Origin of the sequence: Sphingomonas sp. ATCC 31555 (assembly GCF_000282895.1) — a bacterium.
Taxonomy (GTDB): Bacteria; Pseudomonadota; Alphaproteobacteria; order Sphingomonadales; family Sphingomonadaceae; genus Sphingomonas.
On the sequence record NZ_ALBQ01000032.1, the window covers coordinates 1 to 109,944 of the forward strand.

A 109,944-nucleotide genomic window follows, 5' to 3' on the forward strand; every position below is an offset into this window, starting at 1 on the left:
TGGGAATCCCTCACCGATTCAGTGCGGTCGAAATCCGCTCTAGCCGGTTCCGCGGAGCTTCGCCAGACGGCCGATGCGGCTCACGCCTTCAGGATCCAGCCCTTGCGATCCATCCACCAACCGACTGCCCAGCACAGCATCGTATAGGCAAAGGCGCAGAGCAGCGCGCCAAGCGGGCCCGGTGCTATCGCCTGAAACACGTCGACGCCGGCGGCTTCATAGCTGCTGTCCTTGTCCGATGCGGGAATCAGGTGGAGGATGGTGACGAACAGTTCGGAGAAGAGATAGATCGCCAGGGGATTGCGGCCGAGAATGGTGAAGAAGCGGCTGCCGCGCCTGAAACCGGCCAGCTCGATCAGCGCGATCGTGCCGCTGAGCAGCAGCAGGTCGAACCCGACGGTGAGCAGCACATAGGAGCCGGTCCACAGCTTCTTCGCGATGGGAAACCAGGGCGACCAGGCAAGCCCGGCGAGGACCAGCAGGCCGCCGATCACGGCCATGCGCCGCACGGTGCGGCCAAGGTCGCCGCTCCGCACGATGGCAAAGCCGGCCAGATAGCCGGCGATCACGTTGACGGTGGCAGGCAGCGTGCCGAGCAACCCTTCGGGATCGAAGCCTCCATCCTTCTTGTAGAGATGCCCGGGACCGAGCAGCCACAGATCGATCTGCGTACCGATATTGGCGTATTTGTCGTAGGCCATGCCCGGCGGACTGAAGGCGAGCAGGATCGTCCAGTAGCCGAGCAGCATCGCCATGCCCGCGAGCAGCAGCTGCCGCGGCCGGAGCCAGCGGATCAGCAGGCCCGCCAGCACATAGCAGAGCGCCAGGCGCTGGAGCACGCCCGGCACGCGGGTGAGTGCGAAGGGCTTCCATTCCCAGCCATTCGCCCCCTGCTCGACGAACGGGAACCAGTACATCAAATAGCCGAGCACGAAGATGACCGCGCCGCGCCGGAACAGCTTGGCGAGGTAGGGCCCGGTCGCCACCGGCTTGCGCAGGGCGAAGCTCATCGCATTGCCCATCGCGAACAGGAAGGTGGGGAACACCAGGTCCGCGAGGGTAAAGCCGAACCATTTGGCATGGACCAGCTGCGGATAGGGCTCGGCACCCGGCCCCGAGGTGTTGACCAGGATCATCAGGAAGATCGTGGCACCGCGAAACACGTCCAGCGCGAGAAAGCGCGGCTTCCCCGCGAGGGCGGCGACGGTTTTTGCCTGCGTTTCCGTCATTTGGCGTCGCTTTCCGCGAGGACCGTGCGGGCGAGGGTGAGCGGTGCCGCTGGGCGCGACCTCCGCCACATCCGGCCATCCTTCAGCCAGGCGGCCTGCCAGTCGCGGACAGCCTTCGCCGTGGCGGCTGCGTCGAAGGGCGTGTGCGCGACGGCCGCGGCACGCTGGGCAGCCAGGAACCGCTGCCAACGGGGCCAGTAATAGCCGGCATACAGGCCCTGCCATGCACGCGAGGCATAGTCGGACAAGTGGCCCGTTCCTCCCCAGACGGTGACAATCGCCTTCGCCTGCTCGACGAACGCCGCCTTCTCGGCCGGCGTGTCTCCATAGGCTGCTGCGTCCGCGAGCCAACTGCCTAGCGTTTCCTGCTGGTTCCCGGCGAGTGCGTCGATGCCCTTGGCGAGCCGTTCGGCAGCAGCGGTGGCGCTGTCGCCGGCGGCCAGGTCCCCGGCCTTATAGGCCGCGACGGCGGTCTTGAGACGCTCGTCGAGCTTCAGACTGGCATAGTGGCGGACGAGATCGACCGCGTCATAGGTGTAGAGCGGTTCGCCCGCATAGCCCGGAGCCTGGGTCAGCAGCGCGTCGATACCGGCGCGCAGCGCGGCGGCGTCGCCCGGCGCGGCGGGATAGTTCGCGCCATCGAGGCTGGGGAACTTGAATAGCAGATAGGCGCCGGCCTGCTCGTGCCACCAGCGCGGCGTCCAGTAGCGCGTGGAATAGGCGCCGGCGATCGCCTGTCCCCATGCAGTGACCAGCGCGGGCGAGGTCTTTCCGTAGCGGCTCTTGGTGTAGTCGCCGAGCCAGGCGTCCAGCGGGCGCGCCTTGCCCTCCGCGTCGATTTCGCCCCAGGCGAGATCATAGGCATAGGCATAGGCGATGCTGTTGTTGTGCAGGCCTTCGGGAAACAGGCCGAAGCCGCGCATCCGGCCATGGCCGGGATTGGCGAGGGCGGCGGTCATGTCGCTGCGGTAGAAATTCAGGTCGCCATAGACCGGGTTGCTGCCGCCGTAATTGTGAACATAGCCGTACGCCCAGCCCTTGCCGTAGAAGGCCTTGGTCGCGTTCCAGATGCCGGGATAGCGATCATTGCCGATGTCGAGGATCAGCATGCGCTCGTCCGGCACTTTCGACAGGAAGGCCGCAATCGCGTCCGGCGTCCAGAACGCCTTGTCGGCGCCGAATAGCCAGCCCTGCATCACCCAGGTCGCGTTCGGCGCGGCCGCGGTGATCGAGCGATAGAGGCGCTCGCCATAGGCTGCGAGCCGGGCATCGCGCACCTCCTTCGGGAGAGCGGCGGCGCGGGTGGCGGCGGTGTTGGCGATGGCGTCGCCATAGGTGGCGGCGCGGGCGTCGCTGCCGTCCTCGGCGATCGGCGGCACCATCTCGTTGAAGGCGTCGGCGAGGTAATATTCGCCGGGACCATAGGTCGCCGTGTAGAGTTGCAGGAAGCGCGCGGCGAGCTTGGCGAACAGCGGATCGGAGGGATCGAGCCAATAGGTGCCGGGGAAGCCTTCCCACTGCCGCATCCGGTAGATTTTGGCGTCAGGGTGCGCCTTGGCGAACGCCTCGGGCACATAGCCGGAGAAGGCCGGCAGGATCGGCTTCATGCCCAGCGACCGCATCCGCCCGAGGATCTGGCGCTGCAGGACACGCTTCTTCTCGATCCAGTTGGCCGAGAGCGGCGCGCGATAGCCGGCGATGTTGCCCATGCGTTGCCACGGCAGGAAGGGTGCGGCGGAGAGACCGGCGGCGATCTGTGCGTCGTTCATGCCCTGCTCGCGCCACAGCGCCCGCCAGACATGCTCCTGGCCTTCCATCGCGAGCGGCGTGTCGACGCCGTGCGCTGCCATCCAGTCGATCTCGCGTTCCCAGCGCCCCCAGTTCCACCAGGGCGTGGTGTAGCCATAGGTGCAGGTGTTCAGATAGGTGCGCAGCGAGAAGGAAGAGGCGACGACGCCGCTGTCATAGCCGTCCCGGAGCACCAGCGGGCGGCTGCGCACACCTTCCCAGGAAACGGCCAGGCTACCCTGTGCGCCCAGATATCGGGCGGCGCCGCGCACCAGCGCGACCGGCGAGGAGCCTTCGACGCGCAGACGGCCGGCGGCGGTTCGGGCGCGGAATGTCGGGGTGGCGCCGGGGACCAGCGCCAGATCAATGCGAGCGGTATCCACACCGAGCCGGGTGAGGACGGCACGGGCTGCGGCGGTCGCCGGCTGCGGTGCAGCGGCGGGGGCCAGACGGGCCGGCTGAGCAGCGGCCGGCGCTGCAAGGGCGAGACCGGCCGAAACCGGACCGAGGAAGCGGAGACGGCGGGCGGCGGAATCGGCCAAGGCGAATACTCCAGAAGCACGAAATTGCCCCGGGGGCGGCTGGGTGCCGTCCCCGGGGCCGAGTCTTACATCTTCAGCGTGGCCGACAGGTAGAAGCTACGGCCGTAGAAGCTGCTTTCCTGCCACACGTCGGTGTTGCGGAAATAGGCCTGTTCGCGGCTGTTGTTGAGATTGATCACGCCCGCCGCAAAGCTGAGCCAGCTGTTCGGCGAATAGCCGCCGCTCAGGTCGAACTGGGTGCGGCCGCGCACGGTGTGGCCCTCCCGTGCGAAGAAGCTGTCTGCGCTGTTCTGTTCGTAGCTGCTGCGGTGGTTCACCGAGAGGCGGATGTTGAAGTGTTCGTTCTCCCAATAGGGCGAGACGTTCCACGTCACCTTCGAGAGGTTGCGGATGGTGAAGCCGGTGCCGATCGCCACCTTTTGCGGATAAACGCGCGTCAGGTTGGCGAGGATGCCGAAGCCGTCCACCGGCAGCAGGCGATCGAACGACTGGTTCCAGCTCACTTCGAAGCCCTTCACCTTGATGGTGCTGGGATCGTTGCGGGTTTCGGTGATGTCGTAGATGTTGCCCCGGGCATCGACGCAATCATTGCCCAAGCTGGTCAGCGCCGTGCCGTTGAACGACGACGGGCAGATCAGCGACGAGAAGGTTCCGTTCTTGATCCACTTGTAGAAGCCGTTGATCGCGATCGCGCTCGATCGGGTGAAGTACCATTCGACGCCGAGATCGAGCTGGTCGGCAGTGAGCGGCTTGAGCGATGCCTGCCCCAGATCGACGGTGATCGTGCTGGTGCCCACCGGGAAGGTATTGGGCGAGCTGCTGGTGGTCTGCGCCATGGACGTATTCGAATCCATGATCGGACGGACCAGCACCTTGGCCGCGGCGAAGCGGACCTGCAGCGTGCTGGTCGGCTCCAGTACCAGGTTCAAGCTGGGCAGGAAGTTGTCGTAGCTCTGCTCGATCGCATAGTCACCGATCTTGCGCTGCACTTCGGTGTACCCATCGGTGCGGGGCGCAGTGATATTGCCCTTCACCTTCTGCTTGGTGTGCTCGTAGCGCACGCCGATATTGCCGCGCAGCGTCATGTCGCCAAGCCGGGTGTCGATGCCGGCCATCGCATAGGCCGAAGGCATGAAGCGATCGACATGGTAGCTGGCTTCGGGGGCGGCGATGTCCGGCACGGTGATGCCTGCCGCCGCGAGTGCCTTGTCATAGGCGCCGAGGTCCGGACCGATCCACGCGCCGGGAATGCCCGAATCGCCGTTGAGGAAGCCGCCGACTGCATAGTTGTTGGCGGCCATCGCCGGGAAGATCGGGCTGGAGGGAGCCGGCTGGCGCGACAGCAGCGCGATCATGTCGTGGCGGCTGACGTCGCGGTTGAAGATCTCGTGCCGGTACTTCGCGCCGATGCTGAGCTGGTTGATCGGGCCGAGCGCGACTTCCTTGTACAGGTCCGCCTGTGCCGAGCTTTCGCTCGACGCCATCTTGCGCGTGGCGCCGTTCGGGTATTCGTTGCGGCTGAGCGTTGCCGGCGCATATAGCGCGGGGTTCGACAGATCCGTCCCGACGCTATACTTCACCGACTTCCAGTCGCTGAAGTCGATCGTCGCGGTGGGGATGTTCACGCCCAGGATCGCGGCGGCTTCGCGCTGATAGCTGCTGCCCTTGGTGTAGTTGAGCACTGTGCGTGCCGACCAGCCATTCTCGCCGGTCCATTTTCCCGACAAGGTATAGCCCTGGCTGACGAGATCGCGATCCTCGTGCTGGCGATTGTTCTCCAGCGTGAAATTGGTTGCGGTAGCTTTGGTTGCGACGTCGCCGATGACGTTGCTTGCCGCGATCCGGGCGGTGTTGAAAAGGAACACCTGCTGGTTCACGTCATAGTCGGTGATGTCCTTGGCGTAGATCGCGCTGGCGTCGATCTCGATGCGGTCGCTCGGCCGCCACTGTAGGCCGCCGCTGCCCATCAGGCGCTCGGTTTCGCGATCGATGCGGCGGTAGCGCGGGCGGCGTGGCACATAGGTGGTGGCGCCGGCGATCGTCTGGGTGGCCCAGCGATCCATCCAGAAATAGTCGGCGCGGTCCTTCAGCTTCTGATAGCCTAGGTTGACGTACACGCCGAGCGTGCCGTCCGCGAGCTGGTCGACATAGCTGCCGCTGATCTTCGGCGTGATCCTGCCGCCGGCATATTCGGAGTTCTGGCCCTTCACCGCGAGCACCAGCTGCCGATCCTTATGATCGAGCGGCTTGGTCGTCTGGATGTTCACCGTGCCGGAAAGGCCGCCCGCATCCATGTCTGCGGTGGGTGACTTGATCACCTGGATCGCGTTGGCGAGTTCGGTCTGGATGATGTCGTAGCGGAAGCCGTCGGTGAAGTCGGCGCTCTTGAAGGTCTGGCCATTTACCGTCGTCATCGCATATTGCGGGCCCAGGCCGCGGATGCTGATCGTGGCGCCGCGGCCGTTGATGTTCGACATCTGCACGCCCGAGATGCGCTGGATCGCCTCGGTGATGTTCTCGCTGGGAAACTTGCCGAGATCTTCCGCCGAAATGCCGTCGGTAACGCGCGTGTCGCGGCGCTTGGCGTCGATCGCGTTATCGATCGATGCCCGAATGCCGTTGACGACGATTTCCACGCCTTCCTGCGGCGCGGCTTCAGTGTCCGTCTGAGCTTGTGCGGTGCTGGCAAAACCCAGCGCAGCGACGCATCCCGATGCGAGCCAAAGCGCCCTGACGTGGCGACGCGTGGACGCCGTGACGCTATCCGATTTCTGCATGATAACCCCCAATGCTGGCCTGGTGCCGGATCGTTGCAGTGCGTCGGTGCGCCCTCCCGTGGCACATCTCTTCCGCTCTGCGGACTGGCATTGGTTGCTATCGGTCTTATTATGTCAAGGCCAATTCAATACAAAAACAAAGGGTGGTAATACCTCTTTGCCAGACAGCTGCTGCAATTCCACCGTCAACTCGTTGTCAAAAAAGCGTAAAGGTTGCCGCCCCGACGCCCGACGGGCCGGGGGGCAAATGACGTAGTGAGCAGAAAGGTTCTGTGTTCAGGCCAGACGGGGCGCCAGAATCCGCATCAGCGCTTCGCAACCGGCGGCGTCGCCCGCGTCGAATCGGGCGGGAAGTGGACTGTCCAGGTCCAGCACGCCCAACAAGCGGCCTTGGTGTACAATTGGTACCACCAGTTCCGAACGGCTTGCCGCATCGCAGGCAATGTGGCCGGGGAAGGCGTGCACGTCTTCCACCAGCTGCGTCTCACGCGTCGCCGCGGCCGCGCCGCACACGCCTTTGCCGAACGGAATGCGGATGCATGCGGCCTTCCCCTGGAAAGGCCCTAGAACCAGCTCATCCGCCACATTGCGGTAGAAGCCGGCCCAGTTGAGATCGGGCAGATACTGGCCGATCAGCGCGGAGACGTTCGCCATGTTGGCGATCGGATCGGGCTCGTCGGCGGTCAGCGAATCGAGCGCGGCGGCGAGGTCGCTATAGAGCTCGGCCTTGGTGTCGGCAGTGATGTCGAAGCTGTACATGCCGGCGATGTAGGGGATCCCGGCGCCGTGCGCGAGAGGGGAGGCGTCAGTCGAACGAAACCTTGCCGCGGCCGGCTTTCACCGCTGAACGGCCTTTCTTGGCATCCACCCGCCTCGCTTTGGCGGCCTTGCTCGGCTTGGTCTTGATGCGCCGCGCCTGTCGTTCGTGCGCCTTGTCGATCAGCTCGGACAGGCGCTGGCGCGCATCGGTGCGGTTGGCGTCCTGGGTGCGATACTGGCGCGCGGTGATCAGCAGCTCGCCCGCCGACGTCATCCGCGTCCCGGCCAGTTCCTTCAGCCGTTCATAGGCATAGGGGGACAGGCCCAGCTTGAAGCCGTCGACCCGCAGCTGCACCGCGGTCGCCACCTTGTTGACGTTCTGCCCGCCGGGGCCGGTCGCCGCGAGGAACTTTTCCTCGACGATCGCCTCGTCTGGGATCTCAGCCATGCGAGCGGCCGAAGCCGATATGGTGGAAGCGTGCCGGCAATGGCGCGTCGCCGTGCACGTCGGGCTTGCCGGGGCGGGGCAGGGTGATGGACTGGGCATGCAGCATCAGTGCGGGGCCGCCGCTGCCATAGACGGGATCGCCGACGATGGGGATGCCGATGCCTTCGAGCGCGTGGACGCGAATCTGGTGGGTGCGCCCGGTCTCGGGATAGAATGCGACCAGCGCGCGGCCGTCGTGCACCTCCATCCGCTTCCAGCGGGTGCGGGCGCGTTTGCCTTTCGGATCGTGCGTCATCCGCCAGCCTTCTTCGATCGTCGATACCTTGCCGAGCGGCAGGTCGATCTCGCCGCTTTCGGTTTCGGGCACGCCGTCGAGGATCGCGACATAGCGCTTGGTGACCTGGCCGGCTTCGAAGGCCTGACCGAAGCGCTTCATCGCCTTGGGATTGCGGGCGAGCAGCAGGCAGCCGCTGGTGTCGCGGTCGAGCCGGTGGACGGGGACGGGCAGGCGCTGGAAGCCGAAGGTCAGCTGGTCGAGCAGATCCTCCAGACTCTCGCTGCGGTCGCGCGGGCGATCGACGGGGAGGCCCGCCGGCTTGTCGATGATCAGCGCTTCGCCGTCGATGAAGAGTACCCGGTCCTGGAACATGGGGCGGATATAGCGCGCTTCGCAAAATGCGCGAGCCCGGATGCGAGAAGCCCCTCCCGCGGGCGGGAGGGGCACCCATGGCTTACGCCTTCAGCTTGGCGGCCGTCTCGGCGACGCGGCGGCCCTGGTAGCGGGCGCCTTCCAGCTCGACTGCGCTCGGCTGGCGGCTGCCGTCGCCATCGGCGATGGTGGTGGCGCCATAGGGCGATCCGCCCTTTACTTCGTCCACACCGGCCTGGCCCTGGAAGCCGTAATCGAGCCCCACGATCGTCATGCCGAAGTGCAGCAGGTTGGTGAGAATCGAGAACAGCGTGGTTTCCTGGCCGCCATGCTGCGAGGCCGTGGAGGTAAAGGCCGCGCCGACCTTGCCGTTCAGCTGCCCCTGGAACCAGACGCCGCCGGCCTTGTCCCAAAACGCGGCCATCTGGCTGGCCATGCGGCCGAAGCGGGTGGGGCTGCCGACGATGATGCCGTCATACTGGGCGAGCTGGTTCACATCATCGAGAAGCGGGTGGCTGTCGTCGATGCGGAAGCCGGCGGCCTTGGCCACCTCGGCGGGCGCGGTTTCGGCTACGCGACGGACGTCGACGTCGGCGCCGGCGCTGCGGGCGCCTTCGGCCACCGCTTCGGCCATCTGCGCGATGTGACCATAGGAGGAATAATAAAGAACGAGGATCTTGGTCATGGTTGCGGTCCTTTCTCGGGAAGGGAAGGGAAGGGGCGGGGTCGCCGCCCCCGGGAAGTTCAATCGGCGTCGACCAGGACGATCTCCGCATCTTCGATCGCGGTGATCGTCACCGTCGTGCCACCGGCCAGCGCGGCGCCGTCGCGGGCATCGACGCGATCGCCGTCCAGGGTGATCGCACCGGCCGCCGGCACCAGATAGGCGTGGCGACCCGCACCCACGCTGTGGGTGACGCTTTCGCCCGCCTTGAGTGTCGCGCCCAGCACGCGGGCATCGGCGCGGATCGGCAGCGCATCCTTGTCCTCGGCGAACCCCGAGGCGAGCGTGACGAAGCGACCCGAACGATCGTCCTTGGGAAAGGGTTTCGCGCCCCAGCTCGGTTGGCCGCCGCGTTCGCGCGGGAGGATCCAGATCTGGAAGATCCGGGTGGTCTCCGGTTCCAGATTGTATTCCGCGTGCCGCACGCCGCTGCCCGCGCTCATCACCTGCACGTCGCCGGCTTCGGTGCGGCCCTTGTTGCCCATCGAGTCCTGATGGGTGATCGCGCCCGAGCGGACATAGGTGATGATCTCCATGTCCTGGTGCGGATGCGGCGGGAAACCGGAATTCGGCGCGATTTCATCATCGTTCCAAACCCGGATCACGCCCCAGCCCATGCGCGCGGGATCGTAATAGCTGGCGAAGCTGAAGTGGTGCTTGGCCTTGAGCCAGCCATGATCGGCGCCGCCCAGGCTTTCGAAACTACGTTTGTCGATCATCGCTGATCTCCCTTGGTTGTTGACGCCAAGATAGGCCGGATGATTGTCGCGTAAACGGAAACGTTGGAAACTGATCGTTTCGTGATATGAAGGTCGTCGCGGCGGAGGCGCGACGATGAAGCTACCCGATTTCGAAGCCTGGGCGATGTTCGCGAGCGTGGTGGAACACCGATCGTTCAGCGGTGCGGCGGCGGCGCTCGGCATGTCGAAGGCAACGATTTCCAAGGCAATCACGCGGCTGGAGGAGCGGCTGGGCACCACGCTGTTCCACCGCACGTCCCGCCGGCTGACGCTGACCGACAGCGGCCAGCAGCTTGCCGAACATGCCCAGCGCATCCTGGAAGAAGGGCAATCGGCGGAGGAGGCTGCATTCGAATCGGCCAGCGCGCCTTCCGGCGTTGTTCGGCTCGCCGCACCGCTCACCTTCGGCACGCGGCACCTCGCGACGCTGCTCGCGGAGTTCATGACGGCCAATCCGGGCATCAAGGTGGAACTGACCTTGTCTGACGCGTTCGTCGACATCGTCGGCGAGGGGATCGACGTGGCGCTGCGAATCGCCGAGCTGCCGGACAGCTCGCTACGTGCCCGGCGGCTGGGCCCGATCAGCATTCATGTCGTCGCCGCGCCCGATTATTTCGAGCGGCACGGGCGACCGCAGCATCCGGCGGACCTCGCCCGCCATGCCTGCTTCGTCTACACCAACACCGCGACGCCGGGCGTCTGGCGGTTCCGCAAGGCCGGCGGCGAAGAGGCGGCGGTCCGGGTGGATGGGCCGATGCGCACCGACAATGGGGATGCGATGCTGCCGGCGCTCCGCGCGGGGCTGGGGGTCGCGCGATTGCCGGGCTTCCTGGTGGACGAGGATATAGCCGCTGGCCGGCTGGAGGCGGTATTGACCGATTGGGTATCCGGATCGGTGGGGCTGCACCTCGTTACCCCGCCCGGATCGCGCCGGCCGGTGCGGGTGGAAACGCTGATCGACTTCCTGACGGAGCGGTTGCGCACCCTCTGCGTTCGGGCATCGTGAAGCGGCTGGTTCCCGATGATGCCGACGCGCGGTTCATCCGCCGCGTCCTTATCCTGCTTACCGTCGGCGCGGTGGTGGTGGCGCTGGTGCGCGCTGCCGACCTGCTGATCCTCACCTTTGGCGCCGTGCTCGGCGCGGTGGTGATCCGCGCCATCGCCGATCGCTATATCCAGCTCGGTCTGGCGAGGCGCTGGTCGGTGCCGGGGGCGATGCTGACGGTGCTGGCGGCGATCCTGTTCCTCGTCTGGCTGTTCGCGGTGCAGTTCGGCCCGCAGATCGAAGCGCTGGTCCGCTCGATACCGCAACTGGTGGTGCGCCTGAAGGAATGGGCACAGGGCAGCCCGGTGGCCGCCAAACTCTATGATGCCGCCGAAGCGGCGTTCGCGGGCTCGCGCATCGCGCGCGATGCCAGCGGCTTCGCGCTGGGTTCGTTCGAGTTGTTCCTCAATGCCGTGTTGCTACTGGTCGGCGCGCTGTTCATCGCGGCTGATCCGGGCGTGTATCTGCGCGGGCTGCTGTTGCTGGTGCCCAAGGGGCGCCAGCGCGACGCGGTCGGCGATGCGCTGGCAGATGTCGGCACCACGCTGCGGCTGTGGCTGCGCACGCAGCTGATCCTGATGACCAGCATGGGGCTGCTGGTGGGGTTGGGCCTATGGATCGCTGGTGTGCCCTCACCGGCGGCGCTCGGACTGCTGGCCGGCCTCAGCGAATTCATCCCTTATGTCGGGCCTGCCGCTGCGATGCTGCCCGCGCTGGGTCTTGCGGCTACAGGGGGTAGTGGCGCCCTGATCGGGTGCCTGCTCGTCTTTGCCGGCGTGCGGATCATCCAGACCAATTTCCTGACGCCGGTCGTGCAGAGCCGGGTGATCGCGATTCCGCCGGCGGTGACGCTGTTCTCGATCATCGGTATCGGCTTTGTTTTCGGCCTGTTCGGGCTGTTCTTCTCGGCAGCGCTGCTGGTGGTGATCTTCACGCTGGTGCGGAGCCTGTATCTGCGCGAAGTGCTGGGAGAAGAAATCGACGATCGACAGCCTGCGCCGCCGCCTCCGTCCGAACCCGCACCGTAGATTTCCCGGGGCGCCAGCGGTCCTCAACTTACGAGAAATTAACCTTTCGGCTTCATTGACGTTTAGGTTAATGAATCGTCCAGCGCGTCGGGCATCGGGGCTCCGCCGTGTGGTGTGGACAGGGGAACCGGCAATGCGCGTGCTGCTGATCGAAGACGAACCAAGCACAGCCAAGGCGATCGAGCTGATCCTTACGGGCGAGGGCTTCAACGTCTATACGACCGACCTGGGCGAGGAAGGGCTCGATCTGGCCAAGCTGTATGATTACGATATCATCCTGCTCGACCTGAACCTTCCGGATATGCACGGCTATGACGTGCTCAAGAAGGTCCGCACCGCGCGGGTGCAGACCCCGGTGCTGATCCTTTCCGGCATCAACGAAATGGATTCGAAGGTTCGTTCGTTCGGCTTCGGCGCGGACGATTACGTGACCAAGCCGTTCCACCGCGACGAACTGGTTGCCCGCATCCATGCGGTCGTGCGCCGTTCCAAGGGCCATTCGCAGTCGGTGATCCGCACCGGCAAGCTGGCGGTGAACCTGGACGCCAAGACCGTCGAGGTCGATGGCGCCCGCGTCCACCTGACCGGCAAGGAATATGCGATGCTGGAGCTGCTCTCGCTTCGCAAGGGCACGACGCTCACCAAGGAAATGTTCCTCAACCATCTCTATGGCGGGATGGACGAACCGGAACTGAAGATCATCGACGTGTTCATCTGCAAGCTGCGCAAGAAGCTGAGCATGGCATGCGATGGCGACAATTATATCGAGACCGTCTGGGGCCGCGGCTATGTGCTGCGCGAGCCGGATGAGGCGCTGCAGGCGGATACCCAGGTCGCCTGACCGCGAATTTCACGCAGGCAAATAAAGCCGTCGTCACGCCCCGAGTGACGGCGGTTTTTTTTGTTCGGCATGTGGGCGCACAGGGGACGCTGGACCTGCCATGTTTTGCCAGTGGCGGAGCTTTTGGAATTTGATGGGCTGCTGACGGGGGGCGTTCGGGAGAGCATTCAAGATTGCGGACGTGGTTCAGCTATCTCTCGCGTTCTAGGCTCGCTATGTCCGAGCTCGAACCTGCAGGGGGCGCGGATGTTGACCTTTCTGGCGCTATCAGTCGCCATTCAATCTCATCCCACTTTGAGTGGGCCGGCCAAGTCTCCAGAAAGCGACGCGATGGCTGCTGCAGCTGCGGCGATCATTTCAAAGAATGAGTTGGAAATGCGCGCGAGAATTGCAGCCGAGGTGAGGACAGATCCGGATTTCGACGATTTTCATGGCTTGCGTGGACCTGATCGCTTCACGCTCGAAGCCGCATTACGTGCCATAAAGTCCTGCGATGTAGGATCGGTAATGCGTAGCGATGCGGCCATTCCCACGTACACGGTCAACTGGATATGCCAATACCAGTCTCAAGGGACTGAACGCTCGCGCTACTCCGGAGCGGCGGCAGTGCTAAAATGGCATGAAGGAAGGCCAACGTTGTTCAATTTCAACTTTCAAGGACCTTGGCCGCGCTTACCTAGAGCGCAATAGGAATATCATTCAGGCGCATTGGGCAAGTTGAAGACTGGCGCCCGTTGGGCGTGCGGCAATCGCTCTGAACAAGCAGGATCACGCGTGCCAACCACTCGGCGCAAGCTGAAGGGGCGTCCGCTTGCTGGCAGCGGCGCGGGGTGCGGAATGGCCGACTTTGGGCGCAAGCCGTCGTCTGCCCCTAACGCTGCCGCGCAGCCGCATGGCTTTCCGCCCGCGCCAGCAGCGCCAGCAAGTCTTCGCGGCTGACGTCGAAGGCTTCGCCCGCTTCCGCCAGCGCCGCGTCGACGTCCTCGGGCAGCAGGCCCCGCGCGGGCGGGGCGGGGCGCACCCGGTGCGGATAGCTGTGGCCGGTGACGCGGTGGACCAGCAGTCCTGTGGCGGTCAGCAGCATGGCGTTCAGCCCGACGGGCAGGAACGCGAAGGCATAGCCCTGCGCCAGAACGGCGGGCGCGAGCACGGGGAGCAGCGCGGTGCCGCCGCCGGGCGGGTGCAGGCTGCCGGTGGCAGACATGAGGGCGATGGCCAGGCCCACGGCGACACCGGCCGCCAGCGCGCCATGCCCCAGCCACTGCGCGACCAGCGTGCCGGCCAGCGCGGAAACCACATTGCCGCCGATTACCCGCCAGGGCTGGGCAAGGGGGCTGGAGGGCACTGCGAACACCAGCACCGCCGAAGCGCCGATCGGTGCGGCGAGCAGGATAGCGCTGGCCTGGTCGAAACCCAGCAGCGCCGAGAGCCAGGCGGTGAGGCCGATGCCGATCGCCCCGCCGATTGCGCCGCCGATCCGGTCGCGCCACTGCGCGCCGGCCATTCGCAACCGGAACATCGAAACGCTCCCTACTTCTTCGCCACCCAGGCACGCTGGCCGGCGACCCAGGTTTCCACGACCTTTACGGCCCGCAGTTCGGCGGGCGAGGCGGTCAGCGGGTCGCGGTCGAGGACCAGGAAATCGGCCCAGAGTCCGGGGGCGAGCCGGCCGAACTTGTCTTCACCGAAACCCGCATAGGCGCCGCCGATGGTGAAGCCGGCCCAGGCCTGTTCGCGGCTCAGCTTCTCTTCCGGGCGCCAGCCGCCCGGCGGGTTTCCTTGCGCATCCTCGCGCGTGAACGCCGCCGCCCAGCCGGCCCAGGGATCGGGGCTCTCGACCGGATAGTCCGAACCGAACGCCAGTCGCGAGCCGTCGCGCAGCATCGTCTGCCAGGCATATGCGCCGGCCAGCCGGTCCGGCCCCAGCCGCGCTTCGGCCATCGTCCGGTCGCTCGTCTGGTGGACCGGCTGCATCGAGGCGATCGTGCCGAACTTGGCGAAGCGCGGCAAATCCTTGGGGTCGATGATCTGAGCGTGTTCGATCCGCCAGCGCCGATCGCCCTTGTAGGTTTCGGACAGGATTTCGATCGCATCGAGAACCTGTTGGTTGGCGCGGTCGCCGATCGCGTGGACGGCGAGCTGGAAATTGTCCATCGCGCCGCGCGCCATCAGGTTGAGCAGCTGATCGTCGGTCAGGAAGCCGAGGCCCTTGTTGCCGGGGGCGTCCGCATAATCCGCCTTGAGCCACGCGCCGCGCGATCCCAGCGCGCCATCGGCATAGAGCTTGATGCCGCCCATTCGCAGCCGGTCGTTGTAGAGCCAGGGCGTCGGGCCGGCGCCCGCCACGCGCAGCGCGGTATCCACGCCATGCGCATAGCTCATGATGCGCAGGCGCAGCTGCCCGATATCGGCCATGCCGCGCATCGTTTCCCAATCGTCCACCGTGGTGCCCATGTCCGCCGTAGCGGTGATGCCGAGCGCGAGGAGACGTTCCTGTGCTGCCAGGAAAGCGGCGTTGCGTTCCCGGGGGGTAGACTGGGGGACGACCTTGGCGACCAGCTCGGTCGCGGCGTCGACCAGTACCCCGGTGGGGCGGCCGCTGGCGTCACGCTCGATCCGGCCGCCCGCGGGATCTTTGGTGGCGGCGGTGATGCCGGCGAGTTCCAGCGCCTTGCTGTTCGCCCAGCCGGCATGGCCGTCGACGCGTTCAAGCCAGACCGGGCGGTCGCTCACCGCGCGATCGAGATCGGCGGCGGTGGGGAAACGCCCGAGCTTCCACACTTCCTGGTTCCAGCCGCGGCCGAGAATCCACTTGGCCGGCACGCGCCCGGCCTGGTCGCGGATGCGGGCGAGCGCATCGTCGAGGCTGGTGGTGGCGGAAAGATCGAGCTGAAGCTGCTGGAAGCCGAGGCCCATGAAGTGGCCATGCGCATCGACCATGCCCGGCACGAGCGTCGCGCCCTTCATATCGACGCGCCAGACCAGCCGTTTCGGCCGCTTCTGCCCCTTGGCGATCAGTGCGACGACCTTGCCCCAGGGATCGATCTGCAGCGCCTCGAACCGTACCACGGCACCTTTCGCGTCCAGCGTTATGCCATTGACATTGTCGATGATTCCATCGGCCTGAGCGGCGGGCGCGAACAGCAGGGCGGTGGCGGCGGCGAGCCGCTTGAGGCGGGTGAACATGGGCGAGGGGCATAGGGCCTGTTCCCCCCGCGCGCCAGATGGTCTAGGCGGGAAGACTATGGCTACCAAAGCAGCACCAGCACCCGCTTCGCTCCCCGTTTCCATCGCCGATATTCGGGCGGCGGCGGAGCGAATTTCGGGCGCGGTGGTGCGCACGCCGACGCTGCACAGCCGAACGCTTTCGCAACTGACCGGCGCGAACGTCTATCTGAAGTTCGAGAATCTGCAGTTCACCGCCGCGTACAAGGAACGCGGCGCGCTCAACACGCTGCTGCAGCTGGATGCCGAGGCGCGGGCCAAGGGCGTTATCGCCGCGTCCGCCGGCAACCATGCGCAGGGTCTGGCTTATCACGCGACCCGGCTGGGCATCCCCAGCACGATCGTCATGCCCAAGAACACGCCGATCGTGAAGGTCACCCAGACCGAAGGCCATGGCGCGAATGTCGTCCTGCACGGCGAGACGTTCGACGCCGCCTATGCCCATTCGCGGGAGCTGGAGGCAGAGCGCGGCTTCACCTTCATCCACCCGTTCGACGATCCGCGCGTGATCGCCGGGCAGGGCACCGCGACGCTGGAACTGCTCGAAGACGTGCCGGAGGTCGACACGCTGGTGGTGCCGATCGGCGGCGGCGGGCTGATCTCCGGCGCGGCTGTGGTCGCCAAGGCGCAGAGCCGGCCGGTCGACGTGCTGGGCGTGCAGGCGGAACTGTACCCGTCGATGTACAACCGCATCCACCATACCGAGATGCCCTGCGCCGGCGATACGCTGGCCGAGGGCATCGCGGTGAAATATCCCGGCGGCGTGACGGCGCGAATCGTCGAGGCCTTGGTCGACGACATCGTGCTGGTGGGCGAGCGCCGGCTGGAAGAGGCGGTGAGCCTGCTGCTCCAGATCGAGAAGACCGTGGTCGAGGGGGCGGGCGCCGCCGGTCTCGCGGCGCTGCTCGCCGAGCCGGAGCGGTTCAAGGGCAAGACCGTGGGCACCATCCTGTGCGGCGGCAATATCGATACCCGGCTGCTCGCCAATGTGCTGCTGCGCGACCTCGCCCGTTCGGGTCGCCTCGCGCGGCTGCGGATCCGGCTGCAGGACCGGCCGGGCGCGCTGTTCCACGTCGCGCGGATCTTCCACGAACAGGGCGTCAACATCATCGAGGTATACCACCAGCGCGTGTTCACTTCGCTGCCGGCCAAGGGGCTGATCACTGACATCGAGTGCGAGACGCGCGATCGCAACCATCTCGACCGGCTGATCACCGCGCTGCGTCGGGCGCAGTATGAAGTGAGCATGGTGGAACTGGCCTGAGGCATGGCGGCGGCTGTCCATCGGCAAGGATGGTTAGCGCCGCGCCCGGCCTGTCCCGTTCCGCGCCACTCGGGAAAGCTGCGGAGGCAGGGTTACGATTCTTTGATGGTAAAGCGGCTTTTCATCATGCCGATCCGCCCCCATAGTCGACGAAGAGGGGCCCGGACAGGGAGCGCCCCATTGGAGCAGAGGACGGCCGAGCGGTGACCGCATTATCACGTTTCCCGCGTTTCTTCGTGACGAGCCCGTCCGCCTGCCCGTACATCCCTGGCCGACAGGAACGAAAGATCTTCACCGAGCTTTCCGGCCATAACGCCGGCGAGCTGAACGACGCGCTCAGCCGCATCGGCTTCCGCCGCAGCCAATCGGTGGCCTATCGCCCCAGCTGTGCCGGCTGTTCGGCCTGCGTGTCGGTGCGAGTCGTGGCCGAGGGCTTTCGCCCGAACGCGACGCAGCGCAAGCTGCTGAAGCGCTATGACGACCTGGAAGTGACCGCCTGCAAGCCCTGGGCGACCGAAGAACAATATGCTCTGCTGAAGCGCTATCTCGATGCGCGCCACCCCGGTGGCGGCATGGCGGCGATGGACGAGAACGACTATGCCGACATGGTCGAACAGTCGCCCGTCACCTCCTACGTCATCGAATATCGCGAGCCATCGGTGGATGGCGTGCCCGGCCGCCTGGTCGGCGCCTGCATCACCGATCAGCAGGCGGACGGCCTGTCGATGATCTACAGCTTCTTCGCCACCGAAGAGGATGGTCGCCCGGGCATGGGCACCTTCATCATCATGGATCATATCCGTCGCGCCCGCGCCGCCGGCCTGCCTTACGTCTATCTGGGCTATTGGGTGAAGGGCAGCGCGCGCATGGCTTATAAGACCCGCTATCGCCCGATCGAGATGCTCGGCCCCAATGGCTGGGTGCTGCTGGAAGACGAAGCCACGGCTGCGACGGCGCCGATGCGGGTGCGCGAGCCCGTCTGAGCCCTCAGGCCGGCTGCGGCGCTGCGTGCGCCGCGCGCAGCAGTTCGCCCACCAGCGGGTGCGGAAAGCGCCGTTCCAGCGTGACGGCGTAGAAGCTTTCGGTGATCTGCGGCAGCTGATCGAGCTCGATCAGCATCCCGGATTCGAGTTCGTCGCGCACCACGATCGGCGGCAGCACGGCCAGTCCGGCGCCGGCGCGTGCGAGCAGACGCATCATCGCCATGTCGTCCACCTCTGCCGCGATCTGGGGCCGCACCCCCAAGGCCGCGACCAGCGAATCGAACGCGGTCCGCACCGTGCTTTCGGGCGTGGGCAGAATCACCGGATGCTGCGCGAGCAGGCTGGCCAGATCGCTGCCCGCGCCGCGTGCCGAGGCCCGGCCGATCAGGCTCACCCTCTGTTCGGCCAGTCTTGTCGCGAGATAGGGCGTGATCGAATCGCGGGCCGGCGGCTGGTTCGCCAGCACCACGTCGAGCTGGAGGCTGGCCAGCGCCTGCATCAGTTCCGCCGCGCTGCCGGAGCGCAGCACAAGTTCCACGTCCGCCCGGTGCAGTAGCGGCTCGACAAAGCCGATCTGGAAGTTGCGCGAAAGCGTGGCCAGCGCGCCGACGCGCACCGCCTGCCGCGCGCGGCCGGTCTCGCGGAGTACATCGAGCAATTCGTCGCCGGTCGCGAAAATGGCGTCGGCATGGTCGAGCGCGATCCTGCCCGCCTCGGTGAGCACCAGCCGGCGGCCCTCCCGCTCGAACAGAGGATGCCCCAGGCGATCCTCCAGCTTGCGGATCTGAGTCGACAAAGCGGACTGCGATACCGCCAGCCGCGCAGCCGTGCGGGTGAGATTGCCGTCATGCGCCACCGCCCAGAAGTAGCGAAGATGGTTGTAGTTCAGGTCGCGCATACGTTCTTCTAAACAGAACGATAAGCAACAAACAATGAATTTCATCTGATCGTTCCGCGTCTCTAACGCTCTTCCCACAACGAACGGGAGATGCGGCGTGAACATTTGGTGGTTGGCGAATGCTGGGCCGGTAGCGCTTGCCGCCGCTGCGGCAGCCGCTGTGTGCGGGCGGCAGTTCCGGCCCGGTTGGACGCTGCACATCGCCTCTTGGGCGGCGCTGCTGGCGCTGGTCGCCGCGACGGCGCTTGCCGGCTGGGTGGCGGTGGCAGGTCCGCGCACGATCGCCCCTGCCGGAGCCGAAGCGGTGCTTGCCATGCGGCTGGACGTGGTGAGCGTCACGATGCTCGTGCTGGTCGCCTTCGTCGGTTGGGTGGTGGTGCGGTTCGCCGCCACCTATCTGGATGGTGAGGCGCAACAGGGCCGGTTCACCACTTGGCTGGCGCTGACGCTGGCGAGCGTGATGCTGCTGGTGAGCGCGGGAACTTTGCCGCAGCTCGTCCTGGCATGGATCGCCAGCGGGCAGGGGCTGCGCAGGTTGCTGCTTTTCTATCCGGAGCGGGCCGCCGCCCGGCGCGCGGCGCGCAAGAAGGCGCTGAGCACCGGCTTGGCGGACGTGCTGCTGATAGGGGCGGCTCTGCTGCTCTGGCATGCGACCGGCACCACCGATCTCGCGACGCTGCTCGCCGCCGCGCGTTCGGGCGCCGCGCCGCAGACGATGGCGCTGGCCGCCTGGGCCATTGCGATCGCCGCGATGCTCAAATCGGCCCAGTTCCCGCTGCATGGCTGGCTCACCGAAGTGATGGAAGCGCCGACCCCGGTTTCCGCGCTGCTTCATGCGGGCGTGATCAATGCCGGTGGCTTCCTGCTGATCCGGCTCGCTGATGTGGTGATCGCGGAACCGGCGGCGATGGCGCTGCTCGCGATCCTGGGCGGGTTCACCGCGCTGTTCGGTAGCATGGTTCTGCCGACCCAGCCGGCGGTGAAGACGCAACTCGCCTGGTCCACCGTCGCGCAGATGGGCTTCATGATCATGCAGTGCGGCCTGGGGCTCTTCGCGCTGGCGCTGCTGCATATCGTCGCCCACTCGCTCTACAAAGCACATGCCTTTCTGTCCTCCGGCGGCGCGGTCGAGCGGATCGCGGCTGCCCGGCGGCTGGGGCCGGTGGCGAAGCCGGACTTCCCGGCGGTTGCGCTGGCGATGTTCGGCGCGACCGTCCTGTACGGCACGCTCGCCTTCGGGCTAGGCGCCTGGCAGAAGCCGCCCCAGGCGGTGGCACTGGGTGCCATCCTGGTGTTCGGTGTCGCCTATCTGATCGTCCAGGGAATGAGCCCCGCCGCGCCGCGCGCCTTGCTGCAGCGGACGCTGGGCTTCGCGATCCTCGCCACCTTCGCCTACTTCCTGCTGCATGCAGGCGCGGAGTGGATGACCGCCGGCACGCTTCCGCCGGTGCCCGCGCCGGGGCTGTTCCAATGGCTGCTGATCGTGATCGCGCTGCTCGCGTTCGGGGGAATTGCGGTGGCGCAGGCGATGCTTCCCTTGTGGTGCGATCATCCCGCGGCGCGGCGGCTGCGCGTCCATCTTAGCCACGGTTTCTATCTCAACGCGCTGTTCGATCGGGCGATCGGCAGCCGGCTTTCCGGAAAGGCCTGATCCCATGTATCGTAGCGCCACTGCCGATCCCCAATCCTATGCGCCGCAGCCCAGCTATGTCGGGCTGGTGTTGGAAGCGGCCGAACATGCCGCGCGCGGCATCCCGCCGCTGTGGCCGCTGGCGACCAGCGTCGCGGTGAATCCCTTTCTCGGCCATACCGGCCGCAGCCTCGCCCATGCGGCGGCCTGGCTGGGACGCAGCGCCGGCGCACGAGCGACGATGCCACGCTGCTGGTACCGCGATCGCATCGCCGCCGGCGAGATCACGGAGGCGGACCTGCACCAGGCCTGGCTCGCCACCCCGGCGGCCGAGCGGCCCGCGCCGTTCGAGCAGGTGCTGCTGGCGATCGGCCGCGACTCGCCCGATCCCGTGCCGCACCCGACGCTGGCGGAGGTTGCGGCGACGCTGGGCGGGACCGATTGGCCATCCGTGATCGCCGAGCAAATCGGCGCCTGGGCGGGCAGCTATTTCGATGCCGGTCAGGCGCTGTGGGCGGCGCCGCAAGGGGTGGGCGCCTATTCGGGCTGGCGCGATCAGGCCTGCGTTGACCGCACGCCGGAGGTCTTCGGCCTCGCCGGCTTCCGCGCCTTTGTCGCGCGCACCCCGGCCAGCGCGAGTGACGCAATCGCTGTCAGCGCCGCGCGGCTTGGCCTGCGGGCGGAAGCGGCGGCGCGCTATTTCGAACGGCTACTGATGGGGCTCGGCGGCTGGGCGCAATATGCCCGCTACCGGCGCTGGCAGGCCGAGCTTGCCGGTGAAGCCGACGACACGCTGGTCGATCTGCTGGCCGTGCGGCTGAGCTGGGAAGCGGCGCTGTGGGAGCTTGGCGGCGCGGCGCTCCGCGAGCGTTGGGCGGCGGTGGCGCGCGTCTATGAAGCGCCGCCGCGGCCGGGCGAGGACGCGTGCATCGATGCGATCCTGCAGCACGCGGCCGAGCGGGCGGAACAGCGCAGGCTGGCCGGACGCTTGTCGGCACCGGTGGCGGATGCGGGCAACCGCACGGCGATCGCCCAGATGGCCTTCTGCATCGACGTGCGCTCCGAACCGCTGCGCGCGGCGATCGAGCGCGTTGCGCCCGACATTCAGACGATGGGCTTCGCCGGCTTCTTCGGGCTGGGCACGGCGCATCGCCCGCACGGCGCCTGTTCCGGCGAGGCGCGGCTGCCCGTGCTCCTGCGTCCGGCCGTGACCAGCGACGACGGTGCCGATCCGGCGACCGAGGCGCTCGACCATGCGATCCGCCGCGGCGACCGCGCCTGGGAGCGGTTCAAGCAGGCGGCGGTGTCCTCCTTCGCCTTCGTCGAATCCGCGGGGCTGGCCTATGGCGCCAAGCTGTTGGAGGCGACGCTGGGGCTGGCCAGCAAGGCGGATGCCACCGCCACGCGCCCGCGCTTTCAGCCGCCACTGCCGCCGATGCAGGCGATCGACGCTGCGGAGCGCGTGCTGCGGGCCATGTCTCTGACCAAGGACTTCGCGCCGTTGCTGATCCTCGTCGGCCATGGCGCGGTGGTGACCAACAACCTGCATGCAAGCGCCCTGCAATGCGGTGCGTGCGGCGGCCATGCCGGCGATGTGAACGCGCGGCTGCTCGCCGGCCTGCTGAACGATCCGGTCGTGCGGACCGGGCTGGCCGCGCGGGGTATCGTGATCCCCGCCGAAACGGTGGCGATCGGCGGCCTGCACGACACCACCAGCGATCAGATCCGCCTTTTCGCGGATGAAGCGGGCGATGTGCCGCCTCTCGGCCTGGCAGCGGTGGAACAGGCATTGGCGCGCGCTTCGGTGGAGGCGGCAATCGCACGCGCGACCCGGCTGCCACGGGCCGATGGCGCCCGGCAGATCCTGGCGCGCGGGCGCGACTGGGCACAGGTGCGGCCCGAATGGGGACTCGCGGGATGCAGCGCGTTCCTTGCAGCGCCGCGGGCACGCAGCGCCGGCCGGGCATTGGGAGGGCGCGCGTTCCTGCATGACTATGATTGGCGCGACGATGCCGATCTGTCGGTGCTGGAGTTGATCCTTACCGCGCCGGTGGTGGTGGCGAGCTGGATCAGCCTGCAATATTATGGGTCGAGCGTGGCGCCGGGGGTGTTCGGCGCCGGCAACAAGCTGCTCCACAACGCCGTCGGCGGGATCGGCGTGCTCGAAGGCAATGGCGGAACGCTACGCGGCGGTTTGCCCTGGCAGTCGGTCCATGATGGCGAGCGGCTGGTGCACGATCCCCTGCGCCTGAGCGTGGTGATCGAGGCGCCAACTGCGGCGATCGGCCGGATCCTGGCGCGCCACGATGCGGTGCGTGCGCTGTTCGATCAGCATTGGCTGCACCTGCTGGCGATGGACGAATCGGGGCGGATTGCATGGCGTTACTTCGGCGGCCTGCAATGGCAGCCCTTCGTTGCCGAGGAGGCGTGACGATGAAGATGCGAAGCACGCGGCCGATGCGCATCCACCAGGAGCCCGAGGTCGAGCTGGCAGCAATTGATCGCCGGATCGCCTGGGTGCTGAACCATCCCGGCACCAGCCCATGGTTGAAGGCTGCGCTCGAGGCGGCGCTGGCCGGCGATCCCTTGGTCGTCGCCAACGACGTGGAGATGCTGCGCCACCTGCTGCTTCCGCGCAGCACCGCCCATGCCCTGCTGGTGGCCGAGGCGGCCGAACCGCGTAATAGTATGTAATCGAATATAGTAGATGCGGTAACATATCTGCGCCATTGCGGTGCGGTATGGACCTGATGGCAGCACCCTCTGGTTTCGAGCAGCAGATCAGCCTTCGCCAGCTTCGGTACCTTGTGGCACTCGCTGAGGAAGCGAGCTTCACGCGGGCCGCAGCGCTGGCGGGGGTGAGCCAGCCGTCGTTGTCGCAGGCGATCCGCCAGCTGGAAGACGCGTTGGGCGCCCCGTTGGTGGAGCGCGGCGCGCGTGCGTTCCTGACGCCGCTGGGCCGCGAGGTCGTCGACCGGGCACGGCGGATTTTGCTAGAGGTGCGCGATCTGGGCGAACTTACCGCAGGCGGCGATGCTGCGCTGCTGGGCACGATCCGGCTGGGCGTTACGCCGACGCTGGGCGCCTATCTGCTGCCGCGGCTGGTGGCGCGGCTGCACCAGCAGTTCCACGATCTGCGTGTGCACGTCCGCGAGAATCAGCCGGCATTGCTGGTGGAGGCGCTCAGCGCAGGCAGGCACGACGTGATCCTCGCCCAGTTGCCGCTGCAGGCTCCAGGGGCACATGTCGCCCGGCTGTTCCGCGAACCGCTGCACGTTGCCATGGCCGCAGACCATCCGCTCGCCTCGCGCGAGGCTATCGACCGCGCCGATCTGGCGGGGCAAGACCTTCTGACCCTGCAGCGGGGCTATCGGCTCGCCGAGCAGATCATCGCCATCGCCGAGGAGGCCGGCGCCCGCGTGCGCGACGATTATGAAGGCACCAGCCTCGATGCGATCCGCCAGATGGCGGGGATGGGCATGGGCCTGGCGGTGCTGCCCGAGCTCTACGTCAGGCAGGAGATCCGGCCAGGCGACGACGTGGTGTCGCGGCCGTTTCGCGGCGGCCGCCACTATCGTGAGCTCGGCCTGCTGTGGCGGAGCGGGGTGGCGCGCGCCGCAGCCTATGAGCGGCTGGCGCGCGAACTGGTCGCCTGTGTCGAGGACATAGGCATTTCCTATCGGTAGCATAGCCGATGTGGCATTGTATCAATGGTGCATCGCACACATTTCAGCGTTCCTGAAGGGAGACGTAGCGGCAATGGCGAAACAGAAGATCGGCATGGGGGACGTGCGCGGTTGGCTTGCCGAGGTGATCGGCCCCGATGGGGGGTATCTGCGCCTCGCGATGGTCTATGGTGTGGCGATCAGCCTGCTGTCGCTGGCCACGCCGATTTCGGTGCAGCTGCTGATCAACAGCGTCGCGAAGATCGCGCTGCCCGCGCCGTTGCTGACGCTTTCCGCGCTGCTGTTCGCGCTGCTGCTGCTGGTGGTGGTGCTGAGCGCCCTGCGCGTGCACATCATGGCGCTGTTCGAGCGGAGGATCTTCGCCCGCACGGTGGCGGAAATCACCATCCGCGCCGTGCACGCCCGCAACCCGTTCTTCGCCGATGCGCGCCGCAGCGATCTGTTCAACCGCTACTTTGACCTGATGCTGGTGCAGAAGAGCGTCCCCAGTCTGGTGATCGGCGCCTTCACCATCCTGCTGCAGTCGGTGGTCGGCCTGGTGGTGACCAGTTTCTACCACCCCTTCTTCCTGGCCTTCAACGTCGTCCTGATCGCGCTGGTGCTGCTGATCTGGCAGCTCTGGTCGCCGGGCGCGATCCGTTCGGCCGTGGCGCTGAGCCATGCGAAGCACGAGGCTGCCCGCTGGCTCGAGGGGCTGGGCGGATCCAACGGTTTCTACAAGTCGAGCCGGCACCTCGATTTCGCGATGGACGGATCGGAGACGATGACGGCGGCCTATGTCGACGCGCACCGCCGCCACTTCCGCTTCACCTTCGTCCAGACCTGCGCCTTCCTGCTGCTCTACGCCACCGCCAGCGCGGCGTTGCTGGCGCTGGGCGGCTGGCTGATCCTGCAGAACCAGCTTTCGATCGGCCAGCTCGTCGCCGCGGAGCTGATCCTGTCCGGCGTCTTCTACGGCCTGGGCCAGCTCGGCACCTATCTGGAGGCCTATTACGACATGATCGCCGCGGCCGAGGAGGTATCGCTGCTCTATGCGATCCCGCACGACACCCCCCAGCGCAGCTCCCAGGGCCCCAGCAGCGGGGAGGTGCGGCTGCGCGGCGTCGAATCGGGCGACGTCCGCTTCGACCTGACGATCGCTGCCGGCCGCCAGCTGGTGGCGGTGGGCGCTCCGACGGTCGATCGCCGCCTGGCGATGCTGCTGAAGCGCAACCTGCAGCCGGATCGCGGGCTGGTGATGGTGGGCGGAGTCGATCTGGAGGCGTTCGACGTCTATCGCCTCCGTTCCGACGTCGTCGTGCTCGATCGTCCGACGATCGTCGAGATCCGCATCCGCGAATATCTGGGCCTTGCCGGCGCCGATATCCCCGCAGGCAAGGTGCTGGACGCGCTGTCGCTGGTTGGGCTGGATTCGCGGATCGCGCAATTGCCGGAAGGGCTTGAGACGACGCTCGCCGCCTCCGGCTGGCCCTTCTCGATCGGCGAGCTGATGGCGCTGAAGCTGGCGAACGCGCTGCTGGCCCGCCCGCAGGTGCTGCTGCTCAGCCCGCTCTACGATCTGATGCCGCCCGAACGGTTGAGCGCGGCGCTGGAGGCGCTGCGCGAGGCTGGCACCACCGTGCTGCTGTTCACCGGGCGCCCGGACGCGATCTGCCGCGACGGGTATCTGTGGCTCGGCCACACCCAGCAGGTCCAGTTCGAAACGCTGGAACAACTCAGCGCGGCGCTGCGCGACCAGGAGGAACGCAATGCCCTTCAGGCCTGATCATATTACCCATTTCCCGACGCTGGCGCGGATGCGGCCGCCGCGCATCTCGCGGGTGATTGCCTGGATGATCATGTTCACCGTCGGCGTCGGCGCGGCGGTGATGATCGCGGTACCCTGGGTGCAGACCGCGCCCGGCCAGGGCCAGGTGATCGCGCTGGATCCCCAGGATCGTGCGCAGTCGGTGACGGCGTTCGTGCCGGGCCGGGTGGACCGCTGGTTCGTCACCGACGGGCAGTTGGTGAAGAAGGGCGATCCGATCGCCAAGATTTCGGACAATGATCCCGAGCTGCTGGCGCGCCTGACCAACGAGCGGGACCAGGTGCTGGCCGAGATCGCCTCGGTGGAAAATGCGCGCAGCGTCGCTTCGATCGACGTCAATCGTGCGCGCCAGATGTTCCAGGAAGGCTTGGCCGCCCGGCGCGAATATGAACAGGCGCAGATCCGCGTCGCCGATCAAAGCGCAAAGCTGGCGGATTCGCGGGCCAAGCTGAACCGCATCCAGGTATCGCTGAGCCGCCAGGCCGAGCAGATCGTGCGCGCACCGCGCGATGGCCGCATCCAGAGCCTGAACGCTGCCGCCAGCGCGACGCTGGTGAGCGCGGGGACCGAACTTGCCACGCTGACGCCGGAGGGCAATACCGAGCGCGTCGTCGAACTGATGATCGACGGTCGCGACATCGCGCTGGTGCGTCCCGGCCGCCGTGTGCGGCTGGAATTCGAAGGCTGGCCGGCGATCCAGATCAGCGGCTGGCCCACCGCGGCCTGGGGGCTGTTCGACGGGCGCGTGCGCTCGATCGACCCTGCCGCCATGCCCACGGGCCTGTTCCGCGTCCTGATCGAGCCGATGCCCGGCACCAGGGCGTGGCCGAGCGACCGCTTCGTGCGGCTGGGCGCGAAGACGCGCGGCTGGGTGCAGGGTGAAACGGTTGCGGTCGGCTATGAACTATGGCGCCAGCTGAACGACTTCCCGCTCGAATTCGGCACCGCCGTGAAGAGCGAGGACAAGGGCATGGACGTGTACAAGAAGAAGAGCAAATGATGCTTCGGCTGCTCTCCCTCTGCGCCGTGGCGGTCACGCTTCCGCTATCGGCCGCGGCGCAATCCACGCGTACGTCACCGGCACCGGCACCGGCACCGGCAACGGCTGCCGCGCAGGCACCGCTCACGTTGGACGATGTTCTTCGTTCGTCCGCCCGCAACGCCCCCCAGATCATCGAGGCGCTGGCCAAGCAGCGCCAGGCGGAGGGCAAGGCGCTGAGCGCCGAAGGGGCGTTCGACATCGTCTTCGACGTGGACGCGCAGACGCGGGCGCTCGGCTATTATGACGGCACCGTCGTCGACGCGAAGGTGAGCCGTGCGCTCGATAACAATGGCGGCGGCCTGTACGCCGGCTATCGCGTGTCGCGTGGGCGGTTCCCCATCTATGAGGACAAGGCGTACACCAATCAGCTGGGTGAGCTTAAGGTCGGCGCGATCTTCTCGCTGCTGCGCGATCGGGTCACCGACGAGCGTCGCACCAAGCTGCGGCTGGCGGACCAGGACGTGGACGTTGCCCGGCTGGAGCGCGAGATGGTGGCGATCGGCGTGCAGCGCCGGGCGATGAGCGCCTATCAGGCCTGGGCCGTGGCCGGTCTTCGCCTGAAGGCCTATCGCGATCTCCTGGCGCTCTCCGAGCGGCGTCGCGCGCAGCTGGCCCGGCAGGTGCAGCTGGGCGCGCGGCCGCAGATCCTGATTACCGAAAACGACCAGAACCTGGCGCGCCGCCGCTCGCTGGTGGCGCAGGCCGAACAGAAGCTGGCCGAAACCGCCAACGCGCTGTCCTTCTTCTGGCGCGATGAGAACGGCATGCCGATCGTCCCTGCCACGGATCGATTGCCCGCGACGCTGCCGGAACTGCCCGGTGTCGCGCCGCGGGCTGGGCCGATCCTGCGCCCGGACCTGAAGACCGTGCTGGTGCGGATCGATCAGTCGCTAGCGCGGCTCCAACTGGCCGAAAACGACCTGAAGCCCCGGCTGGATGCCAGGGCAGAGCTGGCGAAAGACGTCGGCGCGCTGGGGCCCGGCGGCGCCTCGCGGACGCCGGCGGAGGCGATCGTGGGCGTGCGTTTCACGGTGCCGCTCGAGCGCCGCGCCGCGCGCGGCCGGATCGTGGAAAGCCGCGCCGAAATCGATGCGCTGCGTACGCGGCAGCGCATGCTGGAGGAGCAGATCGCCATCGAAGTGAAGGGGATCACGATCGGCATCGAAGGCGCCGATCGCGTGGCGGATCTCGCCGCGCAGGAAGCGGAGCTGGCCGGCAAGATGGCGACGGCCGAACAGCGCCGGTTCGACATGGGCGCCAGCGACTTCTTCCTGATCAACCAGCGCGAGGAAAGCGCCACCGATGCACGGCTGCGCGCGCTGGATGCCCGCTATCAGGCGCTGGTCGCCCGGGCCGATCTGGCGGCGGCGACGGCCGATCGCGGGGTGCTGGGGCTGTAATTCAGGCAGCGGGGCCGGGCCCCAGGGAGCTTCCCGACAGCGGACTTGCGGCAAGCTGGGCAGGGCGGTAACCCCACCTATCTTATCCTCTTGAGTTTGCACATGTCCCCAGCGCAGCGCGGCCGTCGTCCTTCCTTGCCTCTCTACGCGGGCCTCGGGCTGCTGCTGGTTGTGCCCTTCGCTGCCGATATGGTGCTGCCGCTCGGCACGGCGACCTGGGCGGGCTATCTGCTGCCGACGGTGATCGCCTATGTGGCGGGGAGGCCCGTGGTGCCGCTGGTGATCGCCGCGATCGCCACGCTGCTCAGCTTCGCGGGTTTCACCCTCGCGCCGCCGGGCGTCGATCCGCAGGTTGTGCTGGTCAATCGGATCCTGGGCGCGTCGATCACCTGGATGTTGGCCGGGATCGGCTTCGCCTTTGTGCGCAACCGGCTGGCGATCCGCCGCGAGGAATGGCTGCAGACGGGGCAGGTGGGGCTGGCGAAGGCGGTGGCGGGCGAGCTGCCGCTCGACCAGTTGGCGACGCAGGCGCTGCGCGCGCTGGCCGAATATAGCGGAGCCCAGGCGGGCGCGCTGTTCGTGCGCGATCCCAGCGGCGAAGGATTCCGGCGCCAGGCGACCTATGCCGTGCCGGCCGATGCGGCGGTGCCCGAATGGATCAAGCCCGGTGACGGGCTGCTCGGCCAGGCGATTGCCGACCGTCGCCGGTTCGTGGTCGATCCCGTGCCGGAGGGGTATCTCTATTATGGTTCGGGCCTGGGCCAGGCGCAGCCGCGCACGTTGCTGATCGGCACCACCGAAGCGGACGGGGAAGTGAACGCCGTGCTCGAGCTCGGCTTTCCCAACGCGGTCGATCCCCAGGTGGAGGCGCTGCTCGATCGTATCGGTCCGCAACTGGGCGTGTCGATCCGCTCCGGCAAATATCGCGCCCGGCTGCGCGCGCTGCTGGAGGAGACGCAGCGCCAGGCCGAAGAGCTGCAGGTGCAGAGCGAGGAGCTGCGCGCCAACAACGATGAGCTCGAAACCCAAAGCCGCAGCCTGCAGGACACGGCAGCGCGGCTGGAAGCCCAGCAGAGCGCGCTGGAGCAGACCAATGCCGAGCTGGAGGCGCAGACTCGCCAGCTGGAGCTGCAGCGCGACGAATTGGCGCGCGCCCAGGCATCGCTGGAGCATCAGGCTGCCGATCTCGAGCAGGCCAGCCGCTACAAATCCGAATTCCTCGCCAATATGAGCCATGAGCTGCGTACGCCGCTCAACTCGCTGCTGATCATGGCACGGCTGCTCGCTGAGAACCGGGCAGGCAATCTCAGCCCCGAACAGGTGCGCCATGCCGAGACGATCGAAACGTCCGGAAACGACCTGCTCACGCTGATCAACGACATTCTCGACATTTCGAAGATCGAGGCGGGCAAGCTGGAACTGCAGCCGCGGCGCATCCGGGTCGCGCCGGTGCTGGACAAGCTGAAGGCGGTATTCGCGCCTTCGGCGGGGGCGAAGGGCCTGGCGCTGCGGATCGAATCGGGGGCGGATGCGCCTGCCGATATCGAGACCGATCCGCAGCGGCTGGAGCAGGTGCTGAAGAACTTCCTGTCGAACGCGATCAAGTTCACCGCGAAGGGTGAAGTGTCGCTCGCCGTCATGCGGCGGCCGGACGGGCGGATCGCCTTCACCGTGCGGGATACGGGGGTCGGCATCCCGGCGGAGCAGCAGCAGGTGATCTTCGAGGCATTCCGCCAGGCGGATGGCACCGTCAGCCGCAAATATGGCGGCACGGGCCTCGGCCTGTCGATTTCGCGCGAACTGGCCCGGCTGCTCGGCGGCGACGTGGCGGTGGAAAGTGCGCCGGGCGAGGGGAGTGTCTTTTCGCTCGTGCTGCCGGAATCCTATGATCCCGCATTGGTGCAGGGAGCCGCGCCCACGCCGCCGCCCCCATCGCCCAAGCCGCAACCGTCAAACCCCAAACCTGCCCGTCGCCGTGACTCCCCGCCCACCGAAGACGATCGCGAGCAGCTGTCCGGTGACAGCCGGGTGATCTTGATCGTGGAAGACGATCCGGTGTTCGCACGGATCCTGTGCGACATCGCGCATGATCTGGGCTTCCAGTGCCTGATAGCGGGGACGGCCGATGAAGGCGCGCTGATGGCGCGGCAATATGCGCCCAACGCTGTCATCCTCGACATGAACCTGCCCGATCACACCGGGCTCTCGGTGCTCGATCGGATCAAGCGCGACGTGCGGACGCGGCACATCCCGGTGCATGTCGTCTCGGTCGACGATGACAGCCGGGCGGCGCTGTCCAGCGGGGCGGTCGGCTATTTGTTCAAGCCGGTGCGGCGCGAACAGCTGGTCGAGATGCTGGAGGGACTCGAAGCCCGGATGTCGCAGCGGATGCGGCGCGTGCTGGTGGTGGAAGACGATGCGCAGCAGGCCGAAAGCGTCAAGCAGCTGCTCGCCTCGCGTGAAGTCGAGACGATCGAGGCGCATTCGGCGGCCGAATGCGTCGCGCGGCTGGGGCAGGACACGTTCGACTGCATGGTGCTGGACCTTAACCTGCCCGATGCCAGCGGGCTGGATCTGCTGGACCGGCTGAGTCACGACGACAGCGTCGGCTTCCCGCCGGTGATCGTCTATACGGGTCGCGATCTGAGCGCCGACGAGGAACTGCGGCTGCGCAAATACTCCAAGTCGATCATCGTCAAGGGCGCCAAGTCGCCCGAGCGGCTGCTCGACGAAGTGACGCTGTTCCTCCACCAGGTCGTCTCGGAGCTCCCGGAACCGCAGCAGCAGCTGATCGCAAAGTCGCTTGGGCGTGATTCCGCGCTGGAGGGCCGATCGATTCTCGTCGTCGAAGACGATATTCGGAACGTTTACGCCCTCACCAGCATTTTCGAGCCCCATGGAGTCAAGGTTCGCATCGCTCGGAACGGTCGAGAGGCGCTGCAGGCGCTCGACGAATCGGCGCGCAAGCTGGCCGACCCTGTCGATCTGGTGCTGATGGACGTGATGATGCCCGAAATGGACGGACTCACCGCCACGCGGGAGATCCGCAAGCAGCCTTGGGGGAAGACGCTGCCGATCATCGCCCTGACGGCGAAGGCGATGGCGCGCGACCAGCAGGATTGCCTGGACGCCGGCGCCAACGACTATCTCGCCAAGCCGCTCGACATCGACAAGCTGCTGAGCCTTGCCCGCGTATGGATGCCGCGTTGATCGAGGAACCGATCCTGCCGCACGAGGAGATTGAACTGGAGCTGCTGCTGGAAGCGGTATGGCGGCAGTATCAATATGACTTTCGCGGCTATTCGCGCAGCTCGCTGTTTCGCCGGCTGGAGCGTGCCTGCCAGCGCTTCGGCTGCGAGGGACTGTCGCAGCTCCAGCACAAGCTGCTTCGTGAACCGGCGGTTTTCGGGGAGCTGATGGGCTTTCTCACCATCCAGGTAAGTGAGATGTTTCGCGATCCCGACTATTTCCGCGCGCTGCGCGAAGCGGTGGTGCCGCATCTGCGTACCTGGCCGTCGTTGAAGGTTTGGATTGCCGGCTGCGCGAACGGCGAGGAGTTCTATTCGCTGGCGATCCTGTTCCGCGAGGAGGGGCTGGAGGATCGGACGATCTTCTACTGCACCGATATCAGCCCGGCAGCGCTGGCCAAGGCCGAAGCCGGCATCTTCGATCTGGACCGCATCCCCCAGTTCACGGAAAACCACCGCCGGTCGGGCGGACGCGGCTCGCTTTCCGACTATTATACGGCCGCCTATGGTGCGGCGGTGTTCGACAAGAGCCTCCGCGCGCGCACCGTTTTCGCCGAGCATAGCCTGGCGACCGACCAGGTCTTTGCCGAGGTGCAGCTGGTTTCGAGCCGCAACGTGCTGATCTATTTCGACCGCGCCCTGCAGGATCGCGCGCTGGGGCTGTTCGGGGCATCGCTGGTGCGGGGCGGCTTTCTCGGGCTGGGCTCGCGTGAGACGCTGCGCTTTTCGGAGCATGCGGACGCCTTCACCGACTTCAACCGCGCGGAGAAGATCTATCGCCGCAACACCAGCGACCTGAAGGTGCTGGCCGATGCGTGAGCTGGTGAAGGTCCTTGCGGTCGATGACGTTTCCGAAAACCTAATCGCCCTCAAAGCACTATTACAACAACAAGGCCTGGAACTGCTGACCGCCAAATCGGGCATGGAAGCGCTCGAGTTGCTGCTGGTGCACGATATCGCGCTGGCGCTGCTCGACGTGCAAATGCCCGGCATGGACGGCTTCGAACTGGCCGAGCTGATGCGGGGTACCGAGCGGACGCGCCGCGTGCCAATTATCTTCCTGACCGCCGTCGCCACCGACGAGCGGCGGCGTTTCCGCGGCTATGAGACGGGCGCCGTCGATTATCTGCTGAAGCCGGTTGATCCGCAGATCGTGCGGAACAAGGTGGAAATTTTTGTCGAGCTGGCGCGCCAGCGGCAGGAAATCGCGCTGCAGCGCGATCGCCATGCCGGGGCGCTCGCGCGGCTGAAGGCTCATCGCGACAACTCCCCCCTCGCCATCGTCGAGTTTGATGCGGAACAGCGCGTAATTGCCTGGTCTGCCGGCGCCGAGCGGATGTTCGGCTGGCGGGCGGCCGAAGTGCTTGGCCTACGCCTTTCCGAGATCGAATGGCTCGACCTGGAACATGCCGCCGGCTTTCGCGCGATGATCGACGGAATGATCGCAGGCGACACTACCCGCGACAAGGCGGTAGTGCGGATGCGCACGGCTGAGGGGGTGACGCTCGACTGCGAATGTTATGGGTCGGCGCTGCTGGGGCCGGACCATCGGCTGCTCTCCGTCAACACCCAGATTCTCAATATCACGGACCGGGTGCGCGCCGAGGAGACGCAGCGGTTGCTGATCGGCGAACTGAACCACCGGGTAAAGAACACGCTGGCATCGGTGCAGGCTATCGCCACGCAGACGCTGCGGCATTCATCGGGCCCTTCGGAATTCGCGCCGACCTTCATTGGTCGCATCCACGCATTGGCGCGCGCTCATTCGCTGCTCAGCAGCACCACTTGGCAGGGTGCGAGCCTGCAGGAACTGGTGGTGGGCCAGGTGCAGACCGGCACCGTCGACGAAGGCCGCTTCGCTACCCAGGGCGCTGATTTGGACCTCGCGCCCGAGCCGGCGCTGCACCTGGCGTTGGTCCTGCATGAGCTAGTGACCAATGCGCATAAATATGGCGCTCTGTCGGTGCCGGAAGGGCGGGTCTCGCTGGAATGGCAGGTGCGCGACGCGATGCTGGAGCTGGACTGGCGCGAGAGCGGAGGGCCTGCTGCCCCGCCGCCGACGCGCCGCGGCTTCGGCACCGCGTTGATCGAGCGGAGTCTGAAGGCGGAGGGGGGCAGCGCGGTGCCGTCGTTCGGCGACGAGGGGGTGCGCTGGCTTCTCAAAATTCCCTATGCTAGCGCAGTTCGTCTGCAGGCCGAGGCGCACCCGCGTCGCGCGGTTGTCACGCCCACCGCACTGGCGCAAGCCATTGCGGCGATCGAAGGCAAGTGCCTGCTGATCGTCGAGGACGAACCGCTGGTTGCGCTTGAGCTTTCGACCATTCTTTCCGAAGCGGGCGGCAAGGTTATCGGCATAGCCGCCACCGCTAACGAAGCCATGGAGGCCATCCGTTCGACTGAGGCGATCGACGCTGTTTTGCTGGACGGCAACCTGCAAGGCGCGCTCGTCGACGAGGTCGCGGCAATGCTGGGCACGCGGTCGATCCCATTCCTGTTCGTCAGCGGATATGGCCGGGATCACCTGCCGGTCGGTGCCGGGGACGTGCCGGTCGTAGAAAAGCCGTTCGACGTTCGCGCGATCTGCACGGCGCTGGCAGGTCTGTTCGATACTGCGCAGGTGACTGCACAAGGCTGAACAGCAGCTCAGGCCGATCCGCGGACAATGAGTTCGGGCTGCATGGCGACGGATCCCACCGTCGCCCCGCTGATTCGAGCGAGCAGCAGTTCCACCATTAGGTCCGCCCCATAGGCTACGTCCTGCCGCACGGTGGTGAGCGGCGGCGAGGTGTGCGCGGCGAGGACGATATCGTCATACCCCACCACCGCCACGTCCGCCGGAATACGCAGCCCCAGATCGGATAAAGCCCGCATCGCGCTCATCGCGACAACGTCCGACGCGGCGAAGATGCCGTCAGGCGCGGGATGCGACTCCAGATAGTCGCGCATTTCGCGATAGGCGTCTTCCACCGTCAGATGCAGCGGCAGGATCGTTTCGGTGACATCGCCCGCCTCCTCCAGAACGGTGTGGAAGCCCCGATAGCGATCCGCGAATTCGGGCACGTCGGGAGAGCCGAGGAAGGCGAGGCGACGGCACCCTCGTTTCAGAAGGTGGCGGGCGACGAGTTCGCCGCCGGTTAAATTGTCCGTACCCACCGTAACCTGTTGCGAGCCCAAGCGCGCGGCCCCCCAGACCACCATCTGCGGATAGCGTTCGGCCGCGCGCTCGATTGCCTCGATCTCGTTCGACTGGCCGATCAGGATGATACCGTCCACCCGGCCGGCGGCGATAATGTCTTCCAGCCAGTCGGGCCCTTCCGGAACGACGCGCGACAACAGAAGATCATAGCTGCGCTTCGCCAGCGCATCGGCCAGTCCTCCAAGCAACCCCATGAAAAAGGGATCGGAAAGCGTCTGATCTCGCTCATGCCCAAGCGGCACGACGACCCCGATGGCGCCGGTGCGCTGCTTGCGAAGCGCACTTGCAGTCTGGTTAAGGCGGAATCCAAGCTCCTTGGCCAAATATAGTATTCGTTCTCGCGTGGCTTTCGCGACGCGCGGGTGATTAGATAGTGCACGGGAAGCGGTAGAAACCGATACGCCCGCTATTTTGGCAAGTTCGACAAGTCCCACCGGCTTCAATTGCGTTGCCCCCGCCTGAACATCCGTTGTCAACGGTGACAGTAGCGGTTTTCGGAAGATTGGAAACCCTTAACTGGGCCCAAAACGTTTGCTACAGCAGCGGTGGCTCCGAAAGTCCGTCCGCACCGGTTTCGATGCGGCCCGCCAGACGGCGGCGAAAGCAGGGTCGGGCGGGGTCGGCCAAGACGACATCGTACCAGCCGGCGCTGGCGGCGAGCGAGAAGCGCTTGCCCCCGCCGGGCCAGCTGCCGCCCGGAAACAAATCGGCATGGCGCGGCCATTCCAGCGTCCAGCCGCGAGGCGCGGTCACGGCGAGCTGCGGACGCAGCGCGCGCCGGGTCTGACGCCAAGTCGCCAACCCAAGGGAATCGCTGTCGCGCCCCACGAAGTGCCGGTGGAACCCGTTGGGTCCGTACAGCCACAGATCATAGGCGCCTTCGGCATCAAGCGCCCATTCGGCCTCCAATGCGCTACCTGCTACCAACGTGTAGCGGCGTGGAGGTCGATCGAGGTGGAGGCGGTCATAGACATGGAGCACCGCCGCAGCGCCTGCGCAGTGCATCTGCAGCCGGATGTGGCCGGCCTCGCCAGGCACATCCTGCACGTCGAGCGCATAGGGCAGCGCGCGCGAAAGGCGCACGCCCGGTTCCTGCCGGGGCAGGCCTGCGGAAGCAGGTGGCGCGGTCGGCTCCGGCTGGCCTTGCAGCGCCGCCGCGCGGCGGGCCGCCGGGCGCGGGTCGGGCAGCATCGGTAGGGCGGCTGTGGCGTTGGACTTGCGGAAGTCGAACGCGCTGGTCAGATCTCCGCATACCGCGCGACGCCAAGGGGAGATGTTCGGTTCGTACACGCCGAAACGTGCTTCGAGGAAGCGCAGGACCGAGCTATGGTCGAACAGCTGCGAATTGACCCAGCCGCCGCGGCTCCAGGGCGAGATGACATAGCAGGGCACACGTGGGCCCAGCCCATAGGCGCGGCCGATCAGCTCCGGCCGTTCCGATCCGGCATCTGCCGCGCTGGGCAGAAGATGATACTCGCCGCCGCAATCCACGAGCGAGGTGCCTGCAAAGCCGTTCGGCGCCTGCGGATCGCGGGACGGGGGGGCGGGGGGCGGCACATGGTCGAAAAAGCCGTCATTCTCATCGAACATCACGAGGAGCACGGTACGCGCCCAGACGGCTGGATCGGCGGTGAGCGCATCAATAACCGTGGCGGTATAGGCTGCACCTTGCGCCGGGCTCGACGGGCCAGGATGCTCACTGCCGGCGGCATCGGCGATAATCCAGGAAACCTGCGGCAGGCGACCGGCGACCACGTCCGCACGCAGGCGATCGAGTCCATGGGTGGTCAGTGCGCGCTGCCGCAATGGCGATTGCGGTGCCGCCTCGCGATAGGCGGCGAATCCGACAAGGGGGTTGTCGGTGAAATTATCCGCCATGTTCTGATAGATTCGCCAGTCGATCCCGGCTGCCTGCAGCCGCTCCGGATAGGTTGTCCAGCGATAGGGTTCCGGCCACCCCCCCTTTTCGGCCAACTCGTCATGCGAGTTGCCGATGGCGGGGCCGCCCTTTGCTCCGGCCGGATCGTTCGTGCCCGTCCACAGAAACAGGCGGTTGGTGTTAGTGCCGGTGTGCACCGAACAATGATAGGCGTCGCAAAGGGTGAAGGCTTCGGCGAGGGCGAACTGGAACGCCAGATCGTCTCGAGCATAGTGGCCCAAGGCGCGCTCCGTCTTCGCCGCCGCCCAGTGCGCCATGCGTCCTTCGTCCCAGGCAGCCTGTGCGTCGGGCCAGCTGTGCGGCGTACCGGCTACGCGCATCAGATCGAACTGCGCCGCGGTGGAAAGGTGGAATGGCGACACCCGCCGGCCATCGCCGGTGCGCTGCACCCAGACGGCATCGCCGCCGGGAAGGGGGATGGGCAGGGGATCACCGAAACCGCGCACCCCCTTCAGCGTGCCGAAATAGTGATCGAAGCTGCGATTTTCCTGCATCAGGATCACCACATGCGCGACATCGGCGATCGTACCGGTGCGTACGTCTGGAGCGATAGCGGCGGCACGGGCGACGCTGGAAAGCGCGGTGGCGGCGCTTGCCTCAACCCCCGTCTTCAGAAATCGCCTGCGCGTCGTTCCGTTCGTCATCCTGCTCTCTACCCGTGGCTGCGCGACAGCGGACTGCGCCGGTTAGGCGACAGCGCGATGACAGGTTGATTGACCGATAATCGGCGCGAAGCTAATTAAAGTTATACAAGATAGCTAATTTGGAGGGTGCTCAATGCGCGGGAACCAATCTGGCGCACGATGCGCGATGCTGCTGGGCAGTGCCGCCGCCACGATGATGGCAGGCAACGCCCTCGCGTCGGGGCGTATGCACAAGCCTGCGGCTGCGCAGGTGCTAGAGGCGCGCTGCGCGAGGCTTGCTGAAGCGGCGCTACGCGGCGCTCCCGTACAGGGGCTTGCGATCAGTGCCGCCCGTTGGCAGCGGGTCCAGGCCGGCGCAGCATCCCAACCGGCGCACTGCCTGATCGAGGGTCATTTCGGGGGGCATGTGGGGGTGATCGGCGGCCCTTATAGCATTGGCTTCCGAATGCGCCTTCCCGCGCAATGGAACCATCGATTCTTGTTTCAAGGCGGCGGGGGCAGCAACGGTGTAATTGGTGATGCCACAGGACCCAACGGGCCGGGCAACCGATCGGCCCTGGAGCGCGGCTATGCGGTTATCGCGCAGGACAGCGGACATGATAATGGCCGCAACGCCGTAGCCGATCATGGCGGAGTGCTGGCGTTCGGCTTCGATCCGCAAGCGCGGCGCAACTATGGCCACGCCAGCCTGAAGCCAACCAACGATCTGGCCCATCATCTGCTGCGCGCCTTTTACGGGCGCGATAGCGTCAACAGCTTCTTCTGGGGCTGTTCGAAGGGGGGGCAGGAGGGGATGGCGTTCGTGCAGCGCTACCCCGAGGCGTTCGACGGCATCGTCGCCGCTGCACCGGGCTTCGCCCTGCCACGCGCGGCGTTGGCCGAGGCTTGGGACACGCAGGCAATCGCATCAATCCTACGCGCCCGGGGCGAAGCGCCGACGCTCGCCGGTCTGAAGATGGCACTGAGCGCGCCATCGCTGGCGTTGGTGCGCGATGTGGTACTGGCGACCTGTGACGCCGACGACGGCGCGGTGGATGGGATGATCACCGCAATTGGCCGATGCACCGCCGAACGCGTGGTGCCGGCGTTGCGCCAGCGTAGCTGCACCGCCGGCGCAAGTGGGCATTGTCTCGACGAACCGATAATCAATGCCTTGGCACGCATCATGGGCGGTGTACGCACCGCTGCGGGGAAGAATCTGTACGCGCCCTTCCCTTGGGATAGCGGCATCGCCGAGCCCGGCTGGCGCGTGTGGAAGGCGGGGCTGGAGAACGGCCCGCCGGCGCTGAACGTGCTGCTGGGAGCCGGCTCACTCGCGTCCGTGTTCACCACGGCGCCCACGCCTCTGCCCGGAGACCCGGAGAAGATGCTCGCCTGGCAACTTAGCTTCGACTTTGAGCGGGACGCGGAGAGGATCAACGCCATCGCCGCGCCGTTCACAACGTCGGCGTGGCAGGACGTGGGGATGCAGGACACCGATCTTTCTCGGTTCCGCGCGCGGGGTGGCAAGCTGATCGTGCCGCACGGGATGAGCGATCCGGTATTTTCCGCTTATGACACCATCCAGTGGTGGAATGCCGTCGATCGTCGAATGGGCGGGCAGGCGGCGCGCTTCGTTCGGGTCTTTCCGGTGCCGGGAATGAACCATTGCGCCGGCGGCCCCGCGACTGACCGCTTCGACAGCTTGGCCGCGCTAGAGCGCTGGGTGATCGAAAACAAGGCGCCCGACAGCATCGCCGCAACCGCAGGGCCGGAGACCCCCTGGCCGGGGCGCAAGCGGCCGCTATGTCCCTATCCCAGCGTAGCGCTACCTACTGGCGGTAGCTTCAGCTGCGGAAGGCTGAAAGCTGAGGGGGGGCGGGTTTAGGGGGAGGGGTAAAGATATCGTCAAGCGCCGCTTCGTGCGCGCCGGTTTCGTAGCCGTGTGCGCTGCGCCATCCCGCGTCGAAGCAGGTGGAGGCGTAGCGGCGTCCATCGTCGCACAGCAGCGTGACGATCGACCCCGCCTGGCCCGCCGCCCGCATCTCCCGGATCAACGCCGCGCATGCCCAGATGTTGGTGCCGGTAGAAACGCCGCAGGGCCGGCCGAGGATGCGGCTGATGCGGAGCGCCGCGGCAAGGCTGGCCGCATCGGGCACCGCGATCATCCGATCGATTACGTCGGGCAGGAAGGAGGGTTCCAGCTGCAGACGGCCGATCCCTTCGACGCAGGAAGGAGCGCCCGCGACTTCGGTGACGGCCCGATCCGCATGGTGGCGGTGGAATACCGATGCCTCGGGATCGGCGACGCACAGCTGGGTCGGCAGCCGGCGATAGCGGATATAGCGGCCGATCGTCGCGGAGGTACCGCCGGTGCCCGCACCGCAGACGATATGACGCGGCACGGGATATTCCTCCTGTGCCATCTGATCGAAGATGGATTGGGCGATGTTGTTGTTGCCGCGCCAGTCGGTCGCGCGCTCGGCATAGGTAAACTGGTCCATGAAATGACCGCCGAGCGCCTGCGCCAGACGCTGCGCCTCGCTTCGCACCGAGCGCGGATCATCGACCTGATGGCAGCTGCCCCCATGGAATTCGATCGCGGCAATCTTTTCGGGCGAGGTGCCCCGCGGCAGCACTGCCACGAAGGGCAGCCCGATCATCCGCGCGAAATAGGATTCGGAGACCGCCGTCGATCCGCTGGAGGCTTCGACAATCGTCGTCGTCGGGCCGATCCAGCCATTGCACAGCGCGTACAGGAACAGCGACCGGCCGAGGCGATGCTTGAGGCTGCCGGTGGGATGGCTTGACTCATCTTTCAAATACAACGTGATGCCCGGCGCGCCCGGCAGCTCGACACGCACCAGATGGGTGTCGGCCGAACGAGTGAATTCCGCATCGATCATGCGGACGGCCTGGTCGACCCAAGCGCGATCGGTTTCAGCGGCAGCGGCGCGAGCGTTGTGATCTAGCATCGCAGGCGCCATAGCGAGGCGGGGACCCGTTCGTCGACTCCGGTCGAACCGGGCAGGCGCGTTTCCGCGCAGACGGCGACGTCAGCGCGCGGCGAGCGACAGGGCGCTGCCCAGCCGGCCTGCGGCCGGTGCGCGGCTTCGCGACGGAACCGCCTCGCGCGACCCGCGCATCAGCCGCACCGCGCCACCGCGCCATTCCAGCACCCCATCGCGCCGCATCGCCTGTAGGGTGCGGTTCACATGCACGCTGGTGAGCCCCAGTGCATCCGCCAGCGTTTCCTGCGTCAGCGGCATGGCGAAGCTATCCGGACCGGCCAGACCGGCGAGCGACAGTCGCTCGTGCATTTCGTACAGCCAGTCGAGGATGCGCTCATAGGCGCTCATGCGACCCAATCGCGCGATCTGTCGCAGCAGATAGGTCTCGGAAAGCGCGGCGCTGATCGCATAGGCTTCCTTCAGCCCTGCGGATGGAGGTGCCGGCGCAGGGCAAAGCAGCGTTTCGCTGAGCGCCGTAATGGTGGTGGCAGCGATCGGCTCGGCATGCGCCGGCTCCGGGATCAAGTCGCCTGGGAGGAGAAAACTGAGAACCTGTCGACGACCGTCGCTGAATAGCCGGGTCCGCCCCAGCCAGCCATCGAGCACCAGAAACTGCCCGCCGATACGCTGGCCCTCAACCACCAGATCGCGCATTGCCGAAATCGTCTGCGGCGCCTCGGCGGCCGTGCGCAGAAGGTTCCGATCTTGATCGGCAAGTTGCGCCAGCGACCCTAGTCGTCGGGAGACGGACGTGTGCGTTGCGGGAAGCGTGCGAGTCAACATAGCTGTCTGGCAACGCGTCGCCGCCCGGAAGGTTCAACGGCAAATTATTGAGTGCAAACGTTATTCCGAGAAAGCACTCGCTGGCAGGCCGAGCGTGCATCGTACGCCGCCCGGCAGCAACGCGAATGTGCACACCGATCCCAGCTGTCTCGGCAAGATATCCTGTATAAACGTCTGGCCAAAACCCTTTCGCCGCGCGTCCAGCGGCGCGAGTATGGGAACAGCCTCCTCGCGCCATGTAAGCGTCAGCCCGTCGCCCTGCAGTGTCCAGCCGATGTGCAACCGCGCGGTGCCGCGAAGAGATCCGAGCATTCCGAACTTGATCGAATTGGTCGTCAATTCGTGCAGCGCCAGGCTGATAAATCTGCCTGTATCGGGGCGCAGGCGGACCGGCGAACCCTCCACGGCGATGTTGGTGGCGTAGCCGAATTCAAAGGCCCGCAGTTCCTCGCGAACCAGTACCTCCAGTTCCAGACCCGAGGTCCAGCGGATCAGCGAATCGCACACTGAAAGCGCGCTCATCCGTCCGCGCAGATGCGCGTCGCGACCATAGGGTTCGTCGTCATTGGCTGCGTCATCGGCTGCCGCCTGCACCAGGTCTTGCAGATAGGTTGCAACGCAAGCCGCCTCATCGGCCGGCAGTGCACCGTGAACAAGCGAAGCGAAATGCTGATCCGTTATTCGCCTGTTCACGCAACACCCGCTCTTCCACTGCATCCAATGCCGTGTAGGGGCGCCGCGTCCCGAAGGCGGGGATCGGGCAGGCGAGACGCGGCTGTGTTGGCATAGCCGTTCTCGCTGCCGTCGGAACGATGGCCAAAGGGTCAGGTGGCCGCCCGTCTCCGCTATTCTGCGGCGACCTGCAGCGCTGCGCCCGCAGTCAGGCGCGTGCCCAGTTCGCGGGCGAACCAGGCGCAGGTGCGCTCCAGTCCCTCTGCCAGCGCCACCTGCGGCGTCCAGCCCAGCACTTCCTGCGCGCGGGCGATATCCGGCTTGCGTCGGCGGGGATCGTCGGTGGGAAGCGGATGATGTTCGATCGACGCATCGGTGCCGGTAAGCGCCGCAATGCGATCGGCAAGTTCGCCGACGGTAATTTCGTAAGGATTTCCGAGGTTTATCGGATCCATTCCACTAATATCGCTATTCATTAGCAGGATAAGGCCGCGCACCAGATCGTCGACATAGCAGAAGCTGCGGGTCTGGCTGCCGTCGCCATATAGGGTCAGCGGCTTGCCCGAAAGCGCCTGCACGATGAGGTTGGATACCACGCGGCCGTCATCGAACAGCATGTGCGGGCCATAGGTGTTGAAAATGCGCGCGACGCGAACCTCGGCTCGGCCGGTGCGGCAGAAATCATACGTCAGCGCCTCCGCGGCGCGCTTGCCCTCGTCATAGCAGGCGCGCGGGCCGGTGCAGCTGACCCACCCGCGATAGCTCTCGCGCTGCGGGTGCATCTCGGGATCGCCATAGACTTCCGAGGTGGAGGTAAGCAGGAAGCGCGCGCCCGCTTCGGACGCGAGCCGCAGCAGGCGATCGGTGCCGACGACATTCGTTAGCATCGTGTGTTCGGGATCCACCTGATATTGCGGCGGCGAGGCGGCGCAGGCGAGATTGTAGACCTGCTTGAAGCGATGCGCTCGCGCCAGGATCGACGCCGGCAACGCCTCGACAATGTCGCCGCGGACGAACTCAAAGCCAGGGCGTCCTTCAAGGGCGTGCAGGTTCGACAGATTCGAGGTCTGCAGATTGTCTAGGCACACCACCTGTTCGCCGCGATCAAGCAGCTCTGCGCACAGATGCGACCCGATAAAGCCCGCGCCCCCGGCGACCAGGATCAGCGACGATTCTTCTTTGTTTTTCATGCGGGCATTCCTCTCCTGGCGCGTGCCGCGGGGCCGCGCTCTCGCTTCTGTCAGATAGGCTTCGAGCTCGGCGGCGCGGTGCGCGGCGTCATGCCCTTCGAACAGCCGCCGGCGTGCCGCCGTACCGATGGCTTCCGCATCGTCATGGAGCGCCGCGATGGCATCTTCCGTGCTGTCGGCCAGCAGGATTTCTTCTCCTGGAGCGAACAGGCTCTCGATGCCGGCCCAGCGATCCGAAAGGATCGGCGTGCCGCATGCCGCCGCTTCGAAAAGGCGCACCGAAGGCGACCAGCCCGCTGCGATCATGTCGGCGCGCGTGACGTTCAGCGTCATTCGAGAGGCGGAATAGAAGCCGGGATGCTCGGCGGGGGGAAGATGTTCGATCCGCTCGACATTGGCCGGCCAGTCGATGTCCGTCGGATATTGCGGGCCGGCAACGGCGAAGCGCTTTTCCGGGCAGCGACGGGCCGGCTCCAGCAGCAGCTTCTCCAGCGTCGGCTGGCGATCGGGACTATAGGTGCCGAGATAGGTGAGATCCCAGCGCTTGGGCACCTCCAATGGGCGATACGCATCGGTATCGACCGAGCAATAAAGCGCGCGGGCGGCCGGGCTACCCAGCTCGCGCTCGATCCTATCGAGGGTGGGGCCGCCGGTGAAGCTCAGATAGACGTCATAGCCGGGGATCAGCGCGGGCTTCAGATAGTCGAATTCCCCACGCGCCAGCTTGGCGAGCGTAACCGGCGTATCGATATCGTAGAAGGCGGTGACGCCTTGCGCCGTGCCCTGCACGAACTCGCCGACCGCCACGCCATCGGGCACATAGGAGCCGACGATCACTGCATCCGCCCCGGCGATCGCCTCGCGCCAGCGGTCCAGGTCCGCCAGCGTCTGATAATATTCGAGCCGGCAAAAATCGGGATCGACCAGATCGCGGTGCGCGCCGGCATACCAGGGCACCTCGCGTTCGAGGAACAGCACATCATGTCCCCGAGCGGCGAAGGCCCGCAGCAGCGCGCGGAAGGTGGTGGCGTGGCCGTTACCCCAGGAGGAGCCGAGGCTGAGGCCGAGGACAATCAGCTTCATGCGGCTTTCCTTTCGCGCGGGCGCTGGGATTTCAGAATCGCATCCACCTGCGCGCCGCGCAGATCGTAGCTATGCTCGGCCAGCACGCGTGTGCGGGCAGCCTCTCCGATCGAGCGGGCGCGCGCCGGCGTGAGCGCGGCGAGATGATCGGCCACGTCCTGTCCATCGCGGGCGACCAACACTTCGCTGTCCGGCTTCAGGAATAGCTCAATACCTTCCCACGCGTCGGTAATCAGGCACGCGGCGGCGCCGGCAGCTTCGAACACGCGGGTTGCGGGCGAGAAGCCGATCGCCGCCATCGAATCGCGCGCGACGTTGAGGACCGCCTGCGGCGTGCAGTTGAAGGCATTGTGGTCCGCCGTGCCGACATGGCCGATGGCGCGGACATTCTGCGGCATCCCCTTGTCGTGCCAGCCATTGCCGCCGAGCAGGAAGCGGCGATCGGGCGCCAGCGATGCAGCCCGCAGGAAGAATTCCTCGATCCGCGCCTCGCGATCGGGCAGCCGATTGGCGAGCAGCGCGAGATCGGCGTCGAAGCGCGAATCGGCGGGGGCGGGGTGGTGCGTCTCCGGATCAAGCGCATTGTACACCGGGATGCACTGGTTCGCGCCCATCGCGGTATAGGCGTTGATCACCGGCGGCCCGCCGCCATAGGTGAGGACGAGATCGATTTCCGGCAGCGCGGCGCGCACCGGATGGCTCGGGTCGGCCCGCATTTCGTCAAGCGTCGCGGCGGCATCGACATCCCAGAAGATGCGCAGCGCGTCGGCGCGGGGAGCGGTGCGGAGCGCTTCGATCAACTCGCGGTCGAACACGCCGACGCCGCTGGCCTTCACCACCACATCGGCCTTATGCGCTTCGGCCAGCACGCTGTGCAGACCCTCATCGGTTGCCGGATAGACGACCACCTTCGCCCAGGCGGGGGGGTCGATATCGCGGTGCTGCTGGCGCTCGAAGGCATCCGGTTCGTAGAAGGTGATGTCGTAGCCACGGGCGGCCAGCGCCTTGAGAATGCCGCGATAATAGGTCGCGGCGCCGTTCCAGTAGGAGGATAGCAGGCTGGATCCGTAGAATGCGATCTTCATGCGGCGTCCTTGGCAAGTTGGGGGCGGGCGAGACCGGCGACGATGGCGAGCAGTTCGTCGACGCGGTGCGCGCAGCTGTGGCGGGTGCGGATCGTCTCAAGGCCATGGGCGACCAGCGAGGCGCGGAGATCGGCATCGTCGCGGAGCGCCGTGAGGTGGCGGGTCATCTCGGCGCCGTCGCGGGCGACGAGATAGTCGGTGCCGGGGCGGAACAGATGCTCGGCATCCTCCCAAGGCGCCGAGACCAGCGGGATGCCGCAGGCCAGCGCCTCGAACACGCGGATGGTCGGGATGCCGGGGAGGATCGTCGCATAATAGCGGCGCGGCACATGCACGGTGGCGAGGTGCCGGGCCAAGATCTCGGGCGCGCGCGCATTGGGCGCCCAGCCATGGTAGCGCGCCCCGTGGCGGGCGAGCATGGCCTTGGCCTCGTCCGGATAGCGCACGCCGTAGATGTCGAGCGGCAGGTCGGCTTGCGCGGCAGGGCGGAAGAGGAACTGCTCCAGCTCCTCGGTCCGCTCGCCGTCGCCCCAGTTTCCGATCCAGACCAGGCCTTCGCGGCGGCCCTCTTCGGCCGGCGGCTGGAAGCGGCGAAGATCGGCGGCCTCGTGCCACACCCAGACGCGATTGCCCCAGCCCCAGCCGCGATAGACCTCGGCTAGGGTGTCGCCAAAGGCGAGCACGCCGTCATAGTCGTTCAGGTCATAAGCCTGCATCGCCGCCGGTTCGCTGACGGCGCGGTGATGGGTATCGTGGAAGAGCAGCGCGAAGCGGCCGCCCATGGCCCGGGCATGACCGATGCGGGCAACCAATTTGGGATCATTCCATTCGTGAACGATCACCAGATCGGCGTCTTCGATCATCTGCGACGGGCTGCACATCGAGGTGTAGGTGCAGGATTCCAGCTCGGGATAGGCGGTACGATAAGGCGCAAGCCCGTCCTCGCCGTGATCGGCCAGCAGGTTGGCGAGGCTCCAGGCGCCCTCCGGCTCCCACACCTTCACCTCATGGCCGCGCGCGATCAGCTCGCTGAGTATGCCGCGCAGGAAATGCGCGTTGCCATGGTTCCAGCATGAGGCGAGCGAATGGGTGAAATAGACGATCTTCATGCCGCGACCTTTCCGGCGGGCGCTCGCTCGCTGAGGAGCTGGCGGTAGAGGATGAGCATGGCGTCGGCCATGCGGGCAGGCGTGTAGCGCAGCGCGCGCTCGGCGGCGGCGTCGCCCAGCTGGCCGCGCAGGGGCAGATCGCCGATCAATTGCTCGATCGCGGCACGATAGGCATCGGCCTCGCACGGGGGGACGAACAGCGCCGCGCCGTCCCACAGCTCGCGGAACACGGGGATGTCGGCCAGCACCAGCGCACAGCCGGCCGCAGCGGCTTCCAGTACGGCGAGCCCGAACGGTTCGAAGCATGCGGCGGACACGAAGATCGGCCGCGCCGCCAGTCGCCGCGCCAGGGCGTCGCTGTCCAGCTGGCCGAGCAGGTGCATGTTCGTCAGCCGCACGGTTTCGCCGTGCGGGCCGCGGGCGGCACCGGCGGCGTGGAAGGGGACAGTGAGCGCGCCGGCTACCTCGTCGAGCAGCTCGGCACCCTTCACCGAATCCCACAGCCGGCCGACCGTGAGCACGCAATCCTGCGCCGGCTGCTGCTTCGGCGTCACCAGCGGCGAGCGGCCATTGTGCACCACGGTGGGCGTTTGCCGCAGACCGTAATGCCGGCCGACGAACCGCGCATAGCCCGCGGAGGGCGCGACGACCCGGTCGGCAGCGTGCAGCCCTTCCTTGGTCAGCGCGCGGTGCCAACGAAAACCCCGGTCGAGCGGCGTACCCGGCCGTGCATGATGCCACCAGGTGGAGACACAGCCATGGGTGACCGCCAGCACCGGCACGCCGGGGGGCGCGGCGGCAGCCAAAGTGGGCATGTTGAGCTGAACCACGTCAACGGCATAGCTGCGAGAGAGGCGACTGATCTCAGCGCCGGCGGCAAGCACCGGGGCGGGGCCGTCACTCAGCCAGTCGAGCGGGAGATCGGTCTCGACGAAGATCGTGCCCGCGATCGCACTGGCCTCCGCTCGCTGCATGTCACTGGGCGGTGGGCCCATCTGCACCAGCACGATTTCGACACCCTGGGCGCTCAATGCAATCGCGAGGTCGATACTATACTGCCACACGCCGCCGATCGTGTCGGTGGTCAGCAGCACGCGCATCCCGGTCACAAGGCCATCGCCTCGGCGGTTTCACGGCGAGGCGCGCGGGGCAAGGTGAGGCCGCGTTCCTCGCCCAGCCAGCGGGCCAGTGCGGTCACGCCATCCTGCCAGTGGGTGGGTGTGCCGAGTTCCAGCGTCTCCCGCGCCTTGCGGGTATCGGCTACGAAGAAGCGCTGATCGCCCGCCCGCCAATCGTCGAAATGCAGGTCGAGCGGGCGCCCGGTGATCGCCGATACATGATCAAGCAGCGTGCGCAGGCTTACTGCATTGGCGGGACCGCCGCCGAGGTTGAACGCCTGGCCCGCGATCCGATCGATCCGCCGCCACGCCGCAAGATACGCATCCACGGCGTCGGACACGTCGAGGATGTCGCGCACCTGGTGGCCGTCACCATAGAGAGTGATCGGCGAGCCTTCGAGTGCGCGAATCAGGAAATGGGCGACCCAGCCCTGATCCTCGGTTCCCATCTGGCGCTGGCCGTAGATGCAGCTCATCCGCAGCACCGCGGCGCGCAGGCCGTAGCTGCGGGCATAATCGAGCACATATTGATCGGCAGCGCCCTTCGAGCATCCATAAGGCGTGTGGAAATCGAGCGGACGGCCTTCGCCGATGCCGTGTGCCCGCACTGCCGGGTCGGTCGGCTGGTAGCCATTCTCGCCGAGATCGAAATCGAGATCGGCCAGATCGCCATAGACCTTGTTGGTCGAGGCGAAGATCACAGCGGGCGGGATTGCCGCCGTTCGAGCGGCTTCGAGCAGCGCGAAGGTGGAGGCGATGTTCACTTCGAAATCGCTGGTGGGATCAGTCAGGCTGGTCGTCACCGCCACCTGCGCCGCGAAGTGGAAGACCGCGCGGGCGGAGCGCACTGCTTCCACCAGCGTGGCTGTCTCGCGAATGTCGGCGATCAGCGGCCGGATGCGGTCGCCGTGGCGCGCTTGCAGCCAGGCAAGGTTGCGCTCCACACCCGGGCGGCGCAGCGCGTCGTAGATCACCACCGTCTCACCCTGCCGCGCGAGCCGATCGGCGAGGTTCGATCCGATGAAGCCGGCGCCGCCGGTAATCAGGATCGGGCGTTCGTCGCCGCCGTTCATGCGACCAGACCCCGCTTTTCGAGCTCTGCCCGCGCCTGGGCCACGCGGTCTTCGGCGGTCTGCTGCTGCACCCAGTCGGCGAGCTCGGCGAGCCCGACTTCGAAATCCTGCCGCGCTTCGAACCCAAGCTTGTCGCGCGCGAGACTGGTGTCGCAGAAACAGTGGCGGATGTCGCCAACGCGGGCCTTTCCGACGATTTCCGGCGCTGCATCGTTGCGACCCATGGCGCGGGCAAGCGCTTCCGCGACTTGGGTTACCGAGCGATCGTCGCCAGATCCGATATTGAAAGTCTGCCCGGCAGCCTGCGGCAACGTCAGCGCCTCGGCGAAGGCGCGGGCGACGTCGCTGACATGCACGAAGTCGCGACGCTGCTCGCCATCCTCGAAGATCATCGGGCGCTGGCCGTTGAGCAGCCGCGAGGCGAAGATCGCCAGCACGCCGGTATACGGGTTCGAGAGCGCCTGGCCGGGACCATAGACGTTGAACAGCCGCAGGCACGTCGTCTCGATGCCATAGGGCGCGCCCATGATGTGGGTGGTGCGTTCCTGCACATATTTGTTGAGCGCGTAGATCGAGGCGAGGCTCGGGCGCTTCCATTCGGGGGTGGCGACCGGTTCGAGCGGGCGGTCCTGGGAATCGAGCGGGTTCCACTGCTGCTGACCGTCGCGGACGATGCCGCGCTCTGCATTCTCGACGAGCGCGCCGTCTGCATCGCGATACAGGCCTTCGCCATAGATGCTCATCGAGGAAGCGGTAACGACGCGGCGTACGGGCTTGTCGATCAGGCGCTCGAACAACACGGCCGTGCCGACATCGTTGGCGGAGGTGTAGCGTTCGACTTCGTACATCGACTGGCCGACGCCAACTTCAGCCGCGAGGTGAATCACGCTGTCCACGCCGTCCAGGGCACGCGCCACTGCATCGCCATCGCGCACATCGGCGCGGATAAGTTCGACTTCCTGATCAAGTGCTTCGGGCCGCTCGCGGTCACCGTGCACCTGTTCCAGCATCGAATCGAGTACACGCACCGTGTGGCCCCGGCGGAGGAGTTCAGCCGAAACCTGACAACCGATGAACCCCGCACCGCCCGTAACGAGCACCTTTTCTGCCATGTCGACGCTTTCCTGCCTTGAAAACTAACCTGAGTAAGTCGTGACAGAGATGTGACTTGCTAGTGGGTCCATCTGTCATCGAAACAAACAGCTTCTTCTTCATCTTGTTCCTCCTGATTGTTACGTAACGACAAAAATACATATCACTGAATATGTGAAGATAATTTAAGTTAAGTGGAACTATTCGGTTTCGGCAGTCGTTACGGAAGCATCTAAGTTGATGCTGATAGGCTGCAAACCTGCTGATGACTGCAAAAGTACATTTGATCCGACACGGCGCGCACGACGATGTCGGCCATGTGCTGAGCGGTCGAAGCGCGCGATCACCGCTTTCCGCTGTGGGGCAGGCGCAGGCGCAGTGGCTTGCCGCCCATTTTGCCCGTGAGGCATCGATTGACGCGATCCACTGCAGCCCGCGTGAACGGACCCGCGCGACGGCGGATATCATCGCTGCGCGCGTCGGTGCCGATGTGCAGGTGGTGGAAGCGCTGGACGAAATCGATTTCGGTGAATGGACCGGTCGCAGCTTCGATACGCTGGAGCAGGATCCAGCCTGGCACGAATGGAACTGCAATCGCGCCGGCGCTCGGCCGCCCCACGGGGAAGGGATGGCGGATGCTACCGCGCGCGCCGTGGGGCATATCGATGCGCTGGTGCGGGGTGGCTGGGGTGGCACGCTCCTCTGTGTCAGCCACTGCGACATCATTCGGGGCGTCGTCGCCCATTATCTCGGGCTGGGCCTTGATCGCCTGCTCGCCTTCGACGTGGATCCCGGATCGGTCAGCACGCTGCTGATCGGCGGCTGGGGTTCGCGCCTGCTCAAGCTCAATGGGGGACAGGAATGAGAAACCTAGCAGCCGCGCGGCCCGCGCCGGCGGAAGACCTGCGCGCGCGCATCGATGCGCTGGGGCCGTGGTTCCAGAACATCCGCATCGATGGAGTGGAGACGGCGCCGGACCATTTCCTCGGCGATTATCCCGCCTTCAAGTTCGCGCGCTTCGCCGGTGCGCTGCCGGAGGATCTGGAAGGGCGCTCGGTCCTCGATATCGGCTGCAATGCGGGCTTCTATTCGTTCGAGATGAAGCGGCGCGGGGCGGGCGAGGTGCTCGGCATCGACAGCGACGAGCGCTATCTGGCGCAGGCGCGCTTCGCGGCCGAGGCGCTCGGCTACGACGATGTCCGCTTCGATAACCGCTCGGTCTATGACGTGGCCGCGCTCGGACGGCGGTTCGACATCGTGATCTTCATGGGCGTGCTCTATCACCTGCGCCATCCCTTGCTGGCGCTGGACCTGATCCGCGAACATGTCGCGGGCGAGTATATGCTGTTCCAGACGATGCAGCAGGGGTCGGACGCGATCGCCGAGGTGCCGGAGGATCATCCCTTCCACATGCCCGGCACCTTCGATCCGCCGCATTATTTCAACGATCCCGGCTATCCCAAGCTGCACTTCATCGAGCGGCAGTTCGCAAACGACTGGACCAACTGGTGGGCACCCAACGCGGCGGCCAGCCAGGCCATGCTGCGCGCGGCAGGCTTCACGATCGAGGCGAACCCGGAGTCCGAAGTCTATTGGTGCCGCGTCGCCGACGTGCCCTATGCGGAATACGGCCCCGCCGCGGTCTATCCGGCCAAGGGAGGCGCCGCATGATCGAAGCGGCGATGCTCTGGAACGAGCCCAACAACAAGTCGCACTGGGATCCCGCGATCGATCCCGATTGGTCGATGTTCGCGGAGCATGTGATCGCGGCCGGGAACGCGATCCGCGCGGTGAACCCCACGCTGCCCCGCGTGCTCGGCGGCATGTCGCCGATCGACCCGCACTGGTTGCGGCGAATGGAAGCGCATGGCGCGCTCGATGCCGTCGACGTGGTGGCCGTGCATGGCTTTCCGCTCGACTGGAACCTGTGGCCGCTCTCCGCCTGGCCGGACAAGATCGCCGAGATCCAGGCCGTCACAGACAAGCCGGTCTGGGTCACCGAGGTGGGCGTCAGCTCGTTCGGCGCCGAGGAAGTACAGGAATTCGGCCTGCGCCGCACTGTAGAGCTGCTGCGTGGGCGTGCCGAGCGCGTCTTCTGGTACTCGCTGTTCGACCTGCCGACCAGCTGGGGCGCCGAGACCCGCCACCGCGAGGCGGAAGGCTCCTCCTATTACCGCCATTTCTACCTCGGCCTGATCCGCGAGGACGGCACGCCGAAGCCTGCGCTCGACGTCTATGCGGAGCATGCCGCCGACGTGGGGCTGATGCAGTGGTTCCATTTCCACGATCCGCGGCTGGACGAGGCGGTGGCGTGGATGAAGCGGCTCGGCACGCGGCGCATCCGCACCGGGCTCAGCTGGGCGGACAGCTTCCGCGAAAATGCGCTCGACTGGTTCGATCGGCAGATGGAAGCGCTGGCGGATTTCGACGTCACCGTCACCTTCTGTTTCACGCCCGAGCATCTCGGCATCGCGCCGCACCACACCAGCCCGGCGCGCGATCCGCAGGCCTTTGCCGATTTCTGCGGCTGGATGATCGATCGCTATGCCGGCACCGCCACCGTGGCGGCGCCCGCCGCGCCCGTGATGCTGGCCACCAGCCAGCCCGAGCTCAACCCTTTGCTGTTCAACCGCGACGAGCGTCTCGCCGCCGAGAGGAGGTCCGCCTGATGCTGTCCCCAGACCGCCATGCCATTAATGTCGCGCTCGTGGGTGTCGGCAATTGTTCCAGCTCGCTCGTCCAGGGAATCGAGCATTACCGCGCGGGTGCCAACGACATGGTCGGGCTGATGCACCCGGAGCTGGGCGGCTATGCCCCCAGCGACATCCGGGTCGTCGCCGCCTGGGATGTGGACAGCCGAAAGGTGGGGCAGGATGTCGCCGAGGCGATCTTCGCCAAGCCCAACTGCACCGCGGTGTTCTGCGAGGAAGTGCGGCACACCGGTGCAAAGGTCCGGATGGGCAAGGTGCTGGACGGCGTCGCCGATCACATGGCTAACTATGCGCCGGAGCGTACCTTCCTGCTCGGGGATGGCGCGGAGCCGAGCAAGGCCGAGGTGGTCCAGGCACTGCGCGATACCAACACGCATGTGCTGATGAACTATCTGCCGGTTGGCTCGCAGGCGGCAACCGAATTCTACGCCGAATGCGCGCTCGAAGCCGGGGTGGCGTTCGTCAACAACATCCCGGTGTTCATCGCCAGCAATCCCGAATGGGCGGCGCGGTTCGAAGCGGCGGGCGTGCCGATCATCGGCGACGACATCAAGGCCCAGCTGGGGGCGACGATTGTCCACCGCGTGCTAACCGACCTGTTCCGCAAGCGCGGCGTCAAGCTGGAGCGGACCTACCAGCTCAACACCGGCGGCAACACCGACTTCCTCAACATGCTCAACCGCACCCGGCTGGCATCGAAGAAGGAATCGAAGACCGAGGCGGTGCAGTCGGTCGCCGAGAGCCGGCTGGAGGACGAGAACATCCATGTCGGCCCCAGCGACTATGTCGCGTGGCAGAACGACAACAAGATCTGCTTCCTGCGCATGGAAGGGCAGATGTTCGGTGGGGTGCCGATGAACCTCGAGCTCCGCCTCTCGGTGGAGGACAGCCCCAACAGCGCGGGCGTGGCGATCGACATGATCCGCTGCGCCAAGCTGGCGCGCGACCGGGGGCTGGCGGGGGCGATCCTTCCGGCCTCGGCATGGTTCTGCAAGCACCCGCCCCAGCAGATGACCGACGATGCTGCATATGAGGCGGTGGAAGCATTCATCGCGGGGAAGTGAGGGTGGCGGGCACCCAAATTCCTCCCCGGAACGGGGAGGAATGGAAGGACTCAGTCGATCCCCTTTTCCTTGCGGCTTTCGTCCAGCGCGTCGAGCACCTGGACGGGTTCCACATCGGCGTGGATTTCCGCGAACTCGGGATCGTCGGCGCGGATGTCGAGCCGGTCGGCAATGCGCTCGACCAGTCCGGCGAGCTTGGTCAGCTCATGCTCGGTGAGCAGGCCGACATGCAGATCGAGGTCGGCGCGGCGGTCCGCGACGGTGGCCATGCGGTTCTGGCTGATCAGCACGAAGGTGGAGAGGAAGATCGCTTCCACCGAGGCGACCATCGCCAGCGCAACGAAGGTGGGATCGAAGCGCGGTACGATCGGCAGCACACCGAGATTGACGGAAATCCAGACTCCGAAGAGGACCAGATGCAGCACCACGAACGTCATCGATCCCGTGAAGCGGGTGATCCGATCCGCCACCTTGTCACTGAGCGGTGCGCGCTCGGCATCCTCGCGCTGCCGCGCCGTGAGGTCTTCGATGTTCTGGCGGAGCGTGGCGCCCATGCCCTGGCGTGGTTCGATCATCGACCCCCAACATCGGGTGAAATCAATTGGTTGCACGGAGAGGGCGCATGATGCGCGCGGCGATCCTCGAAGGGCCGGAGCAGTTCCGGATCGAAACCGCGACGCTGCCCGCGCCCGGCCCGGGCGAGGTGCGCATCCGGCTGGAAGGCTGCGGCGTGTGCGCCTCCAATGTCGAGCCGTGGCAGGGCCAGCCCTGGAGCCAGTTCCCCGGCGAGCCCGGCGGGCTCGGCCATGAGGGCTGGGGCGAGATCGACGTGGTGGGCGAGGGCGTCGAAGGGCTGATGCCGGGCGATCGCGTGGCATCGCTCTCCTTCCGCAGCTTCGCCGACTATGACGTCGCCAAGGCCGACATGGTGGTGAAGCTGCCCGACAGCCTCTCCGGCCAGCCCTTTCCCGGCGAACCCTTGGGCTGCGCGTTCAACATCTTCCGTCGCAGCGACATCCGCGAAGGCCAGACGGTGGCGATCATCGGCATCGGCTTTCTCGGCGCGGTGCTCACCAGGCTGGCCAGCGACGCCGGCGCGCGGGTGATCGCGATCTCGCGGAGGCAGGAGTCGCTCGATCTCGCCCGGCACTATGGCGCGGTCGAGACGATCCCGATGCACGATCACTATGCGATCATCGATGCGGTCAAGGCGCTGACCGAAGAGGCGATGTGCGCGCGGGTGATCGAGGCGGTCGGCAAGCAATGGCCGCTCGATCTGGCCGGGGAACTGGTCGGGTTCGGTGGCAAGCTGGTGGTGGCCGGCTATCACCAGGACGGGCCGCGCCAGGTGAACATGCAGGGCTGGAACTGGAAGGGCATCGACGTGATCAACGCCCATGAGCGCGACCCCGCGGTGCAGATGCAGGGGCTGCGCGAGGCGGTCGACGCGGTGGCGAGCGGGCGGCTGGACCCGTCCCCGCTCTACACGCATCGCTATGCGCTGGAGGAACTCGGCGAGGCGCTGGCGGCGACGCGCGACAAGCCCGAGCATTTCGTCAAGGCGCTGGTCATGTTCCGATGAAGCCCAGGGTAGGATTTCTCGGCACCGGCTGGATCGGTCGCCACCGCATGGAAGCGATGCTCGCCACCGGCGCGATCGAGGCTGCGGCGTTCGCCGATCCCTCGGCGGAATGCGCCGATCAGGCGCGGGCGCTGGCGCCAGACGCGCGGGCGGTCGACGGGCTGGAGGCGATGCTGGGGCTCGGCCTCGACGGCATCGTCATCGCCACGCCCAGCGCGATGCACGCGGAGCAGAGCATTCGCGCACTGGAAGCCGGCGCCGCGGTGTTCTGCCAGAAGCCGGTGGGTCGCACCGCCGCCGAAGTGGACGCGGTGATCGCCGCCGCCCGCACGGCGGACCGGCTCCTGGGCGTTGATCTGTCCTATCGCCATACCGAAGGCATGCGGGCCATCGCGGCGCTGGTGCGGAGCGGGGCGCTCGGCCATGTCTTCGCGGTCGATCTGGTGTTTCACAACGCGTATGGGCCGGACAAGCCATGGTTCTATGACCCCGCACAATCGGGCGGCGGCTGCGTGATTGATCTGGGCGTGCACCTGGTCGACCTCGCGCTGTGGACCTTGGGCTTTCCCGCGGTGGAGGGCGTTACAGCGTCCCTGCGGGCGAAGGGGCAGCCGCTGGGCCACGATCAGGTCGAAGACTATGCCACCGCAGCGTTCCGCGCCGGGGATACCGATGTGCGGCTCGCCTGTTCGTGGCGAGTGCATGCGGGGACCGATGCCGAGATTTCGGCGGTGTTCTACGGCACTGAAGGCGGTGCGGCGCTGCGCAATACGGGCGGCAGCTTCTACGACTTCGTCGCAGAGCGCTTCACCGGCACGTCGAAAGCAGCGCTGGCGAGCCCGCCCGATGCATGGGGCGCCCGCGCCGCTGCCACCTGGGCGGAGCAGTTGGCACGATCATCGCGCTTCGACGTGGAAGCGGAGTATTTCGCCCGTTCCGCCGCCGTGCTGGACCGCATCTACGGACGATAGTCACTAATCCTCCGGTTGCGGAGGCAACACGGGTGGAGCGGGCAGGCGCACCAGAGTCGTGATGCGCTCGGCCGCTCCTAACCTGCGTCAATTTCGGACAAAAATTGCAACCCCTCGCCCTGCCGGTGGTTCTCTCTGCACTTCCTCCCCAGAGTGCAGGAGATTGGATCATGGCCACGCCAAACGAGCCCGAGGTGCGCGACGAGCAGCGCCACCCCGGCTCGACCGAAACCAACCCCGCCGGGACGTCGACGCCAGCGCCCGCGGAGGGCGCCGACGACACGCCCGAACGCATGCCCGGATCGCCCCGAGGCTGAGGCCCGCCAGCAGGAGCACAGACATGGCCGACACGATGAACCGCGCGTCGCAAGACGACGCGCCGCTGAGTACTGCCAACAACGAACGCCAGGCGATCGACGAAGCGACCGATAGCCTGATCGTGCAGCGCGGCGACAGGCTTGTCGCACGCGCCGTTACAATCAATCGGTCCCGCGACGAATGCTATGCCTTCTGGCGCGACTTTTCGAACTTGCCGCCGATCCTGGACAACGTCGTACGGATCGACGTGCTCGACCGCGAGCGCAGCCACTGGGTGGTGAAGGCGCCGGGCGGCGGCACGGTGGAATGGGATTCGCGCATCACCGAGGATCGCGAGGGCGAACTGATCGCCTGGGCTTCCGAAGACGGTGCCGACATCGCCAATAGCGGCCGCATCGAGTTTCGCGACGCCGGCAATCGCGGCACCGTTGTCGTGGCGACGATCAACTATGCGCAGCCCTATGGTACGCTGGGCCGCATCATCTCGCGCATCTTCCAACGCGAACCGAAGATGCAGGCGCAGCGTGACCTGCGGCGCTTCAAGCAGCTGATGGAAACCGGCGAAGTCGCGACATCGTCGCGCACCCACAAGCAACTCGAAGAGGAGCGGAGCTGATGCGCGCACTCACCTGGCACGGCAAGCATGACGTTCGCGTCGACACGGTCGATGATCCCGAAATTCTCAACCCGCGCGACGCGATCATCAAGATCACGTCGACCGCGATCTGCGGCTCCGACCTCCACCTCTATGACGGCTTCATCCCGACGATGATGGCCGGCGACATCCTCGGCCATGAGTTCATGGGCGAGGTGGTGGAAACCGGCGCCAAATCGACCTTGAAGAAGGGGCAGCGCGTGGTGGTGCCGTTCACCATCTCCTGCGGCTCCTGCTATCATTGCGGCAAGCACCAGTACTCCGCCTGCGAGAACGGGCTGCCCGCCGACAACCAGGACCTCGGGCAGGAAATGTACGGCCAGCCGATGGGCGCCTTGTTCGGCTACAGCCACCTCACCGGCGGCCATGCCGGCGGCCAGGCCGAATATGTCCGCGTGCCGTTCAGCGATGTCGGTCCGATCGTGATCCCGGACGGGATCGAGGACGACAAGGTGCTGTTCCTCTCCGATATCCTGCCCACCGGCTGGATGGCGGCGGAAAATGCCGAGATCGAGCCGGGCGATACCGTTGCAGTGTGGGGCTGCGGTCCGGTCGGCCTGTTCGCGGTGCAGTCGGCCTTCCTGATGGGCGCCGAGCGCGTCATCGCGATCGACCATTTCCCGCGTCGCCTCGAACTCGCCCGCCGCTTCGGCGCGGAGACGATCAACTTCGAGGAGACCGACACGGCGGCCGCGCTGTTCGAGATGACCGGTGGCATCGGGCCCGATGCGGTGATCGACAGCGTGGGCCTGGAGGCGCACGGCTTCTTCGTCGACAACGTGCTCGACCAGATCAAGAAGTCGACCTTCCTCGGTACCGATCGCATCCACTCGATCCGCCAGGCGATCCTCGCCTGCCGCAAGGGCGGGCGCGTCTCGATGCCGGCGGTCTATGGCGGCTTCGTCGACAAGTTCCCGCTCGGCGCGCTGATGGAGAAGGGGCTGACGCTGAAGACCGGCCAGACCCATGTCCAGCACTATATGCCTGCGCTGCTCAACGCGATCATGGAAGACAAGATCGATACGACCTTCCTGATCAGCCACACGCTGCCGCTGGAGCAGGCGCCCGAGGGCTACAAGATGTTCCACGACAACCAAAACGAAGTGACCAAGGTCGTGCTGAAGCCCGGCATGGCGCTGGCGGCCGAATAAGGAGGCGCGGAAAATGGCGAACAAATTTGCGATCGTGACCGGTGCCTCAACCGGCATCGGCCTGGAACTCGCGCGGCTCGCGGCGCGCGACGGCTATGACCTGCTGGTGGTAGCCGACACCCCGCTGGTCGACGCCGCCGCCGCGCTGAAGGGCGAGGGCGTCGACGTCCAGTCGGTGGAGACCGACCTTTCCACCATCGAAGGCGTCGACCGGCTGCTGTCGGCAGCTGGCGGGCGGCGGGTCGATCTGCTCTGCGCCAATGCCGGTCACGGCCTGGGCGGCGGCTTCCTCGATCAGGACGTCGCCGAATGGCGACACGTGATCGACACCAACGTTACCGGAACCGTCTATCTGCTGCAGAAAGTGCTGCGGCAGATGCGCGATGCAGGGGAAGGCAAGGTGCTGATCACCGGATCGATCGCGGGCTGGATCCCGGGCAGCTTCCAGGCGGTGTATAACGGCACCAAGGCGTTCGTGGATAATTTCGCCGCAGCGATCCGCAACGAGCTGAAGGACGTGAAGGGCATCACCATCACGACGTTGCTGCCGGGCCCGGTTGAGACCGAGTTCTTCGAGCGCGCCGGCATGATGGACACCAAGGTTGGCCAGAGCGAGAGCAAGTCCGATCCCGCCGATGTCGCCAAGGATGGCTGGACGGCGCTGATGAAGGGGACGGACAACATCGTCTCGGGCATCTCGAACAAGCTGCAGGTGGCCGGCGCCGGCGTGCTGCCGCAATCGGTAACCGCCGAGCAGCACCGCAAGATCGCCGAGCCCGGCAGCGGCGAATAACCAGCATGCATTCCCCTCCCGCTTGCGGGAGGGGGCGCGAGCCATAGGCGCTCGGCGCTACAGCGCCCGGAACCGGAAATCCCGGAACCGCGTCTCGCCCGCGCCCGCCGAATAAAGGGCCGGCCGCAGCATCAGGAAGCCTCCGCGCACATTGTGGTGGTAGCCCGACACTTCCATGCCCCGATCGAACCGCTTCCACGTCGCGCCGTCATCGCCGCTGGTGTGGAAGGAGACGATGTGGCGATCATTGGTCACGCGGATGCGCATCCGCTGCCCGTGCGGGTTGGCCGGGCGGCCGCGCTCCATGCCATATTGGTGCGTGACGAAGCGCTTTTCGTCGAACCCCAGCCCGCAATAAAGCTTATCGTCGTAGAAGAGTAGCAGCCCAGCGGTGGTGCCGGCCCCGAGTTCTACGTCGCACTCGAACTGATAGGCCTGGTCGCCCGCGATCAGCATCAGCGGCGAACTGTCGCTGGGAGCAGTGCCGCGTGCCTTAAGCACCAGCGCACCATCTTCGGCCCGCGCGCGTGCAGCTTCGTCGGGAGCGGGCCGGAAGAAGTTCCATTTACTGCCGAGTTCGAGCCGCTCGAACCTGTCGGACAGCCGCTGTCCATGCGGCACGGCGGGGCCGCCGCGTGGCTTAGGCAGGGGCCGCGAGAGATCGCCGCCCGTCATCCGGAACCACCCATCGGCGGTCCATTCGATTGGATCGAGCAGCGCCTGGCGGCCCAGCGTCCAAAAGCCATTCTCATAGCCGTGATAGACCGACCACCAGCTGCCGTCGGGCGCCTCGACGAGCGAGGCGTGTCCGCGGGACCACCACTTCTCCTCCAGGCGGGAGGTGCGTACCAGTGGATTGGCGGGGCAATTCTCCCACGGACCGTGGATCGAGCGCGATCGCGCGGCAATTACCATGTGGCCGGTCGGCGGACCGGCGGTGCCGCCCACCGCAGTGATCATGTAGAACCAGTCACCGTGGCGATGGATCTTCGGGCCTTCCGGCGAAAAGCCTTCGACCACCCAGTCCTCGGGATAGCGCCAGGGATCGTAGACATGTTCCACGGCGCCGGCGAGCGACAGGCCATCCGGCGCCAGTCGCACCCGATCGCCGCCTGACAGGAACAGCCATCGCGATCCATCCTCGCCCACCGCATGGCAGGGATCGATATGGGCGCGCAGGCCCAGCGAAATGGGGTCGCTCCAGGGGCCGTCGATATGATCGGCCCAGAGCACATAGATGTCGTTCGGCTTGGCCTTGACCGGCACATAGAGGAAGTAGCGGCCGTTATGCTTTTCCAGGCTCACGGCCCAGACCGAGCCGATGTTGCGGGAGAGTGCGGCTTTGCGCGGCGCCCAGTTCACCAGATCGCGCGAGTGCCAGATCGTCAGCCCCGGATAGGAATCGAAGCTGGAAAAGGTCATATAATAATCCGCGCCGTCCTTCAGGATCGCGGGGTCCGGGCGATCGCCGGCGAGCAGCGGGTTAAGGAAGCGGCCGTCGCCCAGATCGGCGATGCGCTGGCCCTCGACGCCGCGGCGCCAGGGAGAAGCCGCTGCCGGCTCGGCGACTGTTCGGGATGCGCCACCCAGCAAGGCACCTCCTGCGGCGGCGCCCAACGCGTCTCTTCGGCTCAGCCGCATCCTCGTCTCCTGTCTTTTCTGTCGGTGATGACACCGGCGGCCTTTTGCTATCCCCTGCCGTCGCAAGGGGCAAGGCGCGGTTGCCAGGCCGATGGCGATGATGGCAAGGCGCACGCAACAGGGGAGAGGATGACGATGAAGCTGCGATCGCTTCTATTCGTGCCCGGCGATCGGCCGGAGCGCTTCGCCAAGGCGGCCGCGAGCGGCGCCGATGCGCTGATCCTCGATTGCGAGGATTCGGTGGTGGCAACGCGCAAGCCTTTCGCGCGCGAGGCGATTGCCGAATGGCTTGCCGCCGGCCCGTCCGTTCCCAGCTATGTCCGGATCAATCCGCTCGGCAGCGATTCTGTGGCAGCGGATCTGGCGGCCGTGCTGCCGCACCGGCCGGCGGGGCTGGTGCTGCCCAAGGCGGAAGGTGCGGCATCGATCGAACGCCTGCTGGCCGCGGCGGGGGAGGCGTGCCCGCCGATCCTGCCCATCGCCACGGAGACGCCGGCGGCGCTGTTCCAGCTGGGCAGCTATGCGGCGGTCACGCGGCATCTTGTCGGGCTGAGCTGGGGTGCCGAGGATCTGCCCGCCGCCATCGGCGCCAGCGCAGCGCGCGAGCCGGACGGGAGCTACACCGCACCCTTCGCGATGGTGCGGGCGCTGGCGCTGTTCGGCGCCCATGCCGCCGGCGTCGCTGCGATCGAGACCGTGTACCCCGACACCGGCGATGCGGATGGGCTAGCAGCCTATGTTGCGCGCGGGCGGCGGGACGGCTTTACGGGCATGCTGGCGATACATCCCAACCAGATCCCGGCGATCAATTCTGGGTTCACCCCGAGCGACTCGGAGATCGCCGCGGCCAAGGCGATCGTGGCAGCCTTCGCGGCGAACCCGGAGGCAGGCGCGCTGAAACTCGACGGTCGGATGATCGATCGGCCGCATCTGGAACAAGCACGCCGGCTATTGGCGCGCGCCGAAGTGTAACCGCATACAGCGACTGGTTTCGGCAGAAAGCCGAGGCATTTTACCTTCGCGATACTCCGTCTGTCAGACAGGTTCGCTGCAGTGCGGCGTAGATTTTATTTCGGGCGCGACGGGTTGAAGTCGAGCAAACCCTGTTACTTTGGCACCACAGTCGCGGCTAAAATCAAACCTGTCTGACAGATTTTGGCTTCCTGCGTTGACAATATTGTTCGAGTTGATAGCGGTAACGCCACGCGAACGCGCCGTGCGGTCGCAATGATCAATGAGCTCCGCCGCAAATATGCGGCGATCGAGGAGGGGAAAATGAACAGTATGAAGCGTTCCGCGCTACTGTCGCGCTCGGCGTCGGTGCTCGCCGTATCTGCATGTTTGCTGATGCCATCGTTTGCGCAGGCACAAGCCGACAACGTTGCCACCGGTGCCGCGGCCACCCAGGAATCGGTTCAGGGCGAAGAAATCGTCGTCACCGGCATCCGCGCCAGCCTTGAGCGCTCGATCGCGATCAAGCGCGAAGCGCCTGGTATCGTCGACGCGATCTCCGCGGAAGATATCGGCAAGTTCCCGGACACCAACTTGGCCGAATCGCTGCAGCGTATTCCCGGCGTCTCGATCAACCGCACCAACGGCGAAGGCTCGCTGGTCACCGTGCGCGGCTTCGGCCCGAATTTCAACATGGTGACGTTGAACGGCCGCCAGCTCGCCGCCGCCAACGTGGCCGTGGTCGGTGGCGACCAGAACTCGGACGGTGCCCAGGGCACCACCCGCTCGTTCGACTTCTCCAACCTCGCGACGGAAGGCGTCCGGACGCTCGAGGTCTATAAGACGGGCCGCGCCGCGGTGCCGTCGGGCGGCATCGGCGCGACCATCAACGTCATCACGCGCCGCCCGCTCGATAACAGCACGTCGGGCTTCAGCGGCAGCCTCGGCGCCAAGGCCGTGTACGACACCAGCGTCGACGGCTGTCTCGATTGCGGTTCGAAGGTGACTCCGGAATTTTCGGGCGTGATGAGCTGGAGCGATCCGGAGCAGCGCTTTGGCGTCAACCTGTTCGGCAGCTATCAGAAGCGCAATTTCACGTCGATTTCGGCAACGTCGAACGACTGGAACATCATCCCGTACAGCACCTTCCTGACCGGCGGTTTCGCACGGAGCGGCGGCGCCTGCACGGGTGCCGCAACGCCGACCTGCACGGTCGTGAAGAACGCGCCGAGCAATCCGAACCAGCTCGTCGCGATCCCGAACGACAGCCGCTATCACTATGCCGAGGGCAGCCGCGAACGCATCAATGGCCAGGCCACGGTGCAGTTCAAGCCGACCGACACGCTGACGCTGACCGCCGACGCGCTGTATGCGCAGAACAAGCAGCGCGAAGAGCGTTCGGACGTGTCGAACTGGTTCAACCGCCCGTTCGACGAAGTCACGTTCGACAGCAACCCGACGGTGGCGACGGCAACCTATCTGCATGAAACCGGTCTGAAGGACGAAGGCTTCGAAGCGCAATCGCGCGCGCAGAAGAGCAAGATCGAGGACTACGGCCTGAATGCCAATTGGGAAATCACGCCGACCCTCACGTTGAACCTCGATGGCCACATCAGCTCGGCGTCGAGCCGGCCGGACAACCCCAATGGCTATAGTTCGACGCTGATGGGCATGGGTGCCAACGTCGTGCAGTCGCACTCGGTGACCTATCTGTCCGGTATCCCGCAGCAGGATATCACCCTGGCACCGGGCACTGCGATCAACCTGAACACCGTCGGTTCGTCGATCGGCCGCACCCGCAGCTCGCTGCAGGACCAGAAGGTCAAGGAAATCCGCGCCGACTTCGGTTGGGATCTCGGCGACGGCAGCCGCTTCGACTTCGGCGGCAACTTCCGCAAGGTCGATACCACGCAGACCTATACCGAGCAGCAGCAGACGCTGGGTGACTGGGGCCTTGCCAACCCGGGCGACGTGCAGCGGCAGGCGCCGGGCGCGCTGCAGGCCTTCTGCCTCGTCTGCAAGTTCGAGCATTACAATCCCGGCTCGGATCCGGAGTCGCAGATCGCCTATCGTGGCAACGCTGCGAACATCTTCTCGGTGATGTCGCCCTTCTATGCCAATCGCGGCAACGCGCTGACCGTCAACAGCCGGGCAGACAACCGCGTCAAGGAAGACATCTGGGCAGCCTATGGCCAGCTTACCTGGAAGGGTGAGATCGGCAACGCACCGGCGCGTCTGGTCGGTGGCCTGCGCTACGAGCACACCAAGTCGCACACCACCTCGCTTACGGCGGTTCCGGCCGGCATCGAGTGGGATTCGGACAACGACTTCACGGTCGTTCTGTCGAACCAGAGCCAGTATCTGAGCGATGGCGGCAGCTACGACAACATCCTGCCGCAGGTCGACTTCCAGGTCGAATTGCAGCGCAACCTGCTGGCACGCGTTTCGTACAGCAAGACGATCGCTCGTCCGAACTACAACAACCTCTACACCTCCGTGACGGTGTTCGGTCCGCCGCGTCCCAGCATCAATGGCGGCATCCCCACGGCCAACACGGGTAACGCTCGCCTGCGTCCGCTGATTTCGGACAATTTCGACGTGTCGCTGGAATGGTACTTCAAGCCGGACAGCTACATCTCGGCGTCGTTCTTCGACAAGCGCGTCCGCAACTTCATCGGCAATGGCCAGTACAACTCGACCCTTTTCGACCTGCGTGATCCTACCTCTGCCGTGGCGGGAAGCCGTTCCGGCGTTGCGCGCGCGGCGTTGCAGGGCATCGGGGCGGATACCAGCGACGAAAACCTCTACGCGCTCACCTCGCTGATCCAGTCGACCGGATCGACGGCAGCGGCACTGTCGCAGTTCAGCGCACAGTACAACGCGCAGACTCGCACGCTCGACCGCGCGTTCCTCCAGACGCTCAACAACGGTCCGCGTATCGTCGCCAATGGCACCGATGCCCTGTGGCAGTTCCAGGTGACGCAGCCGATCAACAACAAGGATGCCGAAATTTACGGCGTCGAAGTTGCCGGCCAGTACTTCCTGGGTTCGACCGGGTTCGGCGTCGCGGCGCAATACACGCTGGTACGCGGCAATGTCGGGTTCAACATCGGTGCCGATCCGTCGCAGGACCAGTTCGCGCTGGTCGGGCTGAGCGATACTGCCAGCGGTACGCTGATCTACGAGAAGAGCGGCATCTCCGCGCGTCTTGCTTATAACTGGCGCGGAAAGACCCTGTCGGGCATCAATCGGCAGAACTCGCGTAACCCCGAGTTCACCGCGCCATTCGGCCAGCTCGACATGAACATCAGCTACGAGATCACGCCGCAGATCGCCATCACGCTCGAAGGCATCAACCTTACCGAAGAGAGCGTGCGGACCTATGCCCGCGACGAGAAGCAGCTTTGGTTCGCGCAGGAACTGGATCGCCGCTTCCTGCTCGGCGCTCGCTTCAAGTTCTGAGCGACGCGAATACCGTAGGAGAGGAAGGGCCGCTGCCATGTGCAGCGGCCCTTTCGCTTGCCCGTTGAGAGGGCGGCGGCTTTCGGCCATGGTCGCCAAACCTGCGTCGGCGCGCCGACCGCACGGGGAAAAGGAATAGAGTTCGCATGACAAGACCGGTCGCACTCGACAATGTGCTGCACCAGGACCTTCGGGTCGCGTTCCGCTACGGTGCTGCGTTCGGCGACGCCGCCAATCAGTTGCTGATCTTCCCCACCGAGTTTGAGGCGGCCCAGCGCGAATTTCCCATACTGTTCCGCGAAGAGCCGCAGGAAGGGCTGCAGGCCGTGGTGCTGACCGGGCTGGATCGCGACGAAAATCTGTTTTTCGATGGGCAGCGTTGGACCAGTCGCTATGTGCCGGCGCTCCAGCAGCGCGGCCCGTTCTCGATCGGAATTCCCGGTGATGGGGCCGATCCGGACGAGGGGCCGACGGTTCATATTGATCTCGACGATCCCCGTGTGGGCGTGGACGATGGGGAGCCGCTGTTCCTCCCCCAGGGCGGTGCGAGCCCGTACCTGGAGCATGTGTCGAAGGTCCTCGGGCGGATTCACGCTGGCCTAGGCGCGGCTGCGCCGGTCTACGCACTGTTCCGTGAGCTCGACCTTCTCGAGGCCAATGCCATTGAAGTGACGCTGCATGGCGGACGGCGCTATGTGATCGAGGGATTCCAGATGTTGTCCCGCGAGCGGCTCGATGCGCTGCCCGTTGCCGATCTCGATCGGCTGCGTCAGGCCGGTCTGCTGGGCCAGGCCTATATGGTGGCCAGTTCGATCGGGAACATCAGCGCGCTGATCGAGCGCAAGAACGCGCAGGCAGCCGATCGGTGAACCGGGTTGCCGCCTCCGCCCCGGCCGTGCAGGTGATCGAAAGCGTAGCGCCGGATGCGATCCCCTATGACGAATTGCTGGCAGGGCAGGCGCCGGTGATCCTAAAGGGCGTCGCCGCCGACTGGCCGCTGGTGCGCGCCGGGCGTGCCTCTGGCGACGCCGCGATGGACCTGCTGAAGCGCTTCGATGCTGGCCGGCCGGTCGTTGCCTTCCGGGGGGCGCCGGAGATTGGCGGCCGGTTCTTCTATACCGAAGACGTGAGCGGCCTGAACTTCAGCGGCCGCCGCGAGCCGCTGTCGGCGCTGCTGGAGGAGATGCGCTCGCAGGTGGATGTGGCAGGCGCGCCCAGCTTCTATGTCGGCTCCACCGATCTCGATACCTATCTGCCCGGCTTACGCGAAGAGAACGACCTCGCACTCAACCATCCGATGTTCGCCGCGCATCCGCCGCTGGCGAGCATCTGGATCGGCAACCGCACGATCGCCAGCTGCCACTACGACATGTCGCACAATCTGGCGGTCTGCGCAGTTGGCCGGCGACGCTTCACACTGTTCCCGCCGGATCAGGTGGCGAACCTGTATCCGGGTCCGCTGGAACCGACGCCGGGCGGCCAGGTCGTAAGCATGGTCGATTTCGCGGCGCCCGATTTCGAGCGCTTCCCCGGATTTCGGGATGCGATGGCGACCGCGCAGGTGGCCGAGATGGAAGCGGGCGACCTGCTTTTTTACCCCGCCATGTGGTGGCACCATGTGGAGGCGCTGGGGCCGTTCAACGTGCTGGTGAACTATTGGTGGAATACCAGCCCCGCCTGGCTGGACACGCCGCAACTGACACTGCTGCACGCACTGCTCAGCCTGCGCGACCGCCCGGCAGCGGAGAAGCGCGCTTGGCAGGCGCTGTTCGACTATTATGTATTCGGCGCGCCGGAGCGGGCGGGCGCGCATCTGCCCCAGGCGGCGCGGGGGCCGCTGGCCCCGATCGACGCGGTGCAGGCACGAAGGCTGCGTGCGCAGCTGCTGAACCGGCTCAACCGCTAGCAATTCCGCCCGACGGCCGGTCGCCGTGCCGCAGCCCTCTATAATGGACGGAGTGGTCCGAGGGGCGAGTTTGGCGTGACACGATTGGCTTTGGTGATGATCGCCCGCAACGAGGCGCGCTGCATCGCGCGCTGCCTCGAAAGCGCGCGCGCCCATGTCGATCGCATGATCGTACTCGACACCGGATCGACCGACGATACCCGCGCCATTGCCGCCGGGTGCGGCGCGCAGGTGCATGATTTCGTCTGGTGCGACGATTTCGCCGCTGCCCGCAACGCCGCGCTCGATTGTTCCGATGCGGACTGGAATCTCATCCTAGACGCCGACGAATGGCTGATCGGCAGCGCCGAGGCGCTCGGGCCGGCAATGCTGTTCCCTGCGGCGACGCCGGCGCCGCGCTTCGTGGGCTGCGTGCGGATCTGCAACGAAACGGTCGAGTCCGAGCCGACCCGCCGCTTCCTTCCACGCATCCTGCCACGAGGCGTGCGCTATTCCGGCCGCATTCACGAGCATCCCGTATCCGATCTGCCCTTCGTGCCGCTGGCGTTGACGATCGGGCATGACGGCTATGTCGCCGCCCAGCTCGCGCGCAAGCAAGGGCGCAACCAGGCGCTGCTGGAACGCGCGCTCGTCGATGCGCCCGGCGATGCCTATCTCTGGTATCAGCTGGGGCGCGAGCAGCTGGTGCGCGGCGACGCAGCCGGCGCTGCGGACTCGCTGCGTACCGCCTATCGCGGCGCCGCGCCCGATGCGCCCTATCGTCATGCGATCGTCGTATCGATGATTCAGGCGCTCAAACAGGCGGAGCGGTTTGAGGAGGCCCTGACGCTGGTCGATGCCGAACAGGCGGCCTGGCTGAACTCGCCCGACTTCTTCTTTGCCGTGGCGGATCTGTATCTGGATTGGGCAAGCCGCAATCCCACCATCGCGTTCGATCAGCTGCTGCCGGTGGCAGAGGGGGCGTGGCTGCGCTGCCTCTCGATCGGCGAACAGCCGCAGCTCGACGGATCGGTGCCGGGCTGTGGCAGCTATCTCGCCGCCGGCAATCTTGCACTGCTGTACCAGGGGCTGGGCATCACCGATAAGGCGGCGGAGTTCGCCGCGCTGGAACAGACGTTGCGCACCGCCGCCTGACGGCTTGCAGAACGGCCTGTCGCACGCGGGCTTGACCAAAGCCGATCCTCCCGACAGTCTTTTGTGCAACCGGTGTCAAAGGCCGGCATGCAGGAGAGGATTGATGTCGTTCACGCCTTCTCGTCGCGCGCTTCTTGGTCAGGCCGGCGCGGGTGCCGTCGCATCGCTGCTGCCGCGCTCGGCGCGTGCCGAGGATGCCGATCCCTGGCTGCGAGCTGCGGCGATCGCCCGCGCCGTGCAGCCGCCGGTGTTTCCGCAGCGCGATTTCGATGTGGTGCAGTTCGGTGCCCGTGGCGATGGCACCACGTTGAACACCCAGGCCATCGCCCGCGCGATCAGCGCCTGTGCGGCGGCCGGCGGTGGTCGCGTGGTCGTGCCCGCGGGACGGTTCCTTACCGGGGCGGTGCACCTGCAATCGAAGGTGAACCTGCATCTCCAGGCGGGGGCGACGCTGCTCTTCTCCACCGATCCCGCTCATTATCCGCTCGTCTTCACGCGGTGGGAGGGGATCGAGTTGATGAACTATTCGCCGCTCGTCTACGCCTATCGCCAGCGCGACATTGCGATCACCGGCCAAGGCACGCTGGACGGGCAGGGCAGCGCCCGCGACTGGTGGTCGTGGAAAGGGCCCTGGGGCGGGACGACCGATCATGGCTGGGGCGACGGCATGCCGGACCAGCGCAAGGCGCGCGCGATCCTGTTCGACATGGCCGAGCGTCGCGTGCCAGTGGAAAAGCGAGTATTCGGCGACGGTGCCTTCCTGCGCCCGGCCTTTGTCCAGCCCTATGACTGCGAGAATGTGTTGATCGAGGGAGTGAAGCTGCGCGGCTCCCCCTTTTGGCAGATCCACCCGGTGCTGTGCCGCAACCTGATCGTCCGCGGGGTCGACGTGATGGGGCATGGGCCGAACAATGATGGCTGCGATCCTGAATCGGTGGACGGCGCACTGATCGAAGGCTGCAGCTTCGACACGGGCGACGATTGCATCGCTATCAACTCGGGCCGCAACGAGGATGGGCGGCGCCTCGCCCGGCCGGCGCAGAACATCCTGATCCGCGATTGCCGGATGCGGCAGGGGCATGGCGGGGTGGTGGTGGGATCGCAGATCTCCGGCGGTGCCCGCTGGGTGTTCGCCGAACGCTGCACGATGGACAGCCCCGATCTGTGGTATGCAATCCGCTTCAAAAACAATGCGTTACGGGGCGGGCTGCTCGAGAATTTCCATTACCGGGATATCGATGTAGGGCAGGTCAGCCGCGCGGCCGTGACGTGCGACTTCAACTATGAGGAAGGTGCCAATGGCCGTTTTGTCCCGCACTTGCGCCATGTGGTGATCGAGCGGCTGCGCGCGAAAAACGCGGTACGTGTTTTGGACAGCCAGGGTCTGCCCGGTGCTCCGGTGACGGACATTCTGTTCCGCGACTGTCGCTTCGACGGCGTTACCGAACCCAGCATCGTTCGCTACACCGAAAGGCTGCGGCTGGAGGATGTGCGCGTGAACGGGGCATTGGTATCCGGGCTTGCATGACGCCGCGGCCGCGCAAGAACGTTGACGCGTGATGTTGACACCGGTATCAAATTGTACCGCGGCGCCGGCATTCTTTGGAGCGGGTCGGCGGAGAGACCTTCACCCGGGAACCGGCATGTCCGGATCCTTCCACCTGGCGTTCCGGCCTGCCTCGGCAGGCCAGAGCGCGCTCGTAATCGCTGCGCGCAAGGCAGACGGCGCGCCCCTGCCAGGCGGCTGTGGCGCGATGGACGACTGACGAAAGGGAAAAGAACATTGTCGGAGCAAGCGACGGCGGAAACCATCGCCCAGGCTTTCGTGGCAGCGCGACGCGCCAAGCAGGGGTTTGCCGATTATCCAGGCGCGATGCCGGCGACGCTGGCGGAGGCTTATGCCATCCAGGCAGAGGCGATAGCGCTGTTCGGTGCGCCCATCGCCGGGTGGAAAGTCGGGCGCGTGCCGGACGGTCTGGTGGAGCGCTATGGCGCGAACCGGCTGGCCGGGCCGATCTTCGCGGGCAGCGTGGTCTGGGCAGACGCAGAGGAGCAGCCGGAAATGCCGGTCTTCCGCAACGGCTTCGGTGCGGCCGAGGCGGAGTATCTTGCGCGGCTGGGGCCGCTGCCGGCCAGCTTTGATCGGGCGTGGACCAACGCCGATGTGCTGCCGTACATCGCGGAGCTGCGCGTCGGCATTGAAATCGCCAGCTCGCCCTTCGCTGGCATCAACGAACACGGCCCGGCCGTAACGGTATCGGACTTCGGAAACAATAACGGCTTGCTGATCGGATACGGTATATCTTCTGAAGAGGATTTCCTAAGCTGGCCGGTATCGCTATCGATCGACGGGGAAGTAGCCGGCACGGGTACGGCGGGGGAATGCTCGACGGGCCGATCGGGGCGGTACGCTTCCTGTTCGAACTGGCGGCCCGGCAGGGTCTGCCGCTGTCGGAAGGGCAGTGGATTTCAACCGGCGCCGTCACCGGCGTCCACCCGGTCCGGCCGGGGGCGAAGGTGGAGGCACGGTTCGGGTCGGGCAGGTGCGTGGAATGCAGGATCGGAATCGCCTGATTCCGGGTACGACCGAATGGGATTGGAGAGGTGATGGCGAATCAAGGCGAAGCCGCGGTGCGGGGTGCCGCGGCACGGGTGGGGCGATATCGCTGGGTGATCTGCGGGCTGCTGTTCGTGGCCACGATCATCAACTATGTCGATCGCCAGATGATCGGCGTGCTCAAGCCGACGCTAATGGCCGACCTGCACTGGACGGAGAAGGACTTCGCCAGCGTCATCATCTGGTTCCAGTTCGCCTATGCCATCGGCTACATCATCTTCGGCAAGGTGGTGGACCAGGTCGGCGCCCGCGTCGGCTACACCATCGCCTTCGTGGTGTGGCAGGTCGCCCATATCTTCCACGGCGCTGCGCATAGCCTGATGCACTTCGCCATCGCGCGCTTTGCGCTGGGGATCGGCGAATCGGGCAACTTCCCAGCGGGCATCAAGGCGGTGACGGAATGGTTTCCGGCCAAGGAACGGGCCTTCGCCATCGGCGTGTTCAACGCAGGCGCCAATATCGGCGCCGTGCTGACTCCGCTCGTCATCCCGTACATGGTGCTGGCTTGGGGCTGGCGCTCTGCCTTTGTCATCACCGGCCTCGTCAGCTTCGTCTGGCTGATCGCCTGGTGGACGCTATATCGCTCCCCGCGCGAACACCCCAAGGTGACCGAAGCCGAACTCGCCTGGATCGAGCAGGACCCCGCCGACAAGGTGCAGAAGCTCGGCTACGGATCGGTCCTCACCAAGCGCGAAACCTGGGCCTATGCGCTCGGCAAGTTCTTCATCGATCCGGTCTGGTGGTTCTTCCTGTTCTGGCTGCCGGGCTATTTGTTCGAGCGGTATCAGCTCGACCTCAAGACCTTCGGCCTGCCGCTGGCCGCGATCTACCTCGTGTCGGACATGGGGAGCGTCGCCGGCGGCTGGCTGTCCTCGCGGCTGATGCGTGCCGGGTACACCGCCAACGTCGCCCGCAAGGTGACGATGCTGGTCTGCGCCTTTGCGGTGTTGCCGGTGCTGTTCGCGGAGTCGCTCAGCAGCGTTTGGATGGCGGTGGGCGTGATCGGCATCGCGACGGCGGCGCATCAGGCCTTCTCGGCGAACCTCTATGCGCTTCCGGCGGACATGTTCCCGCGCGGCGCCGTTGGATCGGTGATCGGCATCGGCGGCACTGTCGGCGCGATCGGCGGCATCCTGATGTCGTTGTACGCGGGTGAAGTGCTCGAGCGGCTCGGCAGCTATTGGCCGTTGTTCGCGGTGGCCGGCAGCGCCTATTTCGTCGCGCTCGCCTGCGTCCATTTCCTGTCGCCGCGGCTTGCCCGCGTCGACATGAGCGCCTGATTTCACTTCCAGTCTACCGGAGTACCCGATGGCCAAGCCGCTGAAGCTCGATCCCGACCGGCTGTTGCCGGCCGAGGACCGCACCCGTGCGATCGCGCGCGAACTCTATGCGCAGGTCGCCGGCCTGCCGATCATCAGCCCGCACGGCCATACCGATCCAACCTGGTTCTCGACCAACGTCAATTGGTCGAACGCGACCGAGTTGCTGCTCTCGCCGGACCATTACATCTACCGAATGCTATATTCGCAGGGCGTGTCGCTTGACGCGCTGTGCGTGCCGAGCAAGGCCGGCATGCCCGCCACCGATCCGCGAGCGGCATGGCGCACCTTTGCCGAACATCTGTATCTGTTCCGCGGCACCCCGTCCGCCATGTGGCTGGGCCATGTGTTCGGCGAGGTGTTCGGGTTCGATGTGGCGCTGGAAGCCGAGACGGCGAATTTCTACTACGACACGATCAACGAGAAGCTGGCGAGCGACGAGTTCCGTCCGCGCGCCCTGTTCGATCGCTTCAACATCGAGTTCCTCGCCACGACCGAGGGTCCGCAGGACGACCTGTCGCCGCACCATGCCATCCAGGAATCGGGATGGGGCGGCCGCGTCGTGACCACCTATCGCCCTGATGCGGTGATCGATGTCGAACATGAGCAGTTCCACGGCGCGCTCAAGATCTTCGCCGGGAAGACCGGCGAGGACGTGTACAGCTGGGACGGCTATCTCGCCGCGCACCGCAGGCGTCGCGCCGATTTCCGTGCCGCTGGAGCCACGGCTACCGACCATGGCCATCCCACGGCGCGCACCGCGAATTTGAGCAGGGCGGAAGCCGAGGCGCTGTTCGCCAGGATCCTGTCGGATGACTGGACCCCAGCCGATGCCGAGCTGTTCCGTGCGCAGATGCTCACCGAGATGGCGGCGATGAGCGTTGAGGACGGGATGGTGATGCAGATCCACCCGGGCAGCTTCCGTAACCACAATGGCGGGCTCTTCGCCAGCCATGGTCGCGACAAGGGCGCCGACATCCCGATGGCGACCGACTATGTCCACGCCCTCAAACCGCTGCTCGATCGCTTCGGCACCTCGAGCGAGTTGTCGATCATTCTCTTCACGCTGGACGAAACGGTCTATGCGCGCGAACTGGCGCCGCTGGCGGGCCATTATCCCTGCTTGAAGCTGGGGCCGGCCTGGTGGTTCCATGACAGCCCCGAGGGCATGCGCCGCTTCCGCGAGCAGGTGACCGAGACGGCGGGCTTCTACAACACGGTGGGCTTTAACGACGATACGCGCGCCTTCCTGTCGATCCCGGCGCGCCACGACGTCGCGCGGCGGATCGATTGCGGCTTCCTGGCGCAGCTGGTGGCCGAGGGGCGGTTGCTCGACTGGGAAGCGGCGGAACTCGCCTTCGAGCTCACGAACGGGCTTGTGCGCCGCGCCTACAAGCTGGATAGGGACTGACAGACACCGGTGGCAAAGGCCACCCGAACCGATGCAACGGAGAGAGACTGATGTTCGACCGGACCTATTACGCCACTCACCCCGACATGATGGAGTGCGTGTCGAACGAGGAATTGCGCGACCGCTATCTGATCTCCGGCCTCTTCCGGGAGGGTGAATGCGTGCTCAACTATACCCATGCCGATCGCTTCGTGATCGGCGGGGTACAGGTGGGCGCCAGCCCGGTGACGCTGCCTGCCCAGACCGAGCCTGCGTCCGCCGCGGGTCATCCGTTCCTGGAGCGGCGCGAACTCGCGATCGTCAATGTCGGTAAGGTCGACGGCACCGTAACTGTCGACGGCGAGAGCTTCACACTGGGCAACAAGGACTGCCTGTACGTGACGATGGGCGCCAAGGACGTAGAGTTCGCCGGCGAGGGCGCGCGCTACTATCTGGCCTCGTGCCCCGCGCACAAGGCGTTCACCACCCGCAAGCTCGGAATCGCCGACGCCAATGCGCTGGAGCGCGGCAGCCTGGAGGAATCGAACGAGCGGACGATCTTCCAGCTCGTTATCCCCGGCGTGTGCGACAGCGCGCAGTTGGTGATGGGCCTCACCGTGCTCAAGCCGGGCAGCGTGTGGAACACCATGCCCCCCCACATCCATGAGCGGCGCAGCGAGATCTACTTCTACTTCGAGCTCGACGATCTGGAGAAGGATCGCGTCATGCACTTCATGGGCGAAGGCGAGGCGACCCGCCACATCGTGATGGCGAACGAGGAAGCCGTGATCAGTCCGCCCTGGTCGATCCACATGGGTGCCGGCACCAAATCCTATGCCTTCATCTGGGCGATGGCCGGCGAGAACCAGGATTATACCGACATGAACGTGCTGGATATCTGCCAGCTGGCGTGACGGCCTGACCCCCCTCCCGCGCGCGGGAGGGGGCTGGGGGGTGGGCCCCCGGCTTCCACGCGCGGTGGGCTTTTTGAAAGTGGGGGCCCACCCCCCGGCCCCCTTTCCGCAGGCGGGAGGGGGAGAGGGATATGCCATGACCAACCCCTTCGATCTTACCGGCCAGGTGGCCGTCATCACCGGCGCCAATACCGGCATCGGCCAGGGCATCGCGCTGGCGCTCGCAGCGGCCGGCGCAGACATCGCCGCCGTCGGCCGCACGCCTGCCGAGGAAACCGTCCGCAAGGTGCGCGAGCTCGGCCGCCGCGCCGAGATTATCTCCGCCGACCTTTCGACCATCGACCCTGTGCAAAGGGTTGTGGACGAAGCTGTGGATAAGCTGGGGAAGATCGACATCCTGGTAAACAATGCCGGGATCATCCGCCGCGCCGACAGCCTCGATTTCACCGAGGAGGATTGGGATGCGGTGGTCGACACCAATCTCAAGTCAGTGTTCTTCCTCTGCCAGGCGGCGGGCAAGTTCATGGTCCGCCGCTTCGGCGAGACCGGCGAACGCGGGCGCATCATCAACATCGCCTCGATGCTGACCTTCCAGGGCGGCATCCGCGTGCCGAGCTACACCGCGTCCAAGTCGGGCATCGGCGGCCTCACCAAGCTGCTGGCGAACGAGTGGGCGGCAAAGGGCGTCAACGTCAACGCGATCGCGCCGGGCTATATCGCCACCAACAACACCGCGGCGCTGCAGGCCGACGAGACCCGCAACCGCCAGATTCTCGAGCGCATTCCGGCCGCGCGCTGGGGCGATCCGGAGGATCTGGGCGGCGCTGCGGTCTTCCTCGCCTCGCGCGCGGCGGACTATGTGCAGGGCCATGTTCTCGCCGTGGATGGAGGCTGGCTGGCACGATGACGTTCGCATTTTTCGGGGAAATGATGCTGCGGCTGTCGCCGCCGGGCCGCGAACTGCTGTTGCAGACGCCGAAGCTCGACGTCGCGATCGCAGGGGCAGAGGCGAATGTGGCAACGGGCCTGGCGTGTCTGGGCCATGACGTCGCGATGATCAGCGCAGTGGCCGCCAATCCGCTGGGCGCCGCCGCGATCGGTGAGTTGCGCCGGCGCGGCGTGGATACGCGCCACGTGGTGGCCGAGGCCGGGCGCATGGGCCTGTATTTCCTCACGCCGGGCGCGGGCCTGCGCGCGTCCGAAATCGTCTATGATCGCGCCCATTCGGTGTTCGCGGACCGGCCTGCCGAGGCGTGGGACTGGGATACGCTGCTCGCCGGCGTAACCCGGCTGCACCTGTCGGGCATCACGCCCGCGCTCGGTCCCAACACCGCCGCTGCCGCCATCGCTGCGGCCGAGGCGGCGAGCGCGCGCGGCATTACGGTCTCGTTCGACGGGAACTATCGCGCCAAGCTGTGGGAAGCGTGGGACAGCGATCCGCGCGGCGTGCTGACCGAACTGATCGGCCACGCCGAAATTCTGTTCGGCAACCACCGCGACATCTCGCTGCTGCTCGGCGGGCATTTCTCGGGCGATGGCGCGGAGCGGCGACGCGAAGCGGCGGAAGCTGCCTTCACGGCTTTCCCGAAACTGAAGCTGATTGCCTCGACCGCACGGCATGTCGATGACGTCGACAGCCACCGCATCGCGGCACGCGTTGACACCCGCGACGGACATCACCAGACCGAGGAACTGCGCGTCAGCGGCATCGTCGATCGGATCGGCGGTGGCGACGCTTTTGCGGCGGGCGTGCTGCACGGCCTGCTGGAGGGCGGCGATGCCCGCGCAATGGCGGAAGCGGGGCTGGCGCTCACCGCGCTCAAGCACTCGCTGCCTGGGGACGCGAGCCTGTTCACCCGCGCTGATCTTGCCGCTTTTGCCGAAGGCGGGCTGGACGTGCGGCGGTGACCAGCCGGCGCGCGGTGCTGGCAGGCGGCCTTGTGCTCACCCTGCCATCGCGCGCTTGGGCGGCCGGCGATCCGGTGGTGGATGCGCCGGCCGGGCGCTTCACCGGCACACGGGAAGGGGGGCTCTCCCGCTTTCTTGGCATTCGCTACGGCCGGGCGGAGCGGTTTCGCGCGCCGTCGGCCGAACCGCGCGGGGCGCAGGTCACCGCGCAGGCGTTCGGGCCGATTTGCCCGCAGCGGGGCCTGAAAGACGAGCCCCAGTCTGAGGACTGTCTGTTCCTCAATCTCTGGACGCCCGGCGCCGAGCGCACAGCGCGGCGGCCGGTGATGGTCTATTTCCATGGCGGCGCCTATTCCAACGGCAGCGTCACCGATCCCCTCAACGACGGGGCAACGCTGGCCCGCAGCGAGGATGTCGTTGTGGTGACGGTCAACCACCGCCTCAACGCCTTCGGCTATCTCTACCTCGCCCGGTTCGATCCACGCTTCCCCGATAGCGGCAACGCCGGCCAGTTGGACCTCATCCTGGCGCTGCGCTGGATCCGCGACAATATCACGGCGTTTGGCGGCGATCCTTCCCGCGTGTTCCTGTTCGGCCAATCGGGCGGCGGCGCGAAGATCGCCACATTGATGGGCATGCCCGCCGCCAAGGGGCTGTTTCACAGCGCCGCGACGATGAGCGGGCAGCAAGTCACCGCGTCGGGGCCGATGAACGCTACGGCGCGGGCGCAGGCCTATCTGGATCGGCTCGGCGGCGGGATCGATGCGGCGGCAACGCTGCCGGCCGAAAAGCTGGTGGAGGCGCAGGATGCGCGCGATCCGATCCTGGGCGGCGGCGTCTATTTTGGGCCGGTGCTCGATATGAAATGGCTGCTGCGCCACCCCTTCTGGCCGGACGCTAATCCGCAGTCGCTCGCGCTGCCGATGATCCTCGGCAACACGCACGACGAAACGCGCGCCTTCATCGATCCGAAGTCGGAACGGGTCCGCACGCTGAGCTGGGACAATCTCGCCGCCCGCATGGGGCCCGAACTCAAGATCGATGTGCTGCCCGAATGGGTGGTTGCCGCGTATCGCGCCCGCTTTCCCTCGGATACGCCGCAGGATCTGTTCTACCGCGCCACCACGGCGGGCCGCAGTTGGCGCGGCCAAGTGATCGAGGCCGATGCCCGCGCCGCGGCCGGTGCCAAGGCGACATGGGTATACCAGCTGGATTTCGCCTCGCCGACCCAGCCGGAACGCGGCGCGCCGCACACCATGGACATCGCGCTCGCCTTCGGCACGCTGGCGGCGCCAGGAGCCTATGCCGGGACCGGGCCAGCCGCCCAGCGGCTCAGCCGGCAGATGATGGCCGCCTTCGCTTCGCTCGCCCGAACCGGCCGGCCGGCCGCGCCCGGGCTTGCTCGTTGGGCGCCCTACACGCTGCCGGACCGGGCGACGATGGTGTTCGATGCGGACAGCCGCATGGCCAACGATCCCCGCCGCTGGGAGCGCGAGCTGTTCGCGCGCATTCCCTATATTCAGCCGGGCAGCTGAACCATGCCGCGGCGGCCGCCGCGTGCGCCTATCGCAATCGATCGCGGCGCCGTATAGCATCGCCCCATGGAGAAGACGGGAAAGCCCACCATCAACGATGTCGCGCGGATCGCCGGCGTCTCGAAGAAAACCGTCAGCCGAGTCATCAACCGATCACCCCTGCTGAACCAAGATACCCGCGCCCGCGTGGAAGCGGTGATCGCGGACCTGGGCTATGTGCCCAATGTGCAGGCACGGGCGCTGGCGCTGCGCCACAATTTCCTGCTGGGGCTGATCCACGACAATCCCAATGCGCAGATGGTGATGAACGTCCAGGCCGGGATCCTGGAGGCGATCCGCGACACCGAATTCGAACTGATCGTCCGCCCGATCGATCGCGGCTCCTCAACCATGCTTGCCGACGTACGCGCCTTTCTGGAGCGGCAGCGGCTCTATGGCGTGCTGATTTTGCCACCGGTGTCTGAAAACGACATGCTGGCGACGCTCTGTGCCGATCTCGGCACCCGCTATGTGCGGATGGGCTCCACCGCGCTCGATACGCCCGAGCATATGGTCGCCTCCAATGACAGTGACGTCGTGGTCGAGGCGATAAATCACCTCATCGCGCTCGGTCATCGCCGCATCGGCCTGATCGCGGGGCCGCACGGCTTCCGCTCGGCGCGCGAGCGGCGCAAGGGCTTCGAACAGGCTCTGGCCGAAGCCGGGATCAAGCTGCCCCGCAGCCTGATCGCCGATGGTACCTATACCTTCGAAAGCGGGTTGGCGGCGGCCGATCGCCTGCTCGATCTTTCACCCCGGCCTACCGCCATCTTCGCGTCGAACGACGAAATGGCGGCCGCCACGCTCCACGCGGCACGGCGCCGGGGCATGAGCGTGCCGGAGGATCTGTCGATCATCGGCTTCGACGATACTGCCATCGCCTCGCATATCTGGCCGCCGATGACGACGGTGCACTGGCCGATCATTTCGATGGGGCGTTCGGCCGCGCTCAAGCTGCTCGGCGACTTTTTTGGAGACGATCAGGGGGTGGAGGAACCCTCGTTGTTTCCCTCCACGCTGATCCACCGCGCCTCGGTCGCGCCGCCGCGCTCCGCCGACTAGGCCCGCATCCGCGATCCGCTGTTGCGCCAAAGTAGCGGAAGCAGAATTTATCGGCTCTAGGGTTATGACACCGGTTGACATAGCGCCGGTTGCTGCAACAAATACACGCCAACAAGCGTGACGTAGCGCTTGCGCCAAGGCGGACGAAGATTCGCCAGGAGCGCGGGAGAGAAAAGTCGCGATTCGCCAGGCTATTCGTCTGCACGGCTAACTGCCGTGTGGCATCGGGCGTTCGCATCATCACTCCCCGAACCTAGGCGCGGCACTTCGGCAGGCGTCCAGACGAACAAGGGGAGGTCGAAATGGCAAATCTCGGAACCGCGAAAGCCCGGCACGGCATGGGCCTGCGGATGGGAGTATCGCTTGGTGCCGTCGGCGTGGCGCTGTGGCTCGGCGCACCTGCGCACGCCCAGGCCCAGGCCGGCAACCCGGTGGCAGCGGCGGATGCCCAGCGCGACGCTAGCATTCAGGAAGAACCGTCGCCGATCGACCCGCAGACCGGCGACGAAATCGTTGTCACCGGTTTCCGTGCGTCGCTGCGCAACGCCCTGAACCTCAAGCGCGCCTCCAACCAGATCGTCGATGCGATCACGGCCGAGGATATCGCCGACTTCCCGGACGCCAACCTCGCGGAATCGATCCAGCGCCTGCCGGGCGTCTCTATCGATCGTGACAATGGCGAAGGCCGCTCGATCACGGTCCGCGGCCTGGGCGGCGACTTCCAGTCGGTGCGGCTGAACGGCGCCGATGCGCAGAATGTCGCCGGCGGCAACCAGTCCGATGCGGGCGCGAACCGCAGCCGCGGCTTCGATTTCAACACCTTCGCTTCCGAACTGTTTGGCGGCGTTAAGATCACGAAGTCCACCGCTGCAGAGAATGATGAAGGCTCGCTCGGCGCGATCATCGATCTCACTACCGGTCGTCCGCTTGCCTATAAGGGCAATCGCTTCGCGCTGGGGGGCGAGGCCGAATATCGCGAGAACGGGAAGACCTGGAATCCGCGTTTCACAGGGCTTGCCTCGGTCAAGCTGACCGACAATTTCGGTGTGCTCGTGTCCGGCGCCTATCAGAAGCAGGAACAGCAGATCGACTCCTATCGCCGCGGCATCGGCGTGTTCGACTATCTGTACCGCAATTCGCAGATCAACGGCGTGACGCCCCCGGTCTATGGCTTTGCGCGGCCCGGCGGCACCGGGGCGACCTTCGGCTCGGATCCTGCCGCCTATGCGAAGCTTTCGCCGACCACCATCATCCCTGGCCTGCCTTCGATCAACCGGCAGCGGCTCTCCTATGAGCGGCTGGGCCTGACCGCCACCGCCCAGTGGCAGCCGACCGAGCGGACGGAAATCATCCTCGACGGTGTCTACTCGAAATATGATCAGGACAGCGAACTTGCCGGCATCACCCCGATCGGCCTCAACCGCAACGGCACCAACACCCGCGTGACCCAGAACACGCTACGCGCGGTGGGCACCACCAACGGCAATGCCGACCGTGTGGCGCTCTATCCCAACTGCGTGCAGAGCGCGATCGTGGATTGCGGACAGCAGCTGAACGGCAGCAGCGTGCTGCCGGGCTATTTCAACAGCTATAATCCGAACAATCTCAGCGCGTATGACTATTACAATAATCCGCGTTCGCCGGGCTATGTAGCGACCAGCAACCAAACCGGGTTCTACACCCAGCTGATCGGACGACCGAACACGGTTGTGCGCGCGGCGAACGTGAATGCGGCGGGGCAGGCCGATTATCTCCAGCTCGATCGCGTCGATTGGCGCAGCTCGATCGACAGCCAGAGCGGCTCGACCGAATTCAAGCAGGCGACGCTCAACCTGCGTCAGGATTTCGGCGATCGGCTGACGATGGAAGGCACGATCGGCTGGTCGAAATCGGTGTTCGACGCGACCGGCTATCTCGCCGAAGTCAACGCGATCGATCGGAATGGGTATGTGTTCGACGAGCGCGATGGCGGCAAGATGCCGGTGTTCAATCCGGGCTTTAACGTCGCCGATCCGAACAGCTGGACGCTGGTGAAGGGCCTTTCCACCATCCGCGTGTTCAAGAACCAGGTTACCAACGAATATCGGGTCGGGCGGCTCAACTTCGCCTTCGAAGCAGTGCCCGAAATGACGCTGCGGTTCGGCGGCACGTACAAGAAGTTCAGCTTCTTCGCCGATCAGCAGCGCCGTGCGCAATCGATCGAGGCACTTAACCCGACACTGGCCGAAGCCAGGCTGAACGTTACCGATCTTGGCAGCGTCTATGGGTTCGGCCAGGGACTGAGCCTGCCCGCCGGTACGCCGACCAGCTTCTTCGCCCCCGATCTGAACAAGTTCGTCAACGCGTTCGGGATCGACTGCAACTGCGTGAACAAATGGGGTGACTTCCGGGTCGTGCCGGACGGGCGCCAGGGCGGCGGCGTGGAAGAGCGGGACGCTTCCGGCTTCTTCCAGGTCGATTATGATCTGACCCTGCTCGGCGGGCCGCTGCGCGGCAATGTCGGCCTCCGGGTGGCCAATACGAAGGTGAAGGGTGCCGGCAATGTCGGCGGTGCGGATGGCATCACCGGCATCCCGGTGGTGGCGAACCACGAATACTGGGATTGGCTGCCCTCCACCAACATCAACTGGGAGGCGCAGCCCGGGCTGCTGATCCGCTTCGCCGCGGCCAAGGTCATGTCGCGCCCGCAGCTCGGCAACCTCACGCCCGGTACGACGGCGTTTTCGAGCACGCTGGCGGTCAACGGCTCGGCGCCCTCGCTCACCGTCGGCAATCCCTATCTCAGCCCGTTCCGCGCGACCAACCTCGATCTCAGCATCGAGAAGTATTTCCGCAACAACGGCCTGATCGCTGTGGCGCTGTTCAAGAAGAATCTCGACAGCTTCCCGCAGCAGCTCGCGGGCGAGGCGCCGCTTTCGACCGTGTTCGAGCCGGCGATCTACAACCAGATCCTGGCATCGATGACCGATCCGTTGCTGCGTGCCTATACCCAGGCGGGCGGAACCTGGGCGGTGCGGCAGTTCAAGGACGCGCCGGGCGGCACGATCAAGGGCATCGAAGTCAATCTGCAGACCGATTTCTGGTTCCTGCCGGCGCCGTTCGACAAGATGGGCGTCACCGCCAACTATACGCATATCGACTCGTCGCTCAGCTATCTGACCGGCACCGCGCTGTCGACGACCCAGGGCGGCGGCGTGGGCACGGCGCAGAACACCTTCGCCGAAGGACCCTTCCTCAACACCTCGCCCGATGCGTTCAACGCCACGCTCTATTACGAGAATTCGGTTTGGTCGCTGCGCTTCTCGGGGGCGTATCGCAAGCGCTTCGTCAACCGCTTCCCGCTGGCGACCGGCACCTGTTCGGTCGGCACCACCACCAATGCTGGCGCGGCGTGCAACTCGCCGGTGCTTGCGGACTTCGGCTTCAACGAAGATCAGTTCAACCTCGACGCAGCCTTCGCGGTCAACCTGACCAAGTTCGCGCGCTTCACGCTGGAAGGACGCAACCTGACCAATCAGGTCCAGTATCGCACGATGTACGCCGCCAATCCGGTGTCCCAGATCTATGGCAGCACCGGCCGTATCATCACCGCCGGCGTGCGGCTGAGCTTCTGATGCGGCAGGCTTCGGCGCTGGCGCTGCTGCTCGCATCGGCGGCGCCTGCGATCGCACAGGAGCGGCCGGTCCCCGCCTTTCCCGGCGCCGAAGGTGCCGGGGCCGCGGCCTTGGGCGGGCGCGGTGGCAAGGTGTTGTTCGTCACCACGCTCGCCGATGCCGGTCCTGGCAGCCTGCGCGCGGCGGTGGAAACGCCCGGGCCGCGCACGATCCTGTTCCGCACGTCCGGCACGATCCGGCTCGCCAAACCGCTGCGGATCCGCGAAGGGCGCGTGACGATCGCCGGCCAGTCCGCGCCGGGCGACGGCATCACTCTGCGCGATCACCCACTGGAGGTGGACGCCGACGATGTGGTGATCCGCTATATCCGCGCACGGCTGGGGGACGAATCGGGCACCGAATCCGATGCGATCTGGATCCATGGCGGGCACCGCATCATCCTCGACCATGTCTCGGCGAGTTGGTCGGTCGACGAGACGCTCTCGGCCTCGGCCAATTACAGCAAGCCCGGTGAGGGCTTCTGGGATCTGACCGTGCAATGGTCGATTATCGCGGAATCGCTGACCCATTCGCTCCACGCCAAGGGCGAGCATGGCTATGGCAGCCTGATCCGAGGCGGGCAGGGGGCGAAGATCAGCTTCCACCACAATCTGTGGGCGAACCACGCCGCGCGCATGCCACGCCCCGGCAATTACAGCGGTCCCGATCAGGACCCGCTCGGCGCCTTTTTCGATTTCCGCTCCAACGTCTTCTACAATTGGGGCAACAACTGGTCCGGCTACAATGCCGACAAGGCGACGCTCGCGCGCTACAATTTCGTCGACAACGCCTATGTCATGGGCCCGCAGTCGCGCAAGCCGATCGCCTTCCATGAAAGCAACACGCTGGCCAGGGCCTGGTTCGCGGGCAACAGCATGAACGGCAGCATCCCCGCCGATCCGTGGAGCTTGGTCGATGGCATCGCGCCGGACGGCTACCGGCTGGCGGAGCCTGTGCCGATGCCCGCGGTCACCCGGCACGCCGCCGCCGACGCCTATGCGCGCGTGCTCGCCGAGGCGGGTGCCTCGAAGGTGCGCGACAGCGTCGATGCGCGGATTGTCGCCGGCGTGCGGGATCGCAGCGGCCGCCAGATCGACAGTCAGCGGGACGTGGGCGGCTGGCCCGAACTGAACAGCCTGCCGGCGCCCCAGGACAGCGACCGGGACGGCATTCCCGATGGCTGGGAAGCCGCGCACGGCCTCAATCCGCACGACCCCAACGACGGCGCGGCGGATCGCAATCGCGACGGCTGGACGAATCTGGAGGAGTGGCTCGCGGAAATGGCCGCAGTACGCGGCTGAGCAGCGACTCAGTACAACAGAACAAAAAAAAGAGGGGCGGCCGCTCATGTGGCCGCCCCTCGTCGCGTCAGAAGCTGCCGCGCAGGCCGATCAGGAACTGCCGGCCGGGCTTGTACTGGGTGAACGTCGCGTTCTCGAACTGGAAGTAGGAACGCAGCGTCGCATTGTTGAAGTTGGCGACGTTGATCGTCAGCTGCGGCGCCTGCTTGACGCCGAAGATCTTGTCGAGATCGAACGCCGAGGAGAAGTCCCAGCTGGTGTAGGTGGTGCCGTACAGCGCCGCCGCCGGGATGCCGTTCTGCGCCGTGCCGCTGTTCTGCGAGCCTTCGCGTGAGGTCACCGCGACGCGAAGCATGATGCCGTTCCGCTCGTAATAGCCGGTGACGTTGTACGTGAACGGAGCGACTCCGAAAGCCGTGGCGGGGCCGTCGCTGGTCTGGTCGACAAGGGTGGCGTTGGCATTGAAGCCGAAGCCGCGGATGCCGAGCTTTTCGGTGAGGAAGTCAAGCGGTTGGACCCACTGGAATTCCAGGCCGTTGATCTTCAGCTTATTCGGCACGTTGACCTGGCTGGTCACCTGTACCTGGGCACTGTTGGGTCCGCCGCGCGAGTTGATCGCGATCTGCTGGGTCGGGTTCAGCGTGTCGTAGGTGATGCCATATTGCGCCAGCGCGGTGAACGGCACCGTGTTGATCGCGGTGTTGGTGAAGCCCTCGATCGATTTGCGGAAGGCGTTGAAGCTGATCACGCCTTCGCGGCCGGTATAGTATTCGAAGCCGAGGTCGATGTTGTTCGACAGATAGGGCGCCAGCGCCGGATTGCCGATGCTCGCCTGATCGGCCGACGGCGCGCCGAAGTTCACGCCCGGCAGCTGCGCCGAAGGATCGGGCCGCGTCATCGTGCGGGAAGCGGCGACGCGGACGACGGCGTTGGCGCTGACGTCATAGGCGATGGTGGCCGCCGGCAGCCATTCGGAATATTCGTTGCGAGTGTCGACGATGTTGACCACGCTCGGATAGCGGCTGCCGTCCGCGATCTGCCCGCCGCTGGCCGTGGCGTTACGCGGATCGGCGAAGCTGACGCGTCCCGAGATCGTCTGGATCGTGTTTACAAAGCGCAGGCCGGCATTGAAGCGCAGCATGTTGCCGCCCAGTTCCTGCTCGCCGTTGATGGTGGCGAAGGCGGACTTGATGACCTCGCGGATCAGGCCGCCATTGGCGCCGGTGTTCGAACCGCCGCTTTCGGGCGTGTTGTCGTGGTAGAAGTCATAGTTGCTTGCCTGACGGAACTTGTCCCAATCCACGGTGACGAAGCCGGCGGGCCCCGGCCGCAGATAGCTTGGGAAGGCGGAGTTCGGGATCAGCGAGCCGCCATAGGTGACGGTGCCGGTCTGGCCGGCAGTGTAGCCGGTGCCATAGCCCGGATAGGTGGGATAGCCGGCCGGCGCTGCACCGGGCGCGTTCAGGCCTTCGCACGGGGGCTGCGAATTCGGGCCGGGCACGAAGATGTTGGGATTGTTGCCGCACACGGCGTTCTGCCAGGCCTGGGTGTTGTCGAAGCCGCGGATCCGGCGCGACACATCGTCGAAGGCGCCGCCGACCTGCAGGTTCAGCGTACGCTCACCCCAGGTAAGGTCGCCCCGCACGCCCTTATTGACGTTGCGGCGCCGCTCGTCCTGCATGTTGACGCGGCTGCCGGCATACCAGCCGAAATTCGCCGGATTGTTGAGATCCAGGCTGCTCTTGATTTCGGGAATGCCGCCGGTGGTGTTGAACGTGACCGTGGCATTCTGGCCCAGCGGCGTGGTGGCGCCGACGGTCGGGCTTTCGCGGTGGAAGGTCGAGCGGGCATAATTGCCCTGCAGGTTCAGCTTCAGCGTATCGGAAATGGTCCATTCGCCGCCGGGGTTGATGCTGAACAGCTCGGTCGTTTCGCGATAAGGACGGTATTCGTTGAAGAACTGAACATTGGCGAAGGTGCCGCTGGTCACGGTGCAGCCCGCGCTGCAATCGGATTTGTCGAACTTCAGGTTGGTTGGGATGAGGGCGCCGTTCCGCACGATCCACGCCACGTTCTCGCGGGTGAGCACGTTCTTCTTATAGCCGTACAGTCCGTCCACATAGAAATGCAGCGTGTCCGACGGGCGCCATTCGGCGCTGGCGATGGCGTTCACGCGATCACGCGGGCCGCGGATGCTGGTGTTGCGGCCCAGGCGCGGCAGCAGGCCGTTGTCGATCTGCTGGATCGTCGCGCCGGGATTGTTGGCGAGCAGGAAGTTGCGGTCTATCACCGTCCCCGCGACGAGCCCGGCGCCCGCGCCGGCGGGCACCACTGCCGGAATCGTCCAGTTGCCGCCGCCGGTGCTGTTGCAGCCCGTAGTGGCGCCGCACTGGGCAGCGGTGAGCGCCGGATTGGTATAACCGATGGTTTCGAAGCCGCGGGTATCGGTGAACAGCCGCTGGGCGGAAACGCCGGCGAGGATGCCGAACGTATCGTTGCGCCAGCTGCCGATCAGCGATCCGCGCACGCCGATCCGGTCCTCCGGCGTCTGGTTCGAACCCTGGATGTTATAGGCAAGGAAAGGGCCGGTGCGGTCGAACGGCCGCGCGGACCGCAGATCGATGTTACCGGCCGCGCCGCCTTCGAGCAGGTTGGCGGTGTAGCTCTTGTTCACGGTCAGCTTGGTGAACAGGTCGGTCGGGAAGAAGCTGAGGTCCACCGAACGATCGGTGCCCTGCGCATCGGTGGCGCCGGAGGAAGCGACCGCGATCGGCGCGCCGTTGAGCGTCACATTGGTGAAGTTCGATCCGAGACCGCGAATGGCGACGTTCACACCTTCGCCGGTCACGTCGCGCACGATCGTGATGCCGGGGATGCGGTTGAACGATTCGGCGATGTTGGTGTCCGGGAACTTGCCGATGTCTTCCGCGAAGATCGAATCGGTGAAGCCGGTGGATTCGCGCTTGGCGTTGGTCGCCTGGGCAAGGCTCTGGCGATAGCCGGTGACGACGATTTCCTGCACCTGGTCCGCCGCCGGGGCGCTCGCCTCTGGCACGCTGGCCGGCGGCGTTGTCTGGGTCTGCGCCTGGGCAGTGGCGGCATAACCGGCGCTCAGCATCGTCGCACAAAGCAGTGCCTTGCGCAGCGACCGGGCGTGAAACGCTGTATTCGTCATGTCAGGGTCCCCTCGGATTGCGGTCGGCGCTTTCGAACGGCCGACAATTTTTTTCGGTCGATGGTTTGGATTCGGGACCGACGTGCGCGACCGAAGATGCACGGGTCCGGTCCCGCGACGCGCCGTGTCGCGGGCTGAAGATATTCGATGCTAGACTCAGTTGGTGGGGGTCAGGGTGGGCTCAGGCCACATCGCAACGAGCCGCGCCAAACGGCCGGAAACGACGAAAAGTTAGTTTCTCCCGCCATCCTATCCTCATCCCACGAGCGCGCCCGCTTTACCGCCGGCGTCATGTTAGCGTTATCTTTCACGCTTTGGCCTGTCGGTCAAATGGATAATGGTAAGGCCATCTGCTTTTTGAAGATTACCAATCTTGATGCTGAAGCGGATATCGTTTGCAGTCACGCCTCGGCAAAAAAGAAGGGGCTGGCGGTCGCCAGCCCCTTGAAGGGCCTCCCGATTCTCGGGGAGGGGGACCGAGATCAGCGAGCCATAAGCGCCGCATAAGGAGGCAGTTCGGCCAGAGTCGCGCCGTTCACCTGTTCGATTGGCGTGCAGTGCGTCACCAGGGCTGCGGGGAGTGCCACGGGCGCTGCCGAGAGGTTGAACGCGCACAGGATCCGCATGTCGCCCAGCGTGCGTGCGAAGACGAGCAGGGCATCATCCGCGTGCAGCACCTCCATCGCGCCTTCCACCAGCGCCGGATGGGTACGGCGCAGCGCGATCAGGCGACGCGTGTGCTGAAGGAGCGAGGTGGGATCGGCCTCCTGCAGGTCCACCGCCAGCGCCCGGTGCTCGGGGCCGAGCGGAAGCCAGGGGCGGGCGGTGCTGAAGCCGATGTTCGGCGCGGCGGCCGCCCACGGCATCGGCGTGCGCGCGCCGTCGCGGCTTAGCGTAAGCGGCCAGTTCGCGATCGCTTCGGGATCCTGCAGGTCCGCGAAGTCGATATCGACCTGGGTCAGGCCCAGTTCCTCGCCATAATAGAGAATTGCATTGCCACGTAGCGTAAGCAGCAACAGCATCTTCATCACGGCGAATGCAGCGCGATGCTCGGGCGCCACCCAGCGCGACAGCGCGCGCGGTGCATCGTGGTTCTCGAACGCCCAGCTTGGCCAGCCAATGCCCGGCGTGTCTGGCCATTCGGCGAGCGCGCGCTGCACCAGCGCGGGCGTCAGGCGGTCGGCGTAGAGGAAGTTGAAGCCATAAGCACTATTGAGCCGCGTCTCGCCGGCGGTGAATTGGTGCATTTCGGCCTCCGGCGCGGGGCCGCCGACTTCGGCGACGGTGAAGCGGCCGGGATAAAGATCGGCCAGCGCGCGCAGTTTCTCGAGCAGCAGCGGAATGTCGGCATGGCTCTGGTTGTAGACATGCTGCTGGAAGTCGAACGGGCGCGTACGGGGCAATCCCGTGTCGGGCGCGGGCGGGTTATCGCGCAACTGCGGATCATGCATCGTGAAGTTGATGGCATCCAGCCGGAAGCCGTCGACGCCGCGATCCAGCCAGAACTTGGCCGTGGCGAGGGTGGCAGCCTGCACCTCCGGATTGTGGAAGTTTAGGTCGGGCTGCTCGCGCAGGAAATTGTGGAGATAATATTGGCCGCGCCGAGCGTCCCAGGTCCAGGCCGGGCCGCCGAACACCGACTGCCAATTGTTGGGCGGGCTGCCATCGGGCTTGGCATCGGCCCAGACATACCAGTCGGCGCGTGCGTTGGTGCGGCTGGTGCGGCTCTCCTGGAACCAGGGATGCTGGTCCGAGCTGTGCGAATAGACCTGGTCGATCAGCACCTTGAGGCCGAGCGCATGGGCGCGGGCGACCAGCGCGTCGAAGTCGGCGAGCGTGCCGAACACGGGATCGACGCCGCAGAAATCGGCGATGTCATAGCCAAAATCTCGCATCGGTGACGTGAAGAAGGGCGAGATCCACACCGCGTCCACGCCCAGCGCCGCGACATGATCGAGCCGCGCGGTGATGCCGGGCAGGTCGCCGATGCCGTCGCCGTTCGAGTCCGCAAAGCTGCGTGGATAGATCTGGTAGATCACCGCGCCGCGCCACCACGGCCGAGTTTCGGTGGAGAGGTCACGCATCGACATTAGGTTCACTTGGAGGCTCCGGCCGCGCAGACGGCGAAGCCGAAGGCGGGAAGGGAAAGGGTGAGGCTGCCGGGGGCAGAGGCGCTGGCAGGGCAGGCACCTGCCAGGGTGCGGAAGGCGGTGGAGCCGGCCTCGACCTGGACGTTGCCCGTCCAGGGCTCAGGGCTGGTGTTGAAGGCGATCACTGTCTCCGCGCCGGTCCTCGGATCGAAGCGTGAGACGGCGAACAGACCCGGCTTGTCGCTGGCGAAACGCGTGACCTGCCGCCCGCGGGTGAGCGCCGGGTGGCTGGTCCGCAGCCGGGCGAGCGTCGCGATCTCGCGAAACAGCGGATGGCCGAGGTTGAAGCTGGGCGTGGCGGTGGTCGCGTCGGTGCCGAGCAGGTGATTGTCGTTGTAGCTGGCCACCTTGCTCCCGAACATGTCCTCGCGCGCGTCCTGGTCGTTGCCGTCGCTGACGAAGCCCTGCTCGTCGCCCGAATAAATGGTCGGCACGCCGCGCAGCAGCAGGAGCATTGCCTGGGCGAGCTCGACCCGCTGGAGCAGTTCGGCCTGGCTGATCTTCGGATTGGCCTGCTTGATGAAGGTGGCGGCGCGGCCCGCGTCATGGTTGCTGACGAAGGTGGGCAGGCGGTGCGCGGTCTTCTCGCCGCCCTCGTACAGCACGTCCGCCGCGAACACCTTTGCGAGGCGATCGGTCCCCTTGCCGCCGGCAACATCGATCACCGCCTGGTTGAAGGCGAAGTCGAGCACTGCGGGGAACTTGTCGACGCGGGTGTGGCGGGCCAGCGCGGCGACTTCTGGATCGGCGACCTCGCCGAAGATGTGGAAGTTAGGGATCCCCTTCGCCTTGGCGCGGGCCAGCATTGCCGGGACGAAGGCCTGCCAAAACTCCGGGTTCACATGCCGCGCGGTGTCGACGCGGAAGCCGTCGATGCCGAAGCGATCGATCCAGCCGCCGAAAATGTCGATCATCCCGGCAACGACACGCGGATGCTCGGTCATCAGGTCGTCTAGGCCGACGAAATCGCCCATGGTCGAGCTCTCGCCCGCAAAGGACGAGTTGCCGCGATTGTGGTAATAGATCGGATCGTTGAGCCAGGCGGGCACCTTCACGTTCCGCTCCGCCTCGGGCACCGCCGGCGTATAGGCATAGTCCGGGCGAGTGAGCCTGGCGAAGTTGGCGGCGCTGTGATCGTCGTCGCCGCTGAAGCCAGGGTTGATGGCCGTGCCGGCGACGCCCCCTTTACGGCTGTAAGGATAGTCGGCGCGGCTGCGATAGCTGCAGTCGCCGCATTCGCGATACTGGATCACGTCCGCCGTGTGGTTCACCACGATGTCCATATAGACCTTGATGCTCCGCTTGTGTGCGGCATCCACCAGCGCCTTGAACTCGGCGTTGGTGCCGAAATGCGGATCGACCTGGGTGAAATCGGTGATCCAATAGCCGTGATAGCCCGCCGATTCCTGCCCCTTCGGCCCCTGCACCGGCTTGTTCTTGAAGATCGGGCCGACCCAGATCGCGGTGGCGCCCAGCGCCTGGATATAGTCGAGCCGCTGGATCGCGCCCTTCAGATCGCCGCCATGATAGAAGCCCTTGGACGCAGGATCGAAACCGGTGACCAGCCGGTCGCCGGTCAGCCCGCCGCGATCATTGGTGGGGTCGCCATTGTCGAAGCGGTCGGGGAGGAGGAAGTAGAGCACCTCGTCCTCGGGCAGCCGGTCGCGATAGGTCTGCGCCATGGCCGGAGTCGCGGCGAGCGCGGCGGCGATCAGGGCGAGGGCGGTGGAACGGATCATGCGGCAATCTCCGCGTCCGCAGCGCCGTGCGCGCGGACGAACTCGCTATGGGGGGCCATCTGCGCGGCCTCGCGCGCATTAAGCTTGGCGATGAGGTCGAGATACTCGGCGATCTGCGCGGCCGGCGGCGCATCGGCGAGCGGGTGATGACCCTCCGCCGCGATGCCCTGGCCGGCGAGCACCTGTAGCCAGGCGACGTCGCTGAACAGATCGCCGTCCTCGCGGTCGATCTCGCCGCTCGCGCGCCACAGCGCGATCTTCTCGGCAAGGCCGTCGGGCAGGGGCGCCTCGCGGCGTTCGCGCCAGAAGGGCTCGTCGCGATCGTTCGCCCAGTAATGCAGGGTCAGGAAGTCGCGGATCCGCTCCATCTCCTGCGCGGCCTGCCGGTTGTAGCGGTTGCGCAGCGGCGCGATCGCGCGGGCGCCCGGCAACAGCGTCAGCACGCGCTCGATCGCCGACTGGATGAGGTGGATGCTCGTCGATTCCAGCGGCTCCAGGAACCCGCTGGCAAGGCCGAGCGCGATGACGTTGCCCGCCCAGCACTGCTCCCGGCGCCCCGCCGTGAAGCGCAGCGGCCGCGGATCGGCGAGCGCGGGCTCGTCCAGTCCGGCTAGCAGCGCCGCGGCGGCCGCATCGTCCGACAGATGCCGGCTCGAATAGACGATGCCGTTGCCCGTGCGGTGCTGCAGCGGAATCCGCCACTGCCAGCCGGCCCCGTGCGCGGTGGCGCGGGTATAGGGGGTGAAATCGCGTGCACGCGCGCTGGGCACCGCCAACGCGCGGTCGCACGGCAGCCAGTGCGACCAGTCGCGATAGCCAACGCCCATCGCCTCGCCGATCAGCCGCGCATGGAAGCCGGTGCAGTCGAGAAACAGGTCGCCTTCGATCCGGCGATCGCCGTCGAGGTGCAGCGCCTGCAGATTGCCGTCCTCCCCCGCCCGCGCGACTGCTTCGATCCGTCCCTCGTGCCGCACCACGCCCCGCGCTTCGGCATAGTCGCGCAGGAAGCGAGCATAGAGACCCGCATCGAAATGGAAGGCATAGGGCATTTCCGGCAGTACGCGGGCGGTGCGGGCGGGCCCACGCTGCATCCGGTTGCCGAGTGCCGCGACATTGTTGAGCGCATAAGCGGCCAGCGGCTCGGCCACGCCCTCGGCCATTCCGCGCAGCCAGGTGTGGCGGAAGGCGAGCAGGCCGTTGTCGCGGCCAACCTCGCCAAAGGCGTGCATGTAGCGCCCGCTTTTGGTCCAGCCGACGAACTCGATCGCCAGCTTGTAGCTCGCCTGGGTGGCGGCGACGAACGCGTCCTCGTCGATGCCCAGGCTGGCGTTGAACATCCGGATCTGCGGAATAGTCGCTTCGCCCACGCCCACCGTGCCGATCGCATCCGATTCGACGAGCGAGACGGTGAAGCCGGCCCCCAGGAACCGGACCAGCGCGGCGGCCGCCATCCATCCGGCGGTGCCGCCGCCGGCGACGACGATGCGATAGGGTGCTGTGGATGCCATGGCCTACCCTTCCGGTGCCGGCAGGTGGCGCCCGGCTCCCTGCGGGGGAACCGGGCGGCCAACCGTCAGAACTTGTACGTGATGCCGAGATAATAGTCCCGGCCGTAGCGCTGATATTCGCGGACCAGGCGCTGGTCGCCGGCCTCGGTGGTGACGAACGGCTGGTCGGTCAGGTTCTTTGCCTGCGCCAGGATCGCGAGGCCCTTCAGCGGACCGGCCTGGAATTCATAGCCGATCTGGGCATCCAGCACCCCTTCCGCCTTGCCGGTGCGGAATTCCGGGTTGGCCGAAAGGCCGGCCAGCTCCGCCAGGAAGCTGTCGCGCCAGCGATAGGTGGCGCGCGCCTGGAAGCCGTTCTTCTCGTAATAGGCAGTGCCGGTGGCGATCCACTTCGATTGGCCGGGCAGCGTCACCGGCTGGGTGGGGTTGCTGCCATAGGTCACGCGGCTGTCGACATAGCTGCCGCTGGCGAACACGCCGAACCCGTCCAGCGCGCTGGTAAAGGTGCTGAACGGCAGCGATGCGGTGGCTTCCACGCCCAGAATGTCGCCTCGGCCGGTATTGTCCGGCGTGGTCACTAGGCCGAACTGCGCGTTCTGCGCCCGTACGATCGCCGCCGCCGCCGGGGGCAGCGCCGACAGCAGCGCCGAGAAGTCGTACAGCGTGCTGTTGTTCGGATCGACGAAGTCGGTGAGGTGCTTGTAGAAGCCGGTCAGCGCCAGATAGCCGCCACCGCGCAGATACTTCTCTACCGAGATGTCGATGTTGGTCGATTGATAGGGGCGAAGGCGGAAATTGCCGCCGTTTGAGCTGAACGGGCTGTTCTGCGGCAAGCTGCCCAGGCCCACCTTGGAAAGATCGATGCTCACCGCCTGGGTGATGCGTTCCTGGTCCAGGCGGGGGCGGACCATCGTCTGCGCCGCACCCAGCTTGACGTAGAAGGCGTCCATCAGTTCCAGGCTGAACGTCGCCGAGGGCAGGAAGTTGGTGTATTTGGTGCTGTCTGCGACCGGTGACGTGGTGACGACGCCGTTCTGCAGCGCGGCGATCGCGCCAGAGGAGCCTTGGTCGGTATGCACCACCTGCAGGCCAAGCGTGCCCTTCAGTGCCTTGCCGCCGACAAGGCCGTCGATCACCAGCTTGGCATAGCCGGTATAGACCTTCTCGGTCACGACGTTGTCGCGCACCAGCGAGTCCGGGCGATTGTCGAACACCGAACGCAGCTGGCTGTACACCTTCAGCGGATCATAGGTCAGCATCTTCGGCACGCCCAGATAGGCCAGCGCCACCGGCTCGCTTAGCACCGCGTCCGCAGGCACCGCGAAGCTGGTCGGCGTGCCGCTGGCGATCGTGCAGTTGGTGCCGGCACCCGGCGGGCACAGGAAGAACGATGTGTAGCGGCTCTGCTTCTCGCGGCGGCTGAAGTTCGCGCCGACTTCCCAGCCCTTCACCACGCTGCCGCTGAACTCGCCGTTGAAGCTGGCGCGCAGCGATTTCAGGTCGTCCTCGAAGTCCGGCCGGTTGAGGAAGCCGGCCTGGACGACGGACTGGGTGCCGTTGAACCCCCAGCCGCGCGGATCGGTCAGCCGGATCACGCTCGTGTTGGTGTAATCCAGCGTCGGCACGATGCTGTAGGTGCCGTTCGCGTTCTGGTTGATCCGGATCGTGTCCTTGGCGCCGGTGGAGTTGTAGCCCGTGCCCGAATAGGTTTCGAGCAGGAAGTCGGTGCGGGTGGCGCGGCTCCAGCTGGCGTCGACGACAAAGTGAACGCTGTCGCTCAGCTTGAAATCGTTGTTCCAGCCCAGCGACAGGTTTTCGGCCTTGCGATCGTTGAAGTCGTTACGCTGGACGGCGACGACGTTGCTCAGCGTGGCGCTGGTGACCAGGCCGTTCTGCACCGTGTAACCGGGCTGAATCACGGCGTTCGATCCCCATTGCGGTGCAATCGGGAATTCGATGCCGCGCAGGCGCTGGGTTTCCTGGAAGTGCGAATAAAGCGCGTCGAAGGTCGAATGGAAGTTATCGCTCGGTTCCCATTCCACCGTGGCGACGCCGCCATAGCGCTTGAGCAGGTTGGACTGCACATAGGGCTTCGCGCCGCCGAGGAAGAGATTGCCGCCGGCGGCGGTCTCGTTCGGGAAGCCCCAGGCGGCATAGCGCTCGATCTGGGTCGGCGTGTTCTGCGCCGAAAGGCCGATCGCGATACCCAGCGTGTCGCCGGCGAACTTGTCGACGAACGTCGCCGACGCACGATAGCCATAGCGGGTGCCGTCGGGGTTGAGCGCCTTCTGCTCGTTCAGCTGGCCACGCGCCGCGACGACGAAGGTGCGCTTCGATTGATCGAGCGGACGAAGCATGCGCAAATCGACCGTGCCGGCGATGCCTGCGGCGATCAGCGACGCATCGGCCGACTTGTAGACGTTGACGTTGCGGAAGAATTCCGACGGATACTGATCATATTCGACGCCGCGATTGTCGCCCACCGTCACCTGCTCGCGGCCGTTCAGCAGCGTGGTGGAGAAATCGGGCCCCAGGCCGCGGATCGACAGGCGCTGGTCGCGGCCTTCCAGCCGCTGCGCGGTGACGCCCGGGATGCGGGCGAGCGAGTCTGCGATCGACACGTCGGGCAGCTTGCCAATGTCCTCGGACGATACCGAATCGACGATCATCGTGTTGTTGCGCTTGATGTTCGCCGAGGATGCGAGCGCCGCGCGGAAGCCGGTGACGACGATCTCGCCGCCGGTGGCGCTATCCTGCGTGTCGCTTGCCGGCATGTCGGCCGGCGGGGTCGCGGCGTCCTGCGCTAGGGCGGCGGCGGTGGTGAAGCTGAAGGCGATCGCGGCGGCGCTGGCGCCAAGCGCGATGCGGGCGGCACGCGGGCCGCGGAAGGTGCGAAGCAACATGTCTCTCCCCAATTCGTCTCTGCTCCGGGCTCTTGATGGCCGGATGGTGCCCGCCCCATGCGGGATGCGCCGGATCTGCGCAGTGCTGCACCTCTTCTTGCAAAACAGGGTATGGAGGCCAGCCGCTCACATACGTATTCAACCGCGAACTGGGCCGGGGAGGCCGGTTTTCCGCCACTGCCGCGATTGACGCGGCCTTGCCGATGCGCCCATGCATAATATGCGATGCGGGGATACGGCCGCACGCGGGGAGGGTTCATGATGGGCATGCAGCGCAAGCCTACTTCGTTCGACATTGCCCAGCTCGCCGGCGTTTCGCAGCCGACCGTCTCGCGGGCGCTGCGCGGCGAGGCGGGGGTCAACCCCGCGACGCGTCTGCGCATTGAGTCCATAGCGAAGCAGTTGAACTACCGTGTCGACAAGGCGGCCTCCAATCTCCGTACCCGCCATTCGCAGACGCTGGCGCTGCTGTTCTTCGAAGATCCGACGTCGGATGATTCGCTGATAAATCCGTTTTTTCACTCGATGCTGGGTTCTATCATTCGCGCTTGTGCCGAACATAATCATGATCTGCTGATTAGCTTTCAGCAGCTCTCCAGTGACTGGCACACCGATTATGAGGATGCTCGCAAGGCCGATGGGCTGATCCTGCTCGGCTATGGCGATTTCGAACTGTACCGCACGCGGCTCGCTGCCCTACGGGATGCCGGCACGCATTTCGTGCGCTGGGGTTCGGTGCTCTCCGAAGATGCGGGGCTCACCGTCGGTTGCGACAATCGTGGCGGCGGTGCGGAGGCGACGCGGCACCTGCTGGCGCTGGGCCGGCGACAAATTGGATTTTTGGGTACGGCCTCCAGCCATTATCCGGAGTTTCACGAGCGCTATCGCGGCCATGCGGAGGCGCTGGCCGCCGCGGGTATCGCGGTTGCGCCCGATCTGCAGATCGATGCGATCACCACCGAGGAATCGGGGGCGGCCGCTGCCCAGGCGCTGCTCGACAGCGGCGCGCAATTCGACGCGGTGCTTGCGGCGAGCGACCTGATCGCGATCGGCGCGATGCGGGCGCTTCAGGCCGCGGGCAAGCGCATTCCAGAGGATGTTTCGGTGATCGGTTTCGACGATATTCCCGCCGCCAGTTCGGCAAGTCCGCCGCTCACCACCGTGATGCAGGATGCGCGGCTGGCCGGTCGTCGCCTGGTGGAAACCCTGATCGGCCGCATCCGCGACACGCCGGTCGGTCCGGCGCTGCTGCCCACCAAGTTGATCGTTCGCAAATCGTGCGGAGCGTGAGGGTGGAGAAGCCGCGTCAGTCCTTTGCTGGGCTTTGGAACATCAGCTTCGGCTTTTTCGGCATCCAGATCGGGTTCGCGCTGCAGAACGCCAACATGAGTCGAATCTTCCAGTCGCTCGGCACGGATCTGGACGATCTGCCCGCGCTCTGGGTGGCGGCGCCGCTCACCGGCCTGTTGGTGCAGCCGGTCATCGGCCATCTCAGCGACCGCACCTGGCTCGGCCGTCTGGGGCGGCGGCGGCCCTATTTCCTCGGCGGGGCCATACTCGCGGCGCTGGCGCTGCTGCTGATGCCGGAAAGCCCGGCTTTGTGGTTCGCTGCGGGCCTGCTCTGGGTGCTCGATGCCTCGCTCAACATCTCGATGGAGCCGTTCCGCGCGTTCGTGGGTGACATGCTGCGCAAGGACCAGCACAGCGCTGGCTATGCGGTGCAGACTGCCTTTATCGGCATGGGCGCGGTGCTGGGATCGATCTTTCCCTGGGCGCTCGAAAAGTTCGGCGTCTCCAATGCGGCGGTTGCGAACGGCCTGCCGGATACGGTGAAGTTCGCCTTCTGGTTCGGTGGAGCGGCGCTGTTTTGTGCTGTCTTGTGGACGGTGCTGACGACGCGCGAATACAGCCCGGCCGAAATGGCTGCGTTCGACGATGCGTCGGCGGTGGAAGCGGGGGCCGCGATGCGGCTGCTTGCGGCGCGCCATCCGGCGGCGGGGATGCCCTGGGTTCTGGGCGGCGCGCTGGTGGTCCTCGCGGTCGCCCGGTTCGCACTGGAGAAGGAAGTCTATCTGCTCGGCGGTCTGCTGATCGCCTATGGCGTCGCGCAGGCGGTGGCGATCCTCCGTGCGCGGACGGACAGGGCGAGCATGCTCGGCCATATCGTCGGCGATTTCGCCGGCATGCCGGTGCTGATGAAGCGGCTGGCGGTGGCGCAGTTCTTCAGCTGGTCCGCGCTGTTCATCATGTGGATCAACACGACGCCGATCGTCGCCGGCACCTTCTATGGCGCGCCCGATCCGACAAGCACCGGCTATCAGCAGGGCGCCAACTGGGTCGACGTGCTGTTCGCTACCTATAACGGCGTTGCGGCGGTGGCCGCGCTCACGCTGTTGCCGCTGCTCTCCGCGCGCATCGGCAAGGCGCGGACGCACCTGGTCGGCCTGGTATGCGGCGCGGCGGGCTTCGCCAGCTTCTTCCTCGTGCGCGATCCGGTGTGGTTGATCGCCAGCGAAATCGGCATCGGCATCGCCTGGGCGTCGATTCTCGCCATGCCGTACGCCATCCTCGCTTCCAGCCTGCCGCAGGCGAAGCTCGGTATCTACATGGGATTGTTCAACATTTTTGTCGTTTTGCCGCAGCTGTTGGTGGCAACGGTAATGGGATCAATCATGAAGCGCCTCTTCCCCCAAGAACCCATCTGGACGATGGCTTTCGCTGCGGGCACGCTGCTGCTTGCGGCAGCGGCGATGCTGCGGGTGGCGGCACTGTCGCGGGATTGAAGCAAGGCTAGGCCGGTCGCCGAACCCACGCTATCGTTCCGCATCCGTTGTGGAATAGCGGATCGAGCGACCTCACAGGGAGAGCAGGGATGATCATCGTCGCGGGCGCAACCGGGGACCTTGGGGGCAGGATCGTTCGCGAACTTGCTGGTCTGGGCGCGCCGGTGTGCTCCCTTGTGCGGGCCGGTACTTCGCCAGAACGGATGGCCGCAATCCAGGGAGAGATCCGCACAGTCGATTTCGACGATGTCAGGGCGACCGCCGCTGCGATGGAAGGCGCCAGCTGTGTCGTATCGGCGCTAAGCGGGCTCGAGCCGGTGGTTCTCGGCGTGCAAGGCCAACTGCTCGATGCTGCAGTACAGGCGGGCGTGCCGCGGCTCATCCCTTCGGACTTCGCCATTGACTTCCGCAAGATTCCGCCGGGGACCAACCGTAATCTCGACCTGCGCGAACGCTTTCGCCGCCGCGCCGAGCAAGCTGACATTCGGCTGACGTCGATCCTGAACGGCGCCTTCATGGATATGCTGACCGGCGTGATGCCGGTGATCCAGCATCGTCTCCGCAGCGTGCTCTACTGGGGCAGCGCCGATCAGCCGATGGACTTCACTACCATCGCGGATACGGCGGCCTTTACGGCGCGCGCCGCCATGGATAACGATAGCCCGCGCTTGCTCAACATCTGCGGTGATCGCGTCACTGCGCGCGACCTTGCCCAAATCGCCGGAACTGTCCGCCAGCAGCCCTATCGGGTTCTGCCCGCCGGAACGATCGGGATGCTGGGGCTGATGATCGGCCTCGCCAAGCGGGTTGCGCCCGGCAAACCCGGAGATCTCTATCCTGCTTGGCAGGGCATGCAATATATGCGGAATCTGTTTGCAGGCGAGGGCATGCTGGACACGCCATTCGACAATGATCGCTATTCCGGTCTCCGCTGGACCCGCGTAGAAGATGTGCTGCGCGAGGACGCTAGATGGGTAGGTAAGCGTTAGCGTCGGGCCGCCAGCTTGTGAAGGAGGTCGTCTCGCGCCTGCGCCACCTGATCCGCTGTCGGTGCGCCCAGCGCACCGCGGGCGGCGGGAGCGATACGGTCGGCGGGATCCCCGTTCAGTTGGAATACCAAATGGTCGAACATGGCGCGCCACGCCATGCGCTGGTCTCCCGGCAGCAGCCGGATCGAAAACAGCGCGTGGAGCAGCGCATCGTGCGGACTAAGCATCGCCTCGGGAGCGGACACCCACCAGTAGTTGGCGAAGAGATTGACAGATTCCAGCGAGTCCACCGCGTGCCACCAGTGGAAAGGAATGTAGATTGCATCACCGGGCGCCAGTTCCGCCACCTGGGCATGACGTGCGGCCTCCGCGAAGCGCGGGAAACGCTCCAGGTCCGGCGCCGCGAGATCGACGAGGCTAATCGGCGTCCCCGCCGGCGTGATCTCCAGCGGCCCCATATACAGGTTGCTCACCTGGTCTGGCGGGAACAGCGTGAACCGCCGCCGGCCGGCGACGACGATGCCGATGTTTTCCATCAGATCGTAATGGGCGGCCACTCGAGCAGCGTTGCCCAACCATAAGCGAGGTAGGGCGGCAGCATCGAGCAGGTCGATCCTGTTCTCTTCCTCAAAACCCGGCAGCAGTTGCGGGGCGGGGATCGATTGAATGGCCATGGCATAGCCCGTTGGCCGATCAACTTCGCGCAGGAGCCGATCGAGGAACGGCGCCAGCGGCGACACGCCCCGTACGAAGTTCATGCCGGTCATCGCTGCGTCGTAGAAGAAGCGCCCTTCGATCGCCGGCTCCCCGACGATCGCATTGACCGGGCGATCATGCGCCTTTTGCTTGCAATAGCGTACCAGCGCCGCGGGCCCCGCCCGCCCGGCTTCCACCGCCGGCCAATGCGCGGCAAGTCCGCGAAATACAATCGGCTGCCCAGCGGGCCGTATCTCGGCGTCGAAACGCGCGCGGTCGATCGGTCCCATTTCCCGCATCGGCTGCGGCGCAGGCAGGAGGGTCACGAGACCCGCCGCAGGGGGGCGGGCTGGCAGCCGAGCTCGCGCAGATAGGCATCCTGTAAAGGCATGGTGTTCGCTGTCTCGTCAATCACTTGCGCGATATGGTTCAGACGCTTGAGTGTCTCCTCGTCCGATAGCAGATCGGCGATGGGATGATAGCCTTGGGGTTCGATGCCCTGGCCGTTCATCACGGCCAGCCAACTCGCCTCGGGGAATAGCTCGTGCTGATCCCGGAAGATGCGGCCGTTCGCGCGGAACATGGCGATCTTCTCGCGCAAGCCGTCGGGTGGCGTCAGGTCGCGGCAGCGGCGCCAGAAGGCGCTGTCGTCGCGTTCGGTGGCCTTGTAGTGCAGGATCAGAAAATCGCGAATGTCGGCATATTCGCGCGCTGTCTCGCGATTGAACCTGTCAATCTCCGCGGCATCGAAGTTCTTGCTGGGGAACAGGGCCATCAGCCGGCCGATCCCCGATTGCACAAGATGGATGCTGGTCGATTCCAGCGGTTCGAGGAACCCGCCGGCCAGCCCGATAGCGACGACATTTCCGATCCAGGCGCGATCACGATGGCCGGCGCGAAAGGCAAGCTGGCGCGGTTCGGCTAGCGGTGGTCCGTCCAGGTGCGCCAGCAGTGTCGCCGCCGCCTCGTCGTCGGAAAGAAAGGCGCCGGCATAGACATAGCCGTTGCCGATGCGGTGCTGCAGCGGAATCCGCCATTGCCACCCCGCCGCCCGAGCGATTGATCGGGTGAGCGGCATCCGATCGCCGCCTAGGGCGCAAGGCACGGCGACGGCCCGGTCGCAGGGCAGCCAGTCGGTCCAGTCCTGAAAGGTCGCACCCATCGCCTGCTCGATCAGCAGTCCTCGAAAGCCCGAGCAATCGATGAATAGATCGCCTGCGATGTCGGTGCCGTCCTCAAGCCGCACTGCAGACACATGCCCGGTATTGGCGTCGCGCAGCACATTGACGATGCGGCCTTCGGTCCGGATTACGCCCAGCGTTTCGGCTAGGTTCCGCAGATAGGTGGCGTAGAGCGCAGCGTCGAACTGAAACGCGTAGCCAAGCTTCGCCAGCGGCGAGTTGGGCAGTTCGGGGCGCGGATGCGTGAAACGGCCCCGCATGCCGGCACTCGCACCGATCGAATAGGCGTCCAGCGGAACCGTTGCGCCCAGAGACCGCGCCTTCAGCCAGAAGTGGTGGAACTCGACGCCCAGCATGTCGAGTCCATAGACGCCGAAGGGATGAACATAGCGATGGCCGATTCGGCGCCAATCGACGAATTCGATACCCAGCTTATAGGTGGCCTGGGTAGCGCGGACGAACTCGGCTTCGTCAATGCCCAACATGGTGTTGAACAGCGCAATGTGGGGGATCGTCGCCTCGCCGACGCCGATCGTCCCGATCTCCGCCGATTCCACGAGCTCGATGCGCATCTCCGGCATTCGTCCGAGCAGTTTGCCGAGCGCCGCCGCAGCCATCCAGCCGGCGGTGCCGCCGCCTACGATAACGACCCGCTGGATAAGGTCCTGTCTCACACCGGCGAGCCTGGCGATGCGAAGGGCGATTCCTGTGCAAAGGAAAAGACCGGCAGGCTTTCCGCCTGCGCAGCCGGCGAGGCGCTCTGCTTGGGCGCGATAGCTGCCAGGAATTCGGCGTGGCTGGGCATTTTCTGGGCGGTCTCCCAATAGCCCTGGCGCATCTGTTCGAGCGCCTGGGCGACGAGATTTTCGTCCAGCGCGTCGGCTGCTGGCTCATGTTCCTCGGGCACGATATGCTGGCCCAGGCAGACGGCGATCCAGCTGGGATTCGCGAACAGCTCCATGCCTTCGCGGAACAGCCGTCCCTTGGTGCGGAACAGCTCAATCTTGCGATTGAGGCTGTCGGGCACGTCCATCGTCCGGCAGCGATCCCAGAAGGGCGTGTCGTTGCGATGCGTCGCTTTGTAGTGAAGGACGATGAAGTCTCGCACGTCCTCGTACAATTCGCGCATCTGGCGATTATATTCGTCCCGCTCGATGGCGGCGAAGCGCTTGTCGGGGAACAGCGCGATCAGCCGGGCAATGCCGCTCTGGATGAAGTGGATGCTGGTCGATTCCAACGGTTCGATAAAACCGCCGGAAAGGCCAAGAGCCACTACATTCTTCCGCCACATCTCCCGTCTCCGGCCGGTGACAAAGCTAATACGGCGTGGTTCGGCCAGCGGCGCGCCCTCCAGCGAGGCGAGTAGTTGCTGCTCGGCAGTATCGTCGTCGAGGAAGTCGCTGGAATAGACCAGTCCGTTGCCAACACGGTGCTGTAGCGGAATGCGCCACTGCCAGCCGGCGTCCCGCGCGGTGGAGCGCGTGAATGGCGTCGGCTCACGCACATTGGCGCACGGCACCGCGACCGCCCGATCGCACGGCAGCCAGTGTCGCCAATCGTCATACCCGGTCTCCAGCGCCTGCTCGATCAGCAGGCCGCGGAAACCCGAGCAGTCGATGAACAGATCGCCCGCCACGCTGCGCCCATCGGCCAGCGTGAGGGATTGAACGAACCCGTCCTCCGGTCGCAGAGTCACATCGGTGATCCTGCCTTCGATCCGATGGATGCCCCGCGCTTCCGAAAGGCGGCGCAGCAACTGCGCGTACAGGCCAGCATCGAAATGAAAGGCATAGAAGAGTTCGCGCACGGGTGTCTGCGCGTTTGCTGCGGGCCGTCCGAACTTCCCCAGCGACGCCGCCACCGCGCTCATTGACCAGGCGGCGATGTCCGCGATGGGCCTGCGCGCACGCTCACGCAGATACAATTGGTGAAAGTGGACGCCCTGCAGATCCTGGGCATAATTTCCAAACGGATGGAAATAGCTGTCGCCGAGCGCGCCCCAATCCACGAACTCAATGCCAAGCTTGAACGTGCCCTTGGTCTCGGCGATGAACGTATTCTCGTCTAGCCCGATCATCGCGTTGAAGTTAAGGATCGGCGGGATTGTCGCTTCACCAACGCCCACGGTCCCGATCTCTTCCGATTCCACCACGGTTACGCGGGTGTAGCCGTTGTTGAGGAAGCGGGAGAACGCGGCTGCGGCCATCCAGCCGGCGGTGCCGCCGCCGACGATCACAACCTCGCGGATACTATGCTCGTTCATGAAGGTGCCTCGATTGCGCGGCCAGCAGGGCGGCGGGGGTGGGTAGGGGCTGGATCGCCCGATCGATGCGGGCACGGAACGCCTGCATGGCGCGTTCGGCTTCGATCGACGACACGGCATCGGCAAGCGGATCCACGCTGCGCGGAAGCACGCCCTGGCCGAACAGTACGGCAAGCCAGCTGTCGCGGTCGAACGTCTCTTCCTCGTAGAAAGGGAGACGGCCCCGCGCGCGGAAAAGCCGCAGGCTGTGCGCGAGCGATTCCGGCAGGGCTGCGCTGGCAATATCACGCCAGAACAGCTCGTCGCGCCGGCTGGTGCAGTAATGCAGCAGCACGAAATCACGCACCCGCCGTGCCTCCGCAAGCGCCTGACGGTTGTATTCGGCAGTCTCCAGCGGGTGCGGCGCACCGGCCGGCAGCATCGCGATCAGCCGGTCGATCGCGCTGTGCGCAAGGTGCAGATTAGCCCAGACGAGCGGCTCGATAACCACCGCCGCGTCTCCGACGGCAATCACATTGCCGCGCCACGGCTCGAGCGTGGCGCCGGCCTCCAACCGGATCGCCAGCGCGTCGTCCTCTGTGTGGGAGGAGGCGAAGACTCGGCCTGTCTGCGTAGGGCTCGTCCAGCGCCATCCCGCTTCTTCGGCGATGATGGTGTCGTTTGGCGCCGGCTCGGCCGTCGGGGCGTCGCTAAGTACCAGACGGTCGCACGGCAGCCAGCGGCGCCAATCCTCGCGCGTCGCGCCCAGCGTACCGTGCAGCAATGCGTCGGGTCCGGTGCAGTCGACGAAGAGGTCGGCGGCAAGCAGGCTGCCGTCGTCCAGCGTCAGCGCCGTGATGCCGCCGTCCGCTCCCGGTATTACGGCCTTCAGCCCGCCAGCATGGATCCGCACGCCGACATGGCGGGCAAACGCCACGATCATCTTCGAATAGCGCTGCAGGTCCAGCGCCAGTCCGAACCCATGATCGGCGAGGACGTCGTCGCCGGTCGGCAGCATCATCCGGCCGGCGCGAGCCATGACGGCTGCGGGCGAAAAGGCTTCGAACGGCGGGACGTCGCCGCGCATCGCGGCACGCGCCCAAAGCAGATGGAACGGTGCGCTGCCCATCGCTTCGCCATGTCGGGCATAGCTATGGATGAAGTCGCCGTCGGGGCCTGACCATCCCAGGAAGCGAGTGCCGAGGCGATAGAAGCTACGGGTCCGCAGAACGGCATCGTCGACGCCGATGCCCAGATCCTCGTGGAAGCCAAGGATGGAAGGTAGGGTGCAGGCTATCCGATCCGCCAGAGCATGCGCGGGCGGATCCAGCGGGAGGATCGCAACGTCGAGCAGCGGCACGTGCCGCTTCAGCGCTGCCGCTGCCGACCAACCGGTGACGCCGCCGCCAACCACCAGCACGCGGCGCGGCGCGCTCATGCCGCTGCCGCCATCGGGCAATAGCGGTCGATATAGCGCAGATGCTCGGGCACCCGATCCACCGCGGCGGCAATCTCGCCCTGCAGCGCCCGCATGCCGCGCATCAGCACGTCGGCATCGGGCACGTCGGCGCGCGGGTCATAGCCCTGGGGCAGGATTCCCTGGCCAACATAGACGGCGACCCAGCTCGCATCCAGGAACACGCCTTCGCGATACTTCACAACCCGGCCCGCGCGACGGAACAGTTCGATCTTTTCCGCCAAGCTATCCGGTACCTCCATGGTCCGGACATAGTTCCAGAAGTCTGTGTCGGTGCGCGTGGTCGCGTGATAGTGCAGGATCAGGAAGTCGCGGATGCGATCGTATTCAAGGTCGATCAGCCGATTGAATTCGTCGCGTTCAACGTCGCTGTCGGCATTGTCGGGGAACAACTCGATCAGCGCGGTGATCGCCTGCTGTACCAGGTAGATGCTGGTCGATTCGAGCGGCTCCAAAAATCCGCTGGCCAGTCCGATTGCCACGCAATTCTTCACCCAGCTGCGCCGCCGGCGCCCGGCGCGGAAACGCAGGATGCGCGGATCGGCGAGCGGCGCACCTTCCACAGCGCCGGTAAGCGCGCGCGCTGCCTCGTCGTCTGAGGTAAAGGCGCTGGCATAGACATAGCCGTTGCCGGTGCGATGTTGCAGCGGGATGCGCCAGCGCCACCCCGCGGGCATTGCGATCGCACTGGTATAAGGCGTGACGGATGTGGTGGTTCGGCACGGCATCGCCACGGCCCGATCCGCCGGTAGCCAGTGGTTCCAGTCCTCGAACGGCTCCGCCAATGCCTCGCCGAGCAGCAACGACCGGAAGCCGGAGCAGTCAACGAATAGGTCGCCTTCGATCCGCTCCCCATTGTCCAGCCGCACCGCTGTAATCGTGCCGCGCTCGCCGTCGCGCACCACTTCCACCACCTTGCCTTCGGTGCGGCGCGCGCCGAGCCCCTCGGCGATTGCGCGAAGATAGGGGGCAAATAGCAGCGCGTCGAACTGATAGGCATAACCGTAGGTGGAGGTCAGCCGGTCCGGATCCTCGCTCGGCAGGTCAAACCGATTGGCCCTCGCAAGCATGCAGGCGTAGGAAAACACCTCGAAGGGTGGCAGTTCTGCTCCCGCGAGCCGCAACCGCGTCCAATAATGATGGAAATCGACTTCGCCTTTGCCCCGGCCGAACGTGCCGAACGGGTGGACATAGCTATCGCCGATCCTCCCCCAGTTACGGAATTCGATACCCAATTTGAACGTACCGCGCGTCCAAGCCATGAAGTCCGCCTCGCGGATGCCCAGCTTTTCCACGAAGCCGCGAATGTGCGGCAAGGTGGCCTCGCCAACCCCGATGACGCCGATCGTTTCCGATTCGATCAGGTGCAGCGATACGCGTTTGGGCAAAAGGCGCGCGAGCGCCGCGGCGGTCATCCAGCCTGACGTTCCCCCTCCTACGATCACGACCCGTATCGGCTTCGCCCCGCCCATCGGCGACCTCTCCCTCGCGCCTGTCTCCGCTCCGTTTCCAGCAATTTGCGCCGCGCTGTCAAACCCCTTGAGTCCGGCAGGTTTCTTGCTGCGCTGCAACAAAGTTGCATCGGTGCAACACTCTTTGCGGAAACGTACCAGACAATGTTAGCGGTCCCATTGCAAAGCATATGTCAATCTGGTCTATTTCTGACAACATTGTCGTGACCGGAGAGTCACATAACGAGGAGGGGATACATGCGATACCCGTCGCATTCGCGCATCCGTGACATATCGAAGTTAGCTGCTTTCCTGCGTGGCGCGTCAGCCACCGCGATTTGCGTTGCGGGCATGATGGGATCCGCCCATGCGCAAACCACGCCTGTCGATCAGCAGGTCCCCTCCGATCAGGCGCAAACCCCTGCGGACGAAATCGTCGTCACCGGCATCCGCGCCAGCCTTGCCACGGCACAGTCGATCAAGCGCAATTCCGATACGGTGGTGGATGCCATCACCTCGCAAGACATAGGCGCACTGCCCGATCGTTCGGTCACCGAAGCGCTTCAGCGCGTGCCGGGCGTGTCGATCAACCGGTTCGCCGGTTCGAACGATCCGGATCACTTCTCGGTCGAAGGGTCAGGCGTCGCGGTGCGCGGCCTTACTTTCGTTCGGTCTGAATTCAACGGCCGCACGGCGTTCGCGGCCGGCGTGGGGGGGCAGGCGCTGAACTTCGCCGACGTGCCGGCCGAACTGCTCGGCTCGGTCATCGTTGCGAAGAACACCACCGCCGACATGATCGAGGGCGGCCTTGCGGGTACGGTTAACCTCAACACACGCAAGCCTTTCGACCGGGCCGGTCTGCACGCGGCGCTCAGCCTGGAAGCCAATTATGGCGACATGCGCAAGAAGTGGACGCCGACGATCTCGGGTCTGATCTCGAATACCTGGGATACGGGCATCGGCCGCTTCGGCGTGCTCGCCAGCGGTGCCTTCTCGCAGATCAAGAGCCGGTCGGACGGCATTCAGGTCGCGAACTATCAGACGCGCGACAACACGCTCGTCAACGCGGCGAACACCGATGGTACGTTGGTGTGCCGCAACCCGCTTCCCGGCACGACCGACACCACCACGCTGCCCGCGGCAGGCGCGGCTTGCGGCACGGCCAGCGGCCCGGGTGCGGACGGGTTCGCCGACTATGCGGCTCTGCGCGTTGCGCCATCGGGCGGCCAGTTCCGTACGCAGGAATTCAACCGCAAGCGTGACGGCATGTCGTTGTCTGCCCAGTTCGAATCGATTGATCGGCGGACTTTGCTTACGGCCGAATATGTCCGGTCGCACACCACGCAACAGTGGAGCGAGTACACGTTCGAAACCGCGCCTGACCTTGCCGAGTACACCACCTATCCGCTGGGCTGTCTCCAGAACTCGGACGGCCCGTTGACGCGCCCTGCCGATGGCAGCGAAGGTGCCGCCACATCGCGCGCCCAGTGCCCGGTAGGCCAGTTCCGCGATTTCGCATATGACAGCAATGGGCTGTTCCAGTCGGGCTATATCGTCAACACCAGCAATGCATGGCGCGGCGATCCGGCGACGTCGCCCTATGTTCCGATCGGCGGTCTGCAGCAGTCGTTGGCCCGTCGCCAGTCGCGCGAAGAAACGACCAACCAGGATTGGAGCCTGCGGTTGCGGACGGAACTGACCGACCGCCTGACGCTCATGCTCGATGGGCAGGTCGCCAAGTCGCGGCGCGAGCATCTTGATTTTTCAGTATTCGGGTCGAGCTTCGCCGACCAGGAACTCGACATCACGGGCGCGATCCCGAAGGTGACGCCGCACAAGCCGCAATATCTTGGTTACAACTGGTCGACGCCGGGTGCTGCTCTGGCGAACGCGACCGAGGCACAGTACTTCACGGATCCTCGGTTCCAGTTCTGGCGTGCAGCCATGGACCATCTGGAAGACAGCTCCGGCACTCAATATGCCTTCCAGGGCGACGTCGAATACAAGTTCGACGAGGATTCTTTCCTTCGTCGCGTAAAGTTTGGTGCTCGCTATCAGGATCGGAACCAGACGGTGCGTTTCTCGACGTACAACTGGGGTATGCTCAGCGAGACGTGGTCTGGTTCGCGTCCGGTCAATTTCTCGGACACGCCTGCGAGCATGTCGACCCGCTACAACTTCCCGAACTTCTTCCGTGGCCAGACCACGGCTCCGCCCGGCGCCTTCTATTATGCCGGCGACATGATCGGGAATTATGCCGGCGCGGTGAAAGACTTCCAGTCCATCCAAGCCATCGCTACCGGACTGGGCGCCTCGCCGAGCTGGCTGCCACTCGCCGGCCGTGCTCGCGCCGTGGCGGGAACGGCGTACCTGCCGTCTGAGATTCAGCCGGTCACGCAGCTGGATAGCGCGGCATACGGCATGGCCAGCTTTGGCTCGGACACGCTGTTCGGCCGTATCCGCTTCTCGGGCAATATCGGCTTGCGCTGGGTGCGCACCAATATCCGCTCGGAAGGCAGGATCGGTGTCCCCAGCCAGGCTGAACTGAACATCGCTGAGACCTTTGACGAGCGCTGCGAAGCGACGGTTCCGCCGAACGCGCCCCCGGGCACGCCGCCGCAGCGGCCGGGTGGCGTCTGTACCCTCGGCCCATCGGGCTATGCCGAACTGCAGCGCTTCGCTGGAGCGGGCTTCGACACCTATAACGCGGCGAAGACCAGCTATAGCTACTTCCTGCCGAGCCTAAACCTCAAGTTCGGCCTGTCGGATGCACTGTTGCTGCGCCTCGCAGGGTCGAAGGTGCTGACGCGCCCGGACAATGCGAACATCCGCAACTTCCTCACTGTTGGTCTGGGCACTAGCGGTGAACTCACGGCAACCACCGGCAATCCGTTCCTGCGACCGGCGACGGCGTGGCAGTTCGACGCCAGCCTCGAATGGTATTTCGCGCGGGTCGGCTCGCTGACGCTCAACGGCTTCTACAAGGCCATTGACGGGTTCTTCTATCAGGAAGTCACCAATCGCACGCTCACCAGCAACGGCGTGACGAAGAACGTCTTCGTCCGCGGTCCGGCGAACTACGAGGGCACGGGCAAGATCAAGGGCTTCGAAGTCGCCTACCAGCAGACCTATGATTTCCTGCCCGGCGTGCTGGGTGGATTGGGTGTGTCGGCGAACTACACGTACATCGACAGTTCGGGCCTGCCCAACAGCTTCCTGAACGGCGGCTCGCCGTCGAACGTCTCGACGATCACCCCATCGGGCAATCTGCCGCTGGAACAGCTCTCGAAGCACAATGTGAACGCTGCGGTGTTCTACGAACGATCGGGCATCTCGGTGCGTGCGGCGTACAACTGGCGCTCGCGCTTCCTGCTCACCGCTTCGGACGTGATCTTCCCGTATTTCTCGATCTTCAACGAACCGGTCGGGATGCTGGACGCGTCGCTGTTCGTGAACGTCACGAAGGACATCAAGGTGGGTGTCCAGGGCGTGAACCTGACGAACACCGTGACGCGGACAACCCAGGCATACACTGGCGACCCGAAGGATCTCGCACCGCGGTCATACTTCATGAACGATCGCCGGTACTCGATCATCCTGCGCGGAAATTTCTGAGCGCGGATTGCTTGGAAGGTAAATCTGCACGGGCTCCGGCGAGTACTCGCCGGAGCCCCTTTTTTATGCCGGACGGAAGGTGTCTTGTCGGCGCAAGGCGCAACGAAAGACGACCGGGATCCGGCGTGTGCCGGGAACGATAACCTCGCACGCGTGTGGTTCCCGCCACTGCGCCTTGCGTCGATAATAGAGCGGATTTCGACCGCACTGAATCGGTGAGGGATTCCCAAG

General features: G+C 65.8%; 81 protein-coding genes and 1 pseudogene. 48 read left to right on the top strand and 34 right to left on the bottom strand.

Annotation, left to right across the window (positions count from 1 at the left end; all coding sequences use genetic code 11):
- Positions 1-80: 80 nt before the first annotated feature.
- The 8 genes from B215_RS0113715 to B215_RS0113750 all read right to left on the bottom strand — a co-directional run bounded on the left by B215_RS0113715 (position 81) and on the right by B215_RS0113750 (position 9,635).
- Positions 81-1,229 (bottom strand): acyltransferase family protein, encoded by a 1,149-nt coding sequence (locus tag B215_RS0113715; RefSeq protein ID WP_019370217.1) that lies wholly within the window; start codon positions 1,227-1,229, stop codon positions 81-83.
- Complete coding sequence (locus B215_RS0113720; RefSeq protein ID WP_019370218.1) at positions 1,226-3,559, bottom strand: alpha-N-acetylglucosaminidase; 2,334 nt, start codon at positions 3,557-3,559, stop codon at positions 1,226-1,228. Before B215_RS0113720 ends, B215_RS0113715 begins: the two co-directional genes overlap by 4 nt.
- 65 nt (positions 3,560-3,624) lie before the next feature.
- On the bottom strand, positions 3,625-6,336 hold the full coding sequence (locus tag B215_RS0113725; protein WP_019370219.1) for a TonB-dependent receptor: 2,712 nt from the start codon (positions 6,334-6,336) through the stop codon (positions 3,625-3,627).
- A 276-nt stretch (positions 6,337-6,612) separates the two neighbouring features.
- Complete coding sequence (locus B215_RS0113730) at positions 6,613-7,095, bottom strand: GAF domain-containing protein (RefSeq protein WP_019370220.1); 483 nt, start codon at positions 7,093-7,095, stop codon at positions 6,613-6,615.
- 46 nt (positions 7,096-7,141) lie between these two features.
- Positions 7,142-7,543: an alternative ribosome rescue aminoacyl-tRNA hydrolase ArfB gene (arfB, locus tag B215_RS0113735; RefSeq protein WP_019370221.1), complete on the bottom strand. Its 402-nt coding sequence runs from the start codon at positions 7,541-7,543 to the stop codon at positions 7,142-7,144.
- Entirely contained in the window at positions 7,536-8,192 is a 657-nt protein-coding gene (locus B215_RS0113740) for an RluA family pseudouridine synthase (protein ID WP_019370222.1), read from the bottom strand. The genes arfB and B215_RS0113740 overlap by 8 nt, the downstream gene beginning before the upstream one ends.
- Positions 8,193-8,274: 82 nt before the next feature.
- Positions 8,275-8,877, bottom strand: coding sequence for an NAD(P)H:quinone oxidoreductase (gene wrbA, locus B215_RS0113745; protein ID WP_019370223.1), 603 nt, complete (start codon positions 8,875-8,877; stop codon positions 8,275-8,277).
- Positions 8,878-8,936: 59 nt separating this feature from the next.
- Positions 8,937-9,635, bottom strand: a complete 699-nt coding sequence (locus tag B215_RS0113750; RefSeq protein ID WP_019370224.1) for a pirin family protein — start codon at positions 9,633-9,635, stop codon at positions 8,937-8,939.
- Positions 9,636-9,750: 115 nt separating this feature from the next.
- On the opposite strand from B215_RS0113750, the gene B215_RS0113755 reads away from it, so the two are divergent.
- The 4 genes from B215_RS0113755 (at position 9,751) to B215_RS21385 (ending at position 13,260) form a co-directional block, all read left to right on the top strand.
- Entirely contained in the window at positions 9,751-10,662 is a 912-nt protein-coding gene (locus B215_RS0113755; protein WP_019370225.1) for a LysR family transcriptional regulator, read from the top strand.
- Positions 10,659-11,729 carry an AI-2E family transporter gene (locus B215_RS0113760; protein ID WP_019370226.1) on the top strand — a complete coding sequence of 357 codons (1,071 nt, stop codon included), beginning with the start codon at positions 10,659-10,661 and terminating at the stop codon, positions 11,727-11,729. The genes B215_RS0113755 and B215_RS0113760 overlap by 4 nt, the downstream gene beginning before the upstream one ends.
- Positions 11,730-11,862: 133 nt before the next feature.
- Positions 11,863-12,570, top strand: coding sequence for a response regulator transcription factor CtrA (gene ctrA, locus B215_RS0113765; RefSeq protein ID WP_019370227.1), 708 nt, complete (start codon positions 11,863-11,865; stop codon positions 12,568-12,570).
- A 246-nt stretch (positions 12,571-12,816) separates the two neighbouring features.
- On the top strand, positions 12,817-13,260 hold the full coding sequence (locus tag B215_RS21385; protein WP_152997780.1) for a hypothetical protein: 444 nt from the start codon (positions 12,817-12,819) through the stop codon (positions 13,258-13,260).
- 181 nt (positions 13,261-13,441) lie between these two features.
- On the opposite strand, the gene B215_RS0113770 is transcribed toward B215_RS21385, so the two are convergent.
- Both B215_RS0113770 and B215_RS0113775 read right to left on the bottom strand, forming a co-directional pair.
- Positions 13,442-14,089, bottom strand: a complete 648-nt coding sequence (locus B215_RS0113770; RefSeq protein WP_037513783.1) for an HPP family protein — start codon at positions 14,087-14,089, stop codon at positions 13,442-13,444.
- An 11-nt stretch (positions 14,090-14,100) separates the two neighbouring features.
- The gene (locus tag B215_RS0113775) at positions 14,101-15,756 is read right to left on the bottom strand and encodes an amidohydrolase (RefSeq protein WP_019370229.1); all 1,656 of its coding nucleotides are present in this window, start codon (positions 15,754-15,756) and stop codon (positions 14,101-14,103) included.
- 58 nt (positions 15,757-15,814) lie between these two features.
- On the opposite strand from B215_RS0113775, the gene B215_RS0113780 reads away from it, so the two are divergent.
- Positions 15,815-17,059, top strand: a complete 1,245-nt coding sequence (locus tag B215_RS0113780; RefSeq protein ID WP_019370230.1) for a threonine ammonia-lyase — start codon at positions 15,815-15,817, stop codon at positions 17,057-17,059.
- A 203-nt stretch (positions 17,060-17,262) separates the two neighbouring features.
- Entirely contained in the window at positions 17,263-18,042 is a 780-nt protein-coding gene (locus tag B215_RS0113785; protein ID WP_026009250.1) for an arginyltransferase, read from the top strand.
- A gap of 4 nt (positions 18,043-18,046) precedes the next feature.
- Here the strand turns inward: B215_RS0113785 and B215_RS0113790 are convergent, their stop codons facing one another.
- On the bottom strand, positions 18,047-18,940 hold the full coding sequence (locus tag B215_RS0113790; RefSeq protein ID WP_019370232.1) for a LysR family transcriptional regulator: 894 nt from the start codon (positions 18,938-18,940) through the stop codon (positions 18,047-18,049).
- Between the two features lie 97 nt (positions 18,941-19,037).
- Between B215_RS0113790 and B215_RS0113795 the strand changes: the two genes are divergently transcribed.
- From B215_RS0113795 to B215_RS0113840, 10 genes are all read left to right on the top strand, one after another.
- Positions 19,038-20,591, top strand: a complete 1,554-nt coding sequence (locus B215_RS0113795) for a proton-conducting transporter transmembrane domain-containing protein (protein ID WP_026009251.1) — start codon at positions 19,038-19,040, stop codon at positions 20,589-20,591.
- A gap of 4 nt (positions 20,592-20,595) precedes the next feature.
- Positions 20,596-23,001, top strand: a complete 2,406-nt coding sequence (locus B215_RS0113800; RefSeq protein ID WP_019370234.1) for a YbcC family protein — start codon at positions 20,596-20,598, stop codon at positions 22,999-23,001.
- Between the two features lie 2 nt (positions 23,002-23,003).
- On the top strand, positions 23,004-23,264 hold the full coding sequence (locus B215_RS0113805) for a hypothetical protein (RefSeq protein WP_037513786.1): 261 nt from the start codon (positions 23,004-23,006) through the stop codon (positions 23,262-23,264).
- A 56-nt stretch (positions 23,265-23,320) separates the two neighbouring features.
- A complete protein-coding gene (locus tag B215_RS0113810) occupies positions 23,321-24,256 on the top strand; it encodes a hydrogen peroxide-inducible genes activator (RefSeq protein WP_026009252.1) in 936 nt (311 codons plus the stop codon).
- A 73-nt stretch (positions 24,257-24,329) separates the two neighbouring features.
- Entirely contained in the window at positions 24,330-26,021 is a 1,692-nt protein-coding gene (locus tag B215_RS0113815) for an ABC transporter ATP-binding protein (protein ID WP_019370237.1), read from the top strand.
- Entirely contained in the window at positions 26,005-27,063 is a 1,059-nt protein-coding gene (locus tag B215_RS0113820; RefSeq protein ID WP_026009253.1) for an HlyD family secretion protein, read from the top strand. Before B215_RS0113815 ends, B215_RS0113820 begins: the two co-directional genes overlap by 17 nt.
- Positions 27,060-28,505: a TolC family protein gene (locus tag B215_RS0113825; protein WP_019370239.1), complete on the top strand. Its 1,446-nt coding sequence runs from the start codon at positions 27,060-27,062 to the stop codon at positions 28,503-28,505. The genes B215_RS0113820 and B215_RS0113825 overlap by 4 nt, the downstream gene beginning before the upstream one ends.
- A 102-nt stretch (positions 28,506-28,607) precedes the next feature.
- Complete coding sequence (locus tag B215_RS0113830) at positions 28,608-31,715, top strand: response regulator (protein WP_026009254.1); 3,108 nt, start codon at positions 28,608-28,610, stop codon at positions 31,713-31,715.
- Positions 31,700-32,572 carry a CheR family methyltransferase gene (locus B215_RS0113835; protein WP_019370241.1) on the top strand — a complete coding sequence of 291 codons (873 nt, stop codon included), beginning with the start codon at positions 31,700-31,702 and terminating at the stop codon, positions 32,570-32,572. The genes B215_RS0113830 and B215_RS0113835 overlap by 16 nt, the downstream gene beginning before the upstream one ends.
- Positions 32,565-34,388, top strand: a complete 1,824-nt coding sequence (locus B215_RS0113840) for a response regulator (protein WP_019370242.1) — start codon at positions 32,565-32,567, stop codon at positions 34,386-34,388. Before B215_RS0113835 ends, B215_RS0113840 begins: the two co-directional genes overlap by 8 nt.
- A gap of 8 nt (positions 34,389-34,396) precedes the next feature.
- Here the strand turns inward: B215_RS0113840 and B215_RS0113845 are convergent, their stop codons facing one another.
- Positions 34,397-35,383: a LacI family DNA-binding transcriptional regulator gene (locus B215_RS0113845; RefSeq protein ID WP_026009255.1), complete on the bottom strand. Its 987-nt coding sequence runs from the start codon at positions 35,381-35,383 to the stop codon at positions 34,397-34,399.
- Between the two features lie 100 nt (positions 35,384-35,483).
- Positions 35,484-37,532 (bottom strand): phosphocholine-specific phospholipase C, encoded by a 2,049-nt coding sequence (locus B215_RS0113850; protein WP_019370244.1) that lies wholly within the window; start codon positions 37,530-37,532, stop codon positions 35,484-35,486.
- A 133-nt stretch (positions 37,533-37,665) separates the two neighbouring features.
- On the opposite strand from B215_RS0113850, the gene B215_RS0113855 reads away from it, so the two are divergent.
- A complete protein-coding gene (locus tag B215_RS0113855) occupies positions 37,666-39,399 on the top strand; it encodes a tannase/feruloyl esterase family alpha/beta hydrolase (protein ID WP_236704434.1) in 1,734 nt (577 codons plus the stop codon).
- On the opposite strand, the gene B215_RS0113860 is transcribed toward B215_RS0113855, so the two are convergent.
- From B215_RS0113860 to B215_RS21675, 9 genes are all read right to left on the bottom strand, one after another.
- Positions 39,359-40,486, bottom strand: coding sequence for a PLP-dependent cysteine synthase family protein (locus B215_RS0113860; RefSeq protein ID WP_201785385.1), 1,128 nt, complete (start codon positions 40,484-40,486; stop codon positions 39,359-39,361). The two genes, B215_RS0113855 and B215_RS0113860, sit on opposite strands and share 41 nt — an antisense overlap.
- A gap of 81 nt (positions 40,487-40,567) precedes the next feature.
- Complete coding sequence (locus B215_RS20150; RefSeq protein ID WP_152997779.1) at positions 40,568-41,305, bottom strand: Crp/Fnr family transcriptional regulator; 738 nt, start codon at positions 41,303-41,305, stop codon at positions 40,568-40,570.
- A 60-nt stretch (positions 41,306-41,365) separates the two neighbouring features.
- On the bottom strand, positions 41,366-41,998 hold the full coding sequence (locus B215_RS0113870; protein WP_019370248.1) for a hypothetical protein: 633 nt from the start codon (positions 41,996-41,998) through the stop codon (positions 41,366-41,368).
- Between the two features lie 152 nt (positions 41,999-42,150).
- The gene (locus B215_RS22075; protein ID WP_019370249.1) at positions 42,151-44,250 is read right to left on the bottom strand and encodes a bifunctional glycosyltransferase/UDP-glucuronate decarboxylase; all 2,100 of its coding nucleotides are present in this window, start codon (positions 44,248-44,250) and stop codon (positions 42,151-42,153) included.
- Positions 44,247-45,335, bottom strand: coding sequence for a CgeB family protein (locus tag B215_RS0113880; RefSeq protein WP_019370250.1), 1,089 nt, complete (start codon positions 45,333-45,335; stop codon positions 44,247-44,249). Before B215_RS0113880 ends, B215_RS22075 begins: the two co-directional genes overlap by 4 nt.
- Positions 45,332-46,444 carry a CgeB family protein gene (locus B215_RS0113885; RefSeq protein ID WP_019370251.1) on the bottom strand — a complete coding sequence of 371 codons (1,113 nt, stop codon included), beginning with the start codon at positions 46,442-46,444 and terminating at the stop codon, positions 45,332-45,334. Before B215_RS0113885 ends, B215_RS0113880 begins: the two co-directional genes overlap by 4 nt.
- The gene (locus B215_RS20160; protein ID WP_019370252.1) at positions 46,441-47,544 is read right to left on the bottom strand and encodes a glycosyltransferase family 4 protein; all 1,104 of its coding nucleotides are present in this window, start codon (positions 47,542-47,544) and stop codon (positions 46,441-46,443) included. Before B215_RS20160 ends, B215_RS0113885 begins: the two co-directional genes overlap by 4 nt.
- Positions 47,545-47,549: 5 nt before the next feature.
- The gene (locus tag B215_RS21670) at positions 47,550-48,635 is read right to left on the bottom strand and encodes an NAD-dependent epimerase/dehydratase family protein (RefSeq protein WP_019370253.1); all 1,086 of its coding nucleotides are present in this window, start codon (positions 48,633-48,635) and stop codon (positions 47,550-47,552) included.
- On the bottom strand, positions 48,632-49,747 hold the full coding sequence (locus B215_RS21675; RefSeq protein ID WP_019370254.1) for an NAD-dependent epimerase/dehydratase family protein: 1,116 nt from the start codon (positions 49,745-49,747) through the stop codon (positions 48,632-48,634). Before B215_RS21675 ends, B215_RS21670 begins: the two co-directional genes overlap by 4 nt.
- Before the next feature lie 245 nt (positions 49,748-49,992).
- Here B215_RS21675 and B215_RS0113905 point away from each other — a divergent pair, with 245 nt between their 5' ends.
- From B215_RS0113905 to B215_RS0113920, 4 genes are read left to right on the top strand one after another with little or no spacing between them, the layout of a single operon-like run.
- A complete protein-coding gene (locus B215_RS0113905) occupies positions 49,993-50,592 on the top strand; it encodes a histidine phosphatase family protein (RefSeq protein ID WP_019370255.1) in 600 nt (199 codons plus the stop codon).
- A complete protein-coding gene (locus B215_RS0113910) occupies positions 50,589-51,398 on the top strand; it encodes a TIGR04290 family methyltransferase (protein ID WP_019370256.1) in 810 nt (269 codons plus the stop codon). The genes B215_RS0113905 and B215_RS0113910 overlap by 4 nt, the downstream gene beginning before the upstream one ends.
- Positions 51,395-52,396 carry a glycosyl hydrolase gene (locus tag B215_RS0113915; protein WP_019370257.1) on the top strand — a complete coding sequence of 334 codons (1,002 nt, stop codon included), beginning with the start codon at positions 51,395-51,397 and terminating at the stop codon, positions 52,394-52,396. The genes B215_RS0113910 and B215_RS0113915 overlap by 4 nt, the downstream gene beginning before the upstream one ends.
- A complete protein-coding gene (locus B215_RS0113920; RefSeq protein WP_037513791.1) occupies positions 52,396-53,502 on the top strand; it encodes an inositol-3-phosphate synthase in 1,107 nt (368 codons plus the stop codon). The genes B215_RS0113915 and B215_RS0113920 overlap by 1 nt, the downstream gene beginning before the upstream one ends.
- 50 nt (positions 53,503-53,552) lie before the next feature.
- On the opposite strand, the gene B215_RS0113925 is transcribed toward B215_RS0113920, so the two are convergent.
- Positions 53,553-54,077, bottom strand: a complete 525-nt coding sequence (locus B215_RS0113925) for a DUF1003 domain-containing protein (RefSeq protein ID WP_019370259.1) — start codon at positions 54,075-54,077, stop codon at positions 53,553-53,555.
- 47 nt (positions 54,078-54,124) lie between these two features.
- Between B215_RS0113925 and B215_RS0113930 the strand changes: the two genes are divergently transcribed.
- The 6 genes from B215_RS0113930 (at position 54,125) to B215_RS0113955 (ending at position 58,972) form a co-directional block, all read left to right on the top strand.
- Positions 54,125-55,084, top strand: a complete 960-nt coding sequence (locus B215_RS0113930; RefSeq protein ID WP_019370260.1) for an MDR/zinc-dependent alcohol dehydrogenase-like family protein — start codon at positions 54,125-54,127, stop codon at positions 55,082-55,084.
- The gene (locus tag B215_RS0113935; RefSeq protein WP_019370261.1) at positions 55,081-56,055 is read left to right on the top strand and encodes a Gfo/Idh/MocA family protein; all 975 of its coding nucleotides are present in this window, start codon (positions 55,081-55,083) and stop codon (positions 56,053-56,055) included. The genes B215_RS0113930 and B215_RS0113935 overlap by 4 nt, the downstream gene beginning before the upstream one ends.
- 170 nt (positions 56,056-56,225) lie before the next feature.
- Positions 56,226-56,372: a hypothetical protein gene (locus tag B215_RS21390; RefSeq protein ID WP_019370262.1), complete on the top strand. Its 147-nt coding sequence runs from the start codon at positions 56,226-56,228 to the stop codon at positions 56,370-56,372.
- A gap of 23 nt (positions 56,373-56,395) precedes the next feature.
- Positions 56,396-56,989, top strand: coding sequence for an SRPBCC family protein (locus tag B215_RS0113945; protein WP_152997778.1), 594 nt, complete (start codon positions 56,396-56,398; stop codon positions 56,987-56,989).
- Positions 56,989-58,179 carry a zinc-dependent alcohol dehydrogenase gene (locus B215_RS0113950; RefSeq protein WP_019370264.1) on the top strand — a complete coding sequence of 397 codons (1,191 nt, stop codon included), beginning with the start codon at positions 56,989-56,991 and terminating at the stop codon, positions 58,177-58,179. Before B215_RS0113945 ends, B215_RS0113950 begins: the two co-directional genes overlap by 1 nt.
- Positions 58,180-58,192: 13 nt before the next feature.
- Positions 58,193-58,972: an SDR family NAD(P)-dependent oxidoreductase gene (locus B215_RS0113955; protein WP_019370265.1), complete on the top strand. Its 780-nt coding sequence runs from the start codon at positions 58,193-58,195 to the stop codon at positions 58,970-58,972.
- 57 nt (positions 58,973-59,029) lie between these two features.
- Here B215_RS0113955 and B215_RS0113960 read toward each other — a convergent pair whose 3' ends face one another.
- Complete coding sequence (locus tag B215_RS0113960) at positions 59,030-60,613, bottom strand: family 43 glycosylhydrolase (protein ID WP_026009257.1); 1,584 nt, start codon at positions 60,611-60,613, stop codon at positions 59,030-59,032.
- 135 nt (positions 60,614-60,748) lie between these two features.
- Between B215_RS0113960 and B215_RS0113965 the strand changes: the two genes are divergently transcribed.
- The 17 genes and pseudogenes from B215_RS0113965 to B215_RS0114045 all read left to right on the top strand — a co-directional run bounded on the left by B215_RS0113965 (position 60,749) and on the right by B215_RS0114045 (position 83,804).
- A complete protein-coding gene (locus tag B215_RS0113965; protein ID WP_026009258.1) occupies positions 60,749-61,585 on the top strand; it encodes an HpcH/HpaI aldolase/citrate lyase family protein in 837 nt (278 codons plus the stop codon).
- Between the two features lie 303 nt (positions 61,586-61,888).
- Positions 61,889-65,026, top strand: coding sequence for a TonB-dependent receptor (locus B215_RS0113970; protein WP_026009259.1), 3,138 nt, complete (start codon positions 61,889-61,891; stop codon positions 65,024-65,026).
- A gap of 146 nt (positions 65,027-65,172) precedes the next feature.
- Positions 65,173-65,895 carry a SapC family protein gene (locus B215_RS0113975; RefSeq protein ID WP_019370269.1) on the top strand — a complete coding sequence of 241 codons (723 nt, stop codon included), beginning with the start codon at positions 65,173-65,175 and terminating at the stop codon, positions 65,893-65,895.
- Positions 65,892-66,932, top strand: coding sequence for a cupin-like domain-containing protein (locus B215_RS0113980; protein ID WP_019370270.1), 1,041 nt, complete (start codon positions 65,892-65,894; stop codon positions 66,930-66,932). Before B215_RS0113975 ends, B215_RS0113980 begins: the two co-directional genes overlap by 4 nt.
- Positions 66,933-67,007: 75 nt before the next feature.
- The gene (locus tag B215_RS0113985) at positions 67,008-68,066 is read left to right on the top strand and encodes a glycosyltransferase family 2 protein (RefSeq protein ID WP_026009261.1); all 1,059 of its coding nucleotides are present in this window, start codon (positions 67,008-67,010) and stop codon (positions 68,064-68,066) included.
- 103 nt (positions 68,067-68,169) lie between these two features.
- Entirely contained in the window at positions 68,170-69,594 is a 1,425-nt protein-coding gene (locus B215_RS0113990; protein WP_019370272.1) for a glycoside hydrolase family 28 protein, read from the top strand.
- Positions 69,595-69,709: 115 nt separating this feature from the next.
- The gene (locus B215_RS22020) at positions 69,710-69,832 is read left to right on the top strand and encodes a hypothetical protein (protein WP_019370273.1); all 123 of its coding nucleotides are present in this window, start codon (positions 69,710-69,712) and stop codon (positions 69,830-69,832) included.
- Between the two features lie 17 nt (positions 69,833-69,849).
- A pseudogene (locus B215_RS20165) lies at positions 69,850-70,640 on the top strand (2-keto-4-pentenoate hydratase).
- 33 nt (positions 70,641-70,673) lie between these two features.
- Entirely contained in the window at positions 70,674-71,963 is a 1,290-nt protein-coding gene (locus tag B215_RS0114005; RefSeq protein ID WP_019370274.1) for an MFS transporter, read from the top strand.
- 28 nt (positions 71,964-71,991) lie between these two features.
- Positions 71,992-73,413 (top strand): glucuronate isomerase, encoded by a 1,422-nt coding sequence (uxaC, locus tag B215_RS0114010; RefSeq protein ID WP_019370275.1) that lies wholly within the window; start codon positions 71,992-71,994, stop codon positions 73,411-73,413.
- A 50-nt stretch (positions 73,414-73,463) separates the two neighbouring features.
- The gene (gene kduI / locus B215_RS0114015; protein WP_019370276.1) at positions 73,464-74,306 is read left to right on the top strand and encodes a 5-dehydro-4-deoxy-D-glucuronate isomerase; all 843 of its coding nucleotides are present in this window, start codon (positions 73,464-73,466) and stop codon (positions 74,304-74,306) included.
- Positions 74,307-74,442: 136 nt separating this feature from the next.
- Complete coding sequence (gene kduD / locus B215_RS0114020) at positions 74,443-75,213, top strand: 2-dehydro-3-deoxy-D-gluconate 5-dehydrogenase KduD (protein WP_019370277.1); 771 nt, start codon at positions 74,443-74,445, stop codon at positions 75,211-75,213.
- A complete protein-coding gene (locus B215_RS0114025; protein WP_019370278.1) occupies positions 75,210-76,214 on the top strand; it encodes a sugar kinase in 1,005 nt (334 codons plus the stop codon). The genes kduD and B215_RS0114025 overlap by 4 nt, the downstream gene beginning before the upstream one ends.
- A complete protein-coding gene (locus B215_RS0114030; protein WP_019370279.1) occupies positions 76,211-77,749 on the top strand; it encodes a carboxylesterase/lipase family protein in 1,539 nt (512 codons plus the stop codon). Before B215_RS0114025 ends, B215_RS0114030 begins: the two co-directional genes overlap by 4 nt.
- A gap of 66 nt (positions 77,750-77,815) precedes the next feature.
- The gene (locus tag B215_RS0114035; RefSeq protein WP_019370280.1) at positions 77,816-78,850 is read left to right on the top strand and encodes a LacI family DNA-binding transcriptional regulator; all 1,035 of its coding nucleotides are present in this window, start codon (positions 77,816-77,818) and stop codon (positions 78,848-78,850) included.
- Positions 78,851-79,152: 302 nt separating this feature from the next.
- Complete coding sequence (locus tag B215_RS0114040) at positions 79,153-82,464, top strand: TonB-dependent receptor domain-containing protein (RefSeq protein ID WP_019370281.1); 3,312 nt, start codon at positions 79,153-79,155, stop codon at positions 82,462-82,464.
- Positions 82,464-83,804 carry a pectate lyase gene (locus B215_RS0114045; protein ID WP_019370282.1) on the top strand — a complete coding sequence of 447 codons (1,341 nt, stop codon included), beginning with the start codon at positions 82,464-82,466 and terminating at the stop codon, positions 83,802-83,804. The genes B215_RS0114040 and B215_RS0114045 overlap by 1 nt, the downstream gene beginning before the upstream one ends.
- Before the next feature lie 67 nt (positions 83,805-83,871).
- Here B215_RS0114045 and B215_RS0114050 read toward each other — a convergent pair whose 3' ends face one another.
- The 5 genes from B215_RS0114050 to B215_RS0114075 all read right to left on the bottom strand — a co-directional run bounded on the left by B215_RS0114050 (position 83,872) and on the right by B215_RS0114075 (position 95,279).
- Positions 83,872-86,979, bottom strand: coding sequence for a TonB-dependent receptor (locus tag B215_RS0114050; protein WP_019370283.1), 3,108 nt, complete (start codon positions 86,977-86,979; stop codon positions 83,872-83,874).
- Positions 86,980-87,461: 482 nt separating this feature from the next.
- A complete protein-coding gene (locus B215_RS0114060; protein ID WP_019370284.1) occupies positions 87,462-89,069 on the bottom strand; it encodes an alpha-glucosidase in 1,608 nt (535 codons plus the stop codon).
- Between the two features lie 5 nt (positions 89,070-89,074).
- Positions 89,075-90,868, bottom strand: a complete 1,794-nt coding sequence (locus tag B215_RS0114065) for an alpha-amylase family glycosyl hydrolase (protein ID WP_019370285.1) — start codon at positions 90,866-90,868, stop codon at positions 89,075-89,077.
- A complete protein-coding gene (locus B215_RS0114070; RefSeq protein WP_019370286.1) occupies positions 90,865-92,376 on the bottom strand; it encodes a tryptophan halogenase family protein in 1,512 nt (503 codons plus the stop codon). Before B215_RS0114070 ends, B215_RS0114065 begins: the two co-directional genes overlap by 4 nt.
- Positions 92,377-92,441: 65 nt before the next feature.
- Complete coding sequence (locus B215_RS0114075; protein WP_019370287.1) at positions 92,442-95,279, bottom strand: TonB-dependent receptor; 2,838 nt, start codon at positions 95,277-95,279, stop codon at positions 92,442-92,444.
- Between the two features lie 261 nt (positions 95,280-95,540).
- Between B215_RS0114075 and B215_RS0114080 the strand changes: the two genes are divergently transcribed.
- The 3 genes from B215_RS0114080 to B215_RS0114090 all read left to right on the top strand — a co-directional run bounded on the left by B215_RS0114080 (position 95,541) and on the right by B215_RS0114090 (position 99,051).
- Complete coding sequence (locus B215_RS0114080) at positions 95,541-96,569, top strand: LacI family DNA-binding transcriptional regulator (protein WP_019370288.1); 1,029 nt, start codon at positions 95,541-95,543, stop codon at positions 96,567-96,569.
- A gap of 2 nt (positions 96,570-96,571) precedes the next feature.
- The gene (locus B215_RS0114085; RefSeq protein WP_019370289.1) at positions 96,572-98,062 is read left to right on the top strand and encodes an MFS transporter; all 1,491 of its coding nucleotides are present in this window, start codon (positions 96,572-96,574) and stop codon (positions 98,060-98,062) included.
- An 89-nt stretch (positions 98,063-98,151) separates the two neighbouring features.
- Positions 98,152-99,051, top strand: a complete 900-nt coding sequence (locus B215_RS0114090) for an NmrA family NAD(P)-binding protein (RefSeq protein ID WP_082664479.1) — start codon at positions 98,152-98,154, stop codon at positions 99,049-99,051.
- Here B215_RS0114090 and B215_RS0114095 read toward each other — a convergent pair.
- The 5 genes from B215_RS0114095 to B215_RS0114115 are packed head-to-tail and all read right to left on the bottom strand — an operon-like array spanning position 99,048 to position 106,119.
- Positions 99,048-100,073 (bottom strand): cupin-like domain-containing protein, encoded by a 1,026-nt coding sequence (locus tag B215_RS0114095; RefSeq protein ID WP_152997859.1) that lies wholly within the window; start codon positions 100,071-100,073, stop codon positions 99,048-99,050. The genes B215_RS0114090 and B215_RS0114095 overlap by 4 nt on opposite strands.
- Positions 100,070-101,602 (bottom strand): tryptophan halogenase family protein, encoded by a 1,533-nt coding sequence (locus B215_RS0114100; protein WP_019370292.1) that lies wholly within the window; start codon positions 101,600-101,602, stop codon positions 100,070-100,072. Before B215_RS0114100 ends, B215_RS0114095 begins: the two co-directional genes overlap by 4 nt.
- Positions 101,599-103,191 carry a tryptophan halogenase family protein gene (locus B215_RS0114105; RefSeq protein WP_019370293.1) on the bottom strand — a complete coding sequence of 531 codons (1,593 nt, stop codon included), beginning with the start codon at positions 103,189-103,191 and terminating at the stop codon, positions 101,599-101,601. Before B215_RS0114105 ends, B215_RS0114100 begins: the two co-directional genes overlap by 4 nt.
- On the bottom strand, positions 103,178-104,608 hold the full coding sequence (locus B215_RS0114110) for a tryptophan 7-halogenase (protein WP_037513810.1): 1,431 nt from the start codon (positions 104,606-104,608) through the stop codon (positions 103,178-103,180). Before B215_RS0114110 ends, B215_RS0114105 begins: the two co-directional genes overlap by 14 nt.
- Positions 104,605-106,119, bottom strand: a complete 1,515-nt coding sequence (locus B215_RS0114115) for a tryptophan halogenase family protein (RefSeq protein ID WP_026009265.1) — start codon at positions 106,117-106,119, stop codon at positions 104,605-104,607. The genes B215_RS0114110 and B215_RS0114115 overlap by 4 nt, the downstream gene beginning before the upstream one ends.
- 330 nt (positions 106,120-106,449) lie before the next feature.
- Here B215_RS0114115 and B215_RS0114120 point away from each other — a divergent pair, with 330 nt between their 5' ends.
- Entirely contained in the window at positions 106,450-109,713 is a 3,264-nt protein-coding gene (locus B215_RS0114120; protein WP_019370296.1) for a TonB-dependent receptor, read from the top strand.
- The last annotated feature ends 231 nt before the right edge of the window (positions 109,714-109,944 follow it).

Bases quoted from the DNA above. Each gene is read 5' to 3' on its own strand.
- B215_RS0113715 (WP_019370217.1), bottom strand. From the start codon at position 1,229: ATGACGGAAACGCAGGCAAAAACCGTCGCCGCCCTCGCGGGGAAGCCG.
- B215_RS0113725 (WP_019370219.1), bottom strand. From the start codon at position 6,336: ATGCAGAAATCGGATAGCGTCACGGCGTCCACGCGTCGCCACGTCAGG.
- B215_RS0113730 (WP_019370220.1), bottom strand. From the start codon at position 7,095: ATGTACAGCTTCGACATCACTGCCGACACCAAGGCCGAGCTCTATAGC.
- arfB (WP_019370221.1), bottom strand. From the start codon at position 7,543: ATGGCTGAGATCCCAGACGAGGCGATCGTCGAGGAAAAGTTCCTCGCG.
- B215_RS0113740 (WP_019370222.1), bottom strand. From the start codon at position 8,192: ATGTTCCAGGACCGGGTACTCTTCATCGACGGCGAAGCGCTGATCATC.
- wrbA (WP_019370223.1), bottom strand. From the start codon at position 8,877: ATGACCAAGATCCTCGTTCTTTATTATTCCTCCTATGGTCACATCGCG.
- B215_RS0113750 (WP_019370224.1), bottom strand. From the start codon at position 9,635: ATGATCGACAAACGTAGTTTCGAAAGCCTGGGCGGCGCCGATCATGGC.
- B215_RS0113755 (WP_019370225.1), top strand. From the start codon at position 9,751: ATGAAGCTACCCGATTTCGAAGCCTGGGCGATGTTCGCGAGCGTGGTG.
- ctrA (WP_019370227.1), top strand. From the start codon at position 11,863: ATGCGCGTGCTGCTGATCGAAGACGAACCAAGCACAGCCAAGGCGATC.
- B215_RS21385 (WP_152997780.1), top strand. From the start codon at position 12,817: ATGTTGACCTTTCTGGCGCTATCAGTCGCCATTCAATCTCATCCCACT.
- B215_RS0113770 (WP_037513783.1), bottom strand. From the start codon at position 14,089: ATGTTCCGGTTGCGAATGGCCGGCGCGCAGTGGCGCGACCGGATCGGC.
- B215_RS0113775 (WP_019370229.1), bottom strand. From the start codon at position 15,756: ATGTTCACCCGCCTCAAGCGGCTCGCCGCCGCCACCGCCCTGCTGTTC.
- B215_RS0113780 (WP_019370230.1), top strand. From the start codon at position 15,815: ATGGCTACCAAAGCAGCACCAGCACCCGCTTCGCTCCCCGTTTCCATC.
- B215_RS0113790 (WP_019370232.1), bottom strand. From the start codon at position 18,940: ATGCGCGACCTGAACTACAACCATCTTCGCTACTTCTGGGCGGTGGCG.
- B215_RS0113800 (WP_019370234.1), top strand. From the start codon at position 20,596: ATGTATCGTAGCGCCACTGCCGATCCCCAATCCTATGCGCCGCAGCCC.
- B215_RS0113805 (WP_037513786.1), top strand. From the start codon at position 23,004: ATGAAGATGCGAAGCACGCGGCCGATGCGCATCCACCAGGAGCCCGAG.
- B215_RS0113810 (WP_026009252.1), top strand. From the start codon at position 23,321: ATGGCAGCACCCTCTGGTTTCGAGCAGCAGATCAGCCTTCGCCAGCTT.
- B215_RS0113815 (WP_019370237.1), top strand. From the start codon at position 24,330: ATGGCGAAACAGAAGATCGGCATGGGGGACGTGCGCGGTTGGCTTGCC.
- B215_RS0113820 (WP_026009253.1), top strand. From the start codon at position 26,005: ATGCCCTTCAGGCCTGATCATATTACCCATTTCCCGACGCTGGCGCGG.
- B215_RS0113825 (WP_019370239.1), top strand. From the start codon at position 27,060: ATGATGCTTCGGCTGCTCTCCCTCTGCGCCGTGGCGGTCACGCTTCCG.
- B215_RS0113830 (WP_026009254.1), top strand. From the start codon at position 28,608: ATGTCCCCAGCGCAGCGCGGCCGTCGTCCTTCCTTGCCTCTCTACGCG.
- B215_RS0113835 (WP_019370241.1), top strand. From the start codon at position 31,700: ATGGATGCCGCGTTGATCGAGGAACCGATCCTGCCGCACGAGGAGATT.
- B215_RS0113840 (WP_019370242.1), top strand. From the start codon at position 32,565: ATGCGTGAGCTGGTGAAGGTCCTTGCGGTCGATGACGTTTCCGAAAAC.
- B215_RS0113850 (WP_019370244.1), bottom strand. From the start codon at position 37,532: ATGACGAACGGAACGACGCGCAGGCGATTTCTGAAGACGGGGGTTGAG.
- B215_RS0113855 (WP_236704434.1), top strand. From the start codon at position 37,666: ATGCGCGGGAACCAATCTGGCGCACGATGCGCGATGCTGCTGGGCAGT.
- B215_RS0113860 (WP_201785385.1), bottom strand. From the start codon at position 40,486: ATGCTAGATCACAACGCTCGCGCCGCTGCCGCTGAAACCGATCGCGCT.
- B215_RS20150 (WP_152997779.1), bottom strand. From the start codon at position 41,305: ATGTTGACTCGCACGCTTCCCGCAACGCACACGTCCGTCTCCCGACGA.
- B215_RS22075 (WP_019370249.1), bottom strand. From the start codon at position 44,250: ATGAAGCTGATTGTCCTCGGCCTCAGCCTCGGCTCCTCCTGGGGTAAC.
- B215_RS0113880 (WP_019370250.1), bottom strand. From the start codon at position 45,335: ATGAAGATCGCATTCTACGGATCCAGCCTGCTATCCTCCTACTGGAAC.
- B215_RS0113885 (WP_019370251.1), bottom strand. From the start codon at position 46,444: ATGAAGATCGTCTATTTCACCCATTCGCTCGCCTCATGCTGGAACCAT.
- B215_RS20160 (WP_019370252.1), bottom strand. From the start codon at position 47,544: ATGCGCGTGCTGCTGACCACCGACACGATCGGCGGCGTGTGGCAGTAT.
- B215_RS21670 (WP_019370253.1), bottom strand. From the start codon at position 48,635: ATGAACGGCGGCGACGAACGCCCGATCCTGATTACCGGCGGCGCCGGC.
- B215_RS21675 (WP_019370254.1), bottom strand. From the start codon at position 49,747: ATGGCAGAAAAGGTGCTCGTTACGGGCGGTGCGGGGTTCATCGGTTGT.
- B215_RS0113905 (WP_019370255.1), top strand. From the start codon at position 49,993: ATGACTGCAAAAGTACATTTGATCCGACACGGCGCGCACGACGATGTC.
- B215_RS0113910 (WP_019370256.1), top strand. From the start codon at position 50,589: ATGAGAAACCTAGCAGCCGCGCGGCCCGCGCCGGCGGAAGACCTGCGC.
- B215_RS0113915 (WP_019370257.1), top strand. From the start codon at position 51,395: ATGATCGAAGCGGCGATGCTCTGGAACGAGCCCAACAACAAGTCGCAC.
- B215_RS0113920 (WP_037513791.1), top strand. From the start codon at position 52,396: ATGCTGTCCCCAGACCGCCATGCCATTAATGTCGCGCTCGTGGGTGTC.
- B215_RS0113925 (WP_019370259.1), bottom strand. From the start codon at position 54,077: ATGATCGAACCACGCCAGGGCATGGGCGCCACGCTCCGCCAGAACATC.
- B215_RS0113930 (WP_019370260.1), top strand. From the start codon at position 54,125: ATGATGCGCGCGGCGATCCTCGAAGGGCCGGAGCAGTTCCGGATCGAA.
- B215_RS0113935 (WP_019370261.1), top strand. From the start codon at position 55,081: ATGAAGCCCAGGGTAGGATTTCTCGGCACCGGCTGGATCGGTCGCCAC.
- B215_RS21390 (WP_019370262.1), top strand. From the start codon at position 56,226: ATGGCCACGCCAAACGAGCCCGAGGTGCGCGACGAGCAGCGCCACCCC.
- B215_RS0113945 (WP_152997778.1), top strand. From the start codon at position 56,396: ATGGCCGACACGATGAACCGCGCGTCGCAAGACGACGCGCCGCTGAGT.
- B215_RS0113950 (WP_019370264.1), top strand. From the start codon at position 56,989: ATGCGCGCACTCACCTGGCACGGCAAGCATGACGTTCGCGTCGACACG.
- B215_RS0113955 (WP_019370265.1), top strand. From the start codon at position 58,193: ATGGCGAACAAATTTGCGATCGTGACCGGTGCCTCAACCGGCATCGGC.
- B215_RS0113960 (WP_026009257.1), bottom strand. From the start codon at position 60,613: ATGCGGCTGAGCCGAAGAGACGCGTTGGGCGCCGCCGCAGGAGGTGCC.
- B215_RS0113965 (WP_026009258.1), top strand. From the start codon at position 60,749: ATGAAGCTGCGATCGCTTCTATTCGTGCCCGGCGATCGGCCGGAGCGC.
- B215_RS0113970 (WP_026009259.1), top strand. From the start codon at position 61,889: ATGAACAGTATGAAGCGTTCCGCGCTACTGTCGCGCTCGGCGTCGGTG.
- B215_RS0113975 (WP_019370269.1), top strand. From the start codon at position 65,173: ATGACAAGACCGGTCGCACTCGACAATGTGCTGCACCAGGACCTTCGG.
- B215_RS0113990 (WP_019370272.1), top strand. From the start codon at position 68,170: ATGTCGTTCACGCCTTCTCGTCGCGCGCTTCTTGGTCAGGCCGGCGCG.
- B215_RS22020 (WP_019370273.1), top strand. From the start codon at position 69,710: ATGTCCGGATCCTTCCACCTGGCGTTCCGGCCTGCCTCGGCAGGCCAG.
- B215_RS0114005 (WP_019370274.1), top strand. From the start codon at position 70,674: ATGGCGAATCAAGGCGAAGCCGCGGTGCGGGGTGCCGCGGCACGGGTG.
- uxaC (WP_019370275.1), top strand. From the start codon at position 71,992: ATGGCCAAGCCGCTGAAGCTCGATCCCGACCGGCTGTTGCCGGCCGAG.
- kduI (WP_019370276.1), top strand. From the start codon at position 73,464: ATGTTCGACCGGACCTATTACGCCACTCACCCCGACATGATGGAGTGC.
- kduD (WP_019370277.1), top strand. From the start codon at position 74,443: ATGACCAACCCCTTCGATCTTACCGGCCAGGTGGCCGTCATCACCGGC.
- B215_RS0114025 (WP_019370278.1), top strand. From the start codon at position 75,210: ATGACGTTCGCATTTTTCGGGGAAATGATGCTGCGGCTGTCGCCGCCG.
- B215_RS0114035 (WP_019370280.1), top strand. From the start codon at position 77,816: ATGGAGAAGACGGGAAAGCCCACCATCAACGATGTCGCGCGGATCGCC.
- B215_RS0114040 (WP_019370281.1), top strand. From the start codon at position 79,153: ATGGCAAATCTCGGAACCGCGAAAGCCCGGCACGGCATGGGCCTGCGG.
- B215_RS0114045 (WP_019370282.1), top strand. From the start codon at position 82,464: ATGCGGCAGGCTTCGGCGCTGGCGCTGCTGCTCGCATCGGCGGCGCCT.
- B215_RS0114050 (WP_019370283.1), bottom strand. From the start codon at position 86,979: ATGACGAATACAGCGTTTCACGCCCGGTCGCTGCGCAAGGCACTGCTT.
- B215_RS0114060 (WP_019370284.1), bottom strand. From the start codon at position 89,069: ATGTCGATGCGTGACCTCTCCACCGAAACTCGGCCGTGGTGGCGCGGC.
- B215_RS0114065 (WP_019370285.1), bottom strand. From the start codon at position 90,868: ATGATCCGTTCCACCGCCCTCGCCCTGATCGCCGCCGCGCTCGCCGCG.
- B215_RS0114070 (WP_019370286.1), bottom strand. From the start codon at position 92,376: ATGGCATCCACAGCACCCTATCGCATCGTCGTCGCCGGCGGCGGCACC.
- B215_RS0114075 (WP_019370287.1), bottom strand. From the start codon at position 95,279: ATGTTGCTTCGCACCTTCCGCGGCCCGCGTGCCGCCCGCATCGCGCTT.
- B215_RS0114080 (WP_019370288.1), top strand. From the start codon at position 95,541: ATGGGCATGCAGCGCAAGCCTACTTCGTTCGACATTGCCCAGCTCGCC.
- B215_RS0114090 (WP_082664479.1), top strand. From the start codon at position 98,152: ATGATCATCGTCGCGGGCGCAACCGGGGACCTTGGGGGCAGGATCGTT.
- B215_RS0114105 (WP_019370293.1), bottom strand. From the start codon at position 103,191: ATGAACGAGCATAGTATCCGCGAGGTTGTGATCGTCGGCGGCGGCACC.
- B215_RS0114110 (WP_037513810.1), bottom strand. From the start codon at position 104,608: ATGAGCGCGCCGCGCCGCGTGCTGGTGGTTGGCGGCGGCGTCACCGGT.
- B215_RS0114115 (WP_026009265.1), bottom strand. From the start codon at position 106,119: ATGGGCGGGGCGAAGCCGATACGGGTCGTGATCGTAGGAGGGGGAACG.
- B215_RS0114120 (WP_019370296.1), top strand. From the start codon at position 106,450: ATGATGGGATCCGCCCATGCGCAAACCACGCCTGTCGATCAGCAGGTC.